Below are 113,736 nucleotides of genomic sequence, written 5' to 3' on the forward strand. Positions count from 1 at the left end.
ACAGACCCAGCGCGTGCACCACGAAGAAACCCGCCACCAGCAGCAGGCAGAACACCGAGAACACCGGCGAGCCGGTCAGGTTGGACGCGGACTCGGCCAGCCGCTCGAACCGGCCCCGCCCGCCGTCGGTGCGCTCGGCGGGGTGCGGGAAGACCGTCATGCCGCCCTCCCCGCCCCGGCGCGCGCCGCCGCGCCCGTCACCGCCGCCGCCCGGCGTAGCAGCCGAGGGCCACGGCCGCGGCCGTGGCGGCGCACGCCCCGGCGACGGCGGCCCGGTGGGTGGTGGCCCACAGCTGCGGGCTCCGACCGCTGGAGCGGCCGGTGAAGCGGCCGCGCGCGCCGTGGTCCTCCCGGCCGTCCGCGGGCTTCCACAGGTTGGCGGGATCGGTGTCGCGGCGCGGCTGGTCGGTCTGCTGGGAGTCGAGCCCGGTCCGGGCCAGGTAGCGGTCCAGCAGCCCCGGCACCACCGCGTTGGCGACCAGGGTGGCCACCGTGCTGCCGCCCACCCAGTACTCGCGCCGCCCCGGACGGTCCGCCGCGCGGAGGACCGCGCGGGCCGCCACCTCGGGCTGGTAGATCGGCGGGACGGGCTGCGCGCGCTTCGGCAGCCGGGAGAGCACCCAGTCGAACTGCGGGGTGTTCACGGCCGGCATCTGCACCATCGTGGTGCGCACCCCCGAACCGGCGGCCAGCAACTCGCAGCGCAGCGCCTCGTGCCAGCCCTGCAGGGCGTGCTTGGCCCCGCTGTAGGCGCTCTGGTAGGGGATGCCCCGGTAGGCGAGGGCGGAGCCGACGTGCACCAGCGTCCCGCGGTCGCGCGGCAGCATGCGGCGCAGCGCGGCCCGGGTGGCGTACACGTAGCCGAGGTAGCTCACCTCGGTGACCCGGCGGAACTCCTCCGCCGAGATCTCGGTGAAGGGCGCGAAGACGGAGGTGAACGCGTCGTTCACCCACACGTCGATCGGCCCGAGTTCGCGCTCGACGTGTTCGGCGGCGGCCTCGACGGCCCGCGGATCGCTGACGTCGGCCTCGATCACGAGGGCGGTCGTGCCCGCCTTCCGGGCCTCGGCGGCGGCGGCCTCCAGCCCCGCGCGGCCGCGGGCGATCAGGGCGAGGCGGTCGCCGCGCCCGGCGAACGCCTCGACGCACGCCCGTCCGATTCCTGCGCTGGCACCGGTGATCACCACGATGCGTGAAGTGGGTGCGGTCATGCCCTGTGGTGTGTCCGGTAGTTCGCCCGGCAAACCGGTCGGGCCGGGAGCCGCCGCCCGCGCCCCCGCTCCGGCCGACCGCGGCCGTGACCGCCACCGCAACGACCACCGCAACGACCACCGCAACGACCACCGCAACGACCACCGCGACGACCACCGTGACGACGACCGCGACCGTGACCGTGACGACCGGGCCGCGCAAAAGGGTTTCCGCACGTTCCGGGCGTGCCGTTAGCATCGCTGTCACCTCCCGGGCGTGCGCGCAGAGGCAGTCGCACCGCCACGGCATGGCGGACCACGCCGGTTCGAATCCGGCCCCCGGGAGGCCCGGGGGCCCCGTGGCGCAGCGGCGGACGCGCCGCACCGCCCGTGCGGAGCACGCCGGTCCGCCCTCCGCTCGGGCCCGCCGTCCGCCGCCCCGCCGCACCCCCTCCGGAGGACCGTCCGATGAGCACGACCCCGCCCCGCCCCGGGGAGGAGCCGGACGAGGCCGAACTCGCCGCCTTCGAGCGGACGCTGGGCCGCCTGTGGCTGCTGCCCGCCGACCACCCGGTGCGGCTGCGGGCCGAACGCGGCGCCGAGTCCTTCGTCCGGGACGGCCGGCACACCCGCCGCCGGGCCCGCCGCACCGAGACCGCCCGGGCCGACGCCGACCTGGTCGGCGCCACCGCCACCGGCGGCACCGCCCGCCGGGAGGACGCACCGCTGCCCACCGCCGCCGGGCACACCCCGATCGGCGACCTCGCCCGCCCGCAGCGCTGCTACGTCTGCAAGCAGCACTACCGGCAGGTCGACGGCTTCTACCACCGGCTGTGCCCCGACTGCGCCGCCGACCACACCGCCCGCCGCGCGCTCAGCACCGACCTGACCGGCCGACGGGTGCTGCTCACCGGCGGACGCGTCAAGATCGGCTTCCAGCTGGCCCTGATGATGCTCCGCGACGGCGCCGAACTCGTCGTCACCAGCCGCTTCCCGCACGACACCCTGCGCCGCTTCCGGGCCGCCGAGGGCAGCGACCGCTGGCTGGACCGGCTGCGGATCGTCGGCATCGACCTGCGCGACCCGCGCCAGGTGCTCGGCCTGTGCGAGCAACTCCGCGCAGAGGGAAGGCCGTTGGACATCCTGGTGAACAACGCCGCGCAGACCCTGCGCCGCCCGCCCGAGTCGTACGCCCTGCTGGCGGCCGGCGAGACCGCTGGGACCCGTGAACTCGGTGAGGCCGGCGAGACCGGCGCGGTCCCGGCCCGGATCGGGTACGCGCCCGGGTTCCGTCCGATGCCCGCACTCACCGCCGCCTGGCCCGCCGCCGAACTCGCCGCCGACGAGACCGCGTCGGCGGCGAGCCGGGTCGACGCCGGGGCGGTGGACGAGGCCGGTCTGCTGCCGGACACCGCGCCGCGCAACTCCTGGTCGGCCACCCTCGGAGGGCTCGACCCGGCGGAGGTGCTGGAGACCCAGCTGGTCAACGCGCTCGCCCCGGCGCTGCTCTGCGACCGGCTGCTGCCGCTGCTGGAAGCCTCCCCGCACCCGTCCCGCTACATCGTCAACGTGACGGCGGTGGAGGGCCGGTTCGCGGTCCGCAACAAGACCGCCGGCCACCCGCACACCAACATGGCCAAGGCCGCCCTCAACATGCTCACCCGCACCAGCGCCGCCGAACTCGCCGAGCGCGGCGTCCACATGTGCGCCGTCGACACCGGCTGGATCACCGACGAGAACCCGGCACCCAAGAAGTCCCGCCTGGCCGGTACGGGCTTCCGCACCCCGCTGGACGTCGTGGACGGCGCGGCCCGGGTGTACGACCCGATCGTGCGCGGCGAGGCGGGGGAGCCGTTCGTAGGCGTCTTCCTGAAGGATTATCGGGTGGCGGAGTGGTGAGCGCGGCCCCTAGGATCACCGCGACGGGGCCGTAGCACAGCGGTCGATGCGCCGGTCTCCAGAACCGGAGGACGTCGGTTCGAATCCGACCGACCCCGTCACCCGGAGTGGGGCCGTAGCACAGCGGCAGATGCGTCGACCTGCACAGTCGAAGGACGCCGGTTCGAATCCGGCCGGCCCCACGCCCGGAGAAGCCCGATGGGGAAGCCCGAGGGGAAGCCCGGCGGAGCGGTCCGACGAGGGCACGCGGAGCGGCAAGGAGCGGGAATGGCCCAGCAGTTCGCCGGAGTCCCGTCGGTGGCGCCCCGCCCGGTGGCCGAACTCGCCCCGCTGCTGGCCTGGTTGCGCAGCGGCAGCGGTACCGACCGGCGGATCGACTTCCCGGCCGGCACCGCCCTCCCGGACGGCCGGCTCGACCTGTGCAAGCAGCAACTCGGCCCGCAGGGCGCCCGGTTGGTCGCCGACGCGCTCGCCGGGTCCGCCCGCAGCGGGGAGGACGGCGAGGCCCCCGTCCGGCACCTGCTGCTCGGCACCGACGGCCTCGGCGACGACGGCGCGGTCGCGTTCGCCGCCCGGGCCGCCGAAACCCCGGTCCGTACGCTCTACCTGGGCTGCAACGGCATCACCGCCGCCGGCGCCTGCCGGATCGCCGACCGGCTGCGCGCCTCGCCGCAGACCGTCCGCGCGCTCTGGCTCAAGCGCAACCCGCTCGGCATCCGCGCCGGGCAGGCCGCCGCCGAACTGATCGCCGCCGCCGAGCGGTTGCGCACCCTCGACCTGGTGCAGACCGGCCTGGACGCCGCCGGGCTGGCCGTCCTCGCCGACGCCCTGCTCACCGGCGGGCGCCGCTTCGAGCGGCTCTACGTCGGCGGCAACCCGCTCGGCCCGGCCGGGGCCGAACCGCTCGCCCGGCTGATCGCCGCCGGAGCCGCCGACGAGCTGTACGCCTCCGCCGCCGGCCTCGGCGACCGTGGCGCGCGCACCCTGGCCGCCGCGCTGCGCACCGCCCCGCACGGGCGGCTGCGCCGCCTCTCGCTGGCCAGTTCGGGCCTCGGGCCGGACGCGGCGGCCGAGTTGACGGCCGCGTCGGCCGCCGCCGGGGTGGAGCTGCTGGACCTCGGGCGGGTCCCGGCGGCCCACGTGCTGGGGGCCGCCGACAACCGGGTCGACCTGGCCGCCGCCGACCGGATCGGGGCCGCGCTGGCCGCCGCCCCGCACCGCCTCGACCACCTGGTGCTCACCCACACCGGCGTCCGCAGCCGGGAGGCCCACCGGCTGCTCGACCACGCGGTCGGTGCCGCCACCCCCACCCGCTACCTGCTGGGCAAGGGCGTCGCGGGCAGCGTCCGGCACCGCCTGAACGCGCTCAGCGCGGCCGTCCCGCCGCCCGTCCAGGCCCCGGACGTGGCCGCGGTGCACAGCGTGCACCGCACCGCGGCCACGCCCGCCGAGCGCTGACTCAGCGGGCGGCCATCCGCAGCGCGCCGTCCATCCGGATGGTCTCGCCGTTCAGGTAGTCGTGCTCGGCGATCATCGCGACCAGGCGGGCGTACTCCTCGGGGCGGGCCAGCCGCTGCGGGAAGGTGACGGTGGCGGCGAGGCCGGAGCGCACCTCCTCGGAGAAGCCCGCCATCATCGGGGTGTCGACGATGCCGGGGGCGATGGTGACCACCCGGATGCCGTACTGGGCCAGGTCGCGGGCCGCGGTGATGGTCATCCCGGCCACGCCCGCCTTGGACGCGGCGTAGGCGATCTGCCCGACCTGGCCCTCGAAGGCGGCGATCGACGCGGTGTTGACCACCAGCCCGCGCTGCCCGGCCCCGTCCGGCTCCTGGGCGGACATCGCCTCCGCGGCCAGCCGCATCACGTTGAAGGTGCCGACCAGGTTGACGTTCAGCACGCCGCGGAACAGGTCCAGGTCGTGCGGGCCGCGGCGGCCGACCACCCGCGCGGACGGGGCGATGCCCGCGCAGCTGACGGCCAGCCGCAGCGGGCGGCCGTCGGCGGCGATCCGCGCCAGCGCGTCGCGCACCGGCTGCTCCTCGGTGACGTCCGCGCCGAGCAGGGTGACGCCCTCGGGCTGCGCGGGGGCGGACTCCACCGCCTTGGGCAGGTCGAGGCCGTAGACGGTGGCGCCGAGCGAGGCCAGGTGGGCGGCGGTGGCCGCGCCGAGACCGGAGGCGGCGCCGGTGACCAGGGCGGCGGTGCCGGAGAGCTGCATGGTGGAACGTCCTTTCGGGGCAGTGGATTCGGCGTCGGCCGGGGGCGGGTGGACGTCGGCGGGCGGGGTGGGCGTCGGCTAGTGGGCGTCGGCGGGTGTCGGTCCGGCGTCAGCGGGTGGCGAGGTGGCGGCTGATCACCAGGCGCTGGATCTGGTTGGTGCCCTCGAAGATCTGCATGATCTTCGCCTCGCGCATGTACCGCTCGACCGGGAAGTCCCGGGTGTAGCCGTAGCCGCCGAACACCTGCACCGCGTCCGTGGTGACCTTCATCGCGGCATCGGTGGCGACCAGCTTGGCCACGCTGGCCTGCCGGCTGAACGGGCGGCCCAGGTCGCGGCGGCGGGCCGCGTCCAGGTAGGTGGCGCGGGCGGAGTCGACGGCGGCGGCCATGTCGGCGAGCAGGAAGCCCAGGCCCTGGTGGTCGACGATCCGGCGGCCGAAGGTGGTGCGCTCGTTGGCGTACGCGACGGCGTGGTCCAGCGCGGCCTGGGCCAGGCCGGTGGCGCAGGCCGCGATGCCGAGCCGGCCCGAGTCGAGGGCGGAGAACGCGATCGGCAGGCCCTGGCCCTCCGCGCCGATCAGCCGGTCGCGCTCCAGCAGCGCGCCGTCCCAGTACGCGGCGGTGGTCGGCACCGCGTTCAGGCCCATCTTCTCCTCCGGCGGGCCGAAGGTCAGGCCCTCGACCTCTCCGGGTGCCAGGAAGCAGGACACCCCGTGCGGGCCGGGCGCGGTGCGGGCGAACAGGGCGTAGAAGTCGGCCTTGCCGCCGTGGGTGATCCACGCCTTGGTGCCGGTGATCCGGTACCCCTTCTCCACCGGCTCGGCCTTGCAGCTCAGCGCCCCCGCGTCCGAGCCCGCGTGCGGCTCGGAGAGGCTGTAGCCGCCGACCAGCTCGCCCGCGAGCATCCGGGGCAGCCAGCGCTCCTGCTGCTCGGGCGTGCCGTACGCGGTCAGCGGGTGGCAGGCCAGGGTGTGCACGCTGGTGGCCACCGCGACGGCCGCCCAGCGGGACGCCAGCTCCTCCAGCACCTGGAGGTACACCTCGTAGGGCTGGCCGCCGCCGCCGAACTCCTCCGGGTAGGGCAGGCCCAGCAGCCCGGCCTGCCCGAGCAGCGCGAACAGGCCCTCCGGGTAGCGCTCCTCCTTCTCGTGGGAGGCGACCTTGGTCGCGAGTTCCCTGTCGGCGAGATCGCGGGTCAGCGCGATCAGGTCCGCGGCTTCCTCGGTGGGCAGCAAGCGATCCACGGCCATGTTCCGGCTCCAAGCGGTACGCAAAGCGGTACGTCAGTACCGCTCAGCGTAGCGCAGGGTGCCCCGACCCGGGCAGGCCGCCGCCGCCGGGAACCGGAACGGCCCGCGACGGCCCGCCAGGGCCCGCCCGCGACGACTGCCCCCGGACCGCCCGGACCGGCCGCCCGGACCGCCCGGCCCCGCTCGGACCGGGTGAGGTGCCGACCCCCGGTGACCGGCTGCCATACTGGCCGGGTGATCGACAGCGCAGCCGCAGCCCGGCCCACCGGACGGGGCGCCGCCCGCCGCAGTGAGCTCTTCGAGGAACTGGTGGCGCTGTTCGTGGCCGAGGGCTTCGCCCGGTTCACCCTGGACGACCTGGCCGCCCGCCTGCACTGCTCCAAGCGCACGCTGTACGGGCTGGCCGGCTCCAAGGAACAGCTGGTGCGCGCCGCCGTGGTGCACTTCTTCCGCGAGGCCACCGCCCGGGTCGGCGCGGCCCTGGCCGCCGAGACCGACCCGGCCGCCCGGCTGGCCGCCTACCTGCGCGCCGTCTCCGCCGAACTCGCCCCCGGCTCGGCCCGCTTCTTCGACGACCTGGCCGCCTTCGAACCGGCCGCCGAGGTCTACGGCCGCAACACCCGGGCCGCCGCCCGCCAGATCCAGCAGCTGATCGAGGACGGTGTCGCGGCCGGCGCCTTCCGCGAGACCCACGTGGCCTTCGCCGCAGACGTGATCAGCTCGGTCATGGTGCGCATCCAGCAGCGCCAGGTCGCCGAGGCCACCGGCCTGGCCGACGCCGAGGCGTACGGGCACCTGGCCGAGCTCCTGCTGCACGGCCTGCTGCGCTGAACCCCGTCCCTCCCGGCAGCGCCGCCCCTCCCTGGGCCGTCAGCCCTCCCGGTCGGCGGGGGAGCCGGCCCGCTCCGCCGCCGCGGAGTCGCAGAGCGGGCAGCGGTCGTTCTCGCGGACCTTGCCGCACTCCTCGCAGACCAGGTGCAGGAAGCAGGCGGGCTCGCCGCCCGCGGGCTCGGGGGGTTCCATGCCCCCAGTGTGCCGCGCGGGCCGGTCGGCCCGGGGCGGCGTCCCGGGGCCGGGCGTCCCGGTCCGCGTCCGACGCCGCGTCCAAGTCCGCCCACAGATAAGCCTTTCGGATAGTCCGACCTTTGTCCGCCGCGCGGGTTCTCGCGTTCCGGCGGCGGTGCGTCGGGCCGCCACCGCCCGCCGGCACGGTCGATCCTGCCGGGAGTTGACGAGGTCGACGAAGTCGACGACGAGAGCGGGAGGTGGCTGGACGGTGAGCATCGGTCGGCGCGGTTGGTGGCGGCTCGGCATCGCGGCCGCGTTGTGCATGACCGGGACCGCTACGGCGGCGGTGGCGTCCGGGGTGACGCCGCAGCACGGCCGCGCGGCGGTGAGCGCGGACGAACAGCGGGCCCCCGACAGCGAGGACGGCCTCCAGGTGGTGAACGTCTCGGTGGACCGCACCCGGGTGCGCGGCCTCACCGTGGTGCGCGCCCTGGTGGCCAACCTCGGCCCGAACCCGGTCACCGACCGGTTCACCACCACGGTGCGCCTGCCCAAGGGCGTCACGGTGGAGGGCCGGGTCTTCCCGGACGACTGCCGACTGGACGACCGGGGGCGGGAGTTGACCTGCCGGTTCCGCAAGGGCCTGGGGCTGCGCCGCAGCGCCACGGTGCTCGTCCCGCTGCGGGTCGCGGACTACGTGCGCTCCGGCGAGCGGCTCTCCGGCGGCGCGGTCTCCCTCCAGGACCCGGACCGTCCGGACCGGCCCGTCCCGAGCCGGGCGTTCACCGTCGACGTCCAGTAGCCCCGACCGCTACCGCGCCCGCGCGGCCCCCTCCCCTCGTCCCCCGACGACCCCGTCCGCCGATCGGAGCTCCGTGTCCCTGCCCCGCCGCGTAGCACTGCTGTCGCTGCTGCTCGTCGTCCCGCTGCTGCCCGCCGTCCCGGCCTCCGCCGCCCCGCGGATTCAGCAGCGCAGCCTCGCCCCCACCAGCGCCCTGCCCGACACGCCGGTCGCGGCGACGCTCTCGGTCGGCTCGCTCTCCTCCTGCGTCACCGTGGACGAACTCGGTGTCGGCGTCCGGGACGCCAACCAGCAGAACCTGGACTTCCCCGGCTCCACCGGCCGGACCCGGATCTGCCCCGGCGGCTACACCCTGACCACCGCCACCCGCAGCTTCCCGGCCGGGACGTACACCGAGTTCGGCTTCTACCGGATCGGCTCGACGTACTACGACCTGCCCAGCCAGACCCTGACCGTCGCCGCGCCCACCGTCCGCCAGCTCGCCCTGGTGCCCGCCCGGGCCGCCGCCGACACCCCCGTCACCGCCACCCTGGCCCTCAACTCCACCGCCTGCCTGACGGCCGACGAGGTCGGTGTCGGCGTCCGGGACGCCAACCAGCAGAACCTGGACTTCCCCGGCACCGCCACCGACGTGCGGATCTGCCCGCAGGGCTACACCCTGACCACCGCCGCCCGCAGCTTCCCGGCCGGGACGTACACCGAGTTCGGCTTCTACCGGATCGGGGACGAGTACCACAACCTGCCCAGCCGGACGTTCACCGTCACCGGCTCGGTGATCCCGCCCAACCCGCCGATGCCGCCGTTCCCCGCCGGGCAGCTCGTCTTCGACGAGGAGTTCAGCAGCCCGCCGCGGACCGGCACCACCTGGAACGACACCAGCACCAGCGCCTACCGGTACGGCAACCACAACCCGGACGACGACAAGCTGGACTGGCTCCAGCCCGGCGCGCTGAGCAGCCGGAGCGGGGCGAACACCTTCACCGCCACCCCCGGCACCAACCTGCTGGAGAACGGCGACCGGTCCTGGGACACCGGCCTGCTCACCACCGAGGGCACCCAGCAGGGCTTCCAGGTCCGGCCCGGCGACTACGCGGAGGTCCGGATCCAACTGCCCAGCGGCAATGGCGCCTGGCCGGCACTGTGGACCTGGAAGGACGGCGGCAACGAGATCGACTCCTTCGAGTACCACCCGGACAATCCCAACCTGCTGGAGCTCTCCAACCGGATCAACAGCGCCGGCACCTACTACACCGACGCCGACGCGATCCGCCCCGGCGCCTGGGTCAGCATCGGCGTCCACTACGGGGCCGCCAACAACGACTGGTACGTCAACAACAAGCTGGTGTTCTCCGACCACACCGGCACCGGCCCGAACTGGAGCGCCTACCTGATCCTCAACCTATCGATCTGCGCGGGCTCCTGGCACCCCGCGCCGTCCGACACCAACGCGATCTCCACCGCCGCCGACTACCTGCGGGTCTGGCGGCCCCGCGCCTGACGACCCGACAGCCCCGGCGTGCTGACGGCCCGGACCGTCGGAGACGGGGTGGAGTCGGTCTCCTCGCGCGGCCAGTGCTTGCGGGCGGCCTGGCGGGTGACGCCGAGCAGTCGGCCGACCTCGCCGAACGAGGCCCCGGCGGCGAGCACCTCGCGGGCCAGCCGGTCCACCCGCTCGGCGGCGGACCGCCGTTCGGCCTCGGCGGCGGCCAGCGCCCGCAGTGGCCCAGGGGCGCAGCGGCCCGGGGTCGCTCGCTCCGCCGCCGCCCGCCCGCCGCCGCGCGGAGAACCCGGCGGCCGGGCGGACAGGTGGACGGGCGGCGGACGTCCTGGCGTCCGTCAGACCGCCCCGCCGGTGGCCAGGCGGTCGGCGATCAGGGTGGTGACGGCCTGCTGGTGCTCGGCCAGGAAGAAGTGCCCGCCCGGATAGGTGCGCACCTCCACCGGCCCGGTGGTGTGCACGGCCCAGGCCACCGCCTCGTCCGGGGTGACCTGCTCGTCCGACTCGCCGGTGAGCACCGTCACCGGGCACTCCAGCGGCGGACCGGGCCGGTACCGGTAGGTCTCCACCGCCCGGTAGTCGGCGCGCAGCGGCGGCAGGAACAGCTCGACCAGCTCCGGGTCCTCCAGCGCGGCGGTCGCCGTCCCGCCCAGGGTGGCGAGGTGGGAGAGCAGTTCGGCGTCGGAGGCGTCGCGCAGCTCCGGGTCGGCCCGCAGGCAGTGCGGCGCGCGGCGCCCGGAGACCACCAGCAGCCGCGGCCCCCGCCCGGTGGCCGCGGCCAGCCGCCGGGCCGTCTCGTGGGCGAGCATCGCGCCCATGCTGTGCCCGAGCAGCGCGGGCGGCTCGGGCAGCCAGGACGGCAGCAGCACCTCGGCGATCCGGTCGGCGAGCTCGTGCAGGTCCTCCAGCGGCTTCTCGGTCCACCGGTCCTGCCGACCCGGGTACTGCACGGCCGTCACCGCGGCCCGGTCCCGCAGCGCCGCGGACAGCGGGTGCCAGTAGCTGGCCGTCCCGCCGGCGTGCGGGAAGCACACCAGCCGGGGCGCCCCGGCCGGGCCGGGGTGGTAGCGGCGCAGCCAGTCGTCCGCGCTCATGCGGTGGGGTTCCCTTCGTCGTGATCGGCAGGTCGCTCCCATGGTGCACCACCCCGGCCCGCGCCCGGGACCGAACGCCTGCGCCCGGCAATGGACTTGGCCGCCCCCGGCCCGCCCCGGGCACCGCCCCGGCCCGCCCCGCGCACCGCCCCCAGCCCGCCCCCAGCCCGCCCCCGCCCCGCCCCCGGCGCCGTCGGACCGGCCGACCGCCGCCACCGGCCCCGGCACCCCGCCGCACCCTTCCCGATCATCGTTATGCAGTCTTGACCTTCGAGGCGCGACGGGCCGCCCCGCCCGAGGCGTGTCTCCAGGACGTCGACGGAACACTTTCCAACCGGGGACCACATGACCGAGGGGCTCGACTTCGACGAGTTCGCGGCCGGCCGGGCACGCCGCCTGTTCCACCTGGCGTACCTGATGTGCGGGGACTGGCACCAGGCGCAGGACCTGGTGCAGACCGCGCTGTCCAAGCTCTACCCGGTCTGGGGACGGTTGCAGCGCGGCGACGGCGCGGTCGGCGGCATCGACGCCTACGCCCGCAAGGTGCTGCTGCGCTGCTACCTCTCCCACCGGCGGCTGCGCCGCTCCAGCGAACTCGCGGTCGACGAGTTCCCGAGGAGCCGTCGATCGGCGCCCGGGAGGGCAGCTCGGCCGCCCTGCGGATCACCCTGGTCGCCGCGCTGCGCCAACTGCCGCCCCGCAACCGGGCCGTCGTGGTGCTCCGCTACCTGGAGGACTACAGCCTGGAGGAGACCGCCGAGGCCATGGGCATCACCGTCAGCGCGGTCAAGAGCCTCAACTCCCGCTCGATGGCCCGCCTGCGCACCATCCTGGGCCCCGACCGCGCCCTGCTGCTCCAGGACTGACCCGCCCGCACCCGCCCGCACCCGCCCACCCGTCACGGAAGGCATCGGACCTTGGACCCGGACCGCGCTCTCGATCCCGACCTCGCCCTCGACCTGGAGCCAGACCTCGACCTGGAGCTCTCCGCCCTGATGGGGACGAGCGTCCGGGACATCAGCGTGCCCGTGGCGGTGATCGTCGCCGAGAGCGGCCGCCTCGGCCGCCGTCGGAAGGCGGCCCGGCGGCTGCGGACCGCCGGGGCGGCGCTGGCCGTCGCCGCCGTCGCCTTCGCGGGTGCGAACGCCGGGCTCCCGCTGCTCGGCACCGCCCCGGCCCGGCAGCCGGAACCGGACCCGAGCGCCCACGCCGCCTCCGCCGGGGAACGCTGGCGGCCGCTCCCGCTGCCCGCCGTCTCCCCGATCGAGGGCGCCCCCGACCGGCCGGTCACCGCGGACCAAGCCGTCCTGCCCTTCGACTCGTACGGGGTGCTCCAGGAGCTGCGGGCGGCGATGCCCGTCCACCGGGACAACCTCAGCGCGGGCACCCCGTTCACGGCCGACCGCCAGGGCGGCTCCACCGTCCACCTGACCTACACCGACGCCGCCGGACCGGCCGCCCTGGAACTGACCCTGCGCCGCACCGAACTGCCCTTCCCCGCCGACGGCGCCACCCCCGCCGACGACCAGCTCCCGTTCCGCTGCGGCCACGACAGCGGCACCTCCGGCGACGACGAGGGCAGCTGCTTCTCCGGCTACCGCCCCGACGGCAGCTGGGAACTGGTCGCCGCGAACGACGCGCAGGTCCCCGGTCTGTTCGGCTACCGGGTGGCGATCTGGCGCCCGGACGGCACCGTCCTCGACTTCACCGAGTACGCCGGCACCGTCACCCCCGAGGGCGAACCCGTCCACCCCGGTCGCGCCCGTCCCCCGTTCACGCTCACCGCCTGGCGCTCCCTCGCCGAGAGCCCGCTCTGGACGTACTACATCTCCTGACCCGCCCGTCCGCCCCCGGTCCGACTTGGCCCGACCGCCGGTCACGGCTCCGCCGAACGCGTAGGGTTGGCCGGGTGAGCGAGCAGACGCACAACGTGGTCGGCGGCCAGGCCACGGTGGAGAGCCTGGTGCAGGCCAACCGCATCGACGCCGTCCACGTCCACCAGGCGAGGGTGCTGGTCCACCACCCCTCCTTCGAACTGCCGCCGGAGAAGGCGTACTTCGTCGACCGGGCGGCGGAGCAGCAGCGGATCGCCGCCACCGCCGCCGAACCGGACGCCCCCGGCACCCGCCCCCGCATCCTCGCCGTCAGCGGCCTCGGCGGCATCGGCAAGACCGCCCTGTGCGTCCGGGCCGGCCACCTGCTCGCCGACCGCCACCCGGACGGCGCCCACTACCTCGACCTGGACGAGTACCGGCGCGACGGCGTCACCGACCTCGCCGCCGTCCTGACCGACCTGCTGCGCTCGCTCGGCGTCGAGCAGGAGTGGCTGCGCCGCGACTTCCGCGGCCTGGTCCGCCAGTTCTGGGACCGCACCCGCGGCAAGCGCCTGCTCCTGGTCGTCGACAACGCCCGCACCGCCGCCGAGGCCGAACCGCTGCTGCCCGCCTCCGCCCGCAGCCTGGTCCTGGTCACCAGCCACGGCCCGCTGTACGACCTCGGCCCCGCCGCCGAGGAGCTCGCCCTCGCCCCGCTCGGCGCGGAGCACACCGCCGAACTGCTGCGCGCGTTCCTCGGCGAGCAGCGCTGGGCCGACGCCGACCCCGCCGCCGTCCGGGCGCTCGCCGCCGTCTGCGCCGGACTGCCGAAGGCCGCCGAGGTGGCCGGCGACCTCGCCCGCAAGTACCCGCACCGCGGCCTGGCCGCACTCGCCGAACGGCTCACCGCCGACCTGCACGAGCGAGGGAGCGCCCCCGTGGAAGCCGTCTGGGACGCCGCCTGCGCCGAACTCGGCCCCGAAGCCGCCCGGTTGTACCGCGTCCTGCCCGAGTGCCCCGGCCCGTTCGTGATCCTGCCGACCGCCGCCGCACTGCTCGGCCGCGACCTGTTCGACACCGAGGACGCCCTCGCCGAACTCCTCGCCGCCGGACTGCTCGACCACCGCTCCGGCGGCTACCGCCAGCACGCCCTGGTCCGCGGCCACGCCCGCCGCACCGCCCGCGCAGCCGACCCCGGGGGCACCGAACGCGCCGCCGCCCGTGCCCGCCTGCTGCACTGGCTGCGCCGCCAGACCGCCCGCGCCGACCTGCTGACGGCCGGCCCCCGCGCCACCGTCCAGACCGAACTCCCGCCGCTGCCCGGCGTCCCCGACGCCGACCTCGGCACCGCCAAGGCCGACGCGCTGCGCTGGATCGAGGCCAACCGGCACGCCCTGTACGGCGCGGTCGCCCTCGCCTACGACAGCGGCCACGACGAGGACGCCGTCGCACTCGCCGAATCGCTCTGGACGCACTTCCTCGACCACCCCCGGCACACCGACGCCGTCGACGCCTTCCGCACCGCCGTCGTCGCCGCCGACCGCGCCGAACACCTGCTCGCCCGGGTCCGCACCCGCGCCATGCTGGCCCGACCGCTCTGGGAACAGGGCGAGTTCGAGGAGGCCGCCGCCGCCGTCGAGCAGGCGTGCGCGCTGGCCGCCCTGCTCGACGACTCCCACCCGCACCGCCGGATGGCCGGCTCCGCGATCGACTTCCGCGGCCAACTCGCCCTCGCCCGGGGCGAATCCGCGGCCGCCCGGGGCGACCGGACGGCCGCGCTCGCCGACTTCGCCGCCGCCCGCGCCGACTTCACCACCGCCCGGGAGATCCAGCGGGCGATCGGCAACGCGTACGGCGCCGCCCTGCAGACCTACCAGCTCGCCAAGACCGCCACCGCCGCCGCCGACCACCCGGCCGCCGCCGAACTCTTCGCCGCGGCCCGCGCCGAGTTCGCCGCGCTGCCCGGCCGCCGCCGGATGGCCGCCCGCACCGCCTTCGGCCTGGCCCGGGCGCTGCGCCTGCTCGGCCGCCCCGCCGAAGCCGGGGCCCCGCTCGCCGAGGCCCTGGCGGACGCCGTCGAGCGCGGCTCCAGCTACGACGAGGCCCGGATCGCCACCGAACTCGCCGAACTCGCCGACAGCACCGGCCGCCCCGCCGACGCCGCCCGCCACCGCGCCCACGCCGCCGCCCTGCGCGCCGCCCACGGCGGGGCACGGACGGAACCCGGCACGGACTGAGCCGGGACCGGGCCCCGGGAGCCAGGCAGCAGGATCAGCAGGGCTCAGCAGGGCTCAGAGTTCGGCGTCCAGCTCCTCCGGCCCGGCGGCCCGCAGCTCCAGGCGGGCCGTCACCGCGCCCACCGTGCAGTCGAGTTCCACCGGCAGCCCCCGACCGCCCCCGGCCCCCGGTGCGCGACCAGCCAGGCGTACACCGCGGAGACCGCCGCGGCCGGGTCGATCCGGCGGACCCGGCCGTCCGCGCGGTGCGGCGGCACCCGCAGGGCGAACGGGCCGTGGTGGCGGTGCACCAGCAGGCAGTGCTCGCGGGAGAGCAGCGCGGCGGCGACCCGGCAGCCCGGCAGCTCGTCCAGGACGTGCGCGGCCCAGCCGGCGGCCGACCAGCGGCCGGTGCCGGGGCGCCGCCACAGCACCGCCGCGCTGCGCTGCTCGGCGAGGCCCGCCGCGCCGTGCTGGGCGGACCGGTGGTGCACCGGCAGCTCGGTGGCGACCGGGAAGCGCTCCACGCGCACCCGCCGCCCGTCCACCTCGGCCCGCACCGCCAGCGCCGGGGCCGGGGGCCGGGCCGCCACCGGGTCGGGCAGCAGCTCGGGTGCCAGCGGGGTCCGCGGCGGCGTCAGGCCGATCAGCCGGTACAGCTCGGCGCGCAGCAGCGGCAGCGCCAGGTCGGGGCGGCCGAAGGCGTCGGCGGCGAACCGCGCCGGGTCCGGGACGCGGGCCCCGCGCAGCAGTCCGGGCAGGCCGGCGGTGTCGGTGAAGCGCGGCGCGACGGCGAGCAGCCGGGCCATCGGCGTGCCGGGGACCAGCTCCGTCCCGCCGTCGTAGCCGTCCAGGACGAGGGTGCGGCCGAGCGCCGCGGCGTACAGCGCGGTCGAGCCGTGGTCGGTGAGCACCGCGTCGGCGGCGACCAGGACGGAGGCCCACTCCTGGTGCGAGGAGGGCAGCAGCAGCCCGGCCTGGAGGGCGGGGCGGAGCTGCTCGGCCAGGTTGTGGCTGCCGCGTTCGCCGATCTCGTTGGGGTGCACCACCAGGGCCACCCGGTAGTCGTCCACGGGCAGGTGGAGCGTCAGTTCCAGCGGCAGGTCGGGGCGGCGGGCCAGCAGGCTCTCCGCGCCGTGGGTGGTCAGCACCGCCAGCAGGGTCCGCTCGCCGACGCCGAGCCGTTCCCGGTAGGTCTCCCGGCGGCCGACCGACTGCCGCATCCGGTCCAGGGTGGGGTCGCCGACCACGACGGCGCGGGCGGCGGCCGACGGGCAGAACTCGGTGAGCCGGGCGAGCTGTTCGTGGTGCCCGAGACCGTGCAGGTCGGCCCACGGCTCGCCGTCGGAGAGCAGGAACGCGGGGTCCAGACCGGACGGCAGGCCCGGCGAACCCTCGGTGTCGAACGACTTGTTGAACCCGGCGCCGTGCGGCAGCAGCGCCCTGGCCCGGCCGGACAGGCTGGTCAGCGCGCCCTTGGGGCTGGCGGAGAGGATCAGGTCGAAGCGCTCGCGCCGGGCCTGCTCGAAGTCCATCACCCGGGCGCCCGAGCGGTCCAGGGCGGCCAGCGCGTCCAGCCCGAACCGGGAGCCGGGCACCACGGTGAACCAGCGGTCGATCCGCGGGTCGCCCCCGAACACCGGCAGCACGTCCAGCAGCCGGTTCAGCGCCACCGCCGAGCGGAACGCCAGCAGCACGGAGGGCCGCTGGTCCCGGTCGGCGTCAGACACGTGCCGATGCTATCGACGTTCCCGCGGTCCCGCCCGGCAGGCCGGGGCCTGACCTGCCGTCACCCCGCCGCCACCCGACCCTTCCGGGGGGCGCGCCCCGGGCGGGCGGCGCGCTCCTGACGCCCCGTCCGGCCGTCAGCCGGCCGTCAGCCGGCCGTGAGCTGGACGGCCGCCTCCACGCCGGAGGCGATCGCGCCGGCGATCCAGGCGTGGTAGCGCGGCTGGCAGTGGTCGCCCGCGAAGAACAGCCGGCCCGCGACCGGGGCGGCGACCTGCGGGCCGAGGCTGAGCAACTGGCCGGGGGTCTCGATCACGGCCTCGCCGAGCGCCCAGCGGTTGCGCAGCCAGGACTGCGAGACGTGCCGGTCGGTGGCGTAGCGGCGAATCCGCTCGCCGAACAGCTCGACCAGGTGGTCGAGCGCCTCGGCGTGCCGGTCGGCGGGGGTGAGCGCGTCGAAGCGCAGCGCCTCCTCGGCCCAGTTGTACGCGGCCAGCACGATCCCGCCGGGCGCGCCGTCGTCGCCCGGGTGCGAGGGGAAGTAGACGAACCGGCTGGCCCCGTCCGAGACGCAGCCGCCGCCGACCGCCGCCACCGCGTCCCCGTGCGGGGCGGGCCGGTAGTCGGCGCCCAGCTCCGCCCGCCAGGCGTCCTCGTCCCACTCCCACCAGCGCCGGGTGAACTCCACCAGCACCTTGTGCGCGGTGTCGTGCTTGAGCTCGGCGATCGCCCGGCGCTTGCCGTACGGCAGGATCGGGTCGAAGTCGACGTGCCGCAGCGCCGCGTACGGCACCGCCAGCACCACCGCGTCCGCCCGGTACTCGCACCGGTCGCCGCCGATCGCGCCCTCGCACGCCTCGTCCTCGGGGCCGCTCTCCGGCTCGGCGACCACCGTCACCCCGCCGTCGCCCAGCCGGACGCGGGTGACCACCTTGCCGCGCTCGATCGGCAGGCCCTGGGCGAGGGCCTCGGTCAGGGCGTCGGTGCCCGCGCCGAACTCGAAGTACGTCACCGCCGGGTTGATGTCCGAGGCGTCGAACACCGAATGCAGGAAGCCGTACGACAGCCGGCTGGTCAGGTTCTCCAGCGTGCCCACGGCCTGCACCTGGGCGTCGCTCCAGCCTTCGCCCTCCTGGAGGTAGCGCAGCAGCGAGTAGCCGTCCAGGTCGTACAGCAGCCGCGCCGTGCCGGTCACCCGCTGCTCGATCGGCCGGTCGCGCCAGCCGCCGTCGTCGCCGCGCACCATGGTGTACGCGCGGGCGGTGTCCAGGGCCCGGTCGAAGGCGGCGGCGGCGGTCCGGTCGCTGTCCCAGCCGAAGCTCTTGTTCACCGGCCGCGGGTCGGCCGCGTACGCCGCCTTGCTGACGGTCTGCCCGTTCACGTGCACCAGCCGGCCGCCGAGGCCCGGCGGCGCGGTGTACACCGGAGCGCTGCCGGTGGCGAACTCCTCGCCGGTCCACGACCGGTACACCACCCGGGCGTCACCGGAGGCCGGGGCGGGGCCGGGCGGGACGTCCACCAGGTGGAAGGGGCGGCGCGGCACCTTCAGGTGGTCGGCCAGCGCGAGGGTCAGCACGTGGCTGGACGGGATGCGCATCGCGCCCGCCTCGGCGTGCAGCCGAGGGTCCTGCCACCGGTCGCCGCGGAAGGTCTTCACCCGGCCACCGACCCGGCTGCGGTTCGCCTCCAGCACCCGCACCCGGTGCCCGGACGCCTGCAACAGCCGCGCGCACACCATGCCCGCCACGCCCGCACCCACCACCAGCACCTCGCGCGCGGCGGCCGGACGCAGCCGCTGACGGCCGGTCAGCAGCTTCAGGTAGTCGAGCGTCAGGTCCCGGTGGTCGGCGTCGGTCAGCAGGATGCGCCGGGCCATGGTCAGCGCCGCCGCCCAGCGCGCCGGGTCGGGCGGCGCCGCCTCCGCGGCACGGGAGGAACCGGCACCGGGGCCGGCCAAGGCGGTGGCGGCCATCGCACCGCCGGAGGCAAGGAACAGTCCGCGTCGAGAGATCACCCGCCCACCCTGGCAGCGCCCCGCCCCCCGACACGCCCGTCCGCCTGCGAACCACCCCCGGTCCACCCCCACGGGGGCGCTCGACGCACCCCCCGGCGCACACCCGACCCACCACGCCGCCCGGGCCGCCCGCCCCGGGCCGTCCACCGCTCAGCGGCCCAGACGGCGCACCGGCTTGGACCCCGGCGGGGTGGGCGGCGGAGCGGGCAGCGTGGACGGCGGCTCCATCGGCGGGCGCGGCGAAGGCGGCGGGTACGGGGAACTCGGCGGGCCCGACGCGGCGCCGATGAGCCCGGCGGCCAGGCTGCCGGTCAGGGCCCACCCAAGCGCCCACCAGCAGTACGTCGCCCAGGAGGCGTGGCCGCCCCACCGCAACAACGCCAGGAACAACGCCCCGACGACCCACGTCCCCACCCCGAACAGCGCCACGCTGCTCCCGGCGCGGAGAACGGAGGCGGCGCGCGGCCGCCGCCACAGCGCGACCACCAGCACGGCCGCCACCAGCGACAGCAGCCAGAGCAGCCACGGCATCCGGCCCCCGCCCAGGAACAGTGTCAGCACCAGCCAGCCGAACGGCACGGCCTGACGGAACACCAGCCACCACGGCAGGTACGGCGGCCCGGCCCGGCGGTCGACCCGCAGCCGGTGCGCGCCCAGGCCCGTGAGGACCACCGCCCAACCGGCCACCAGGGCCACCAGCGCGCCGGAGAGCAGGAGTTGGAGCCCGTCCCCGCCGGTCTCGGCCGTAGGGGAACGCGCCGGCAGCTCGACGCCCCGCCACCGGCCGTCCACGTCCCGTACCACCAGGCCGCCCAGCGGACGACGCACGATCACCGTGTACCCGCCGCCGGACACGCCGGCCACCACCAGGTCACCCCGATCCGGCTCCGCCCCCGCCTCCGGGCCCGGGTCTGCCTCCGGGCCCGTCCCGCCGTCCGCCGCCAGGTCAGACCGCCGTCCCCGCTCGTCCACCGGAGGCCGTCGTACACCATCGGCCGGCCGTGCTCGCTCCACAGCCGCGGCGAGAACTCGGGCACCGGTGATCTTTCCTGTTACGGAAAGCCGAGATTCTTGACCTTGCGCCGCGCGGGTCGGGAGCATCGGGCGGGACAGGAACCGCACACGACATGGGGGCACGATGCTGCGCTGGTTGTCCGGGGAAGGGTCCTGCAACAACGGAACGTGCCCGACACTGTGGGGCACCGAGAACGGGAACTACGTGGTGCAGGGGTACGTGATCACTGATCCTGAGCGTCTGGCGGAACTCGATCTGCCGGAGGGTGAGACGGCGGTCATGATCCCGGCGTCGGTCCTGGAGGAGTACTTCCGTGCTCAAGGGTGAAGACTTCGGCCGTCTCTTCCGGACGTTCGAGCGGACCGCCTTCCGCCTCGAAACCCTGGCGGTCTACGACGTGGACGAGGAACGCGAGGAGTTCGCGGACTTCCTCGCCGGGAAGGGGCTTCCGGCCGAACGCTCGGACAACCCCTGGGTCCGTTCCATGACCGACCTCGGCAAGCAGGTCGCCAGAGTGCACGTACTGCGCTCACCCCTGTCCGACTACCTCCGCTACGAACTGGCGTCGTACCCGGGCAACGTCAAGGCGGGGGAATCGATCGGGATCATCGACACGGCCCGGCAGGAGGTGGCCGGACTCCCGGACCACGACTTCTGGCTGTTCGACGACACGACGGTCTACCGGATGCACTACACCGTGGCCGGACGGTTCATCGGCGGCGAACGGCTGCCGGCCGACCGCCTCGACGAGTACCTGCGCTACCGGGACATCGCCCTGGCGCACGCCGTGCCGTTCGGGGAGTACACGGCCGCTTGAGCGACGACCACCCCGACGACCTGGGCAAGGCCCTGCGGGCACTGCGGATCGCGGCGGACCGGACGGCCGAGACCGTGGCCCGCAGGGCCTCCATGTCCCCGGCCAAACTCTCGAAGATCGAGAACGGCAGGGTGCTGCCGACGGTGCAGGACGTGGACCTGATCCTGACCGCCCTCGGCGTGTCCGAGGAAGCGAAGGCCGTGTTCCTGGAGGCCGCGCGAGGAGCGGCCACCGAGGCCACGGCCTGGCGCGAGCTGCGCCGGATGGGCCATTGGAAGCACCAGCAGTCCATCAAGGCGATCGAGGCGCGGACGACCGTTCTCCGGCTGTTCCAGGGGCAGTTGGTCCCCGGCCTGCTCCAGAGCGCCGAGTACGTCGCCGCCGTGTTCGCCCTGCACCCCGAGCTTCCGGAAGAGGCGAAGGCCAGGACCGTCGCCGCCCGGTTGGAACGCCAGGCGGTCCTGTACGACCCGGACCGGGCCTTCCACTTCGTGATCTGCGAACACGTCCTGCGCTGGCTCATCTGCCCGGCCACCGTGATGGCCACCCAACTCGACCGGCTGGTCTCCCTGTCCCGGCTGCCGAACGTCACCATCGGGGTCCTGCCGCTCGGCCGACCGATGCCGGACTTCCCGATGACGTGCTTCAGCGCCCACGACGACCGCCTGGTGATCGTCGAGACCTTCCACTCGGAGATCACCACCCGGGACCCGAAGGACGTGCGGCTCTACCTGTCCACCTTCGCCGGGTTCGACGCCGCCGCTCTGCACGGGAGCGAGATGCGCACGCTGATCGAGGGCATCAGGGACGAGTTCTTGAGGTAACGGGAAAGACCTCGGACCCGGGCTCCTGACGGCCCTAGCTTGGTCTCTCGCCCAATGGAACAGAGAGCCGCGGGGAGTCATTCGTGTCTGTCGGAACGGAGAACGTCCGGTCGGAGGTGGGCGGTCTGCTCAGCGAGGATGAGGAGGAGCGGCGATGAGCGAACTGGTCGAGTACTACCCCAACGGCGTGCACGGGCTGCACTGGGAGGCGACCGGAGTGGATGCGCGGGACGAGGTGCGAGGCATCGTGCTGGCGGAGGCGAAGGAGGGCTGGGTCGCCCTCGGGCACATCGAGGAGCGGCGGTCCGTGCTGTTCCTGCGCCCGGACGAGCTCGCGCGGTTGCGGGACGCGCTGGTGAGCGGCGAGTTCGACCACCTGATGCCCGGAGCCCGGGCGGGTCTGCGCAGGCCGGTGGTGGAGCGGCGGTGGGAGTCTCCGTCGAAGCGCTCCTGGCTGCGGTGGCACCGCAGGCTGTGGCGTGCTGTCACCACCAGCTGAACGTCCGCCGGGCCTCGGCGCGGACGGGTGGCCTCCTGGGCCTACCCGGCGGGAAAAGCAAGAAGGCCCCTGGTGAACAGGGGTCTTCGCTGGTGTCCGAGGGGGGACTTGAACCCCCACGCCCGATAAAGGGCACTAGCACCTCAAGCTAGCGCGTCTGCCATTCCGCCACCCGGACCGGGTGTCGTCCTCGCGGGGTGTTCCCCGCGCTGACATGGACAACAGTAGCAAAGATCGACTGGTAGGCCCAAAACCGGGGGCGGCGGGACGGGCGGGGCTTCGAATGCGGGGGCGTGGGGGCGGTCGGCGGGAGTGCGGGGGGATATGCCCTTGGGGCCGGACGGGTGCTGGGGGAGGATGGCGGGACGGCGCCCGCGGTCCCCGGCCGGGGTCGGGGCGGCGCGGACCGCAGCCGCGCCGGGGCGGGCAGACACGAGGTGGGAGCGATGAGCGTGGGCAGCGAGCGCGCGGTGACGGCGGAGTCGGAGGTCGCCGAGATTTGCCGGGACCTGATCCGGATCGACACCAGCAACTACGGGGACGGCTCCGGGCCGGGGGAGCGGAAGGCCGCCGAGTACGTGGCCGAGCAGCTCGCCGAGTTCGGGCTGGAGCCGCAGATCTTCGAGTCGGCCAAGGGCCGGGCCTCCACGGTGGTGCGGATCGAGGGCGAGGACCGGTCCCGGCCTGGCCTGCTGATCCACGGGCACACCGACGTCGTCCCGGCCAACGCCGACGACTGGACGGTGCACCCGTTCTCCGGGGAGATCACCGACGGCTGCGTGTGGGGCCGCGGCGCCGTCGACATGAAGGACATGGACGCGATGACGCTCGCGGTGGTCCGCGACCGGCTGCGCACCGGTCGCAAGCCCCCGCGCGACCTGGTGCTGGCGTTCCTGGCCGACGAGGAGGCCGGCGGCACCTACGGCGCCCGCTTCCTGGTGGACCGGCACCCCGAGCTGTTCGAGGGCGTCACCGAGGCGATCGGCGAGGTCGGCGGCTTCTCCTTCACCGTCAACGACCAGGCCCGGCTGTACCTGATCGAGACGGCGGAGAAGGGCATGCACTGGATGCGCCTGACCGTCGAGGGCCGGGCCGGGCACGGCTCGATGGCGAACGACGACAACGCGATCACCGAGCTGTGCGAGGCGGTGGCCCGGCTCGGCCGGCACCAGTTCCCGCTGCGGATCACCAAGACCGTCCGGGCCTTCCTGGACGAGCTCTCGGACGCGCTCGGCGTGCCGCTCGACCCGGAGGACATGGACGAGACGCTCCGGGTGCTCGGCGGCATCGCCAAGATGATCGGCACCACCCTGCGCAACACCGCCCAGCCGACCATGCTCGGCGCCGGCTACAAGGTGAACGTCATCCCCGGCCAGGCCACCGCGCACGTGGACGGCCGCTTCCTGCCCGGCTACGAGGAGGAGTTCCTGGCCGAGCTGGACAGCGTCCTCGGCCCGCGGGTCAAGCGGGAGAGCCTGCACCACGACAAGGCGATCGAGACCAGCTTCGACGGCGCCCTGGTCGAGGCCATGCAGACCGCGCTGCGCGCCGAGGACCCGATCGCCCGGGCCGTCCCGTACTGCCTGTCCGGCGGCACCGACGCCAAGTCCTTCCAGGACCTGGGCATCCGCTGCTTCGGCTTCGCGCCGCTCCAGCTCCCGCCGGAGCTGGACTTCGCCGGGATGTTCCACGGCGTGGACGAGCGGGTGCCGGTGGACGGCCTGAAGTTCGGCGTCCGGGTGCTGGACCGGTTCATCGACCTGGCCTGACGCCCGGCGCCCGGAGGTCGGGGACGCGGGGGCGCGGGGCGGGAAGTCGGACTAGTCCGTCCAGCATCAGAGCTGTCGAGCATCCGAAATGGCGATCGTCTGTTCGCTTGATCGCTTCAACGGGTGAATGCGGTTCCGGCCCCGTGTCCCGGCCTCGGAGGCTTCGTTCTTCCGTGTGCAGCCCGGGGGAACGGGCTGGAAACGACCAGGAGGAGCAGTTCAGATGAAGGCCAAGAAGATCGCTGCCGTTGTCGCCGCCACCGGTGGCCTGGTGCTCGCGGGTGCCGGCGTCGCCTCGGCGCACGGCGGCGCGGGCGCGGACGGTGCCGCGGTCGGCTCCCCGGGTGTGCTCTCCGGCAACCTGATCCAGATCCCGGTGCACGTCCCGGTGAACGTCTGCGGCAACACCATCAGCGTGATCGGCCTGCTCAACCCCGCGTTCGGCAACGCCTGCCAGAACGTCTGAGCCGGTCCCGCCGACGACCGGCGGGCCGCCCGACCCCGTGTCTCCCGCCCCCGTACGACCTCCGTGTCGTGCGGGGGCGGTCCCGTTTCCGGACGCCGGTCCCGCCCCGACCGGGTGAACGGTGCGGTTCCCGGCGAAAGCCGCATCTCACCCGATCGGATGAACTGACTGCAGATGGCTCAACCTTCACCGTTAAGGGTCGTTGGAGTAGTACCGCTGCCGTCTCGGCAGGCAATTCCGACTATCGGACCGATCGGACTTCCGGCCAATCCCGGGGAAATCCCCCGCGACCCGCCCGAGAACCGTCCCGGCCCGTCGAACGAGAAACCAAAAGGGGAGTCAATGCGACAGGTCGCCAGGAAAGGCCTCCTCACGGCCATGGCCACCGGCAGCGTGCTGGCCTCGACCGCGGGCTACGCCCACGCGGCCGCCGACGCGCACGGCGTGGCGGCCAATTCGCCCGGCGTGGGCTCCGGGAACGCGGTGCAGGTGCCCGTGGAGCTCCCCGTGAACGCCTGCGGCAACACGATCGACGTGATCGGCCTGCTGAACCCGGCGTACGGCAACGACTGCTCCAACGTCAGCCACAGCCGCAGCGGTGGTGGCACCAGCGGCGGCGGCCACGACAGCGGCGGTGGCCGGCACGGCGGCGGCAGCACCGCCGGGTCGGGCTCCACCGCGAGCGGGACGAGCAGCAACTCGCCGGGGGTCGCCTCGGGCAACAACGTGCAGGTGCCGGTCGCCGCGCCGGTCAACGCCTGCGGCAACTCGGTCAACGTGGTGGGCCTCGGCAACCCGGCGTTCGGCAACGACTGCTCCCACACGACCGTCCAGCACCAGCACCCGGTCACCCCGCCGCCGGTCACCCCGCCCGGCCACGACTGCCCGCCCGAGCAGACCGGCGGCGAGCACAGCACCCCGCCGAGCCCCCCGGGCACCGACCGCACCGGCGGCCCCGGCGGCGACCTGCCCTCCACCCCCGCCACGCCGGTGACCGCCCCGACCACCCCCGCCCCCGCGGTCCAGGCCCGGGCCGCCGCCGTCACCGAGCAGGCGCAGCTGGCCTCCACCGGAGCGTCCGGCCTGGAGATCATCGCCCCGGCCGGCATCGCGCTGCTGCTCGGCGGCGGCGTGCTCTACCGCCGCTCGCGCTCCCTCGCCCGCCGCTGAGGGCCGCCGGGCGGCCGGGGAAGCCCCCGCTCGCCCGCCGAGGGCCGCCGGAGCGCGTCCGGTAACGCCTGAACAGCGCTGACGCCCGCGCCCGGGCACCCCGCCGCACGGAGCAGGACCGCGGGGTGCCCGGGCGCGGGCGCGCAGTGAACGTGAGCATGGGCAGAGCGGGCGACGAGGCGGGACGGGGCGCGGTGCTCGCTACCAGCTGGAACGGACCTGCCGGATGATCCGTCGCTTCAACCGGACCGTGCGGCTGCCGTCGGGGAACAGCCGGAGCCGGTCGAGCTCCCAGTTCCCGTACTCGGCGTGCTCGGTCAGGAGCTGGCGGGCGGCGTTCCTGGTGGTGCCGCGCGGCAGGCGGAGCGACTGGTACTCGTACTCCGGAAGCCGGACCGTTTTGGTAGGGATCAAGGCGTCTCCTCCACTGCTGTGCCGCCTGCAAGCCTACGGCGCATCGCCGACATGTCGACGGTTCGGGCGCGGCCCGCCCGGTCGGACGGTCCGAGCCTCGCCCCGGCCGGAGCTGATCGTCAATCAGTTTTCCGGTACCGGAAGCAATACCCGCGCCGGAGCGTGCCGATGCGCGGCCGGGAGCCGCCGTCGGACGGCCCGCAGGAGGTCGGAAGCACCCGGGGGAGCTGCGGGAGGGAGACGGGAGGGACGCGGGAGGGGCGTGGGAACCGCCCGCGACGCGGGTCGCAGAAGCACGCGGAACGGACATCGAGGGTGAACTTGCCCGGTTTTAGCGGCTGTAGGTGACAACCGCTGTGCGTGTCGTCGCCGGGTGGAGATAGCGTCTGCACCATGTCTGATGCCGCGCAGCTGACCATCACCGAGGTACGGGCCGCCGCAGAGGCGGTCAAGGCCGCCATCGACCGCCACCTGCAGGCCGTCTCCAACTCCACCGAGCCCGGCGATCCGGTCGTCGTCCACGCGTACGAGGAGCTCGCGGCGGCTGCCGTCGCCTACGACCAGATCCTGTACGAGGTCTACGACGAGGTCACCCCCTTCGAGATCCCCGGCGACGACGCCGGGTCCGGTTACCAGGGGCCGGACCACCCCGAGGCGATCAGCGTGCTGATCCGCCGCGACTACCTGATCACCGACCCGAAGCGGCTGCGGGCCCAGGCCGAACGGGTCGACGAGTCGCTCGAACCGGGTGCGGGCACCGAGGGCGAGGTGACGGCGGCGATCGGCGTGCTGTTCGGCGAGTACGAGCCGGACGAGATCGCGGCCCGGGCCGAGGAGTTCGGCCTGGAGGAGGGCGACTCCACGCTGTGGGTGTCGGCCGCCGAGCCGTCCGACCCCGGCGAGTGGCTGCCCGAGCCGTTCGACGGGGCCGACCCGGAGCTGCTGATCTGCCGCTTCGACGTCAGCGAGGTCTACGACGACGAGCTCGACGAGCTCTGAGCCGTCCGGCGGCCGGTTGCCGACGTGCCCGCCGCGACCCGCGGCGACCCGCCGCCCGCCGCCGCCCGGCCCCGGGTGGCGGCGGGCCCGCAGGGCCGGCAGCCGGCATCAAGGCCCGGGAGCGGGGAGGCGGTCGGCCGGCCGGAGCCCGTCCGGTCGGCGATCGGTGAACGGCGATCGGTGAACGGTGACGCGTCCGGGAGGCCGGAGCGCGGTCGCAGAGGTGGTGCACGGTGCGGTTCCGGCTTCCCGGGGCACCGGCGACCGCCCGGGCGACCGGCGACGACGGGCTGCCGCACCAGTCGTTGCAGAACCTCGCCCCGGTCCGCAACGAGCACGGCCGCCACGCCGACGCCCGCGACCTGGTGGTCGAGACGCTAGCCGCCCGCGAGCGGATCGGCGCCGGGGCCGCCGTCGCGGACACCCGGCTGAGACCCGCCCGGGTGCTGCCACGCCTCGGCGAGCACCGGCAGTCGTTCGAACGCGGCGCGGGCCCGCTCGCCGTCGCCGCCGCTTCAGCGACCTGCCGGTGGTCGGCCGGGCGATCGACCGGATGAGCGATCGACCGGATGGGCACGGCCCGGATGTCCCAAGGGCGGGCGGCGGAGGTCGGGGAATACCGGGAGAAGGCGGCCCGGGGCTTCACCGGAATCGGCAGCGTGGGGGCCGAAACGGTGCGCCGACGGCTGGCCGAGCACTTCTCCCGCCCCCTTTCCCCGCCCGCCCGATGCCCGCTCCCCGGCCACCCCGTGCCCGGCCGCCGACCGCCCGGTCCCGGTGCGTTTCGGAATCGTCCTGGGGCGGCCCGCCACTCGTTTTCTCCTCGCCCCCTACTCGTCCGCCGCCCGACCGCCGAATTCCGGCGCGGTGCGGATCACCGGGCGAAATCACGGTTCGCACCGATGGGATTTCGGCTACCGTCCGAGCGGCAACGGAACGGCATTCCGGCGGCTCCGTACCGAGGGAACGGAACACCCGGAGCGCGGTCGCCGGTGCCTCCGTGCGTCGTACGGGCGATTGCTGCCGGTCCACGGCGGGCGAAGGACGGAGAGCGCCTCGACGCTGGGGCGCCAGGGGGGATTGCGGCGGCTCTCCTCCCACCAGGGCCTCGGCGAAGTCCTTTGGTGTGCGGTTTGTGCGTGATGGGCGCAGGCGCCGCCGGGGTTCGGCGGTGCCTGCGCGTGCGTTGTTCAGGTGTTGATGGGGCTGCCGAGTTCGGTGGCCAGGGCGTCGAGCTGGGTACGGGTGCCGCTCTCGCGCCATTCGGGGTTGTCGTGTCCGTCGAGGTAGGTGCCCTGGTCGGTCAGGATGAGACGGGTTCCCTCGCCCTCCGGCAGGAACTGCACGGTCACGAGGTTGACGGAGATGCGGGTGCCGTCGGCGTGCATCTGGTTGGTCGACACGATCCGCTCGCCGCTGACGATGTCCTGGAAACGGGCCTCGTAGGTGAACACCGGGCCGCCCTCCTTGCCTCCACTGGTGCGCTCGACGCCGCCCTCGGTGAAGTCGAGGTCCATCGGGGTGCCGGCGGTGCCGTTGAACCACCGGGTCTTGGCGACCGGGTCGGCCCAGGCCGCGAAGACCCGGGCGGGTGCCGCGTCGTAGAGGCGCTCGATGACGAAGGTGCCGTGGGTCACGCTGCGCTGGGTCATGTGCTGCTCCGTTCGGTGGAAGTGGTCGATGTGTCGGTGAGGCGGTCGCCCAGTCTGTCCAGGCGGCTCTCCCAGGAGGTGCGGCGTGCGGCGATCCACTGTTCGGCCTCTCGAAGGACGGCCGACTCGATGTGGCAGGTCCGCACGCGGCCGACCTTCTCGGAACGTACGAGTCCGCTCGCTTCCAGCACCTGGACGTGCTGGAGGACCGCTGCCAGGGACATGGGCAGGGGTGGGCCAGTTCGCTCACCGTGGCGGGTCCGCGGATGAGCCGGTCGACCAGCACTCGGCGAGTGGGGTCCGCCAGGGCTTGGAAGACCCGGTCCAGCGAGACTTCATGGTTAAGCATGTGCTTGAGTTTATTGGACTGCGCCCTTTGGTCAAGGACTTGCTTGACTATCAAGCAATGCGAGTCGCCCTGGCCTGGTCGATCCGCCCGGCGTGGCATCGCCGGCCCTGCCCGCGGCGACTTCGAGATCAGGCGAGGCCGAGCAGGGCGAGTACCCGTTGCGGTTCGCGGGCGTTGCGGCGCAGGTCGGCTGCGATGGCGGCGCATCCGCGATCCATTCGCCCACCGCCAGCAGGGACGTCGCGCCAGCCGGGACCGCGCACGCAGTCAGGGCCAGGACGACGGCCAGTGCATGTCGTACGCCGCGCGGATCGCGCGGGTCCGGGACCCGGGCAAGCCGCTCCAGCAGACCAGGCACCTCCATCGGACCGACACCGGGCTGTAGTCGGAGCTGGTCGAAGGCAGGCGGGATCGGCCCCGACACATCGGCAAGCACGGTCTTCCCTGCAGGTCACGGGACGTAGAGGACTCCATGATCCTGGGAGTCCGCGCCACCCTGTTTCCACCCCGACCACCTGACAGACCGTCACCAACCTGACAGCAGTCGACTACGCCGAAGCCCTGCTCCTCCCACCGGAGCCGGTCGAACGGCCGGCCCGGCAGCAGCGTGTACGTCGTTCCACGGGTGGGGCGGTGGGGGAGCACGGTGCCCCCCACCGCCCCACCCGTGGTCTCACTGGTCGGTGAGGACCGTCCGCAGCCGCGTGGTGCGGTCCTGCGCGGGCCGCTCGGCGACGGCCTGGGCGAGCGCCGGGCCGGCCGCGTGCACCACCGACAGGTGCCGCTCCGCGCGGCCGAACGCCGAGTACACCCACTGCCTGGTCAGCTGCCCGGACGTCTCCGGCGGCAGCACCACGACCACCGCGGGCCAGCGCCGCCCGACCGCCTGATGGGCCGTCACCGCCCAGCCGTGCCGCAGCTTCCCGGCCTGCGCCGGGGTCAGCGTGATCCGGCCGCCGTCGGCCAGCTCCACGTGCAGGCCGCTCGCGTCGCCGTCCAGCACCCGCCCGGGCAGGTTGACGCCCAGCGCGGGGAGTGCACCACCCGGTCGCCCGGGTCGAAGCCGCCGAACCGGCCGGGGCCGGGGTTCAGCCGGGCCTTGGCGGCCGCGTTCAGCGCCCGGGTGCCGGCCGGGCCGCCGTGCCCCTGGGTCAGCAGCACGGTCTGCTCGGACGGGACGGACAGCGCCCGCGGGATCGAGTCGGTGAGCAGTTGGACGGCCCGGTGCACGGCCTCCCCGCCGTCCTGCGCGGTGAGGATCACCACCTCCTTGTCCGGGGCGTCCACCGGCTGCAGCTCGCCGACGCCGACCCCGGACACCAGCTCGCCGATCGGACCGAAGTCCGGCGTGCGGGACGCCACCACCGGGCACGCCCGGGCGGCCAGCAGGTCGGCGAAGAACCGGCCCGGACCGGCCGACCACAGGCCGCCCGGGTCTCCCGACAGCACCAGCCGGGCGCCGTCCGGCAGCGCCTCCAGCAGCGTCGCCGCGGTCTCCACGTCCAGCAGCGGGGCGTCCAGCACCACCAGCACGTCCAGCGCGAGGGTGCCGTCCACCGCGCGCGGTACGTCCGCGCCGTACAGCAGGTCGTTCAGGGTGCCGATCCGCCCGGCTGCGGGGGAGCCCGCGGGCAGCAGCGCCGCCAGCGCGTCCCGCCCCTGGCCGGTCCAGGCCACCGCCCGGACCCGCAGGCCCAGCCCGGCGGCGGCGTGCAGCAGCGCGACCGGCTCGGCCCGGGCCGCCTCCCCGCCGGTGTGCAGCACCAGCCCGGAACCGGCCACGGCCCGGACCAGCTCCTGCGCGGACCGCGGGGCCGCCGCCGCGGCGGCCTCCCAGGCGGCCGGACCGGGCTGCGCGGGGACGCCGCCCTCGGCGCCGCCCGCGTCCTCGGGTCCGTCCTCGGGTGCGTCCTCGGGCTCTTCCCCGTCCTCGCCGGGCGCGAAGGTGGACAGCAGCCGGACCAGGCCCTCGCCCAGGCTCTCCTCCGCCAGCGCCAGGCGCTCCAGGGCGAGCACGGTGCGGACGGGCGACTCCTCGTCCTCGTCGTGGCTGCCGGGCGGCAGCGGCAGCTCCTCCTGGAACGGCATCACCCGCCCGTCCTCCAGCGCCGCCTGCAACGCGCCCTCCGGGTCCGGGACGTGCCGGGCGCGCAGGCCCTCGGCGACCTCGCCGATCTCCTGCGCCGAGTGCCCGTGCAGCGCGGCCTGCTCCAACAGCCAGGCCACCAGCGCCCGGGAGCGGCGCGGGTCGTCCGGCCGGGCCCCGGGGCCGAGCAGCGTCTTGGCGAAGCCGTCGGCGTGCTCGGGCCGCACGCCGGGCAGCGAGAGCACCGCCCACGGATCTTCGCGGAGCTGCTCGGCCGCGCCCTCGCCGAACTCGGCCAGTGCCGCCGGGGCCAGCTCGGCGGGCGCGCCGCCGACCGCCAGCACCTCGCCGACGGCGGCCAGCGCGGCCTTGCGCTGCGCGTCGTCGAGCGGGACGTCGGACCGGGCGGCGGGAGCGCTCGGACGGCGGACCGGACGCTCGGACGGGATGTCAGCGGGCTTGCCGGCAGCCGCTCCACCAGGTACGTCGGCGGGGACGTCGGACGGCTGCTCGGGCGTCTCGTCAGCGGTGGGCGCGTCAGCGGACGGCTCGCCAGCAGAGGAACCGTCAGCGGACGCCGCGTCGCCGGTGGACTCGTGCGTAACGGTCTCGTCCGTGGCGGTCCCGCCCGTAGCGGTCCCGTCAGCGGCCGACAGGTCGGTGTCACGCGGACGGGGCGGGGCGACGATGTCGTTCGCGTTGATCGCGCCGATCGCCTTGGCCAGCGCGGCCACCGCGGCGGCGCGCTGCTCGCCGGTGAGCGGCGCGCCGGCCGGCCGCGCGGCGCCGTCGTCCGGGGCGCCAGGGCCCGCCGGGGGCTCCGGGGTGCCCGTCGGCTCGGCCGGGCTCTCCGCCTGGCTGTCCGCCCGGCGCTCGGCCGGGCTCTCCTCGGGGGTGGTCATCGCGGGAAGGCTCCTTCGACGGGCGGGGCGGCTACAGCTCCGTCCAGCCCTGGTCCGGGTAGCGGTGCACCGGGGCGGACACGTCGTCCAGCGCAGCGCGGATCTCACCCGGAAGCGTAAGGGCCTCGACCGACAGCGAGGACTGCAGCTGGGCGGCGGTGCGGGCGCCCAGCAGGGTGGCCGACACGCCCGGGCGGTCGCGGACCCAGGCGAGCGCCACCTTGAGCGGGGTGGAGGCGAGCCCGTCGGCGGCGGTGGCCAGCGCGTCCACGATCCGCCGGGAGGTCTCGCCCAGGTAGGGCTGGACCGAGCCGGTGGGGTGCGGGGAGGCGCCGCGCGACTCGGGGGGCACGCCGTGCCGGTACTTGCCGGTCAGCACGCCCCGGCCGAGCGGCGAGCAGGCCAGCAGGCCGACCCCGGCGTCCTGCGCGGCGGGCAGCGCCTCGCGTTCGATGCCGCGCTGGAGCAGCGAGTACTCCAACTGGACCGAGGCCAGCGGGGTGGAGCCGGGCAGCGCGTGCTGGCGGGCCGCGGACTTGGCGAGCTGCCAGCCGCTGTACTGGCAGACCCCGACGTACCGGGCCCGGCCGGAGGAGACCGCCAGGTCGAGCGCGTGCAGGGTCTCCTCGGTGGGGGTGACCGGGTCGTGCGCGTGCACCTGCCACAGGTCGACGTGGTCGGTGTTCAGGCGGCGCAGCGAGCCGTCCAGGGCGTTCAGCAGGTGGCCGCGGGAGGTGTCGTGGCGGCGGGTGCCGGGCAGCGCGCCCGCCTTGGTGGCGATCACCAGCTCGGAGCGCGGGACCAGCCCGTCGGTCAGCCGGGACAGCAGGTACTCGGCGCCGCCGTCCGCGTACACGTCGGCGGTGTCGACCAGGGTGCCGCCCGCGTCCACGAACGCCTTCAACTGCTCGGCGGCCTCGTGCTCGTCGGTGTCCCGGCCCCAGGTGAGGGTGCCCAGGCCGAGCCGGGAGACCCGCAGGCCGGTCCGGCCGAGCTGTCGCTGTTCCATCGCGCCCTCCGTCATGCCTGCTGTGCCGACGGTGTCGGCGCAGGTCGGGGGCGGTGCCCCCCACGTGCTGTGAGGGTAGCGGCGAAACCCCCCGGGGCCCGGGACGACCCGCACGGACGACGTGTCCGCGCGCCGCGCCGCCGTCCGCCCGCCGGTGTGGCCCGCACCGCCACTACCGGTCAGTAGCATGGCCTTCGGCAGGACGGCTACGCTCACCGCACCACCCGACTGGAAGGCTTGGGCACATGCGACTCGGGATCAACCTCGGCTACTGGGGACTCGGCCTGGACGCCGACAACATCGCGGTCGCCCAGGAGGCCGACCGCCTCGGCTACTCCGTCTGCTGGGCCGCCGAGGCGTACGGCTCGGACGCCGCGACCGTGCTGTCCTACGTCGCCGCGAAGACCGAGCGGATCGACGTCGGCTCGGCGATCTTCCAGATCCCGGCCCGCACCCCGGCGATGACCGCGATGACCGCCGCCACCCTGGACACCCTCTCCGGCGGCCGGTTCCGGCTCGGCCTCGGCGTCTCCGGCCCGCAGGTCTCCGAGGGCTGGTACGGCGTCAGGTTCGACAAGCCGCTGGCCCGCACCCGCGAGTACGTGGAGATCATCCGCAAGGCGATGTCCCGCGAGCGCCTGGTGCACGACGGCGCCCACTGGACGCTCCCGCTGCCCGGCGGCCCGGGCAAGCCGCTCAAGCTCACCGTCCATCCGGTCCGCGAGCACATCCCGCTCTACATCGCCTCGATGGGCCCGAAGAACCTCGAACTCACCGGCGAGATCGCCGACGGCTGGCTCGGCCTGTTCTTCTCCCCCGAGCACGCCGCCCTCTCCGTCGACGCCCTCGCCGCCGGCCGCGCCAAGGCCGGTCGCACCCTGGACGGCTTCGACCTCTGCCCCACCGTCAACATCGCCGTCGGCGACGACGTCCGCGCCGCCGCCGACACGCTGCGCGACTACACCGCCCTCTACCTCGGCGGCATGGGCAGCAAGGAGAAGAACTTCTACAGCCAACTCGCCCGCCGGATGGGCTTCGAGCAGGCCGCCGACGAGGTCCAGACCCACTACCTGGCCCGCGACAAGGCCGCCGCCGCGGCCGCCGTCCCGCACGACTTCATCGACGCCACCGCCCTCCTCGGCGACACCGCCCGCATCGCCGACCGCATGCAGTCCTACGCCGCCGCCGGCGTCACCACGCTCACCCTCGCCCCGGCCGGCTGGACCCTGGACGAGCGCATCGCCGCCCTGCGCACCGGCGTCGAGGCCCTGGAACGCGCCGGGCTGGCCTAGCCGTCCTCCCGCCGCCGCCGGCCCGTACGCGCGCGACGGCCCGCACCGGGTGGTGCGGGCCGTCGTCCTGCGGGTTCCGGCGCTGCTGTTCCCGGGCTCAGCTTGCCGCGGCCTCCAGGAGTTCGGGTTCGGCCTCGGCGGGCGGGGTGGACTTCCGGGTGACGGCCTTGATGACCGGGGCGGCGAGGGCGGTGGTGACCAGGGCCATCAGCACCATCGAGGAGTAGAGCGGGACGGTGAGCAGCCCGAGGTTCAGGCCGATGCTGAGCAGGACGAGTTCGGTCACGCCCCGGGTGTTCATCAGCGCGCCGATCACGGTGGCGTCGCGCCAGCCCGTGCCGGTGGCCCGGGCGGACAGCGTGACGGCGCCGAGCTTGCCGACGCAGGCCACCAGCATGATCAGGCCGGCCTGGGCGAAGCCGCCGAGGGAGAGGGTGGTGAGGTCGACGGAGAGGCCGGTGACCACGAAGAAGACCGGCATCAGCAGGCGGCTGACCGACTCGAACGGGGCGTGCACGGCGCGCTGGAGCAGGCTCTGCTCGGGGCGGGGCATCGCGGTGCCGAACATGAACGCGCCGAAGATCGCGTCGATGCCGATGTGCGCGGTGGTGTAGGCGGAGAGGAAGACGCCGGCGGCGATCAGCGGCGCGGCGTACGGGAGGTGCCGGGAGCGCATCCGGGTCGCGGCGGCGGCCAGCAGCGGGCGGACCAGGCCGAACAGGACGGCGAGGTAGAGCGCGGACCAGCCCATCACGCCGAGGAAGCCGCCGATGCCGCCGGTGTTGGTGAGGGCGACGACGACGGCGAGCATGCACCAGGCGAGCAGGTCGTCGGCGGCGGCCAGGCCGAGCGAGAGGTTGCCGAGGCGGGTGCCGCGCAGGCCCTGGTCCTCGACGATGCGGGCCAGCACGGGCAGGGCGGTGATGGACATCGCGAGGCCGAAGTAGAGCGCGAACCCGGTGTCGGAGACGGGGCGGCCGCCGGTGCTGAGGGCCGGGTGCTCCAGGGTGCGGGCCAGCAGGAAGCCGAGCACCAGGGGGACGGCCAGCGAGGTCGCCCAGATCGTCCCGGCGGAGGCGAGCCGGCTCCGGACGAAGCGGGTGTCGAACTCCCAGCCGATGCCGAACATGAAGAGCAGCAGGCCGACCTGGGCGACCACGCTCAGGTAGGGGCGGACCTCGGGCGGGAAGAGGTGGGCGGGCAGGTTCCCGGGGAACAGGCCGAGCAGGCTGGGGCCGAGGCAGATGCCCGCGGCCATCTCGCCGACCACGGCGGGCTGGCCGAAGCTGCGGCAGAGCAGGGTGACGCCCACGCCGACGGCGAGGGCGAGCGAGAGACCGCTGAGCGCGGTGACGGAGATCGACTGGGCGGCGGACACGGGGTTCTCCAACCTGCCGTGGGCGTGGGGAGCGGGGCGTGGAGCACGGGGCGTGGGGAGGGGGAACGCGGGGAACGGGGCATGGGGAACGCGGGGAACGCGGGGCGGGGCATGCTGCGGCGGCCCCCGGCGGTGGGCCGGGGGCCGCCGTTCTCGCGGGTGCGGCGGGCGGTGGGTCAGCCGCCGAGCAGCTTGTCGAGCAGGGCCCGGCCCTCGGGCCAGTCGCCGAGGCCCGACTCGGCGTTGATGTGGCCCTTGTGGCCGACGTCGACCAGCTCGGCGCCGAAGAGCGCGGCGTCGGCGGTGGCGTGCTCCGGGGAGCCGTACGGGTCGTCCTGGCTGCTGACCACGAGCGAGCGGAACGGCAGCCGGCCGTGCCGGGCGGAGTCGAAGCCGGTGGCCTGGGTGGGGAACGCGGGGCCGTCGACGTCGGGGACGGCGACCAGGAGCGCGGCGGTGATCTCCTCGTCCCGGTGCTCGGCGGCCCACTCGGCGACCAGCGTGCAGCCGAGGCTGTGCGCGACCAGGACCTTGGGGCCCGGGACGGCGCGCAGGGCGGCGTCGAGTTCCGCGACCCAGGTGTCCCGTTCGGGCTCGTCCCAGGAGGTGTGCTCGACCCAGACGGCGCCGTCGGTCCGGTCGCGCCAGAGCGACTGCCAGTGGTCGGGGCCGGAGTTGCCGATCCCGGCGACGAAGACGTGGGTGGGAGGGTTCATGGTCAGACCTCGTACTCGACGCCGACGCCGTCGAAGCGCAGGCGGTCCTGGACGACGACCCGCTCGTCGTTCTTGTCGTAGCCGGTCAGCAGGCCGGCCTCCATCAGCCGGATCACGATCTGCGAGCTGATCTCCTGCTTGCCGGTGTCGTTGAGCTGCTTGATCAGGCTCTTGTAGCCGACGGTCTCCTTGGTCACCAGCTGGAAGATCTCCCGGTGCACCTCCTCCACCGGGAACTTGATCATGTCGAGGCCGTCCTCGTTGGCGAGGACCTGCTTCTGCTCCAGCCGGAAGGAGTGCGGCTCGACCTTGTAGTAGGGCTTGAGCAGCACCTCCTCGCCGGTCCAGGCGAGCCGGGTGATCCGGTTGAGCTGCTTGGTGAGCGCGCCGATCCACTGCACCCGGGCCGGGTTCAGCTCCTCGTCGGAGAACTCCGAGCTGAGCTCGGTGCGCTGGTGCCGGCCGATGGCGATCATCGTGGCGGCGCGGTCGCGGAAGTCGGCCACCGACCCGGTGGGGTTGGCGGCGCCGCCCTCGACCAGGCGCTCGAACCACTTCTTGCGGCTGAGCCGCTCGTCGTCGGACTCGGTGATCCGGCGCTTGCGCCAGAACTCGGACTCCGGCTCGGTGTAGGAGGCGAAGGTGTAGAACGAGGCCAGGAACTCGTGGTACTGCTCGTAGGTCTCGCGGTAGCTGCGGTTGTACCAGGCGTGGACGGCCTCGGCCTCCTCCGGGTCGCCGGTGATCCGGTCGATCGCGGAGGCGGCGCTGACCGCGGACTGGGTGGCCAGGTGCACGCCCTGGGAGAACAGCGGGTCGGTGAAGCAGGCGGCGTCGCCGACCAGGAAGTAGCGGCCGGCCGAGACGTGCTCGGAGTCGTACGACCAGTCGTGGACGATCCGGGTCTCGTCGATCGGCTCGGCGTCGCCGAGCAGCGCGACCGCGCGGGTGGCCTTGGCCAGCGTCTTGCGGTAGAACGCGTCCGGGCCGAGCTCCTTGACCTCGGCGGCCTTGGACCGGTCGACCACGACGCCGACGCTCAGCACGTCGCCCTTGAGCGGGATGACCCAGACCCAGCCGTCCTCGAAGGTGATCGAGTAGGTGGTGCCCTTGAGCCCGCCCTCGAACGGGTCCTTGCGCTGGAAGTAGTTCCAGACCGCGAAGTTCTTGTAGAACTCGTCGTAGCGGCGCACGCCGAGCTGGCGGGCCAGCGGGCTGCCCGCGCCGCCCGCGTCGACCACGAAGTCGTACTCCGCGGTGCGGGTGCCCTCGCCCTCGCGGATCGTCAGGGTGACCCGGTCGGCGGCGGAGACGTCCACCTTGGCGACGGCGGTGCCCTCGTGGACGGCGACGCCGCGCTCGCGGACCTCGTCCAGCAGCAGCTGGTCGAACTCCTCGCGCTTGACCTGGATGGCGTGGTCGAAGATCCACGGGGCGGTGCGGGCGGTGGCGAAGGAGAAGGTCCAGGGGGCCTGGTCCTGGCCCCACAGGAAGGTCGCGGAGGGCTTCTTGACGAAGTCCCGCTCGTCGAGCTTCTCCTGGAGGCCGAGCCGGTTGAGGATCGACAGGGTGCCCGGCAGGAAGGACTCGCCGACCCGGTAGCGCGGGAACCGGCCCTTCTCGAACACCTCGACCTCGTGGCCCAGCTTCTGGAGGCTCAGGGCCGCCACACAGCCGCCGGGGCCTGCTCCGATGACGGCGACCTTCGCTCGGTTCATGGTGGGGTGGTGCCTTTCTGTGGGGTGGTTCGGTCGGGGTTCCTGGCCCGGGGCGGTGGCCGCTCAGGGCAGCGGGAGCGCCTTGACGCGGTTCGCCGCGAGGTAGGTGTGCCGGCTCGGCGCGTCCTCGAACAGCACCAGGCCGGCCTGGAACCGGCTCGCGCTGCCGACGGCCACCCCGGGGGCGACCGTGCAGCTCAGGCCGAAGAAGTTGTCGTCGCCGACGGTGACGCTGTTGCCGCAGTGGAAGTTGGGCGCGAGGAAGTTATTGGCGCCGATGGTCGAGTGGTTGCCGATGCTGGCGTGGTTGTGGACGACCGTGTGCGCGCCGACCACGGCGCCCGCGCCGACGTGGCAGAACGGGCCCACCACCGTGCCGGGCCCGGTCAGCGCCGCCGGGTCGACCACCGAGGTCGGGTGCACGAGGTTCTCGGCGACCAGGGCGTGCGCGTCCACGAAGCAGTCGATCAGCTCGCGCCGCCGCACCGGATCGGCGGTGGCCAGCAACACCCGGGTGCCGGGCTCCGGCCGGTACCCGTCGAACGGGACGCGCAGCCCGGCGGGGGCGTGCGCCTCCTCGCCCGCCAGGTCGAGGTACCGCTCGACCGGCCCGAGGCCCGCGTCCCGCGCGTACCGGGCCAGCTCGACGGCGAACTTCCCGGCACCGATCGCCAGCAGGCCGCTCACGGCAGGATCCGCTTCTTCTTGAACCGCTCGGAGACGGTGACGGCCTCGACCAGGTTGACCTTGGTCGGGATCTTGAACGGGTCGACCCTGCCGGTGAGGAACGCGACCACGTGCTTGCGCAGTTCGGCCCGGGTGGGCGTGCCCACCGGCGTGACGTCCACGCAGACCGACTGGCCGGTGATCGCGTTGGGGCGGCCGTACACCGTGCAGTCGGCGACCATCGGGCTGGCCAGCAGCAGCGACTCCAGCTCCAGCGGGAGGACCTTCTCGCCGCCGACGTTGATCACCTCCTTGGCGCGGCCCTTGATCTTCAGGTAGCCGTCCGCGTTCTCCTCCACCAGGTCGCCGGTGCGGAACCAGCCGTCCTCGGTGAGCGAGTCGCTCGGGTAGTTGAGGTAGCCCAGGAACTGCGTGCTGCTGCGCAGTTGGAGCTCCCCGTCGACGATCCGGTGCTCGACGCCCGGGTCCTCGATCCGGAAGAAGGTGCTGCGGGAGGACTCGCTGGTGGTGGTGGAGATGCCGGTCTCGCTGGTGCCGAAGGTCTGCAGCAGCCGGGCCGCCGGGAAGGCCGCGCCGACCCGGGCCAGCAGCTCCTCCGGCATCGGCTCGGTGCCGTAGCTGATCATCCGCAGGCTGCTCAGGTCGTACTTCTCGTGGAAGCCGGCGATCAGGATCAGGTTGAGGAAGGTCGGGCTGGTCGGCAGCAGCCGGATGCGGTGCTCCTGGATCAGCGCGCAGATCTCCTCCGGCGTGCGCTGCCGGGGCAGGATCGCGGTGCCGCCCAGGCGCAGCACGCCGAGCAGCGAGTTGATGCCGCCGATGTGGTCGAACAGCAGGAACATCAGGATCGGGGCGGGCCGGCCGGCCGTCCGGGGCCGCTTGCCGAGCTTCTCCAGCACCAGCGCGTCCAGGTCGTGCAGGATCGCCTTCGGCGCCCCGGTGCTGCCGCTGCTGAGCAGCACCAGGCCGGACGCGCCGCGCTCCACCAGGCCGGCGTAGCCCGCGGCCGGGGCGTCGGGCACGCCGGCCACCGGCTCGACCGTGACGCCGTCCGCGCCGACCCGCAGCAGGTGGCGCGGGGAGCAGGACTCGGTGACGGTGGCCAGGGTCGCCTCGGTCAGGGTGACCACCGGGACGGCGACGGCGCGGTGCAGGTGCAGCGCGAGCAGCGCGGCGATCGAGCGGAACGAGAAGTCGCCGTTCAGGATCACGGCCTGGTGCGGCCGCACCCCGGCGGCGTCCAGCTCCTTGAGCCGCAGCCGCACCTCGTCGGCGAGTTCGGCGTAGCCGTACCGCTCGTCGCCGTGCACGACGGCGGTGCGGTCGCCCAACTCGTCCAGCCGGTCGAGGAGTTCGGACCGGCCGGGACCGTCGGGGCCGGCCGGGAGGTCGTGCGGGTCGTGGGGTTCGGCTGTTTCGTACGTCACGTCAGTGCACTCCGCCAAGGAATAGTGTCTCGCCGGTGACGAACCGGGACTGCGGTGAGAGGAGGAACTCGACGGGTCCGACGACGTCGTCGGTGTCGCACATCCGCTTGATGGCCTGGCGCTGGACCAGGGCGTCGATCTTCTCGGCCGGCACCGTCCGGGTCAGGGCGGTGCGCACCGGCGGCAGCCCGAGTCCGTTGACCCGGATGCCGAACTCGGCCAGCTCCTTGCTCATCACCCGGGTGAGCTGCTCGACGGCCGCCTTGCTGGCGGAGTAGAGCAGTTGGCCCTCCAGCGCCCACGGCACGGCGACCGTGGAGACGTTGAGGATCGCGGGGGACGGCTCGGTGCTCCGGCGGAGGAGTTTGACGGCCTCCCGGGAGCAGCTGAGGACGGCGAAGAAGTTGACGTCGAACAGGTGCCGGGCGGTCTCGTCGGGGGTGAGCATGAAGTGGTTCATGGTCGCCACCCCCGCGTTGTTGACCACCGCGTCGAGCGAGCCGTGGCTGGCCCGCAGCGAGCGGAACAGCGCCTTGACCTGCCGGGGGTCGGTGAGGTCCGCCTCGTGGTGGGTGTACTCCGGGTGCTCGATGGTCGACGGCCGGCGGCTGCACCCGACGACCCGGTGGCCGAGGTCGAGGAAGTGCCGGGCGAGGGCCTTGCCGATGCCGGTGCGGGTGCCCGTGATCAGGATGATCATGTCTGCGCTGTCGGCCGCGGGGCCGTCCGCCCTAGGCCCCCTGCCCGGCCAGCTCGCCCTCGCCGCGGGCCAGCGCCAGCTCCTCCTCGATGAAGGCGATCAGGCGGCGGCCGCTGCTGAACGGGCTGACCCGGCGGGAGACGGCCTTCGCCGAGGTGAGCGAGATCTCGACGTCGAACTCGTCCTCCAGCGCCTCCTCGACCAGCACCAGGAAGTTCACCAGGTGCATCGAGTCGAAGACCCCGGCGTCGCCGTACAGGCAGACCTCCCGCAGGTCGTCGGTCGGGATCTTCTCCTCGCGGCGTTCGTTCAACTCGTCGACGACGCCGGCGAGCAGTTCGAGGAGCTGGTCCTCCATGGCGGTTCCTCTCAGGTCGGTCAGGGGTCTGCGCCCGGCGGGCGGCAGGGGCGGGGGAGTGGCTCAGTGCTGGGCGGCGGGCTCGGACGCCGGTTCGTCCGCGGGGCCGTCCGCGGGCCCGGCCGCGGGCTCGGCCGCAGTCGCGTCCTGCGGCGGGAGTTCGGCCCGGGCGAGCCGGCCGCCGAGCACGCTCACCGCGGCGGCGGTGCCCAGGAACAGCACGGCGAGGACGAGCAGCCCGGCGGTCTCCCGGGCGAGCAGCAGGCCGAGCAGGGCGGGGCCGACGATGCCCGCGGCCGAGGTGCCCAGGTTGAACACCGACAGGTACTCGGTGCGCCGCTCCTCGGGCGCGTGCCGGTACGACAGCTCCCAGCCGCCGGCGCCCTGGAGCAGCTCGCCGCAGGTGAGGACGGCGGTCGCGGCCACCAGCAGGCCGATGGTCAGCCAGCGGTCGGTGTGCATGGTGGCGATCAGCAGCAGACTGAAGGCGGCCAGCGCCAGCCCGGCGTTGCGCAGCGCGCGGGTGCCGTCCCGAGTGCTCTTGACGTTCTTGGCGAACGGCACCTGCAGGACGATCGCCAGGCCGGTGTTGACCGCGAACAGCGCGCTCAGCATGCCGACCGGGGCGTTGGTGGACTGCACGATCCACAGCGGCAGGCCGATGCCCAGCAGCACGGTGTGCAGGAACATCACCCCGTTGGCGGCCGTCAGGCCCAGGTAGCGGCGGTCCCGGCCGACCACGAGCAGCCCGGCGTGCCAGCGGGCCGGGGCCTTCTCGGCGAGCGCCTTCTCGACGGTGGCGGCGGCGGGTTCGGTCCGGAGCAGGCCGAACACGCCCGCCGCGGACAGGCACAGCACGGCGCCGATCAGCAGGACGGCGCGCAGCATCCCGGTGCCGCCGACGGCCAGGAACGGCGCGGCGGCCAGCGCGCCCGCCGACATGCCGACGTTGATGACGGAGCTGATCACGCCCAGGGTGCGGGTCCGGTCGGCCTCTCCGGCGACGCCGTTCACCAGCAGCTGCACCATCGGGAAGACCGGGCCCTGCGAGATCGCGAACAGCGAGGCGAACAGGGTGAAGGTGTACACGTCGTGGGTGAAGGCCAGCGCCGCGAACCAGGTCGCCCGCCACACCTGGAGGACGCGCAGCAGCCGCAGCGGCCCCCAGCGGTTGGCCAGCAGGCTGACCGGCACGGTGGTCAGGAAGCCCACCAGTCCGGCGATGGTCAGCCCGGTGCCGATCTGGGCGGCGCTCAGGCCGGCGCCCTTGAGGAAGTAGACGGTGCCGCCGGCCAGGTAGAGGCCGCTGCTGCTGGCGTACACGACCACGCCGGAGGCGATGATCCGGCCGCCCCGGCTGGGCAGCGTGTAGGTGCTCAGCAGCCTGCGCAGGACGCCGGTCACCGGCCCTCCTCCTGGTCGTTCGGGGTGGCGGACAGCGGCTCGACCTCGGCGCGGACCAGGGCCGCGGCGCGGTCCAGGACCTCCCGGCACTCCTCGGGGTCTCCCCGGTGGCGATCACGGCGGCCAGCCGCGGCACGATGCCGCGCGGCGGCAGCAGCAGCCGCGTCCCGGGCCCGGCCAGCGGCACGATCCGCTCGACGCCGGGCATGGCCGCGGCGGCGGCGGTGTCCAGCGCGCGGACGGTGCCGTCGTGCGCGGGGTAGAGGAAGCGCACCTCGGCGCAGCGGTCGTACGGCTGGGTGAGGTCGGGTTCCGCGCCGAGGGCGAGGTCCAGGGCGGCGGCGGTCAGGTCGACGCCGTTGGCGAGCCGGCCCAGCAGCGGGATGAAGTCGCCGCCGAGGCGGCCGTTCAGCTCGACCAGCCGGGGGCCGGCCGCGGTGAGCCGCACCTCGGCGTGGGTGACGCCGGTGGTGACGCCCAGCGCCCGGTGGGCGGCGGTGACCAGCTCGACCAGCTCCTCGGCCCACGGCTCGTGCCGCCAGGGCGCGGCGAGGTGGCCGACCTCCTCGAAGAACGGGTCGTAGCCGAGGCGCTTGCGCACCACGTTCACCGGGCGGACCCCGCCGTCCCGGACCACCGAGTCCACGCTGACCTCGGGGCCGTCGAGGTACTCCTCCAGGACCAGGCCGTCCAGCGCGTCCAGGCCGGGGTAGGCGGCGTCGGAGGCGTGGTGGTAGAGCGCCCGCAGCCGGTCGGCGTCCGGGGCGACCACCACGCCGACGCTGCCGGCCAGCGAGCGCGGCTTGACCACGACGGGGTAGCCGATCGCCCCGGCCGCGGCCAGCGCCTCCTGCGGGCCGTGCACGTGGGCGTGGCCGACCCCGGCGACGCCCTGCTCGGCCAGCAGCCGGCGGGTGGCGAGCTTGTCGCGGCAGTTGCGGGCCGCCTCGGGCGACATGTGCGGCAGGCCCAGGCGGTGGGCGGCCTCGGCGGTGGCCTCCAGCAGCACCTCGTCCCAGGTGAACACGCCGACCCGGCCGGTCCGCCCGGCGGCGGCCGCGCCGATCGCCCGGACCAGCTCCTCGGGGGTGGCGGCGTCCACCTGCCGGTGGCCGGTCAGGTAGCGCCGCTGCCAGTCGGCGTCGGTGGCGGTGACCAGGGCCAGCTCGGCGCGGGCCGCGGCGGCCTCGAAGGCGTACTCGCGGTAGGCCCGGCCGCCGCTGCCGACCAGCACCACCAGGTCGGGCGCGGACGGGTCGACCGGCGCGCACCGGAAGTCGAAGTCGGCGACGGTGTGCTCCACCGCGGCCCGCACCTCGGCGCTGCTCGCGCCGCGGAAGCGGAACCGCGCGCCGGAGTGCTCGTAGCCGGGCAGGTCGGCGAGCAACCGGCCGACCACGGGCACGCGTGCGGCGTACGGGCCGGCCGCCGTCCGAGCCGCCGTCCCGGCCCGGCTCCCGGCGGCGGTGACCCGGCAGGGGCGGGCGGCCGGGGTGGGCACCAGCAGCCAGCCGCCGCGCTCCCCGGCCGCCGGGTCGCCGCCGGTGCGGGCCGCCTCCGGCAGCGGCGCGTCCAGCTGGACGGCGAAGGCGGCCGCCATCAGGTCGACCCCGTGCACCTCCCGCCACAGGAACGGGATCTCCGCCCCGCCCGGGCGGGCGCCGACCTCCAGCACCTGCAGTTCGGGGGCGTCCGGCGGCCCGGACCGGAACAGCTCCAGGTGGAACACCCAGGCGCTGTCCGACAGGGCGCGCGTCACCCGGTCGGTGAACTCGCCGATCGCGGCCAGCAGTTCGGGGTCGTCCAGCTCCACCGAGCCGAGCGCCGCGCCCTCGGTGAAGCCCAGGCAGGTGTTCAGGTAGCCGGAGGCCCGCCAGGCTCCCAGCCCCGTCCCGGTGGCCACGCCGTCCACGTGCAGCACCTCGTGCGGCAGGTACGGCTGGACCAGCACCGGCACGTCCGGCGGGAAGGCGTAGGTGGCCAGTTCGGCCTCGTCGTCGAGCCGGGTGACGCCCGCGCTCGCCGTCCCGCGCACCGGCTTCACCAGTACCGGCCAGCCGTGCACGGCGGCGAAGGCGCGCACCGCGGCGTGGTCCGGCGCGGGCTCGGTCGCCGGGACGGGCACCCCGGCGGCGGCCAGCCGACGGGCCATCACCAGCTTGTCCCGGAACGGCGCGAGCCCCTCCGAGCGCTCGCCCGGGACGCCCAGCTCCTCGCGCAGCTCGGCCGCCATGTCCAGGTCGACCTCGTGCAGCGCCACCACCCGGGCGGGCGTGCCGAACTCCTCGACCAGCGCGGCCACGGCCTCCCGCACCGCCTTGCCGTCCTCGGTGCTGTCGACGATCCGCACCGCGGCCGCCCCCTCGGGCAGCGCGGGCGCGGCCCGGCGGGTCGTCACGTAGCTGACCCGGTGGGTGCGGTGGTCCAGGTAGGAACCGTAGTCCGCGTAACTGTCACTCCAGCGGTGGAGGACGACGACGTGTTCTGACACTTCCCCTCCCGGGGGAACGGCGGAGCTGGGGCAGGGAAAAGGCGGCGGCGCCGGAAAAGGGGGTGCCGGAGAGCGGGACGACCGAAGGCGGGGTTCCTGGAATTCGGGTGCCGGAGAGCGCGCCGGAAAGGAGGCGCGATGGAGCGGGAATTCGGTGGAAATCGGGCGCGGTGGAGCGGGCGTGCTATCCGGCCGATTCGGTCGATTCAGTCGGTTCGGCCGGTTCAGTCGGTTCGGCCGATTCGGCCGGTTTCGCGGCGGCCGAGACCAGGACGTCCTCCAGCGCGAGCAGGATCTCCGTCACCGCCTTGAAGTCCGCCGAGGAGGAATTCTCCCGCAGGGTGCTGGTGAGGGCGTCGCCGTCCTGCACCTGGAGGTAGAGCGGCGCCCCGATGTTGCGCCCGCCGGTGCCGGTCTCCATCGCGGAGTTCACCGGTGTCTGGTCCCGCTGGTACTCGCCGAGGTAGTTGAAGAAGTAGCGGAAGAACCCGCTGACCGACCCGGCGAAGGAGCCGTTGACGGTGCCCGTGTAGCTGTGCTCCGCACCCGCCAGCAGCGCGTCGTCGACGTTGTAGGCGGCGTGCTTGTACGAGCGGATCAGCTCCCAGTGGACGCGGGTGGCGAACGCGCCGAACTCCTCGTCCCGGGCGGTCTGCACCAGCAGCGGGATGATCTGGTTCTGGGCGGCCACCAGGCCCTCCCAGCGCGGGTCGCTGCGGTTGTTCGCGTAGACCGCGACCAGCACCCGCTCCTCGCCGGTGTGCCGCGCCAGCGCCGCGCAGAAGGCCGCCAGCAGCACCGAGGGCGCCGAGACGCCCAGGCGCTCGGCGAGCGTGCGCACCGCCTCGCCGGCCGGCACCGAACCGTGCCTGGCCCACCGGCTGGTGACCGCCTCCGGGGCCGCGTCCCGGGCCATCGGCGGGGCGTCGGCGAGCACCTGCCGCCAGTGCCGCAGCGCCGCCCGGCGGCGGTTGCCGCGGGCCTCGGACCACTGCTCGGCGGCCAGTTCGCGGCAGCTGGGGGCCGCGCCGGGCAGCTCCCCGCCCGCCACCAGGACGCCGAACTCCTCGTGCAGCTGGTTGATCGCCCAGGCGTCCACCGCGATGTGGTGGAAGCAGATCGCCAGCGCGGCCGGCACCCCCCGCTCGGTGACCAGCGCGGCCCGCCAGGGCCGGTCCGCCGCCGGGTCGAACGGGACCGCCGCCAGCTCCGCGGACACCTCCGCGGGCACCCCCTCGACCAGGTCGAGACCGGCGGGCGCGGCCGGCCCGACCAGCTGGACGAGACCGCCGTCCGCCGTCTCCGCGTACCGCGTGCGCAGCGACTCGTGGCGCGCCTCTAGGCGCTCCAGGGCCCGTTCGACCGCGTCCGGGCCGGTGCCCGGGGGGAGGGCCCAGATCTGGGGGAGGTTGCAGGCGGTGGGCGGGATGTTCGCGATGGAACGCCAGAGCGAGAGCTGCCCGAAAGTGGCCGGTCCACTGACAACGGAAGAATTTTGCATGACAACGCACCTTGCAGTGAATAATTCTGCGCATTGGTGGAGCGAAGGAATGGGGCGCTTCGAGGAGAAGATGCCAAGCACGCTTCGTTGCGTGAATCAGCCCGTGCCGGTAGTCAACGGATCGAGCGGCCGGGCATCCGATCGGGATCGGCCGCGCCGGTAACCGGCGGACGCCCATTTATAGCAACGCCGGGCAGCACCGGACAAGACTTTCGATCACACTCGGTGCACCACCGATCCCCCCCAGCGCCCACCCGTGGGACCCGGGTACACGGAGCACCCTTCCCCACCTGGGCCTCCGCTGGAAAACGGCACCCTGGCCGGGCCCGCCGGGACGGTTCACCTTATGTGCCGCACCCGGAACCGCTCCGGCACTCCGCACTTCCCGGAAACCTCGCATTAACAAATGGGCGGCCCGGCGATCCGCTCCTTCCGCGCGGCCATCGTCCGGCGACGTCCGGACCGGCGGCACCCTCCCGCCGCCAGGCCGCTGACCAGCGCGAACGAGTCTCCCCGCCCCGCGAGTTCGCCCCCGCGCCACCCCGGTGAACCCCGAGACGGCGCCGCCGCGGACCCGTGCGCGTTCCGCCGCACACCGGCCCAGCCCGCGACACCTCGCCCATACGGCAGAAATGCCTCGATCCGCGTTTTGCGGAACAACTCCTGAACACGCGGGTCCGCGCCCCGGCGACCGTCACTCCTGCCGGGCGCCCAGCAGGAGGCCGAGACCGCTGGAGGTGGCGGCGACCACGACCCGGTCCCGGTCGCCGAGCACCCGCTCCGGCGGGGGCGACCAGAGCAGGGCCGGGCCCTCGGGGCGGGGCCGGGCCAGGTCCGGGCTGCGGTCCTCCGGGGCGGCCAGGTCGAGGGCCAACACCCGCCACAGGCCCGGACGGTGGGCGTCGGCCACGCTCCGGCCGCGCAGCCGCGGGGAGCGGGCCACGTCCACAGCCGCGACCAGCAGCACCTCGCGGCCCACCGCGATCGCCCCGATCACCTGACGGCCCATCATGGCCGAGGCGAACGAGGGCGCGGACAGGTAGGCCACGCTGCGGCTGCGGGTCTGCGCGCCCGGGTAGGAGTCGCGCAGCGTCAGGTACACGTTCCCGGCGAAGTCGTCGTCGAACAGCCGCAGCACCACCCGCAGTTCCGGCACCGACTCGCGGGCCGCCAGCGCCACCTCCAGGTTGGTGCTGTCGTCACTGGTCAGGGCCAGCAGCGCCTGCGCCCGGTGGACCTTGGCGGCCTTCAGCACCCCGTCCTGGGTCGCGTCGCCGACGACCACCGGGACGCCGAACGCCCGGGCCCGGGCGACCCCGACCGCCGCCGGGTCCGACTCCACGCAGACCACCGGCACGTCCATCTCCCACACCTGCTCCAGCACCCGGCTACCGAGCCGCCCCAGCCCCACCAGCACCACGTGCCCGGCCAGCCCGCGGGCCGGCCGGCGCAGCCCGCCCGCGGCCCGGAACGTGCCCAGCGCCTCCAGCACCAGGGCGATCAGCAGCGGCATCAGCAGCATCCCGCTCACCGCCGTCAGGACCTGGAGCACCTTCCCGCCCCGGCCGCCGTCCTCCGCCGGATCGGCGATGCCCAGCACGTCCAGCACCGTCAACCACACCGAGTGCGCCGGGGACTGACCGGTGAACAGCGCCGTCGCCCCCGCCAGCAGCACGATCAGCCCGGCCAGCGCCGCCAGCGCCCAGCGCAGCCGCGGCGAGAACAGCGCCCCGAGCGGGAACCCGGCCAGGCCCGGCAGCCGCCGCCGGCGCCCCGGCCCCGGACCGTCCCCCAGCAGCTCCAGCACCACCCGCTCCGCCCCGACCGGCTCCGCGGCCGGCAGCAGCACCGAACCGGCCGGCTCGCCCAGCGGATCGACCGCCGCCACCGTCGCCAACTCCCGCCCCACCGGCTCCTCGCCGGCCCGCAGCAGCGACGCCCGCAGCAGCCGCCCGTCCACCTGCACCGCCTGGCTGCGCCCGGACACCGCCGCCGCGACCAGTGCCGGGGCCGCGGTCGCCGAACTGGACAGCACCGTGGTCGACGCCTCCAGCTCCGCCCGGGACAGCTCCGGACTGCGGGCCAGCACCGCCCGGTCGAGCGCCTGCTCGATCCGCACGCCCAGCCGCCGGTTGAACACCCGCACCACCAGCCGCAGATCGGGGTTCACCTGCCGGGCGTGCAGCGCCACGTGCAGGTTCTCCCGGTCGTCGCCCGAGGTCAGCGCCAGGGCCGCCGCCCGCTGCACCCCGGCCCGGGCCAGCGCGTCCACGTCCAGCCGGGCCGCCTCCAGCACCTCGACGGACCCGGGCCGCTGCCGGGCCAGCGCCACCAGGTGCGGCCCGTGGTCACGCGTCAGGGACGGCACGACCACCACCACCCTGCGGTCGTACAGCGAGGAGAGCTGCACCGCGAGCCGGTGCGCCAGCGCCTCCCCACCGCAGACGATCATGTGCTCACCGCCGCCCGGCCGGGCCCCGTCGACGGGCCCGGCCCCCTCGGCGGGCCGGGGCTCCGGCACCCCGAGCCCCGCCAGGAAGTCGCCGCGCCACTCGTCCGCGTCCGCCGGTGTCCTGCCCACGCCTCCCCCTCGCGCCCGTGAACGGATTCCCGACAGTCTGCCCGAGGCCCACCGGGGGGACGGCCCGCTACAGCCAGCCCGCGCGCTTGAAGAGCCGGTGCAGCCCGACGCAGACGGCCACCATCAGGCCCAGGGCGGCGGGTAGCCCCAGGGCTGGCGCAGCTCCGGCATGTGCTCGAAGTTCATCCCGTAGATGCCGGCGATCATGGTCGGCACGGCGGCCAGCGCGGCCCACGCGGAGATCTTCCGCATGTCGTCGTTCTGCTGCACGCTGACCTGCGCCAGGTTGGCGGCCAGGATGTCGGACAGCAGCCGGTCCAGGCTCTCCACCACCTCGTTGACCTTGGCCAGGTGGTCCGCCACGTCGCGGAAGTACGGGCGCAGTTCGGCGGCGACGAACGGGACCTGCAACTCGCCCTCGCCCCGGGTCAGCCGCAGCGCGGGCTCCATCAGCGGGAAGGTGGCCTTGCGGAAGCCCACCACCTGCCGCTTGAAGCCGTAGATCCGCTCGGCCGCGCCGCGCGAGCGCCCGGGGGAGAAGATCTGCTCCTCCAGCTCGTCCAGGTCGGTCTGCAGTTCGGTGGCCACGTCGAGGTACTGGTCGACCACCAGGTCGCAGACCGCGTACAGCACCGAGGCGGGCCCGTGCGCGAGCAGTTCGGGCTGACCCTCCAGCCGGGAGCGCAGGTCCTTGAGCGGGCTCTCCGGGCCGTGCCGGACGGTCATCACGTACGAGTCGCCCAGGAAGATCATCAGTTCGCCTATCGAGACCGTCTCGTGCTGCTGGTGGTAGGCGGCGGTCTTCAGGACGGTGAACACCGAGTCCCGGTAGATCTCGACCTTCGGGCGCTGGTGCGCCTTCACGGCGTCCTCCACCGCCAGCGGGTGCAGGCCGAACTCCTCGGCGACGTGGTCGAACTCCTCCGTGGTGGGGTCCGCCAGGCCGATCCACACGAAGCCGTCGCCGGCCGTGCGGACCTCCGCCAGGGCGTCCGAGAAGTCCTCGGGGCCCCGGACGCGCTTCCCGTCCCGGTAGATGCCGCAATCCACGATCATGCCCGCCATTGTGACCGAAGGGGGCCGCCCGCGGGGAGGCCCGCACCCCGTACCCTTTCAGGTATGCCCACCCTGCTGCTCGTCCGCCACGGCCGGTCCACCGCCAACTCCGCCGGCGTCCTCGCCGGCTGGACGCCCGGAGTCGACCTGGACGACACCGGACGGGCCCAGGCCGCCGGGCTGCCCGAGCGGCTCGCCGGGCTGCCGATCGCCCGCCTGGTCAGCAGCCCGCTGGAGCGCTGCCGGCAGACGCTGGAGCCGCTGTCGGCCGCCCGCCCCGAGCTGGCCGCCCCCGCGCTCGACGAGCGGCTCGGCGAGTGCCACTACGGCGAGTGGACCGGCCGCCCGCTCGCGGAGCTGGCCGGCGAGCCGCTCTGGCGCACCGTCCAGGACCACGCCTCGGCCGCCGCCTTCCCCGGCGGCGAGTCGCTGCGCGCGCTCAGCCACCGCACCGTCGACGCGGTGCGCGAGTGGAACGACAAGATCGCCGTCGAGCACGGGCCGGACGCGCTCTGGGTCGCCGCCACCCACGGCGACGTGATCAAGGCGATCGTCGCCGACGCGCTCGGCCTGCACCTCGACCACTTCCAGCGGATCTCGGTCGAGCCCTGCTCCGTCACCGCGATCCGCTACACCCCGCACCGCCCCTACCTGCTGCGCCTGGGCGAGACCGGCTCGCTCGCCGCGCTGGCCCCGCGCCCGCACGGCCACTCGGCCGGCGACGACGCGGTGGTCGGCGGCGAGACCGGCACGGCCTGAGCCCCACGGCCCGAGCCTCACGGCCCGAGCCCCACGGCCCGAGCCCCACCGCCTGAGCCCCACGGCCCCACCGCACAACTGCCCGAGCGCACGCGGAAACCGCCCGCCCCGCGTGCCGTCCCCGGCCCGTTTGGCCGTAGGGTGAGATCGAGAAGACCGCAACCCCTTCCGGAGCGAGCAGCGTGTCCCGTCAGGTCCACTTCTTCGACCAGCCCGAGCGGTTCGTGGCCGGCACCGTCGGCCAGCCCGGTGCCCGCGCGTTCTACCTGCAGGCTTCCTCGCGCGGCCGGATCACCAGCGTCCTGCTGGAGAAGGCCCAGGTCGCGGCGCTCGCCGAGCGCATCGAGGAGGTCCTCGACGAGGCGCTGCGGCGCAGCGGCGGCGAGGCCCCGATCCCGGCCGTCGCCCCCGTCGAGCTGCTCGACACCGCCCCGCTCGACCTGCCGCTGGAGCAGGAGTTCCGGGTCGGCACGATGGCCCTGGCCTGGGACGCCCGGGACGACTGCCTGGTGGTCGAGGCGCAGGCGTACGTCGAGGAGTCCGAGGACGAGGACGAGAACGAGGCCGAGGTCTTCGACGACGAGAACGGCCCCGACCTGCTGCGGGTCCGGCTCAGCGGCGCGATGGCCCGGGTGTTCGCCAAGCGCGCCCTGGACCTGGTCGCGGCCGGCCGCAAGCCCTGCCCGTTCTGCAACCTCCCGCTCGACCCGGAGGGCCACCTGTGCCCGCGCGCGAACGGCTACCGGCGCTGAACGAGGACCGGGAGCCCGCCGAGCGGCCCGAGCCCGCGGAACGGCCCGCGCCCCCGGAACGGCAGGCCGAGCCGGAGACCGCACCGCCCGCCGGGCCGGAGGTCGAGGCCCCCGCCACCGACCCGGCCACCAGCGCCGCACTGGCCGCCGACACCGCCGCCGCGCTCACCCTGCTGCGCGAGGGCGCGCTCGCCGTGCACGGCCGGGTCACCGACGCCTCCAACGCGGTCCTGTACTGCACGGTCACCCTGGACGGCCTGACCGCGCCCTGCGTGTACAAGCCGGTCGCGGGGGAGCGCCCGCTGTGGGACTTCCCCGACGGCACCCTGGCCGGCCGGGAGACCGCCGCGTACGAGGTCTCCGCCGCCACCGGCTGGCGGCTGGTCCCGCCCACCGTGCTGCGCGGGGGCCCGGCCGGGCCCGGCATGGTGCAGCTCTGGATCGAACCCGACCCGGAGGCGGCCGAGCTGCTCGACCTCCAGCCGCTGGACGACCCGCGCGCGGGCTGGCTGCCCATCGTCCGGGCCCAACTGGACGGCGGCCGCCTGGCCTGGCTGGTGCACCGCGACGACGAACGCCTGCGCCGCCTCGCCGTGCTGGACGCCGTCCTCAACAACGCCGACCGCAAGGGCGGCCACTGGCTGCCCGCCGCCGACGGCCGGATCTACGGCATCGACCACGGCGTCACCTTCCACACCGACCCGAAGCTGCGCACCCTGCTCTGGGGCTGGGCCGAGGAGCCGCTCACCGCCGAGGCGCTCGACGTCCTGGACCGGCTCGCCGCCGACCTCGACGGCCCGCTGGGGGAGCGGCTGCGCCCGCACCTGACGCCCGGTGAACTCGACGCGCTGAAGACCCGGACGGCCGCGCTGCGGTCCGCCGGACGCCATCCGCTGCCGTCGGCGGAGTGGCCTTCTATTCCCTGGCCGCCGGTCTGATACCGATCCGAAACCGAGGAAGAACGGATTCCGGCCGATCGCGTCCATAGGTTGGTCTTTCAAATGATCGCGAGGTTAGAGTCGGTCCCATGCATGCCTGGCCCGCCTCCGAGGTTCCCGCCCTGCCCGGTCAGGGGCTTCCCCTGCGCATTTACGACACCGCCACGAGCAGTGTCCGAGAGGTCGTGCCCACCGGCCCGACCGCCCGGCTCTACGTCTGCGGCATCACCCCCTACGACGCGACCCACCTGGGCCACGCAGCCACCTACAACGCCTTCGACCTGGTCCAGCGGGTCTGGAAGGACGCCGGCCACGACGTCCTCTACGTCCAGAACGTCACCGACGTCGACGACCCGCTGCTGGAGCGGGCCGAGGCCACCGGCCAGGACTGGACCGAACTCGCCGAGCGCGAGACCGCGCTGTTCCGCGAGGACATGACCGCGCTGCGGATGCTCCCGCCCGCGCACTACGTCGGCGCCGTCGAGTCCATCCCGTGGATCGTCCCGCTGGTGCAGCGCCTGCTCGCCTCCGGCGCGGCCTACGAGGTCGACGGCGACGTCTACTTCTCGGTCGACTCCGACCCGCGCTTCGGCGAGGTCTCCGGCCTCAGCCGCGAGCAGATGCTCCCGGTCTTCGCCGAGCGCGGCGGGGACCCGGAGCGGCCCGGCAAGAAGAACCCGCTGGACGCCCTGCTCTGGCTCGCCGCCCGCCCGGGCGAACCCGCCTGGGACACCGAACTCGGCCGGGGCCGTCCCGGCTGGCACATCGAGTGCGTGGCCATCGCGCTGCAGTTCCTCGGCATGGACTTCGACGTCCAGGGCGGCGGCAGCGACCTCTCCTTCCCGCACCACGAGATGGGCGCCGCGCACGCCCAGGTCGCCCTCGCCGAGCACCCCTACGCCCGCGCGTACGTGCACGCCGGCATGGTCGGCCTGGACGGCCACAAGATGTCCAAGTCCCGCGGCAACCTGGTCTTCGTCTCGGCGCTGCGCCGCGAGGGCGTCGACCCGGCCGCGATCCGGCTGGCCCTGCTCGCCCACCACTACCGCAGCGACTGGGAGTGGACGGCGGCCGACCTGGACACCGCCCTCACCCGCCTCGCCACCTGGCGCGACGCGGTCTCCCGCCCGGACGGCCCCTCCGCGACCGCGCTGCTCGCCGAGGTCCGCGAAGCCCTGGCGAACGACCTGGACACCCCGGCCGCACTCGCCGCCGTCGACCGCTGGGCCGCCGCGGCCCGGGCCGAGGGCGGCGAGGACACCGGTGCCCCGGGTCTGACCTCCCGCACCGTCGACGCCCTGCTGGGCGTGGCCCTGTAGCACCCGCACCCCCGCGCCGCCCGACTCCCGCGCCCCCGCCAGGGGCGCGGGGAACCGCGCGGGCGACCAGGCACCCACAGCACGACCGGCCCCGGGAGAGCACCATCCTCCCGGGGCCGGTCCACGCTGCGGGCCCGCCTACTCCTCGTCCTCGTCCTTCGGCCGCTCCGTCGCGTGCCCCGTGATCGGCTTCTCGCCCGTCGGCCCCTGGTTGTCGCGCCGCCGCAGGTAGCGCTCGAACTCCCGGGCGATCGCGTCGCCGGATGCCTCCGGCAGCTCCGCGGTGTCCTGCGCCTCCTCCAACTGCTGGACGTACTCGGCGACTTCGGAGTCCTCCGCGGCGAGCTGGTCGACCCCCAGCTGCCAGGCCCGGGCGTCCTCGGCGAGCTCGCCCGGCGGGATGCGCAGGTCGAGCAGGTCCTCGACCTTGTTGAGCAGGGCGAGGGTGGCCTTGGGGTTGGGCGGCTGGGAGACGTAGTGCGGGACGGCGGCCCAGAAGGTGACGGCCGGGACGCCGGCGTGCGCGCAGGCCTCCTGGAGGACGCCGACGATGCCCGTGGGGCCCTCGTAGCGGCTCTCCTCCAGGTCGAGCGAGCGGGCCAGCGTGGCGTCCGAGGTGACGCCGGAGACCGGCACGGGCCGGGTGTGCGGGGCGTCGCCCAGCAGCGCGCCCAGGATGACGACCAGTTCGACGCCCAGCTCGTGGGCGAAGCCGAGCAGTTCGTTGCAGTACGAGCGCCAGCGCATGCTGGGCTCGATGCCGCGGACGAGCACCAGGTCCCGCGGCTTGGGCTCGGTCACCCGGACCACCGAGAGCCTGGTGGTGGGCCAGGTGATCCGGCGGACCCCGCCGTCGAGCCAGATGGTGGGGCGGTTGACCTGGAAGTCGTAGTAGTCCTCGGCGTCGAGCGCGGCGAACACCTTGCCGCCCCAGGTCTCGTCGAGGTGCCCGAGTGCGGCGGAGGCCGCGTCGCCGGCGTCGTTCCAGCCCTCGAAGGCGCAGATCATCACCGGGTCGATCAACTCGGGAAGGTCTTCCAGCTCGATCACCCGGCGTTTCCCTCCGTCAGTGGCGGGGGCTCTGCCGCCCCCGTGGTCCCTTACTGCCCAGCCTACGGGCATTGAATGCCGCCGTGGGCCGGGTGGCGGGTGCCAAGCGTAGTGGTGTCCGCCGACCGGCCCGGGCGGTGCCCGGGGCGGCGCGTCCGTTCGCGGTTCGAACGGGGAACCAGCAGGCTGGGACGGGGGAGTGCGACCCGCCGAAACCGTTCGGCACCGCTCGGAACCGCTCGGCACCACCGGGCGCCGTTCAGCACCGCGAGGAGAGAAGGACATGAAGGCAGCCGTCGTCCGGGACTTCACCGAGCCGCTGGAGATCGAGGAGCGCGAGGTGCCCGCCCCGGCACCGCACCAGGTGCTGGTGCGGATCGAGTGCTCCGGCCTGTGCCACACCGACATCCACGCCGCGCACGGCGACTGGCCGGTCAAGCCGTCCCCGCCGTTCGTGCCCGGTCACGAGGGCGTCGGCATCGTGGAGGCGGCCGGCGCGGACGTCCGGCACGTCGAGGTCGGCGAGCGGGTGGCGATCCCGTGGCTGGCCGACGCCTGCGGCCGGTGCGACTACTGCGTGAGCGGCTGGGAGACGCTCTGCCCCAGCCAGCACAACTCGGGCTACTCGGTGGACGGCGCCTACGCCCAGTACGCGCTGGCCCACGGCGACTACGTGGTCCCGGTGCCGGACGGGGTGGACCCGATGGACGCCGCGCCGCTGTCCTGCGCGGGCGTCACCACGTACAAGGCGGTCAAGCTCTCCGGCGCCCGCCCCGGCACCCGGGTGCTGGTCTCCGGGATCGGCGGCCTCGGGCACCTGGCGCTGCAGTACGCCCGGATCTTCGGCGCCGAGACGGTCGCCGTCGACATCACCGACGACAAGCTGAGGCTCGCGGAGCGGCTCGGCGCCGACCACGTCCTCGACGCCCGCACCCAGGACGTCGCGCACGAGGTGCAAAAGCTCGGCGGCGCGGACGCGGCGATCTCGCTGGCCGTCTCCAACGCCTCGTTCCGGGCCGCCTACGACTCGCTGCGCCGCGGCGGCACCCTGGTCCTGGTCGCCCTGCCCGCCGAGGGCGAGCTGACCCTGCCGGTGTTCGACACGGTGCTGAACGGGACGAAGGTGATCGGCTCGATCGTCGGCACCCGGCAGGACCTGGCGGAGGTGTTCCGGCTGCACCAGCTGGGCCGGACGCAGGTGATCCGGGAGACCCGGAAGCTGGAGGACGTCAACTCCTGCTTCGCGGAGGTCCTCGCGGGCAAGGTCTCGGCCCGGCTGGTGTTCGACCTGCGCTGACCCGGCGGCGGGCCGCGGCCCCGAGGAGGACGGAACCGATCGGTTCCGTCCTCTTCTGCAAATCCACGCAAGCCGCTTGCGTTTTCTGTCGTACACTCGGCCCATGACACGACGACTTGCCGAGGTGGCGAAGAAGGTCGGGGTCAGCGAGGCGACCGTCAGCCGGGTGCTGAACGAGAAGCCCGGTGTCTCCGAAGCGACCAGGGCGGCCGTTCTCACCGCCCTCGACGTGCTCGGTTACGAGCGGCCCACCCAGTTGCGCGGGGAGCGGGCCCGGCTGATCGGGCTGGTCCTGCCGGAGCTGGGCAACCCGATCTTCCCGGCGTTCGCCGAGGCGGTGGGCGGCGCGCTGGCCGGCCAGGGGTTCACGCCGGTGCTGTGCACCCAGACCGCGGGCGGGGTCTCCGAGGCCGACTACGTCGACCTGCTGCTGGAGCAGCACGTCTCCGGCGTGGTGTTCTTCGGCGGCCTCTACGCCCAGGGCGACGCCCCGCACGACCACTACCAGCGGCTGGCCGAACGCAGCCTGCCCACCGTGCTGCTGAACGCGGCGATCGACCACCTGGACTTCCCCCGGGTCTCCTGCGACGACGCGGTGGCGGTCGAGCAGGCCTTCGGCCACCTGCGCCAGTTGGGGCACACCAGGATCGGCCTGGTGCTCGGCCCGCTGGACCACATGCCCTCGCAGCGCAAGCTCGCCGCGGCCCGGGCCGTGGTGGCCAAGCTGGGCCTGGAGCTGCCGGAACAGCACGTCGAGCGGGCGCTGTTCAGCCTGGAGGGCGGCCAGGCGGCCACCACCCGGCTGCTGCGCCAGGGCGTCACCGGCGTGGTCTGCGCGAGCGACCCGCTGGCCCTGGGCGCGGTCCGCGCGGTGCGCCGGGCCGGGCTCGCGGTGCCGGACGACGTGTCGGTGGTCGGGTACGACGACTCCTCGTTCATGATGTGCACCGACCCGCCGCTGACCACCGTCCGGCAGCCGATCGAGGCGATGGGCCGGGCGGTGGTGGACCTGCTGGTCGGCGAGATCGCCGGGGTCCGGGTCACCCACGACGAGCTGCTGTTCGAGCCCGAGCTGGTGGTGCGCGGCTCGACCGCGCCGGCCCGCGAGCGGAGCTGATCAGCAGCAGGTAGCGGGCCCCTGACGGGGGGTCACGACGGAACCGCCGAGCGGGCGGGCACTTCGGTGCCCGTCCGCTTTTTCGTGTGCGCGGACTTGGACCGATCCGTTGACATGCTCGTAGCGCCGCTGTAACTCTTGGCTGCCATCACGCAAAAGATGGACAGAAGATTGTCATCTTCTCGACCTTATGAAGGGACGTCATGAGATCGAAGCGCATAACCGCGCGGCTGACGGCGTCGTCGGCCACGCTGGGAATGCTCCTGCTCGCCGGGCCCCTCCTCCCGGCGGCACAGGCGGCGGGAGGGCCGAACCTGGCCCTCGGCAAGGCCGTCACCGCCTCCAGCACCAACGGCACGTTCGGCGCCGGCAACGTCAACGACGGCAGCCAGGACAGCTACTGGGAGTCCAACGGCCTCGCCTCCGCGCAGTGGGTCCAGGTCGACCTCGGCTCGGCGGCCTCCATCGACACGGTGGTGCTCAAGGTCCCCGGCTCCTGGGGCGCCCGGACCGAGACGCTCAGCGTGCTCGGCTCCACCGACGGCAGCAACTTCTCCACCATCACCGCCTCGGCGAACTACACCTTCGACCCGGCCTCCGGCGACAAGGCGACGATCTCCTTCGGGGCCACCACCGCCCGGTACGTGCGGGTCAACATCACCGCCAACACCGGCTGGCAGTCCGCCCAGGTCTCCGAGCTCGAGGTCTACGGCGCCACCTCCGCCTCCGCGAACCTGCTGGCCGGCCGCACCTTCACCGCCAGCGGCTACTCGCAGACCTACGTGGCCGGCAACGTCGGCGACAGCAACCAGGCCACCTACTGGGAGAGCGCCAACAACGCCTTCCCACAGTGGGTCCAGGGCGACCTCGGCTCGGCCGTCCCGGTCAACAAGCTGGTGCTGAAGCTGCCGACCGGCTGGGAGAAGCGCACCGAGACGCTCAAGGTCCAGGGCTCCACCGACGGCAGCAACTTCACCGACCTGGTGGCCTCGGCCGGCTACGTGTTCGACCCGGCCGCCGGCAACGCGGTGACCGTCAACCTGTCGACCACCACCACCCGGTACCTGCGGCTGACCTTCACCGGCAACACCGCCTGGCCGGCCGGCCAGCTCTCCGAGTTCGAGGCGTACGGCCCGACCTCCGGCGACACCCAGGCCCCCAGCGCCCCGTCCAACCTGGCCTACACCTCGCCCGCCTCCGGCCAGATCAAGCTGACCTGGGGCGCGGCCAGTGACAACGTGGGCGTCACCGGCTACGACGTCTACGCCAACGGCGCGCTGCTCACCTCGGTGTCGGGCACCACCCTGACCTACACCGACAGCCGCCCGGACAGCGCCACGGTGTCGTACTACGTGAAGGCGAAGGACGCGGCGGGCAACCAGTCCGCGGCCTCCAACACCGTCACCCGCACCGGCCAGGGCGGCGACACCCAGGCCCCCAGCGCCCCGTCCAACCTGGCGTACACCTCGCCGGCCTCCGGCCAGGTCAAGCTGACCTGGGGCGCGGCCGGCGACAACGTGGGCGTCACCGGCTACGACGTGTACGCCAACGGCGCGCTGCGCGGCAGCGTCAGCGGCACCACCCTGACGTACACCGACAGCCAGCCGGACACCGCGACCGTCTCGTACTACGTGAAGGCGAAGGACGCGGCGGGCAACCAGTCCGCGGCCTCCAACACCGTGGTGCGCACCGGCACCGGCACCGGGACGGGCACCAACCTGGCGGCGGGCAAGCCGATCACGGCCTCCTCGTCCACCTTCACCTTCGTGGCGACCAACGCCAACGACAACGACACCTCCACCTACTGGGAGAGCGCGGCGGGCAGCTACCCGAGCACCCTCGCGGTGAAGCTGGGCGCGAACGCGACCACCAGCGCGGTGGTGGTCAAGCTCAACCCGGGCTCGGCGTGGGGCGCCCGCACCCAGACCATCGAGGTGGACGGCCGCGAGCAGAGCGCGAGCGGCTTCAGCACCCTCGTCCCGGCGCAGAGCTACAGCTTCGACCCGGCGAGCGGCAACACCGTCACCATCCCGGTGAGCGCGACCGTCGCCGACGTGCAGCTGAAGTTCACCACCAACTCCGGCTCCAGCGGCGCCCAGGCCGCCGAGTTCCAGGTGATCGGCGTCCCGGCCCCCAACCCGGACCTGACCGTCACCTCGGTGAGCAGCAACCCGGCCACCCCCGTGGAGACCGACACCCCGACCCTGTCGGCGGTGGTGAAGAACACCGGCACCAACGCCTCCGGCGCCACCTCGGTGAACTTCTACCTCGGCGCCACCAAGGTCGGCTCGGCCAACGTCGGCGCCCTCGCGGCCGGCGCCTCCGCCACCGTCTCCGCGCAGATCCCGGCGCAGAACGCGGGCAGCTACCAGCTGACCGCGAAGGTCGACGAGGACAACAAGGTCATCGAGCAGGACGAGACCAACAACTCGTTCACCGCCGCGAGCGCCCTGACGGTCAACCAGGTCGCCTCCTCCGACCTGGTCGCCGCCCCCTCGACCTGGTCGCCCTCCAACCCGGCGAACGGCAGCGCGGTGAACTTCACCGTCGCGGTCAAGAACCAGGGCACGGTGGCCAGCGCCGCCGGCAGCCACGGCATCACGGTGACCGTCTCGGACGCCACCACCGGCACCGTGCTGAAGACCCTGACCGGCGCGTACAGCGGCACGCTCGCCCCCGGCGCCACCAGCAGCCCGGTCTCGCTGGGCAGTTGGACCGCCGCCAACGGCCGCTACACCGTCAAGACGGTGATCGCCAACGACGGCAACGAACTGCCGGTCAAGCAGGCCAACAACACCTCCACCCAGTCCCTGTACGTCGGCCGCGGCGCCAACCTGCCGTTCGACAACTACGAGGCCGAGGACGGCGTGCTGGCCGGCGGTGCCCAGGTGGTCGGCCCCAACCGCACCATCGGCGACGTGGCGGGCGAGGCGTCCGGCCGCAAGGCCGTCACGCTGAACACCACCGGCTCCTCGGTGGAGTTCACCACCAAGGCCGCGACCAACACCCTGGTCACCCGGTTCTCCATCCCGGACGCGGCCGGCGGTGACGGCACCAACGCCACCCTGAACGTCTACGTCGACGGCACCTTCCTCAAGGCGATCGACCTGACCTCCAAGTACGCCTGGCTGTACGGCTCCGAGACCGCCCCGGGCAACGGCCCGAGCGCCGGCAGCCCGCGGCACATCTACGACGAGGCCAACGTCCTGCTGGGCACCACCGTCCCGGCCGGTCACAAGATCAAGCTGCAGAAGGACTCGGCGAACACCTCGCAGTACGCGATCGACTTCGTCAGCCTGGAGCAGGCCACCCAGGTCGCCAACCCGGACCCGGCCAAGTACGTGGTCCCGACCGGCTTCGCGCAGGGCGACGTGCAGGCGGCCCTGGACAAGGTCCGGATGGACACCACCGGCACCCTGGTCGGCGTCTACCTCCCGGCCGGCGACTACCAGACCGCGAACAAGTTCCAGGTCTACGGCAAGCCGGTGAAGGTCGTCGGCGCGGGCCCGTGGTTCACCCGGTTCTACGCCCCGACCAGCCAGTCCAACACCGACGTCGGCTTCCGGGCCGAGGCCACCGCCAACGGCTCGACCTTCAGCGGGTTCGCCTACTTCGGCAACTACACCTCGCGGATCGACGGCCCCGGCAAGGTGTTCGACTTCTCCAACGTCGCGAACATCACGATCGACAACATCTGGACCGAGCACATGGTCTGCATGTACTGGGGTGCCAACACGGACTTCATGACGATCACCAACTCGCGAATCCGGGACACCTTCGCCGACGGCATCAACATGACCAACGGCTCGACCGACAACCTGGTCTCCAACAACGAGGCCCGGGCCACCGGTGACGACTCCTTCGCGCTGTTCTCCGCGATCGACGCGGGCGGCGCGGACGAGAAGAACAACGTGTTCCAGAACCTGACCTCGATCCTGACCTGGCGCGCGGCGGGCATCGCGGTGTACGGCGGCTACGCCAACACCTTCCGCAACATCTACATCGCGGACACCCTCTGCTACTCGGGCGTGACGATCTCCTCGCTGGACTTCGGCTACGCCATGAACGGCTTCGGGACGGACCCGACCAACCTGCAGAACATCTCGATCGTGCGGGCCGGCGGCCACTTCTGGGGCTCGCAGGTCTTCCCGGCGATCTGGGTGTTCTCCGCCTCCAAGGTGTTCCAGGGCATCCGGGTGAGCGACGTGGACATCGTCGACCCCACCTACAGCGGCATCATGTTCCAGACCAACTACGTGGGCGGTCAGCCGCAGAACCCGATCAAGGACACCGTCTTCACCAACGTCTCGATCACCGGGGCGCAGAAGAGCGGCGACGCCTTCGACGCCAAGTCCGGCTACGGCCTGTGGGCCAACGAGATGCCGGAGGCGGGCCAGGGCCCGGCGGTCGGTGACGTCACCTTCAACCACCTGACCCTGAGCAACAACTACAAGGACATCCAGAACACCACCTCGACGCTGCACATCACCGTCAACCCGTAGGACCCCCCTGCCCCGGGACGGGGCGCACGCGGCCCCTGACAGCCGCCGTGCCCCGTCCCGGCGTGCTCGCAGCCCGGCTGCGCACCGGCGGCCCGTGACGCCCCCCTGTGGGGCCGTTGCGGGCCGCTGACGCGTTCCTGGAGTCGCTATGTCACGGTCCGCGCAAGCGAAAGTCACGTTTTTGCGAAATACCGTCGACATCTTGTGGCAACCTGGCGGCGACTGCTTAAGTAGTCGGCACATCCCCACCGCAAACCAACGGGCTTCCATGGCGCCTGCCGTCTGCTGCGCGCTGCCCTCCTGTGCTCGAAAGGGACCACCCCCCATGAACCGTGACCGGCTCCTCCGCAGATCCGTCGCCCTGGTCGCCGCGGCCGGCCTGGCGCTCACCGCCGCGGCCTGCTCGTCCAGCTCGGGCTCCTCGGACGGCGGCAGCAAGGGAGGCAGCGCGGACGCCGCGGCGCCGCTCGACCCGAACACCAAGGTCACCATCTCGATCGACTGCGAGCCCCCGGTCACCAAGGCCGCCGAGCGCAAGCAGTGGGAAGACGACGTCAAGGCGTTCAACCAGCAGTACCCGAACGTCACCATCAACTCGAAGGACGCCACGCCCTGCGAGGAGCCGCCGGCCTTCACCGCCCAGCTCAAGGGCAAGACCCAGACCGACGTCTACTACAGCTACTTCACCGACCTGAACCAGATCCTGGACGCCGACGGCGCCGAGGACATCAGCGCCTACGTCAACGACAAGAGCATCCCGGCGCTCAAGGACATCGACCCCTCGGTGATGGCCACCCTCAAGTCGGACGGCAAGCTGTACGGCCTGCCCACCTCGAACTACAAGATGGGCCTGCTCTACAACCGCAAGCTCTTCACCCAGGCCGGCCTGGACCCGGACAAGCCGCCGACGACCTGGGAAGAGGTCCGCGCGGCCGCCAAGAAGATCGCCGCGCTCGGCAACGGCGTCAACGGCTACGGCGACTACAGCGCCACCAACCAGGGCGGCTGGCACTTCACCGCCGAGCTCTACGGCCTCGGCGGCTCGATGACCACCGAGGACGGCAAGAAGGCCGCCTTCAACACCCCCGAGGGCAAGCAGGTCCTGCAGAACCTGTACGACATGCGCTGGACCGACAACTCGATGGGCGCCACCCAGGGCCTCAAGTGGCCGGACCTGATGACCCAGATGTCCTCCGACAAGCTCGGCATGTACATCGGCGCCCCGGACGACATCACGTACATGGTCCAGACCCTCAAGGGCAAGTACGAGGACTACGGCATGGGCCCGATGGTCGGCGGCAAGGGCGCCCTGCTCGGCGGCAACGACTACATCTTCAAGAAGGGGTCCACCCCGGACCAGATCAAGGCCGGCGTCGCCTGGATCAACTTCAAGTACCTGACCATCGGCAAGGGCCAGTTCCAGTACTCCCGGAACAAGGCCGACGGCCTGCCGGTCGGCCTGCCGCAGCCCGCCTTCTTCACCGGCGCCAGCCTGGAGGCCGACAACAAGGCCAAGGCCGCCGACGCCACCGTCCCGGTCGCCAACTACGCGCCGTTCATCAACACCGCGGTCCCCGGCAAGACCGAGCCCGCCAACGCCCAGCAGATCTACAAGGTCCTGGACAACGCCGTCTCCGGTGTCCTGACCGACAAGAACGCCAGCGTCGACAAGCTCCTCTCCGACGCCGAGACCCAGGTCAACCAGGTCCTGGCGAGCCTCCAGTAACACCCCGACCGGGGCCGGCCGCACAGGCCGGCCCCGGCCCCGATTCCCCCCTCGGAGACACCCATGCGGCAAACACTGCGCCGAAACATCACCGCGCACGGTTTCCTGTTCGGCGCGCTGCTCTGCTTCGCCCTCTTCTCGTGGTACCCGATGATCCGCGAGATCGTGATGAGCTTCCAGCGCACCAAGCGCGGCCACACCCGCTGGGTCGGCCTGGACAACCTGCACCTGCTGACCCAGGACCCGGCGTTCTGGCAGGCCTGGCGCAACACCCTGCTGTTCACCGTGCTCGCCCTCGTGCTGGGTTTCGCGGTCCCCTTCGCGGTCGCCATCGTCCTGAACGAACTACGGCACGCCAAGGGCTACCTGCGAGTGCTGGTGTACCTGCCGGTGATGATGCCGCCGGTGGCCTCCGTGCTGCTGTTCAAGTACTTCTACGACCCCGGCTACGGCCTCTTCAACAGCATCCTGCACTTCCTGCACCTGCCGACCTCGGCCTGGCTCAACTCCGCCGACACCGCGATGATCTCGGTGGTCATCGCGGCGACCTGGATGAACATGGGCGGCGCCACCCTGATCTACCTGGCAGCGCTGCAGACCATCCCCGGCGAGCTGTACGAGGCCGCCGAACTCGACGGCGCCGGCCTCTTCCGCCGGATCTGGCACGTCACCATCCCGCAGACCAGGCTGATCCTCTCGCTGCTCCTGCTGCTCCAGATCGTCGCCACCATGCAGGTGTTCGTCGAGCCCTACCTGCTCACCGGCGGCAACGGCCCGCAGGGCTCCACCACCACCGTGGTCAACCTGATCTACCAGTACGCGTTCAACTTCAACAACTACGGCGCCGCCTCGGCGCTCGGCCTGGTCCTGCTGCTCGTCCTCGCCGCCTTCTCCGCGGTGTACGTGCGGCTGTCCCGGGACAACGACTAGGAGGCCGCCGTGCGCACCCTGATATCCGACACCCAGCTCAACCGCCGCGGCGGGAAGATCGCCTACTGGACCGTCCTGACCGTCGTCGTGGTCGGCTTCACCCTGGTCTTCCTCGGCCCGCTCTACTGGCTGGTCACCGGCGGCCTCAAGACCACCCAGGAAGTCATCCAGAACCCGCCGACGCTCTTCCCCACGTCCCTCCACTTCGACACGTACGGTGAAGCGTGGTCGAAGATGAGGATGGGCCGGCTGCTGTTCAACACGCTCTACTACGCGTTCGGCGCGCTCGCCTTCCAGCTGGTCTTCGACGTCGCCGCCGCCTACGCGCTCTCCAAGCTCCGCCCGGTGCTCGGCAACGTCATCCTCGGCATGATGCTGGCCACCCTGATGATCCCCTCCGCGGTGCTCATCGTCCCGCAGTACCTGACCGTGCTCGACCTGCCGCTGCTGCACGTCAACCTGGTCAACACCCCCTGGGCGATCTGGCTGCCCACCGTCGCCAACGCCTTCAACATCTTCCTGCTGAAGCGCTTCTTCGACTCCATCCCGAACGAGCTGCTGGCCGCCGCCTCGGTCGACGGCGCGGGCCCGATCCGCACCCTGTGGTCGATCGTCCTGCCGATGTCCCGGCCGATCCTCGGCGTGGTCTCCATCTTCGCCGTGGTCAACGTCTGGAAGGACTTCCTCTGGCCGCTGCTGGTGCAGACCGACCCGAAGAACCAGACCCTCAACATCGGCATCACCTCGCTCTCCACCGGCGTCCCGCAGAACGTGATCATCGCCGCGCTGGCCATCGCCTCCGCGCCGACCGTCGTGTTCTTCCTGATCTTCCAGCGCAACATCATGTCCGGCCTCACCGCCGGCTCCGTCAAGGGCTGACGCTCCGTCACCTCCCGAAAGGACAACCCGCCGTGGCACATCAGCCCGCGACCCCCGAGTGGTGGCGCGACGCCGCGATCTACCAGGTCTACCCCCGCTCCTTCGCCGACGGCAACGGCGACGGCGTCGGCGACCTCGCCGGGGTCCGCGCCCGCCTGCCCTACCTGGCCGAACTGGGCGTCGGCGCGATCTGGTTCAACCCCTGGTACCCCTCGCCGATGGCCGACGGCGGCTACGACGTCGCCGACTACCGCGGCGTCGAACCGGTCTTCGGCACCCTGGAGGAGGCCGAACTGCTCATCGACGAGGCCCAGCAGCTCGGCCTGCGCACCATCGTCGACATCGTCCCCAACCACGTCTCCGACCAGCACCCCTGGTTCCGGGCCGCCCTCGCCGCCGCCCCCGGCAGCCCCGAGCGCGACCTGTTCCACTTCCGCGAGGGCCGCGGCGCCGACGGCGAACTCCCGCCCAACGACTGGAAGTCCGAGTTCGGCGGCTGCCCCTGGACCCGGCTCCCCGACGGCCAGTGGTACCTGCACCTGTTCGCCGCCGCCCAGCCCGACCTCAACTGGGACCACCCCGCCGTCCGCGAGGAGCACCTGGAGATCCTCCGGTTCTGGTTCGATCGCGGCGCCGCCGGCGTCCGGATCGACTCGGCCGGCCTGCTCACCAAGGACCCCGACCTCGCCGACGTCGAACCCGGCCGCCCGCACCCCTACGTCGACCGCGACGACCTGCACGACATCTACCGCAGCTGGCGCGCCGTCGCCGACTCCTACAGCCCGCCACGCGTCCTGATCGGCGAGATCTGGGTCCCCGACGCCGAGCGTTTCGCCCGCTACCTGCGCCCGGACGAGATGCACACCGCGTTCAACTTCGACTTCCTGGCCCGCCCCTGGGACGCCGCCGCGCTGCGCGAGTCCATCGACACCACCCTCGCCGCGCACGCCCCCGTCGGCGCCCCCGCGACCTGGGTGCTGGCCAACCACGACATCACCCGCACCGTCACCCGCTACGGCCGCGAGGACACCCGCTTCCAGTTCGCCACCAAGTCCTTCGGCATCCCCACCGACCTCGACCTCGGCCGCCGCCGCGCCCGCGCCGCCGCCCTGCTCAGCATGGCGCTGCCCGGCGCGCTCTACCTCTACCAGGGCGAGGAACTCGGCCTGCCCGAGGTCGAGGACCTCCCGCTGGACACCCTCCAGGACCCGATGCACTTCCGCTCCGGCGGCACCGACCCCGGCCGCGACGGCTGCCGCGTCCCGATCCCCTGGAGCGGCACCCACCCGCCCTACGGCTTCACCCGCGACGGCAAGGACCCCTGGCTCCCGCAGCCCCTCGACTGGGCCCCGCTCACCGTCGAGGCCCAGCACGGCGACCCGTCCTCCATGCTCACCCTCTACCGCGAGGGCATCCGGCTGCGCCGCGAACTGCGCGGCGAGTTCGCCTGGGCCGAGGACGCCCCCGAAGGCGTCCTCTCCTTCCGCCGCGGCGACGTCCGCTGCCTGGTCAACCTCTCCCCCTCGCCGCTCCCGCTCGACGGCGAGATCCTGCTGGCCTCCGGCGAACTGACCGACGGCCACCTCCCCACCGACACGGCGGCCTGGCTCCGGTAGGGGAAACCGAAGCACAACCAGGGGCGCGGGGAACTGCGCGGCCGAGCGAGCACGCACAGCCGGATCGCGACGCAGGGCGAGAACGTGCCCTGCCCCGCGACCTCGCCGACGCGCGACTCCCGCCGCGCGCAGTTCCCCGCGCCCCTGCTTTCGCGCCCGCTCTCCCGCGCTCGCGCAGCTAGTTGCACCAGCCGTCCCGGTACGCCTCCCAGTGGTCCGGCGTGGCCGCGAAATCGACGTACAGGGCGAGGCCGAAGTTCCGCCGGCCGTTCGGGCCGAGGGCCAGTCGTGCGCCGCGGACCGCCGCGCGGACGGTCTCCGCGGCGCCGCGGTGGGTGGGCGTGTCGGCCCAGTAGGCCGGCAGGCCCATGAGCAGGTCGACGCCCGGCGGGGTGTGGGCCAGGGCCAGCGCGGTCTGCCGGGCGACGTAGCCGCCGTACAGCGACTCGACCGGCATCGAGGTGTCGTACGACATCACCGCGACCTGGTCGACCCTCCCGGCCGCCGCCGCGAAGTACGCCGCGGACCAGTACTTGCCGTGCCCGCTGAGCGCGAAGGCGACCCGCCCCAGCCCCGGGACGGGATCGATCTGCGGGGCCGCGACGGACAGCGGCACCGACCGGGCGGCGGTGAGCGCGTGCACCTGGTCGAGCAGGGCGAGGAACCCGGCCGAGCCCGAGTGCACGGGCTCCAGGTCGAAGTGGACGCCGTCGAAGCCCAGGTCGAGGACCTGCCGCGCGGCGGCGGTGATCCGGTCCCGGACGTCGGGGCGGTCCAGGTGCAGCCCCTCCTTCTCGGGCGCCACCACGTCGCCCAGCCAGGACTGGACCCGCACCCCCGGCATCGCCGCGTGCGCCCGGGCCAGGAAGTCCGCCGCGCCGGGCGCCAGCGCCGGGTCGAGCGAGCCGTCGTGCGCCAGCGGCCCGGTGTGCACGTACAGGTCGTGGATGCCGGTGCTGCGCACCTTCGCGGCCAGCGCGATCAGCTCCTCGGGCGTGCGCCGCCCGTCGACCCAGGCGTGGCCGAGCCAGATCGCGTCCCGGCCGCGGGTGCGGGCGTCCGCGGCGGGGTCGCCGGCGTACTCCCAGCGCAGCGCGGCGGCCCCGCCGAGCACCGGCAGTAGGAGCAGGGCGAGGACGGTGCCGAGCGCGGTGAGGACGCGGCGCGGCCGGCTCCACCGGGTGCGCCCGCGCCAGCGGCGGCGCGCCCGGGCCGGCAGTGTCCGCCATCCGGACGCACCCGGCGCGCGCGCGGCGCGCTTCCACCGGCTCTGTTCCCCGAAGCGGGCATGATCGTGCTCCCTTCCGGTGGACAAGGACGCCCAGAATTCGAAACGGGTTCCGTCCGGCCGGGGTGGGACCGATACCCTGGCGGGGTGCGTCCCCGGTCCAGCGGGAGCGCATAGCCGACAGCCGTCGCACTCAGGGAGCAGCCACATGGCCACCGTTGTACCCACGTCCGCCCAGCAGGACCGCGCCGACGCCCTGCGCGAGGCACTCGCCACCCGGGTGGTGGTGGCCGACGGTGCGATGGGCACCATGCTCCAGGCGCAGGAGCCGACGATGGAGGACTTCCAGCAGCTGGAGGGCTGCAACGAGGTCCTGAACGTCACCCGTCCCGACATCGTGCGCTCGGTGCACGAGGCGTACTTCGCGGTCGGCGTGGACTGCGTGGAGACCAACACCTTCGGCGCCAACCACTGGGCGCTGAGCGAGTACGACATCCCCGAGCGGATCTTCGAGCTGTCCGAGGCCGGCGCCCGGATCGCCCGGGAGGTGGCCGACGCCTTCACCGCGGAGGACGGCCGCACCCGCTGGGTGCTCGGTTCGATGGGCCCGGGCACCAAGCTGCCGACCCTCGGCCACACCACCTTCGAGGTGGTCCGCGAGGGCTTCCGGCAGAACGCGGCGGGCCTGATCGCGGGCGGCGTGGACGCGCTGCTGATCGAGACCAGCCAGGACCTGCTGCAGACCAAGGCGTCGGTGCTGGGCTGCCAGGCCGCCCTGGCGGAGGCCGGGGTGAGCCTGCCGATCCTCGCCCAGGTCACCGTCGAGACCACCGGCACCATGCTGCTGGGCTCGGAGATCGGCGCGGCGCTGACCGCGCTGGAGCCGCTGGGCATCGACTTCATCGGGATGAACTGCGCCACCGGCCCGGCCGAGATGAGCGAGCACCTGCGCTACCTGGCGAAGAACGCCAAGGTCGGCCTCTCCTGCATGCCGAACGCCGGCCTGCCGGTGCTCACCAAGGACGGCGCGCACTACCCGCTCAGCCCCGAGGAGCTGGCCGACGCGCACGAGGGCTTCGTCCGCGACTACGGCCTGGCCCTGGTCGGCGGCTGCTGCGGCACCACCCCCGAGCACCTGCGCCGGGTGGTCGAGCGGGTCCAGGGCCTGCCGATCACCGCCCGCGACCCGCGCCCCGAGGCGGCCGCCGCCTCGCTCTACCAGGCGGTGCCGTTCCGGCAGGACACCTCCTACCTGGCGATCGGCGAGCGCACCAACGCCAACGGCTCGAAGAAGTTCCGCGAGGCGATGCTCGCCGCGGACTGGCAGACCTGCGTGGAGATCGCCCGCGAGCAGATCCGCGAGGGCGCCCACCTGCTCGACCTGTGCGTGGACTACGTCGGCCGCGACGGCGTCGCCGACATGCGCGAGATCGCCGGCCGGCTGGCCACCGCCTCCACCCTGCCGATCGTGCTGGACTCCACCGAGCCGCCGGTGCTCAAGGCCGGCCTGGAGATGCTCGGCGGCCGGGCCGTCCTCAACTCGGTCAACTACGAGGACGGCGACGGCCCCGACACCCGGTTCGGGAGGATCGCCGCGCTGGCCCGCGAGCACGGCGCCGGCCTGATCGCGCTGACCATCGACGAGCAGGGCCAGGCCCGCACCGCCGAGACCAAGGTCGCCATCGCCGAGCGGCTGATCGAGCAGCTGGGCCGCGAGTACGGCATCGACGAGTCCTCGATCCTGGTCGACTGCCTGGCCTTCACCCTGGCCACCGGCCAGGAGGAGTCCCGGCGCGACGGCATCGAGACCATCGAGGCGATCCGCGAGCTCAAGCGCCGCCACCCGGACGTGCAGACCACCCTGGGCCTGTCGAACATCTCCTTCGGCCTCAACCCGGCCGCCCGCCAGGTGGTCAACTCGGTCTTCCTGCACGAGTGCGTGGAGGCCGGCCTGGACTCGGCGATCGTGCACGCCGCCAAGATCCTGCCGATGAACCGCATCCCGGAGGACCGCCGGCAGACCGCCCTCGACCTGGTCTACGACCGCCGCAGCGAGGGCTACGACCCGCTGCAGAAGCTGCTCCAGCTGTTCGAGGGCGTCTCCGCCGCCTCCAGCGCCGCGTCCAAGGCCGAGGAGCTGGCCGCCCTCCCGCTGGAGGAGCGCCTCCAGCGCCGGATCATCGACGGCGAGCGCAACGGCCTGGAGGCCGACCTGGACGCCGCGCTGGCCGAGCGCCCGGCGCTGGAGATCATCAACGACACGCTGCTGTCCGGCATGAAGGTGGTCGGCGAGCTGTTCGGCTCCGGCGAGATGCAGCTGCCGTTCGTGCTCCAGTCCGCCGAGGTGATGAAGGCCGCCGTCGCGCACCTCGAACCGCACATGGAGAAGTCCGACAGCGAGGGCAAGGGCACCATCGTGCTGGCCACCGTCAAGGGCGACGTGCACGACATCGGCAAGAACCTGGTCGACATCATCCTGTCCAACAACGGCTACAACGTGGTCAACCTGGGCATCAAGCAGCCGGTGTCGGCGATCGTCGAGGCCGCCCAGGAGCACCGGGCCGACGTGATCGGCATGTCCGGCCTGCTGGTCAAGTCCACGGTGATCATGAAGGAGAACCTGGAGGAGCTCAACCAGCGCGCGCTGGCCGCCGACTTCCCGGTGATCCTCGGCGGCGCCGCCCTCACCCGCGCCTACGTCGAGCAGGACCTGCACGAGATCTACGACGGCGAGGTCCGCTACGCCCGGGACGCCTTCGAGGGCCTGCGGCTGATGGACGCCCTGATCGGCATCAAGCGCGGCGTGCCCGGCGCGACCCTGCCCGAGCTGCGCAAGCGCCGGCACGCCCGGGTCGAGGTGGAGGAGCCGGAGGAGGCCAACCTCGGCCAGATCCGCTCCGACGTGGCCGTCGACAACCCGATCCCCGTCCCGCCGTTCTGGGGCGACCGGATCATCAAGGGCATCCCGTTCCAGGACTACGCCTCCTGGCTGGACGAGGACGCCCTGTTCAAGGGGCAGTGGGGCCTCAAGGGCGGCCGCAGCGGAGGCCCGTCCTACGAGGAGCTGGTGGAGACCGAGGGCCGCCCGCGGCTGCGCGGCTGGCTGGACCGGCTGCAGACCGAGGGCTGGCTGGAGCCCGCCGTGGTCTACGGCTACTTCCCGGCCAACTCCAAGGGCGACGACCTGATCCTGTACCGCGAGGACGGCTCCGAGCTGACCAGGTTCACCTTCCCCCGCCAGCGCCGCGGCCGCCGGCTCTGCCTGGCCGACTTCTTCCGCCCCGAGGAGTCCGGCGAGCGCGACGTGGTCGGCCTCCAGGTGGTCACCATGGGCAACCGGATCTCCGAGGCCGCCAACGAGCTGTTCGCCGACAACTCCTACCGCGACTACCTCGAACTGCACGGCCTGTCCGTCCAGTTGGCGGAGGCGCTGGCCGAGTTCTGGCACGCCCGGGTCCGCTACGAGCTGGGCTTCGGCGACGAGGACCCGCAGGACGTGCGCGACATGTTCGCGCTCAAGTACCGCGGCGCCCGCTTCTCGCTCGGCTACGGGGCCTGCCCCGAGCTGGAGGACCGGGCCAAGATCGCCGAGCTGCTGCGCCCCGAGCGGGTCGGCGTGATCCTCTCCGAGGAGTACCAGCTGCACCCCGAGCAGTCCACCGACGCCATCGTGCTCCACCACCCCGAGGCCAAGTACTTCAACGCGCGCTAGACCTTCCACCGGAGATCATCCGTTCGCCCCGCCGCCGCCCGGTGCAATCCGACCGGGCGGGCGTATTCTTGATGATCCTGAACGGGCCGGTCCGCAGACCAGCGGGCCGGCCCGCGCCATCCCCGGACGCGCCGCAACCGCACCGCGCCGGGCCACCCACCAGGAAGGACGGCGCGCATGACGACGGTCTCGACCCCGGTCCGCATCGGCGGAGACGGCGAGGACAGCGGCCTGCACGCCGTCCTGCTCGACATGGACGGCACCCTGGTCGACACCGAGGACTCCTGGTGGCAGGCCGAGGTCGGCCTGTTCGCCGAACTCGGCCACCGCCTCACCGCCGAGGACCGCACCCACGTGGTCGGCGGGCCGATGACCCGGGTGATCGACTACCTGATCACCCGCACCGGCGTCACCCTCAGCCCCGCCGAACTGACCGTCCTGATCAACCAGCGCTTCGTCGACCTGCTGGCCGGCGGCGTCCCGCTGATGCCCGGCGCCGAGCGGCTGCTCAACACCCTGGCCGCGCACGGCGTCCCGGCCGCCCTGGTGTCCGCCTCGCACCGGCACATCATCGACATCGTGCTGCGCAGCCTGGGCGCCCGGCACTTCGCCTTCACCGTGGCCGGCGACGAGGTCGCCCGCACCAAGCCGCACCCCGACCCCTACCTGGCCGCCGCCGCCCGGCTCGGCGCCGACCCGGCCCGCTGCGTGGTCATCGAGGACACCCCCACCGGCGTCGCCGCCGCCGAGGCGGCCGGCTGCCCGGTCATCGCGATCCCCTCGATCGCCCCGATCGAGCCCGCCCCCGGCCGCCTGGTGCTGCCCTCGCTGGAGCACGTCGACCTCGCCCTGCTGCGCACCCTGGCCGGCACCCGGGTGCGGGGCGGGGTGTGAGGTTCGTCTCCCTCACCCCCTTTGTCGGTTTCGTTCCGCGTTCGGTGGTACGCGGACCGTATCCGGCCGCGCGGGCGAAAACGGGCATTGGCTGACAACTCGTCGGCTGAGCGGACAAGGCCCTGCGAACCGCGCGCCCGCCCCCGCCGCACGCCCGGTGACCCTCCGGGACCGATGTGGCACGCTAAGGCCGCACCAGTCCCCGCGCCGCCCCACCCGAAACCGGGTACCGGGCGCGCACGCGGGCCGTACCAGACCCGCCACCGCCGCCACACCCAGGCGCCGGACGGCGGGCCACCGGCGACAGCCGGCCGCACGCAGTGAGGAAGACCACCCCGCATGACGACGCCCAACCGCCTGGCCGTGCTCAGCTGCGCCGCCCTCGTCGCCACCACGGCGGCGGGCTGCGCCTCCGTCGAGAAGGTCGCCGGCGGCGGTGGCAACGAGACGATCACCATGGGTACCACCAGCGTGACCAGCGTGCTGGACCCGGCCGGCGCGTACGACGCGGGCTCCTGGCTGATCCTCAACAACACCTTCCAGTCGCTGCTGAGCTTCCCCTCCGGCGCGACCGAGCCGCAGCCCGACGCCGCCGAGTCCTGCCAGTTCACCAGCGCCGACGCGCTCACCTACACCTGCAAGCTGCGCAGCGGCCTGAAGTTCTCCAACGGGCACCCGCTGACCGCCCAGGACGTCAAGTTCTCGATCGACCGGGTCAAGAAGATCGACGACCCGTCCGGCCCCGCCTCGCTGCTGTCCACCATCGCCTCGGTGGAGACCTCCGGCGACCGCGACATCACCTTCCACCTGGACAGCCCCGACGCGGTGCTCCCGGCCAAGCTGGCCTCGGCGGCCGGCTCGATCGTCGACCACCAGGTCTTCCCGGCCGACAAGCTGCTCGGCAACGGCTCCCTGGTCGGCTCCGGGCCGTACAAGATCGACTCGGTCGAGATGAACGGCAAGGCCCCCAGCAAGGTCCTGCTCAGCGCCAACTCCGGCTACCAGGGCACCGCCAAGCTGCAGAACGGCAAGTTCGCGGTGCGCTACTTCGACAAGCCCGAGGAGCTGAAGTCCGCCCTCGACAGCGGCGCGGTCGACCTCACCGACAACAGCCTCGACCCCAGCGCGGCCGCCCAGATCAAGAGCGACGACCTGGCCGGCACCGGCAAGCTCCGGGTCGCCGAGGGCGCCTCCGGCGAGACCCGCTACCTGGTCTTCAACACCAAGGACGAGACCGGCGGCAACCAGGCCGTCCGGCAGGCCGCCGCCCAGCTGGTCGACCGCAAGGCGATCTCGCACGACGTCTACGCGGGCACCGTGCAGCCGCTCTACTCGATCGTCCCGGCGGGCGTGGCCGGCCACACCACCGCGTTCTTCGACAAGTACGGCGAGCCCGACCCGGCCAAGGCCAAGCGCATCCTCACCAACGCGCACGTCGCCACCCCGGTCAAGCTCACCCTGACCTGGTCCCGGGCCCGGGCCGGCGCCGCCGAGCTGGAGTCCGTCAAGCAGCAGCTGGAGAACGGCGGCCTGTTCCAGGTCACCGTCCAGCAGGAGCCCGACTGGACGGCCTTCCAGGCCGGCTGGAAGAACGGCGGCTACCAGGCGTACACCGTCGGCTGGACCCCCGACTACTCCGACGCCGACGACTACATCAGCCCGCTGGTGGTCGGCGGCGGCGCCTTCCACAACGGCTGGGACAACCCGCAGATCAGCGGCAAGCTGGTGCCGGACTCGATCAAGCTCACCGACCGCTCCGGCGGCGGCGCCTACGACCAGATCCAGAAGATCCTGGCCGACGCCGTCCCGATGGTCCCGCTGTTCCAGAACAAGTCCTTCTACGTGTACCAGCCCGCCATCACCGGCGTGGACTCCACCGTGGACAGCAGCGGCGTGTTCCGGTTCTGGGAGATCGGCCGCACCGCGAAGTAACGATCCGCCCACACGCCGAACGGCCCGCCGCCCCCTCGGGGACGGCGGGCCGTTCGGCGCTCCCGCCCGCGGCTACAGCGAGCCCGGGCGCACCAGGCCGCTCTCGTACGCGTACACCGCCGCCTGCACCCGGTCGCGCAGCTGGAGCTTGGTCAGCACGTGCCCCACGTGCGTCTTCACCGTGGTCTCCGAGACGAACAGCTCGGCGGCGATCTCCGCGTTCGACAGCCCGCGCGCCACCAGCCGCAGCACCTCCACCTCGCGCTCGGTCAGCACCGTCAGCGCCTGCGGCGGCGCCTCGTCGCCCGAGGGCAGCTTGGTGGCGTACATGTCCAGCAGCCGGCGGGTCACCGACGGGGCCAGCATCGCCGCGCCGTCCGCCACCACCCGGATCGCCTGCACCAGCTCCTCGGCCGGCACGTCCTTGAGCAGGAAGCCGCTGGCCCCCGCCCGCAGCGCCTCCACCACGTACTCGTCCAGGTCGAAGGTGGTCAGCACCAGCACCTTCGCCGGGCCGTCCCGGTCCGGGCCGGCGATCCGCCGGGTCGCCTCCACGCCGTCCATCCGCGGCATCCGGATGTCCATCAGCACCACGTCCGGCTGCAGGGCGCGGACCTGGTCCAGCGCCTGCTGCCCGTCGCCCGCCTCGCCGACCACCACCAGGTCGGACTCCGCCTCCAGGATCATCCGGAAACCGGTACGCAGCAGCGGCTGGTCGTCCACCAGCAGCACACGGATCGTCACCTACGACTCCTTGCCAGGAATGGTCACAGTTGCCGGCAGCGGGTACGGCGGGGGAGTGCCGCCGAACTCCGGGCAGGACGCCTTGTGGTCGCACCAGTCGCACAGCCGGTTGCGCGTCGCCGGGAAGTCGCCGGTGGCCACCGCCGCCGAGATCGCCTCCCAGAGCGCCTCCAGCTTGCGCTCCACCGCGAGCAGGTCGGCCTCGTCCGGGTCGTACGTCACCACGTCCCCGCCGCCGCCCAGGTACACCAGCTGCAGGCGCTTGGGGACCACGCCCCGCCACCGCCACACCACCAGCGCGTAGAACTTCATCTGGAACATCGCCCGGCCCTCGAAGTCCCGCGAGGGCGCCCGGCCGGTCTTGTAGTCCACCAGCCGCACCTCGCCGGAGGGCGCGACGTCCACCCGGTCGATGTACCCGCGCAGCAGCAGGCCGGAGGCCAGCGCGGTCTCCACGTACAGCTCCCGCTCCACCGGGTGCAGCCGGGTCGGGTCCTCCAGCCGGAACCAGCGGCGCACCAGCTTCTCGGCGTCCGCCAGCCAGCCGGCCAACTCCTCCGGCGCGTCCGGGAACAGTTCCGCCAGCTCCGGCCGTTCCCCCAGCAACCGCTCCCACTGCGGGCCCAGCAGCCCGAGCGCCCGCTCCGGCGTGCGCTCGGCCGGCGGGTGGTCGAACAGCCGCTCCAGCACCGCGTGCACCAGCGTCCCCCGGGTGGCGGCGGCGCTCGGCGGCTCCGGCAGCCGGTCGATCACCCGCAGCCGGTACAGCAGCGGGCAGGTCATGAAGTCACCCGCCCGGGACGGCGACAGCCCGGTCGGCCGGGCGGCCGGACGCGGGGCGGGCGAGGGGTCGGTCTGCTGCATGCCACGACCCTATTGCACCGAACCGACAGCACGGGCGGACGGGCGGCGGAGCACGGGTCGGAGCACGGGTCGGCGGGCCGGATCGGGGAAAGGGGACAGTGGGGGCACCGCCGTTACCGCCGGGAGATCACGTAGCGTACGAGGCACCAGCGGACGGCGAGAGAGGAGCACGGTGAACGACACCGAGGGGCGGGCACCGGAGAGGTCGAGGCCGAAGCCCGACGACCAGCCGCGCGGCGGCATCCTGATGGGCCGTCCGTTCGGCGTGCCCGTCTACGTCACCCCGTCCTGGTTCCTGGTCGCCGCGCTGATCACCTGGATCTTCGGCAGCCGACTCGCCGACGTCCTGCCCGACCTCGGCGCCGCCCGCTACCTGCTCGCCTTCTCCTTCGCCGTCGCCTTCTACGGCTCCGTCCTGGTCCACGAACTCGCCCACACCCTGGTCGGCCTGCGCTACAAGCTCGGGGTGCGCCGCATCCAGCTCCAGTTCCTCGGCGGCGTCTCCGAGATCGAGAAGGAGGCCGACCGCCCCTGGCGCGAGTTCTGGCTCGCCTTCGTCGGCCCGCTGCTCTCGCTCGCCCTCGGCGGCGCCTTCTGGCTCGGCCTGCGCGCCGTCGAACCCGCCACCGTCCCCGGCGTGCTGCTCGCCGGGCTGATGGTCTCCAACCTGGTGGTCGCCGCCTTCAACCTGCTCCCCGGCCTCCCGCTGGACGGCGGCCGGATGCTGCGCGCCGTGGTCTGGGCCCTCACCGGCAAGCCGATGAAGGGCACCCTGGCGGCGGTCTGGGTCGGCCGCGCGCTGGCCGTCGCCGTCGTCCTCGGCCTGCCGATCTTCAGCTCCTCCCAGGACGTCGAGCGCTCCGCCACCGAGGCCATGGTCGACGGCGTGCTCGCCGCGATCCTCGGCTTCATCATCTGGCAGGGCGCCGGGAACTCGCTGCGCAACGCCCGCCTCAAGGAGGTGCTGCCCCGGCTCAGGCTCCGCGAGCTGGCCCGCCGCAGCATCGACGTCCCCGCCGACACCCCCCTCGGCGAGGCCATGCGCCGGGCCCGCGAGGCGCACGCCGGGGCGATCGTGGTGGTCGACGGCCGCGGCGAGCCGATCGCCGTGGTCAAGGAGTCCGCGGTCAGCGCCGTCCCCGAGCACCGCCGCCCCTGGGTCGCCGTCACCGCCGTCTCCCGCGACCTCGAACCCGGCCTCACCGTCCCCGTCGACCTGGCCGGCGAGCAGATCCTCGACGTGCTGCGCCGCGCCCCCGCCACCGAGTACCTGGTGGTCCGGCCGGACGGCTCGGTCTACGGCGTGCTCTCGCTCAGCGACCTCGAACGCAGGCTCACCGCCGCGCTGCTCGGCCGGGCCGCCGGAGCGGACTGATCATGTGGTCGGGGGCAGCCCCCCGGCTCCCGTAGGATGGCCCCCATGTCCGAACCGACCGGTGCCGCCCGCCGACGCGGGCCCTTCCAGGTCGGGGACCAGGTCCAGCTGACCGACCCCAAGGGCCGCCACTACACGTTCACGCTCCAGGCCGGGAACCAGTTCCACACCCACAAGGGTGCGTTCCCGCACGACGAGCTGATCGGCGCTCCCGAGGGCACGGTCGTCCGCACGACGGGCAACGTCCCGTACCTCGCGCTGCGCCCCCTGCTCCCCGACTACGTCCTGTCCATGCCGCGCGGCGCCGCCGTGATCTACCCGAAGGACGCGGGGCAGATCCTGGCCATGGCCGACATCTTCGCCGGCGCCAGGGTGGTCGAGGCGGGCGTCGGCTCCGGCGCCCTCTCCACCTACCTGCTGCGCGCCGTCGGCGACACCGGCATGCTCGCCTCCTACGAGCGCCGGCAGGACTTCGCCGACATCGCCAAGGGCAACGTCGAGCGCTACTTCGGCGGCCCGCACCCGGCCTGGAAGCTCACCGTCGGCGACCTCCAGGACAACCTGGTCGAGGCCGACGTCGACCGGGTCATCCTCGACATGCTCGCCCCCTGGGAGTGCCTGGACGTCGCCTCCAAGGCGCTCGTCCCCGGCGGCCTGATCTGCTGCTACGTGGCCACCACCACGCAGATGTCGCGCACCGTCGAGGCGCTGCGCGAGCACGGCACCTTCACCGAGCCGCAGGCATGGGAGACCATGGTCCGCACCTGGCACCTGGAGGGCCTCGCCGTCCGCCCGGACCACCGGATGATCGGCCACACCGGCTTCCTGCTCACCGCCCGCCGCCTCGCCGACGGCGTCGAGCCCCCGCTGCGCCGCCGCCGCCCCGCGAAGGGCTCCTACGGCGAGGACTACGAGACCGGCCCGGAGAGCGAGCTGACGCTCGCCGAGCGCGCGGCCGTCCGCAAGGCCCAGCGCGAGGCCGCCTCGCACGACGCGCGGGAACTCCCGCAGTAGCGGCAACCGCACCGACAGCCAGGTCGCGCGGGAACGGCAGGTCACTGCCGCCCCGCGGCCTGGCTGTCGGCGTTCCCCGGCCCGCGCGGACGCCCCCGCGCCCCGGCGGGGCGGCCGCCCGCGCCGGTGTGCGAGGATGCGCGGACCGGAAAGGGGAGTCTCGTGGTGACGGAGCGTCGGATACCCGGGCACGCGCGCTCGGGGTTGAAGCACTGGGTGCTGGTCGCGGCGGGGTGCGCGGCCGTGGTGGGCGGGGCGCTGGGGGCGACCTCGGCGACCGGGGCCGTGACGGCCGGTCAGCCGGCCGCGGAACCGGCGGCCGACGCGACGGCGGGGACGCCGGCCCCGCCGGAGACGGACCTGTCGAAGGTGCACTTCCCCCTCGACTGCGGGCCCTTCCCGGTCGCGGTGAGCCTGAGGACGGCCGCGGCGGTGGGCGGCGCCCCGGTGACCGTCGCCGCCGCGCACTGCCAGGCCGACATGGGCACTCCGCCGGACGGGGTGTTCCTGGTCGGGGCGGACGGCCCGCCCGCCGTGCTGCTGCCGGACACCGAGGGCCTGACCGTCACCGAGCTGGCGATCCGCAGCGACGGCTCGATCCGCGGCCGGGCCCGCGGCTACTCCTCGCCGGACGTGCCGCGCTTCGCGCCCGACCTGGAGGTCGAGCTGTCCTGGAAGCGGGCCGGCGGCGGGGCGTGGACGAAGACCGAGACCGCCACGCCGGTCCGCGGCAGCTGAGGGCCGGTCAGCCCGGCCGTCCGGGTCGGCCCCGTCGGCCGGGTCAGTCCGCGTCCGGCCCGTAGACCTCGACGCCGTCCGCCGCGCGGCGGACGTGGATGCAGTCGCCCGGGCAGTCCTTGACCGAGTCCACCACGTCCTGAAGGAGCGTCAGCGGCACGGGCACCGTCTCGCCCGGCTGCTGGCGCAGTTCGTCGTCCGCGCCCTTCACGTAGGCCAGCCCGTCGATGTCGAGCTCGAAGACCTCGGGCGCGTACTGCGCGCAGATGCCGTCGCCGGTGCACAGATCCTGGTCGATCCAGACTTCGAGTGCCTCGCCAGTCCCCGCCATTGCCCCTGCCGTTTCTGCTCTGGTCGCCCCGCATTCGGGGACATTCCTGTCACGATACATCCGCGCTGCTTTGAACCGTTGAGCGGTGGGCATCTCCTCTACCAGAGGGGAAGCGAGCGGGGCGGACATCGGACACGCCCGATCCATCTTTCTGATCTAGGGGTTTACATGACCCTGGTGCCAGGTAGGTTTGGGTCGTCCAGCTCCCCCAGGAGGAGGTGAGGACCGTGGCAGCCCACGATGACGACTACGACCGCAGCGCCGGCAGGCCCGCACGGGGGTCCGACGAGGCCGCACAGGTCTCGTACCTCGAGCAGGAGATCGCCGTCCTGCGGCGCAGGCTCGCCGATTCTCCGCGCAGCTCAAGGGTTCTTGAGGAGCGGATCGTCGAGCTCCAGAACAGCTTGTCCGGCGTGACCGCCCAGAACGAGCGGCTCGTCGCCACCCTGCGCGAGGCCCGCGACCAGATCGTGGCCCTCAAGGAGGAGGTCGACCGGCTCGCACAGCCGCCGGCCGGATTCGGCACCTTCCTCGAGAAGAACGAGGACGGCACCGCCGACATCTTCACCGGTGGCCGCAAGCTCCGGGTCAACGTCAGCCCCAGCGTCGAGCTGGACGAGCTGCGCCGCGGCCAGGAGGTGATGCTCAACGAGGCGCTGAACGTCGTCGAGGCGATGGCGTTCGAGCGGATCGGCGAGATCGTCACGCTCAAGGAGGTGCTGGAGGGCGGCGACCGCGCGCTGGTCGTCGGCCACACCGACGAGGAGCGGGTGGTCCGGCTCGCCGAGCCGCTGCACGGCGTCACGATCAGGGCGGGCGACGCCCTGCTGCTGGAGCCGCGCTCCGGCTACGTGTACGAGGTGGTGCCGAAGTCCGAGGTCGAGGAGCTGGTCCTCGAGGAGGTCCCGGACATCGACTACCGGCAGATCGGCGGCCTCGCCGGCCAGATCGAGCAGATCAGGGACGCGGTCGAGCTGCCCTACCTGCACGCCGACCTGTTCAAGGAGTACGAGCTCCGGCCGCCCAAGGGCGTCCTGCTCTACGGCCCGCCCGGCTGCGGCAAGACGCTGATCGCCAAGGCGGTGGCCAACTCGCTGGCCAAGAAGGTCGCCGAGGTGACCGGCCGGCCGCAGGGCAAGAGCTACTTCCTGAACATCAAGGGCCCCGAGCTGCTCAACAAGTACGTCGGCGAGACCGAGCGGCAGATCCGCCTGGTCTTCCAGCGGGCCCGGGAGAAGGCGAGCGAGGGCACACCCGTCATCGTCTTCTTCGACGAGATGGAGTCGCTCTTCCGCACCCGCGGCTCCGGCGTCAGCTCGGACGTGGAGAACACCATCGTCCCGCAGCTGCTGGCGGAGATCGACGGCGTGGAGGGCCTGGAGAACGTCATCGTCATCGGCGCCTCCAACCGCGAGGACATGATCGACCCGGCGATCCTGCGGCCCGGCCGCCTGGACGTCAAGATCAAGATCGAGCGGCCGGACGCCGAGGCGGCCAAGGACATCTTCTCCAAGTACCTGCGGGACACCCTCCCGTTCCACCCGGACGACCTCAAGGAGCACGACGGCTCGGTGTCGGTCACCGTCGCCGCCATGATCCAGTCGGTGGTCGAGCGGATGTACTCGGAGACCGAGGAGAACCGCTTCCTGGAGGTCACCTACGCCAACGGTGACAAGGAAGTGCTGTTCTTCAAGGACTTCAACTCCGGCGCGATGATCCAGAACATCGTCGACCGGGCGAAGAAGATGGCCATCAAGGACTACCTCGACCACGGCCAGCGCGGTCTGCGCGTCTCTCACCTGCTCGCCGCCTGCGTGGACGAGTTCAAGGAGAACGAGGACCTGCCGAACACCACCAACCCGGACGACTGGGCCCGCATCTCCGGCAAGAAGGGCGAGCGGATCGTCTTCATCCGCACCCTCGTCACCGGCAAGCAGGGCGCCGAGTCCGGCCGCTCCATCGACACCGTCGCCAACACCGGGCAGTACCTGTAGCACGCGCACCACCCCGTCCGGCTGCGGCGCTCGGCAGGGCCCCGCAGCCGGACGGTGCGTCTGCACCGGCACCACCCAGCAGTACCCAGCAGTACCCACAGGTCAGGAGGGCCGCATGACCGTACGGCGCGTGATGGGGATCGAGACCGAGTACGGCATCTCCGTGCCCGGCCACCCCAACGCCAACGCCATGCTCACCTCGTCCCAGATCGTCAACGCGTACGCGGCGGCGATGCACCGGGCGCGCCGCGCCCGCTGGGACTTCGAGGAGGAGAATCCGCTGCGCGACGCCCGGGGCTTCGACCTGGCCCGGGAGGTGGCCGACTCCAGCCAGCTCACCGACGAGGACATCGGCCTGGCCAACGTCATCCTCACCAACGGCGCCCGGTTCTACGTCGACCACGCCCACCCCGAGTACTCCTCGCCCGAGGTCACCAACCCGCTCGACGCGGTGCTCTGGGACAAGGCGGGCGAGCGGATCATGGCGGAGGCCGCCGAGCGCGCCCTGGAGCTGCCCAACGGGCAGCGGATCCTGCTCTACAAGAACAACACCGACAACAAGGGCGCCTCCTACGGCACCCACGAGAACTACCTGATGCAGCGGGCCACCCCGTTCGCCGACATCGTCCGCCACCTGACCCCGTTCTTCGTCTCCCGCCAGGTGGTGTGCGGGGCCGGCCGGGTCGGCATCGGGCAGGAGGGCGGCGGGCACGGCTTCCAGATCAGCCAGCGCGCCGACTACTTCGAGGTCGAGGTCGGCCTGGAGACCACCCTCAAGCGCCCGATCATCAACACCCGCGACGAGCCGCACGCCGACGCCGAGAAGTACCGCCGGCTGCACGTCATCATCGGCGACGCCAACCTCTCCGAGGTCTCCACCTACCTCAAGCTCGGCACCACCGCGCTGGTCCTGTCGATGATCGAGGACGGCTTCATCGCCGTCGACCTCGCCGTCGACCAGCCGGTGCGCACCCTGCACCGGGTCTCCCACGACCCGGAGCTCAAGCAGCTGGTCCAGCTGCGCAGCGGCCGCAAGCTGACCGCCGTGCAGCTCCAGATGGAGTACTGCGAGCTCGCCCGCAAGTACGTCGAGGACCGCTACGGGCAGGACGCCGACGACCAGACCGTCGACGTGCTGGCCCGCTGGGAGGACGTGCTGGGCCGCCTGGAGCGGGACCCGATGAGCCTGTCCCGGCAGCTCGACTGGATCGCCAAGAAGGAGATCCTGGAGGGCTACCGGCAGCGCGACGCCCTGGAGTGGGACAGCCCCCGGCTCCAGCTGGTCGACCTCCAGTACAGCGACGTGCGGCCCGACAAGGGCCTCTACAACCGGCTGGAGGCGCGCGGCCGGTTCGACCGGCTGTTCGACGAGGACGAGGTGCGCCGCGCCGTCACCCAGCCTCCCGAGGACACCCGGGCCTACTTCCGCGGCCGCTGCCTGGAGCAGTACGCCGACCACGTGGCCGCCGCCTCCTGGGACTCCGTCATCTTCGACCTGCCCGGCCACGACAGCCTCCAGCGCGTCCCGACCATGGAACCGCTGCGCGGCACCCGGGAGCACGTCAAGGAGCTGCTCGACCGGTGCCGCACCGCCGAGGACCTGGTGCGCGTCCTCTCCGGCGGGTAACTTTTCGATCACCGAGGGTGAACGTTTCCCGGACGGGGAATCATTCCGGTGAGCAGCCAGCGTTGAACGAGAACACCGAACGAGCGGGGTGAGGAAAATGGCGGAGAAGGACACCGGCGGCGGTCAGCAGCGGGCCAACCGCTCCTCCGAGGAGGTCGAGGAGCAGGCCGCGGAAACGCAGGGCTCCGACGAGCTCAAGGAGCGCCAGGAAAAGCTCAGCGACGACGTCGACTCGGTACTCGACGAAATCGACGAGGTACTGGAATCCAACGCCGAGGATTTCGTGCGCGGATTCGTCCAGAAGGGCGGCGAGTGAGAGGGGAAACCCCTCCGTCCACCGAAGAGAGCAGCACGAGCGCCGCAGGTGTGCCCTGAGCGCGCCTGCGGCCTCGTGCTGCCGGAAGCTCCTCGGAGCAGCTCCCCCGGAGAGCGTGGAACCGGCCCCGGAAGCGGGTAGGGTCCGGGGCACCAAGCAACTTTCGATCTTCGATCCGGAAGGACACGTGTGGAAGCCAACCTCAGTGGCACCGGGCGTCTGCCGGCCGCCTTCCTCACCCCCGGCTCCTCCTCGTTCCTGGACTTCCTCGACAGCCACGCGCCCCAGCTGCTCCCCGGGCGGCGCACCCTCCCCGAGGGGATGACCGTCGAGGCGCCGCACGGCACCACCATCGTCGCCGCGGTCTTCGACGGCGGCGTGGTGCTGGCCGGCGACCGCCGCGCCACGATGGGCAACGTCATCGCCCAGCGGGACATCGAGAAGGTCTTCCCGGCGGACGAGTACAGCGCCGTCGGCATCGCCGGCACGGCCGGCCTGGCGGTCGAGATGGTCCGGCTGTTCCAGCTGGAGCTGGAGCACTACGAGAAGATCGAGGGCGCCGTGCTCTCGTTCGAGGGCAAGGCCAACCGGCTCACCACGATGATCCGCTCCAACCTGGCGATGGCCATGCAGGGCCTCGCGGTCGTCCCGGTCTTCGCCGGCTACGACCTCGACCTCGGCCGCGGCCGGATCTTCACCTACGACGTCACCGGCGGCCGCTCCGAGGAGCGGGCCGGCTTCGCCGCCACCGGCTCCGGCTCGGTCTTCGCCCGCGGCTCGATGAAGAAGCTCTACCGGGACGGCCTGACCGGCGACGAGGCCGCCACCCTCGCCGTCCAGGCGCTGTACGACGCCGCCGACGACGACTCCGCGACCGGCGGGCCCGACCTGGCCCGCCGGATCTTCCCGATCGTCACGCTGATCACCGAGGACGGCTTCCGCCGGCTCACCGAGGCGGAGGTCTCCGCGATCGCGGTCTCGATCACCGACCGGCGCCGCGAGCAGCCCAACGGCCCGCAGGCCCCGCTCCTCTGAGTCCGCCTCAACCACCCGAAGGGAGACCGGCGGTGTCCACGCCGTTCTACGTCTCGCCCCAGCAGGCCATGGCGGACCGCGCGGAGTACGCCCGCAAGGGCATCGCCCGCGGCCGCAGCGTGGTCGTGCTCACCTACGCCGACGGCATCGTCTTCGTCGCGGAGAACACCTCACGGGCCCTGCACAAGGTCTCCGAGATCTACGACAAGATCGCCTTCGCCGCGGTCGGCCGCTACAACGAGTTCGAGAACCTCCGGATCGGCGGCGTGCGCTACGCCGACCTGCGCGGCTACTCCTACGACCGGGCCGACGTCACCGCCCGCGGCCTGGCCAACGTCTACGCCCAGACCCTGGGCACCATCTTCTCCTCGGTCGGGGAGAAGCCCTACGAGGTCGAGCTGATCGTCGCCGAGGTGGGCCGCACCCCCGCCGACGACCAGATCTACCGGCTCACCCCCGACGGCTCGGTGGTGGACGAGAAGAACGCCGTGGTGGTCGGCGGCAACGCCGACTCCATCGGCAACTACCTCGGCCAGCGCCACCGAGCCGGACTCACCCTCGCCGAGGCGCTCAAGCTGGCGGTCGACGGCCTGGCCCGCGACCCCAACGGCGGCAGCCCCCGCGCCATGACGCCGGAGCAGCTGGAGGTCGCCGTCCTGGACCGCCAGCGCTTCCAGCAGCGGAAGTTCAAGCGCATCCTGGGCGGCCAGCTGGCCCGGCTGCTCAGCGGCGACGAGTCGGCCGCCGACGAGGACGCCGACGGCACCGACGCCGCCGACGGCGCGGGCGACGCGAGCACCGACACCGAATGACCGCCCGGGCGGCCCGCCGCGCAGCGCGGGCCGCCCGCCGGTCCACCGACCGCCACCGAGGGGTTCCACCGAGCTTCGAACAGAGAAGAGTCGCACATGGACCGCCGAATTTTCGGGCTGGAGAACGAGTACGGAGTCACCTGCACCTTCCGGGGCCAGCGCCGGCTGTCGCCGGACGAGGTGGCCCGCTACCTCTTCCGCCGGGTCGTCTCCTGGGGCCGCAGCAGCAACGTCTTCCTGAAGAACGGCGCCCGGCTCTACCTCGACGTCGGCTCCCACCCCGAGTACGCGACCCCCGAGTGCGACGACGTCACCGAGCTGGTCACCCACGACAAGTCCGGCGAGCGAATCCTCGAGGGCCTGCTGGTGGACGCCGAGCGGCGGCTGCACGAGGAGGGCATCGCCGGCGACGTCTACCTGTTCAAGAACAACACCGACTCGGCCGGCAACTCCTACGGCTGCCACGAGAACTACCTGGTGGCCCGGCACGGCGAGTTCTCCCGGCTGGCCGACGTGCTGATCCCGTTCCTGGTCACCCGGCAGCTGATCTGCGGCGCCGGCAAGGTGCTGCAGACCCCGCGCGGCGCGGTCTACTGCGTCAGCCAGCGCGCCGAGCACATCTGGGAGGGCGTCAGCTCCGCCACCACCCGCTCCCGCCCGATCATCAACACCCGCGACGAGCCGCACGCCGACGCCGAGCGCTACCGGCGGCTGCACGTCATCGTCGGCGACTCCAACATGTCGGAGACCACCACGCTGCTCAAGGTCGGCGCCACCGACCTGGTGCTGCGGCTGATCGAGGCCGGCGTGGTGATGCGCGACCTGACGCTGGAGAACCCGATCCGGGCGATCCGCGAGGTCAGCCACGACCTGACCGGCACCCACCAGGTCCGGCTCGCCAACGGCCGGGAGGCCTCCGCCCTGGAGATCCAGGAGGAGTACTACACCAAGGCGCTGGAGTTCGCCGACCGCAAGGGCCTCAACGAGGGCACGGTGGCCCGGGTGCTGGACCTGTGGGGCCGCACCCTGGAGGCGGTGCGCAGCGAGGACCTGGCCAAGGTCGGCACCGAGATCGACTGGATCATGAAGTACCAGCTGATCGAGAAGTACCGGGCCAAGCACCAGATGACCATGTCCAACCCGCGGGTCGCCCAGATCGACCTCGCCTACCACGACATCCACCGCCGCCGCGGCCTGTTCTACCTGCTGCAGAAGAACGGCCAGGCCAAGCGGGTCACCACCGACCTGCTGACCTTCCAGGGCAAGTCGGTGCCCCCGCAGACCACCCGGGCCCGGCTGCGCGGCGACTTCATCCGGCGCGCCCAGGAGCAGCGCCGCGACTTCACCGTCGACTGGGTGCACCTCAAGCTGAACGACCAGGCGCAGCGCACCGTGCTGTGCAAGGACCCGTTCCGCTCGGTGGACGAGCGGGTGGAGAAGCTGATCGCCGGGATGTGATCCGCCGGCCCGGTCCGGTCCGCCGGGGGCGCGCCGCGCCTCCGACGGACCGGACGAATCGGGTCATAGGCTGACGTCATGCGTCGAACCGCCTACCTGCTCACCGTTCCCCTGACCGTCGCGCTGCTCGCCGGGTGCAGCAGCTCGGGCGGCTCCGGGAAGTCCACCGCGACGACGCCGGCGGCCTCCTCGGCCTCCGCCGCCGAGGTGCCGAGCCCGGTGGCGTCCGCCTCGCCGATGCCCACCGTCTCGGGGGACTTCGGCTCGAAGGCGACCATCACGCTGCCCGCCGAGCCGCCGTCCGGGCAGTTCGTGGTGAGCACCGTGAGCGAGGGCTCCGGGGCGGTGGTCAACAAGAACGACTGGGTGACCGTCAACTACACCGTCAAGGACTGGACCAGCGGCAAGGACCTGTCCAGCTCCTACGACTCCGGCGGCAAGCCGCAGCTGTACCAGCCGGGCAGCGGGCAGCTGGTGCCCGCCTTCGACCAGAGCGTGGTGGGGAAGAAGGCCGGCAGCCGGGTGCTGGTGGTGGCCCCGCCGGCCGCCGGGTTCGGCAGCCAGGGCTCCAGCGCGCTGGGCGTCGGCAAGGACGACACCGTGGTGTTCGTGCTGGACGTGGTGAGCACGCTGCCGCAGGACACCACCGTCCCCGGGGACCTCACCCAGCCGCCCGCGAACGCCCCGCAGGTGAAGGACAACGGCAAGGCCGCGCCGACCATCACCGTCCCGGCCGGCCAGCAGCCGCCCGCCGACCTCCAGCAGTACGTGCTGGTCCAGGGCACCGGCCCGCAGGTGCAGAGCGGGCAGACGCTGGTGGTCCAGTACACCGGCGTGACCTGGACGGACGGCAAGCAGTTCGACTCCTCGTGGAACCACGGCGGCGCGCAGGCCCTCCAGGTCGGCACCGGCAGCCTGATCAAGGGCTGGGACCAGGGGCTGGTCGGCAAGAACGTCGGCAGCCGGGTGCTGCTGGTGGTCCCGCCGTCGCTGGGCTACGGCGACCAGGCCAGCGGCTCGATCCCGGCGAACTCCACCCTGGTGTTCGTGATCGACATCCTGCAAGCCGTCTGAGAACGGCCTGACAGCCGGGCGAGGGCCGGGCTGACCCGCTCTCATGCCGACCTGACATACTGCTGCCCCGCACCAGTGGTACACGCGTCGTCGGGCGAGTCGAATGGGGAGTCATGTCTGAGAAAGCGTCGAGCCCGGGCGAGGCCGACACCAACGGGAACAAGCCCTCGGTGGACCGCGAGTCGATCGTCGTCCCCGCCGAGATGCTGACCCAGGCGGGGTGGGCGCCGCCCACCGCCCCGGTGGCCCCCGGGGAGAAGGCCGAAGAGGCCCCGAAGGTCTTCGCGTCCAACCAGCGCAAGGTGCCGCTCTCCGAAGCGGGCTACGACGAGGACCCGGGCGGGGTGGGCCGGCTCGGCGTGATCCTGGGCTCGGTCCTGGCCGTGCTGCTGGTCGCGTCCGGCGTGACGATGTACTACGTCAACAAGGACGACGGCAAGCCCTCCGCGCAGGCGGACTCGGCCGCCGCCAGCCCCGCTCCCTCGGACACGCCGACCCAGGAGCCGGTGCCGCCGATCAAGGACAGCGCCAAGGTGCTGCCGACCGTCGCCGGCGACTTCGGCTCCAAGGCGGCCATCACGCTGCCCAAGGACGCCCCGGACGGGACGTTCGTGGTCAAGGAGCTCTCCGCGGGCAACGGCCCGAAGGTGGAGAAGGGCAACTGGGTCACCGTCGACTACACGGCGATGGACTGGCAGACCGGCAAGGACATCCCCGGCTCGTACGGGGAGCAGAACGGCAAGCCGCAGCTGTACCAGGCCGGCGGCGGGTCGCTGATCCCGGCGCTGGACAACGCCGTCGAGGGCCACAAGGCCGGCAGCCGCCTGCTGGTGGTCGCCCCGCCCGGGGCCGCGTTCGGCGCGCAGGGCAACAGCCAGCTGGGCATCGGGGCCGCCGACAGCCTGGTCTTCGTGCTGGACATCCGGCAGGCCACCGCGCCGGGCGCGGTGCTCTCCGGTGACGTGACCCCGCCGCCCGCGGACTTCCCGCAGGTCAAGGACAACGGCACCAAGCCCGCCGACATCACCCCGCCCAAGGGCGTCGCCGACCCGACCGACCTGAAGAGCCACGTGCTGATCCAGGGCAAGGGCCGCAAGATCGAGTCCGGCGAGAAGGTGCTGGTCCAGTACACCGGCGCGCTGTACAAGGACGGCAAGAAGTTCGACTCCTCGCTCGACCGCGGGCAGGCGTTCACCTTCACCACCGGCGCCGGCAGCGTCATCGAGGGCTGGGACAAGGGCATCGTCGGCCAGAACATCGGCAGCCGGGTCGAGCTGGTCATCCCCGCCTCGCTGGGCTACAAGGACCAGGCCAGCGAGAGCATCCCGGCCAACTCCACCCTGGTGTTCGTGGTCGACATCCTGGACGCCGGTGTCGGCGGCGGCGACAGCTGACGGCCCGTCGGTGCGCCTAGGATGAGTCCCGTTCACGCAACCGAACGAGAAGAGCAATCGTGAGCCTGACCAAGCCGGAGATCGACTTCCCGGGCGGCGACGCCCCGACCGAGCTCCAGATCCGCGACATCGTGGTCGGCGACGGCGCCGAGGCCAAGGCCGGCGCGGTCGTCGAGGTCCACTACGTCGGTGTCACCTTCGCCTCCGGCGAGGAGTTCGACGCCTCCTGGAACCGCGGCCAGACCTTCCGCTTCCCGCTGGGCGGCGGCCGGGTCATCAAGGGCTGGGACCAGGGCGTCGAGGGCATGCGGGTCGGCGGCCGGCGCGAGCTGATCATCCCGCCGCACCTGGCGTACGGGAACCAGTCCCCGAGCCCGCTCATCCCGGCCGGCTCCACCCTGATCTTCGTGGTGGACCTGCTGGGCGTCTGACCTCGGACGCACCACCGAACCCCCGGTTCCGCCAGGAGCCGGGGGTTCGGCTTTCTCTGGACGTGCTCGTACCGGTACGGTCAGGCGGGTCACCCCCGATCGGAGGAAGGGTCACCGATGGCGATCGCCAAGGCAGAGCGGCTGATGAACCTCGCCCTGTGCCTGATGAACACCCGCCGTCCGCTCTCCAAGAAAGAGCTGCGCGAGTCCGTCGAGGCGTACCGGGAGGCCTGGCAACAGGGCTCCGAGGACGCCTTCAACCGGATGTTCGAGCGCGACAAGGACGACCTGCGCGAACTCGGCCTGATCATCGACGTGGACGAGAACGCGCTCGACGGCGAGATCGGCTACCTCGCCCGCCGCGACCGCAACCGGCTCCCCGAGATCGCGCTGGACGCCGAGGAGGCCGCCGCGCTGGCGCTGGCCGCCCGGGTCTGGCAGCAGGCGAAGATGTCCGGCGCCGCCAGCGGCGCCCTGCAGAAGCTGCGCGCGGCCGGCGTCCCGTTCGCCGAGGACCGCGAGCACGGCGCGCTGGAACCCCGCATCCCCGCCCGGGAGGCCGCGTTCGAGCCGCTGCTCACCGCCGCCCGGGACCGCCGGCCGGTCACCTTCGACTACCGCAAGGCCGGCGCCGCCACCGCCGAGCCGCGCTCGGTGGAGCCCTGGGCGCTGGAGTGCTGGCGCGGCCACTGGTACCTGGCCGGCTACGACCGCGACCGCGGCTCGGCCCGGGTCTTCCGGCTCTCCCGGATCACCGGCAAGGTCCGCTCCCGGGCCGGCGCGTTCACCGGCGAGGTGCCCGAGCACGTGGACGTCCGGGCCGTGGTGGCCCGGTTCGCCGGCGAGGGCGCCACCGCGGTGGCCCGGGTCAAGGTGCGCTCCGGCGCCGCCTACCCGCTGCGCCAGCGCGCGCTGGAGACCCGGCCGGTCGGCGCCGACTGGGACGAACTGGACGTCCCGTACGGCAACGGCCTGGGCGCCGACCTGGCCGAATACGGTCCCGACGTCATCGTGATCGGCCCGGAGGACCTGCGGGCCGACGTCATCGACCGGCTGCGCGCCGTCGCCGGTCTCGCGGAGGTGCAGGCATGAGTAACGCGATCGACCAGACGCGCCGGATGCTGTCGCTGGTCACCTACCTGCGCGAGCGGCCCGGGGCCGAGGTCGCCGAGGTGGCGCGGGCGTTCGGGATCACCGAGCGGGAGCTGATCGGCGACCTGAACGTGCTGCCGATGTGCGGCACCTCCTTCCGCGGCGGCGACCTGCTCGACATCGACACCGACGGCGAGCGGATCTGGTGGCACAACGTGGACGACGTCGCCCAGCCGCTGCGGCTGGCCGCCGACGAGGCCACCGCGCTGCTGGTCGCCGCCCGGGCCGTCGCCGGGCTGCCCGGCCTGCGCGAGCGGGACCGGCAGGCGCTCACCCGGGCGGTCGCCAAGATCGAGGACGCGGCGGGCGAGAACGCCGAGTCCGCGGCCCGGGTCGGCGTCACCTTCGAGGCCGAGGGCACCGTCTTCGCCGACATCGACCGCGCCCTCAGCGAGGGCCGGCTGATCTGGCTGCGCTACTGGTCGCACGGCCGTGGCGAGCTGACCGAGCGCGAGGTCGACCCGATCCGGCTGGTCACCGAGGGCCACACCTACCTGGAGGGCTGGTGCCGCACCTCCGAGGACCGGCGCACCTTCCGGCTCGACCGGATCGCCGAGATCAAGGTGCTCGACGAGCCCGCCAACCCGCCCCGGCTCCAGCCCCGCGACCTGTCCGCCGGGCTGGTCGCCCCCACCGCCGAGGACCCGCAGGTGGTGGTCGAGGTCGGCCCCGGCGGCCGCTGGGTCGCCGAGTACTACACCCACGACAGCGCCGAGGAACTCCCCGACGGCGGCCTGCGGATCACCCTGCGCTCCGCCGAGCCGTCCGGCCTGCGCCCGCTCGCCCTGCGGCTGGGCCGGGACGGCCGGATCACCGCCCCCGCCCAGCTCGCCGAACAGGCCCGCACCGCCGCGCTGGCCGCGCTGGAGCACTACCGGGACGGACGGGTCGGAACCACGTGACCGACGGCACCAGATTCAAGGTGTACTGCTCGCAGTGCCGGGAGAAGGTCGAGCTCCCGGCCCGCGAGTTCCGGCTGGCGCTCGGCGCCAGCAAGGAGCGCACCTTCTACAGCTTCACCTGCCCGGCCTGTGGAGCGGTCGTCCGCAAGATCGCCGGGGAGAAGATCGTCGCCGCGCTCACCGAGGCCGGCGTGCGCACCATGCGGCTGCTGCCGGTGGACGGATAGGGAGGACCGCACGTGAACTGGACCCTGGTCGGAGCCGTCCTGCTGTCCACCGCGGGACTGCTGGTGCTCGGCGCGCTCGCGCTGCGGCTGTGGCTGGACGTGCGGGCGCTGGCCCGCGAGGTGGACGGCGCGGTCGGCGCGCTGCAGCGGGCCGCCGCGGGCGACTGACCACGGCCGGACGGTCGGTGACCGGTATCCGATCGTTGGGTACCGGGTTCCCGCGCGGACACCCCGAGCGGCTACCATCGCCCGCAGAGAGGGGGCCCTGCCTCCCGGACGAGGAAGGCGGTGCACTGCGGATGCGACTCCTTTCACCCGGCTCGCTGCTGCTGGTCACGGCGCTCGCGGTGCTGCTGTTCGGCGGCAAGCGGCTGCCGGACGCGGCGCGGGCGCTGGGCCGGTCGCTGCGGATTCTCAAGAGCGAGGGCCGGGCCCTGCGCCGGGAGTTCGACTCCGGCCGACAGACGCCCGCCGCCCCCGCCCCGGCCGCGCGGCCCGCCGCCGAACCGGAACGGGTGGTCAAGGCCGCCCCGGGCGCCCCCCGCCCCGACCGGGCCGCCTGAACGCCCGCGTCGGCCCCGCACCACACCGACTACGACGAGCGCACGATTCGAGGACCGGGTTGAGCAAGACGAGCAAAGCGGCCAAGGACCCTGAGGGGCGGATGGCGCTCGCCGACCATCTCCGCGAACTGCGCAACCGGCTGGTCAAGTCGCTGCTGGCGATCATCCTCTTCACGATCGTCGCGGTGTTCTACCACAAGGCGCTGCTGGACTTCCTGATCGAGCCGCTGCCCGCGTGCAACCCGGACGGCACCCTGCCGGCCGGCCTGAAGCACTGCGCGGAGATCTCCAACATCGGCCTGACTACCCCGTTCACGGTCATGCTGAAGGTCAGCCTCACGGCCGGCGCGGTGGCCGCCACCCCGGTCTGGCTGTACCAGCTGTGGAAGTTCGTGGCACCCGGCCTGCACCAGCACGAGAAGCGCTACTCGGTGGCGTTCCTGCTGGTCGGCACCCCGCTGTTCCTGGCCGGCGCGGTGCTCGCGTACGTGGTGATGCCGCTGACCGCGGAGATGCTGATCAGCTTCGTCGGCGACGGCGTCAAGTCGATCGTGCCGGTGGAGACCTACCTGGACCTGATCACCCGCATGGTGCTGGTGTTCGGCGCGGGCTTCGAACTGCCGCTGTTCCTGGTGATGCTCAACCTGGTCGGGGTGCTCACCGGCCGGCGGCTGCTCAGCTGGTGGCGCGCGATGGTCATGGGCATCACGGTGTTCGCGGCCTTCGCCACCCCGTCCACCGACCCGCTGTCGATGCTGGCGCTGGCCGCGCCGATCTGGGCGCTGTACTTCCTGGCGGTCGGGGTCGCGCTGCTCAACGACAAGCGCAAGGCCGCCCGCAACCCCGACGCCGGGCTGAGCGACGAGGAGGCCTCCCGGGTCGACCTGACGGTCGAGGGCGTGGCGGACGCCGAGTCGGTCGGCGGGGTCGAGGCGGTGGAGGCGCCCGCGCCGGTCCCGGCCTCGCGCCGCGACCAGATCGACGACATCACCTGACCGGGCGCGCGGGCGGCGAGCCCCGCGCGGCGGTGAACGGCCCCGGACCTGTCGGTCCGGGGCCGTTCGGCGTTCTGGGGCCGGGGCGGGGGCGGGGCGGCCGGGTGGGGGAGTCCTTGCCCGGGGTTCGAGCCATGTGACATATTACCGAGGTGCTCAAGCGAAACCCCTACGACGTCGTGGTGGTCGGGGCCGGCGTGGTCGGTGCCGCCTGCGCCTACTACGCCGCCCGGTCCGGCCTGAAGGTTGCCGTGGTGGACCGCGGGCCGGTGGCCGGCGGCACCACCGGCGCCGGTGAGGGAAACCTGCTGGTCTCCGACAAGGAGCCCGGCCCGGAACTCGACCTCGCCCTGCTCTCCACCGGCCTGTGGCGCGACCTCGCCGCCGAGCTCGGCGCACGCGTCGAGTACGAGCCCAAGGGCGGCCTGGTGGTCGCCACCGGCCCCGCCGGACTCGACCCGCTGCACGGCTTCGCCGCGCAGCAGCGCACCGCCGGGGTGACCGCCGTCCCGGTCACCGCCGACGACCTGCCCGCACTCGAACCGCACCTGGCCGCCGACCTGCCCGGCGGCTACCTGTACCCGCAGGACGCCCAGGTCCAGCCCGCGCTGGCCGCCGCCCACCTGCTGCGCGCCTCCGGCGCCGACCGTTACCTCGGCGAGGCCGTCACCGGCCTGCTGCGCGGCCCCGGCGGCGCCGTCACCGGCGTGGCCACCGCCCGCCGCGCCCTTGCCGCCCCCGCCGTGGTCAACGCCGCCGGCACCTGGGGCGGCGAACTCGCCGCGCTGGCCGGGGTCCGCCTCCCGGTGCTGCCCCGGCGCGGCTTCGTCCTCGTCACCGAACCGCTGCCGCGGATCGTCCGGCACAAGGTCTACGCCGCCGACTACGTCGCCGACGTCGCCTCCGGCTCGGCCGACCTCCAGTCCTCCGCCGTGGTCGAGGGCACCCCCGCCGGGCCGGTGCTGATCGGCGCCAGCCGCGAGCGGGTCGGCTTCGACCGGACCCTCGGCCCCGAGGTGCTGCACCGGCTCGCCGCCCAGGCCGCCGCGCTGTTCCCGGTGCTGCGCGCCGTCCAGGTCCAGCGCGCCTACCGGGGCTTCCGCCCCTACCTGCCCGACCACCTGCCGGCCGTCGGGCACGACGCCCGGGCGCCCGGGCTGTACCACGCCTGCGGGCACGAGGGCGCGGGCATCGGGCTGGCGCCCGCCACCGGGCTGCTGATCAGCCGTCAGCTCACCGGCGCGGAGCCGGAGCTGGACCTGGCACCGTTCCGGCCGGAGCGGTTCGACGACGCCGAGGACGCCGAGGGCGCGGGGGACGCGGGGGACGCGGCGTGAGCGGGTGGCGGTGCGCGGGCTTCCGCGCGGGGTGGCCGGTGCGGTGTGACGTACGTGAAGGGGAGGAGTAGCCGTGGACCCGCTCGACCTGGTGGGCGCCGAACCCGGCCCCGTCCGGACCTTCCGGTTCGACGGCCGCCCGGTGCCCGCGCTGCCCGGGCAGACGCTGGCCGCCGCGCTGTGGGCCGACGGCGTGCCGGCCTGGCGCACCACCCGGCGCGGGGGCCGTCCGCGCGGGGCGTTCTGCGGGATCGGGCAGTGCTTCGACTGCCTGGCCACCGTCAACGGCCGACCCAACCAGCGCCTGTGCCTGCTGCCCGCCGAGCACGGCGACACCGTCACCACCCAGGAGGGGCACGGCCATGCCGACCTCGGAGTCTGAGCCGCGCGAGCACCGGGACGGGCCCTCCCGCGACCGCTACGACCTCGCCGTGATCGGCGCGGGCCCCGCCGGGCTGGCCGCCGCCGACGCCGCCGCCGGGTTCGGCCTGCGGGTCGCCCTGGTGGACGCGGGCAGCCGGCCCGGCGGCCAGTACTACCGGCACCCCGCCCCCGAACTGGGCGCGGCCCGGCCGGAGCGGCTGCACCACGGCTGGGCGGTGTTCGCCCGGCTGCGCGCGCGGCTGGCGGCCTCGCCGCTGGTCGACCACCTGGCCGGCCACCACGTCTGGGCGCTGGAGGCGGGCGCCCCGGGCGACGACACCGGTCCCTGGCGCCTGCACGCCACCCGCGGCCCCGGGGCGGTCGACCGGGCCACCGTGCGGGCCCGGGCCGTCCTGCTGGCCACCGGCGCGCACGAGCGGCAACTGCCCTTCCCGGGCTGGACGCTGCCCGGGGTGGTGACCGCGGGCGGTGCGCAGGCGATGCTCAAGTCCTCCCTGGTGCTGCCCGGCCGGCGCGTCGTGGTGGCCGGGAGCGGTCCGCTGCTGCTGGCCGCCGCCTCCTCGCTGGTCGCGGCCGGGGCGGAGGTCCCCGCGATCGTGGAGGCCACCTCGTACCTCGGCTACGCCCGCGGGCTGCCGGTGCTGGCCGGCAACCCCGGCAAGCTCGCCGAGGGCGCCGCGCACGGCGCCCGGCTGCTGCGGCACGGGGTGCGGCTGCGGCGCGGCAGCGCGGTGGTCGAGGCGCACGGCACCGACCGGGTCACCGCCGTCACGGTGGCCCGGCTGGACGCCCGGTGGAAGCCGGTGCCGGGCAGCGAGCGGCGGATCGGGTGCGACGCGCTGGCGATCGGCCACGGGCTGGTGCCGCAGATCGAACTGGCCACCGAGCTCGGCGCCGCGACGGCCGCCGGGCCGGACGGCGCGGTCGCCCTGGCGGTGGACGCCCGGCAGCGCACCAGCGTGCCCGGGCTGTGGGCGGCGGGGGAGACCTGCGGCGTCGGCGGCGCGGACCTGGCGCTCGCCGAGGGCGTGCTGGCCGCCCACGCGGTGGCCGGACGCCCGTTCCCCGCCCGGGCGGCGGCCGTCCGCCGACGGCGGCGCGCGTTCGCCGTGCTGATGGCCGCCGCGCACGCGCCCGGGCCGGACTGGACCGGCTGGGTCACCGACGACACCGAGGTCTGCCGCTGCGAGGAGGTCCCGGCCCGGGCGGTCCGGGAGGCCGTCGAACAGCTCGGCGCCGGCGACGCCCGGACGGTCAAGCTGCTCACCCGGGCCGGCATGGGTTGGTGCCAGGGCCGGATGTGCGGACCCGTGGTGGCCCGCCTGTCCGGCGGCGGAGTCGGACGGCCGGACAGCCGACCGCTGTCCTGCCCGGTGCCGCTGGCGCAACTGGCCGAGCCGGGGCCGGACTAGGGCCGGCGGCCGGGCCCGCCCGGTGGTGGCGGGGGCCTTGTGGTCCCTGTCGCCCCCTTATAAAATGTCACACATCATATCGAGGGAGACCCCCGTGACCCGCACCCCCCGCGACCCCGCCCGTCCCTGGCGCGGCATCATGGTCGCCACCACGCTGCCCTTCCGCGACGACCTCACGGTGGACTACGACGCCTACGCCGAGCACGTCCGCTGGCTGATCGACAACGGCTGCGACGGCGTCGTCCCCAACGGCTCGCTCGGCGAGTACCAGACGCTCACCGCCGAGGAGCGGGCCAGGGTCGTCACCACCGCCGTCGAGGCGGCCGGGGACGGGGCCCGGGTGATGCCCGGCGTGGCGGCCTACGGGAGTGCCGAGTCGCGGCGCTGGGCCGAGCAGGCCGCCGAGGCCGGGGCGGGTTCGGTGCTGCTGCTGCCGCCGAACGCCTACCGGGCCGACCGGGCCGCGGTGCGGGCGCACTACACCGAGGTGGCCCGGGTCGGGGTGCCGGTCGTCGCCTACAACAACCCGATCGACACCAAGGTCGACCTGGTCCCGCCGCTGCTGGCGCAGCTGCACGCGGACGGCTCGATCGTCGCGGTCAAGGAGTTCTCCGGCGACGTCCGCCGCGGCTACGAGATCGCCGAGCTGGCCCCCGGGCTGGACCTGCTGATCGGCGCCGACGACGTCCTGCTGGAGCTGGCCCTGGCCGGGGCGGTCGGCTGGATCGCCGGCTACCCGAACGCGCTGCCCGCCGCCTGCGCCGAGCTGTACCACGCGGCCGTCTCCGGCGATCTGGCCACCGCCGTCCCGCTCTACCGCTCGCTGCACGCCCTGCTGCGCTGGGACTCCAGGACCGAGTTCGTCCAGTCCATCAAGCTCTCCATGGACCTCGCCGGGCGCCCCGGCGGTCCGACCCGCGCCCCGCGCCTGCCGCTCGTCCCGGAGGCCGAGGCCGCGGTGCGCGCCGCGACCGGGAAGGCGCTCGCCGAGGGCCACAAGTAGCCCGTGCCGCAAGGTGGTTCGGGCCGGCCCCCCGGGGGAGCCGGCCCGGGCCGCCGGAGGTCCGGACCCGCCGACAGCCGACTGGAGAGAACAACCGCGATGCGGACCCGTCACGTCTTCCACGCCGTCGACTCGCACACCGAGGGCATGCCCACCCGGGTGGTCACCGGGGGCTTCGGCACCATCCCCGGCGCCACCATGGCCGAGCGGCGCACCCACTTCCAGCAGCACCTCGACGAGTTCCGCACGCTGCTGATGTACGAGCCGCGCGGCCACTCCGCGATGAGCGGCGCGATCCTCCAGCCGCCCACCCGGCCGGACGCCGACTTCGGGGTGCTGTACATCGAGGTCTCCGGGCTGCTGCCGATGTGCGGGCACGGCACCATCGGCGTGGCCACCGTGCTGGTGGAGACCGGCATGGTGCCGGTGGTCGAACCGGTCACCACGGTGCGGCTGGACACCCCCGCCGGGCTGGTGGTCGCCGAGGTCCGGGTGGTGGACGGCGCGGCGGTCGGCGTCACCCTCCGCAACGTGCCCTCGTACGCGGTGGCGCTGGAGCGGAAGCTGGAGGTGCCCGGGTACGGGACGGTCGGCTACGACCTCGCGTACGGCGGCAACTACTACGCGATCCTGCCGCTGGAGCGGCTCGGCCTGCCGTTCGAGCGCGGGCGCAAGGACGAGATCCTGGCCGCCGGGCTGGCCGTGATGGACGCGATCAACGCCGCGGACGGGCACCGGCCGACGCACCCCGAGGACCCGTCCATCCACGGCTGCCACCACGTCCAGCTGCTCGCGCCCGGCTCGGACGCGGTGCACTCCCGGCACGTGATGGCCATCCACCCCGGCTGGTTCGACCGCTCGCCCTGCGGGACGGGCACCTCGGCGCGGATGGCCCAGCTGCACGCGCGCGGCGAGCTGGCGATCGGCGCCGAGTTCCGCAACGACTCCTTCATCGGGACGACCTTCACCGGCCGCCTGGTCGAGGAGACCACCGTCGCCGGGCTGCCCGCCGTCGTCCCGACCGTCACCGGCCGGGCCTGGGTGACCGGCACCGCGCAGTACTTCCTCGACCCGACGGACCCGTTCCCGGCGGGCTTCCTGCTGTAGCCCGTCCGCCAGGCGTTGTGACGTCACTTGGCGAACCGTCAATCTCCGTTCAATGGAAGGTCCTTGAGCATGGGCACCATCGACTCGTACAACCCCGCCGACCCCGGCGACCTGGTGGCCTCGGTGCCGTCGACGGGGGCCGACGGCGTCGCGGCGGCGGTCGCGGGGGCGCGGGAGGCGCAGCGCGGCTGGTGGGCGCTGGGGGCGGCCGGGCGGTCGCTCGCGCTGGGCCGGGCCGCCGCGGCGGTCGAGGCGGCAGCCGAGGAGCTGGTCGCGCTGGTGGTGCGCGAGGTCGGCAAGCCGGTGGCCGAGGCGCGCGGCGAGGTGGCCCGCACGGTGGCGATCTGGCGCTACTACGCGCAGGCGCCGTTCGCCGCCTCCGGCGAGGTGCACGAACCGGCCGCCGGCCAGGGCCTGCTGCTGACCCGCCGCCGCCCGCACGGGGTGGCCGGGCTGATCACGCCGTGGAACTTCCCGCTGGCGATCCCGACCTGGAAGGCCGCGCCCGCGCTGGCCGCCGGCAACGCGGTGGTGCTCAAGCCGTCCGCGGAGGCGGTGGCCTGCGCGCTGCGGCTGGCCGAACTCGCCGGCCTGCCCGCGGGCGTGCTGACCGTCGTCCCGGGCGGGGCCGAGGAGGGGACGGCGCTGGTCGGGAGCGCGGACGTGGTCTCGTTCACCGGCTCGACCGGGGTGGGCCGCGCGGTGGTCGCCGGGGCGAGCGGGCGTGGTGTCCCGGTGCAGGCCGAGATGGGCGGCCTGAACGCCGCCCTGGTGCTGCCCGACGCCGACATCGCGCAGGCCGCCGCCCACCTGGCCGGTGCGATCGCCGGGTACGCGGGCCAGAAGTGCACCGCGACCGGCCGGGTGATCGCCGTCGGCGACGCGTACGAGCCGCTGGCCGAGGCACTGGCCGAGGCGCTCGGACGGACCCCGGCCGCCGACCCGGCCGCCCCGGACACCGTCTGCGGGCCGGTGATCGGCCGGCCGGCGCTGGAGCGGCTGACCGGGGCGATCGACACCGCCCGGGCCGGCGGCGCCACCGTGCCGGCCGGCGGGGCCAGGGCCGACCGGGCGGGCTGGTTCCTGGAGCCGACCCTGCTGGCGGACGTCCCGGCCGGGCACCCGCTGCTGGCGGAGGAGTTCTTCGGCCCGGTCGCGGTGCTGCTGCCCGCCGCCGACCTGGACGAGGCGGTCGCGCTGGCCAACGACACCCGGCACAGCCTGTCCACCTCCGTCCACTCGCGCGCCCTGGACGTGGCGCTGGCCGCCGCGGACCGCCTGGACGCGGGCATGATCCGGATCAACGCGCCCTCCAGCGGCGTCGACTTCCACCTGCCGTTCGGCGGCGCCAAGGGCGCCTCGTACGGCGCCCGCGAGCAGGGGCGGGCCGCGCTCGACTTCTACACCGCCTCGCGCACCGTCAGCGTGCTGCCCGCCGGGGAGTACTGATGGGCCGGGTCTCCACCGTCGACTACCACGCCGCGGGCGAGCCGTTCCGGATCGTCGTCGCCGGGCTGCCGCCGGTGCCCGGCGACACCGTCGCCGAGCGCCGGGCGATCGCGATCGGCGCGGGCGGCAGCGCGACCGCGCCGCGGCCCGGCCCGCTGGACGACGTGCGCCGCCTGCTGACCCGGGAACCGCGCGGGCACGCCGGCATGTCCGGCGGGTTCGTCGTCCCCGCGGACGACGGCGAGGCGCACGTCGGCGTCCTGTTCTGGCACAGGGACGGCTACTCGACCGCGTGCGGCCACGGCACCATGGCGCTCGGCGCGTGGGCCGTGGACACCGGCCTGGTCGACGCCCCCGACGACGGCACCGCGCTGGTGCGGATCGACGTCCCCTCCGGCCGGGTCGGCGCCACCGTGCACCGCCGCGGCGGCCGCACCACCGCCGTGACCTTCCGCAACGTGCCGACCCGGGTGCTGGCCCGCAAGGTCGACCTGACCGTGCTCGGACACCCGGTGGCCGTCGACCTGGCGGACTCCGGCGCGGCCTACGCCTCGCTGCCCGCCGCCGCGCTCGGCCTGTCCGTCGTCCCCGACCGGCTCGCCGACCTGGCCGCCGCCGGCCGGGAGGTCCGCGCCGCGCCGGCGGGCCACCCGGTGCTCGCCGGCCACCGCGACGGCCTCTACGGCGTCATCCTGTACGACGAACTGCCCGACACTCCGTCCGGCCCGCACCAGCGCAACGTCACCGTCTTCGCCGACGGCCGGATCGACCGCTCCCCGTGCGGCTCCGGCACCTCCGCCCGCCTCGCCCTGCTCGCCGACGACGGCGCCCTCGCCCCGGGCCGCACCCTGCGGCACGACTCGGTCATCGGCACCACCTTCACCGGCCGGGTCCGCGCCCCGCGGGGCGGCGCGGTCGTCACCGAGGTCACCGGCGCAGCCCACCGCACCGGCGAGCACCGCTTCGTCCTCGACCCCGAGGACACCCTGGGCCCGGGGTTCCTGCTGTGACCGCCGGGGCGGTGACCTTCGGGGCGGTGATCGCCGGGTCGAGTACCTGGAGCTGACCCTCGACCACCTCGCCGCTGTCGGCGCGCTGGAGCGGGCGCGCTGCGGGGCGGGCCGGACGTGGAGGGGTGCCCGGCGCGGTCGAGCGTGCCCGTACCGGCGGGGGAGCTGATGCTGATGCCCGCGGCGGCCGGGGGGTTCGCCAGGGTGAAGGTCGCGGGGTGGCGCCCGGGAACCCGGGGCCGGGCTGCCGTGGATCACCGGGGCGTACCTGCTGTTCGACGGGCCCGCGCTGCGGCCGGTCGCGCTGCTGGACGGGGCCGCGCTGACCGCGCTGCGCACGCCCGCGGCCACCGCGCCGGCGCTGCGGGCGCTGGCGGCGCCGGACCCGCGGCAGCCGGTGGTGTGTTCGGGGCCGGACCGCAGGCGCTGGGGCACGTGGCGGCGCTGCGGGCGGTGCTGCCCGGGCTGGAGCGGGCCACCGTGGTGGCGCGGCGGCCGGGGCCCGCGGGGGAGGCGGCGGCGTACGCGGCCGGGCTCGGCCCGGCCGCGGCCGTCGGCGGGCCGGAGGCGGTCGCCGGGGCGGACCTCGTGGTGTGCTGCACCACCGCCCGCACCCCGCTGTTCGACGGCCGGCTGGTGCCGGACCGGGCGGCGGTCGCGGCGGTCGGCTCGCACGAGCCGGACGCCCGCGAGGTGGACGCCCGCCTGGTGGACCGGGCGGGCGCGCTGCGCGAGGCCGGGGACCTGCTGATGGCGGGGGCCGGACCGGAGCGGCTGGTGAATCCGGTGGAACTGGTGACGGGCGGGGTCGCCGTCCGCCATGATCGTCCCAGGCTCTTCAAGAGCGTCGGCACGGCGTGGCAGGATCTGGCGGTGGCGACGACGCCGTACGCGCGGCGGGCGGTGCCGGGGCCGGGGCCGACGGCGGTGGCGGCGGCGGGGTAGCGCGGCGCGGGGTGGTCCGGGCGGGTGGCGCGGCGACACGGGCCGCCGCAACCGAAGGCCGGGCGTCCGCTCTCCGCAACGTGACATTGTACAATGGGGTCCTGTTGAACCTCCGGAGGAACACCATGGCCGACCTCAAGCCCCGCAACCTCATCTCCGTCCAGGAGCGGCTGCGCGACCAGGTCGCCCACGCCCTGCGGGCGGCACTCATCTCCGGTGAGCTGCGCCCCGGGGTGGTCTACTCCGCCCCGACCCTGGCCGCCGACTTCGGGGTCTCCGCCACCCCCGTCCGCGAGGCGATGCTCGACCTGACCCGGGAGGGGCTGGTCGAGGCGGTCCGCAACAAGGGCTTCCGGGTCACCGAGCTCTCCGACCGGGACCTCGACGAGTACACCGAGATCCGCGCCCTGATCGAGGTCCCCACCGTCGGCCGGGTCGCCCGGATCGCCACCGCCGAACAGCTGGAGGCGCTGCGCCCGCAGGCCGTGGCGATCGTCGAGGCCGCCCGCGAGCACGACCTGATCGGCTACCTGGAGGCCGACCGCCAGTTCCACCTCGACCTGCTCGCGCTGGCCGGCAACGCCCGCCTGGTCGAGACCGTGGGCGACCTGCGCAAGCGCTCCCGGCTGTACGGCCTCAACCGGCTCGACCGGCAGGGCGAACTGGTCAGCTCCGCCGAGGAGCACCTGGAACTGCTGGACGTACTGCTGACCGGCGACGCGGACGCCGCCGAGGCGTGCATGACCCGGCACCTCGGCCACGTCCGCCACCTGTGGGCGGCCGGCGACCGGACCGAGCCGGCCGAGCCGGAGAGCGCGCTGCGGCTGCCCGCCCGCTGACGGGCGGTCAGATGCGCGGGTGCGCGGGGTGCGGCTGCGGGCGGAGTGGCCCAGTTCCGGGCCCAGCCCGAAGTAGTGCCGGAAGTTGTACACCAGCGGGCTCCACGCGGCGGGGTCCACGTAGTCGGTGCCGGGCACCATGACCGCCTCCGTCGCGTGCGTCCGCCGGACCCGGGCCTCCACCAGCCGGAACTCCCCGGTGGCGTCCGGCCGCAGGTCCACCACCTCGGCCTCCAGGTGCAGCGGGCACTCGGCGACCCGCGGCGCGGCGACGGTCTGCCCGGGCAGCGCGGTCAGGCCCGCGCGGGCGAACTTGTCCCGGACGAACACCGGGCCGTCCGGCGCCTCCGCTGCCTCCGCTCCGTCCGGCGCGTCCGGCGCGTCCGGTCCGCCGGGGGCGTCCGGGCGTCCCGTGGTGCCGCCGAGCCGCTCCACCCGCCGCCACAGCTCCGGCCCCGGCACGTTCACCACCAGCTCCGGGCGGGCCGCCAGGTTGCGCGCCGTCCAGCCGCTGCGGCCGAGGCCCAGCACCACCGTGTGGTGCAGCGCCCAGGCCGAGGAGATCGGCGCGAGGTTCGCCGAACCGTCCGGGTTGACGCTGCTCACCAGCACCACCGGGGTGCCGAAGTACAGGATGTGCGGCTCGATGACGCGGTGGGAGGGGGCCGGGGAAAGGTCGTTTCGCATGCCGCCGACCGTAGGACCGGGACGCTTCGGCCCGCGCCGAAGCGTCCGCCCGGCAGGATGGACGGATGGACACCCCGACCGGCACCCGCTCCCTCGCCGCGACGGCGGCCCTGCTCGCCGACCCGACCCGGGCCGCGTTCTGCCTCGCCCTGCTGGACGGCCGTGCCTGGACGGCCGGCGAACTCGCCCGCAGCGCCGGGGTCGCGGCCCCCACCGCCACCGGCCACCTCAACCGGCTGGTCGGCGCCGGACTGCTCGCCGAGGAGCGCCAGGGCCGCCACCGCTACCTGCGGCTGTCCGGCCCGGCCGCCGCCGAACTGGTCGAGGCACTGGCCCAGTTCGGCGACCGGGACGCCCCCGCGCTGCCCGCCCGCTCGCTGCGCACCGCCCGGCAGCAGGGCGAACTCGCCCGCGCCCGCACCTGCTACGACCACCTCGCCGGGGCGCTCGGCGTCGCCGTCACCGACGCGATGACCGCCCGCGGCCTGCTCGACGACCGCAACGGGCTCTCCCTCACCGCCGCCGGGGCCGACTGGCTCGCCGCGACCGGCATCACCGTCCGCCCCGGCCGCCGCCCCGCCGTCCGGCCCTGCCTGGACTTCACCGAACGCCGCCCGCACCTGGCGGGCGCCGTCGGCGCGGCGCTCTGCCGGCACGCGGTGGACGCCGGCTGGGTGCTGCGGCGCCCGGACAGTCGGGCGCTGCGGGTCACGGAGGGCGGGCGGGCGGCGCTGCGCGGGCTGCTGGGGGTGGAGTGCTGACCGGGCGGCTCCGCGGGTGGCCGGGGCTCAGCCGGTCAGGCGGCCGTCGTGCATCTCCAGGACCCGGTCGACCCGGCCCAGCAGGTCGCGGTCGTGGGTGACCATCACGGTGGCGGTGCGGTGGACGCGGGTCACCTCCGCGAGCAGGTCGACCACCTGGGCGCCGCGTTCGTGGTCCAGTGCCGAGGTCGGCTCGTCCACCAGCAGCACCGAGGGGCTGCCGAACAGCGCGCGGGCGATGTTCACCCGCTGGCGCTCGCCGCCCGACAGCCGGTGCGGGCGGCGGCGCTGCTTGCCGCCCGCCAGGCCGACCGACTCCAGCAGCTCCTCGGCCCGGCGGCGGGCCCGCTCAGGACGGCGACCGCGCACCGACTCCAGGACCAGCAGCTGCTCGACGGCGGTCAGCGAGGCCAGCAGGTTGGACTGCTGGAAGACGATGCCCAGCCGCTCGCGGCGCAGCGCGGTGCGTTCGCGCTCGCCCAGCGCGCCCGCGTCCACGCCGTCCACCAGCACCCGGCCGCGGTCCGGGCGCAGCAGCGTCGCGGCCACCGCCAGCAGGCTGGACTTGCCGGAGCCGGAGGGCCCCGCGACGGCGGTGAACTCGCCCGGGGCGACGGCCAGTTCGACGTCGTCCAGGGCGGTCAGCCGACTCTCGCCGTCCGGGTAGCTGAGCGTCACCCCGTGCAGCGCGAGGCCGGTGCGGACGGCGGCGGCAGGGGTAGGGGCGGGGGTGGCGGGGACGGTCACGGGGGACTCCTGCGGAACGGGGACGGGACGGGGGGTCATCGGTGGCCGCCCAGCGCGGCCAGCGGGTCGACGGCGGTGATCCGGCGCACCGCGAGGGCCGCGCCCAGCAGGCCCAGCAGCACCATCGCGCCGACCGGGACGGCGACCGTCCACACGCCCACGTCGAACGGCACCGCCGCGGAGGCGAGCGCCCCGCCGGCCGCGCCCAGCGCCCCGCCGAGCAGCGCGCCCGCCAGCAGGACGGCCGCCGCCTGGGCCAGCGCGTCGCGCACCAGGTAGCCGTTGGAGGCGCCGACGGCCTTGAGCACCGCGATGTCCGGGCGGCGCTGCACCGTCCACACCGTGAAGAACGCGCCGACCACCAGGGCGCTCACCGCGAACAGGAAGCCCTGGATCAGCCGCAGGCTGCCCTGCTCGGCCGCGTACCCGTCGATCCCGGACAGCGCGTCGCCCAGCGGGACGGCCAGCAGGTCGGCGGGCAGGCCGTGCGGGGTGCCGCGCACCGCCAGCGCCGTGGGCTGGTCCCGGCCGGAGACCTGCTGCCAGGTCTCCGGGGTGGTCCACACGCTCGGCGCGTGCGACAGGGAGCGCTGCGCGGTGACCGCCGAGACGGTCAACCGCCGCGCGCCCACGGTGACCCGGCTGCCGGGTGCCAGGTGGTACGCGGCGGCGGTGTCGGCGCCGACCGCGACTTCGCCGTCCGCCGGGGCGGCGCCCGCGACCAGGGGCGGCAGCAGCGCGGGATCGGTGCCCAGCACGCTCACCGCGGCCGCCCCGCCGTCCGCCGTCAGCCGGCTCATCGCCACGCCCAGCGGGTGCACCGCGCCCGCCCCCGCCGCCGCCACCGCGTCCCGCTGGGCCGCCGAGACCGTGCTGGCCGCGAACGACGCCTCCGCCGGACCGCCCGCCGGGGCGCCGAACACCACGCCGTCCGCCGGGAGTTCGGCGATCGCCGAGGACGCCGCCGAGGCCAGGCCGCCGGTCAGGCCGTACAGGAACACCACCAGGGTGGTGATCAGGGTGACCACCGCGCCCATCAGGGCGAACCGCCCACGGGCGAAACGGATGTCACGCAGAGCGACGAACACGGGAGACCTCTCGGAGGGGCGGCGGAGCGGGGCGTTCTGGCAGCGCTCCGGGAGCGGACCACTCCAGACTGGTCCGCGGCGGCCCCGCCGCCATCGGGGAGACGGACGGAGCCGCCACCCGCCGAGGGGTGCACCCGGAAATCCATCGAACGGTTGATGCCGCGGCGCGGCCCGGGGCCGCCACCGCCCCGTACCCTCGGAAGGCGTGCCCCGTACCGAACCGCCGCCGCCCCCGCCGCCGCCGTCCCCGTCGCAGGCCGAGCCGGCGGCCGGGCCGCACGCCTCGCCACCTGCCGCCTCGCCCGACGCGCCGACCGGCCCGACGCCCGCGCTGCGGCTGGCCAACCTCGCCGTACACGGCCTGTTCCTCGCCCTGCTCGCCGTGCTGCTGGCCCGGGCCGCCGCCGACGGCGCGCTCGGCGCGGGCGGCTGGGCCACCGCCGGCACGCTGGCGGCGCTGTACGCGGCGGGCGGGGCGGTGCGGCCGGTCCGCGCCTCGCGCGTCCTGGGCGGCTGCTGGCTGCTGGCCGTCGCCCTGCTGTGGATCGGACTGACCCTGCGGCACCCCGAGTTCAGCTACCTCGCCTTCCCGCTGTACTTCGGCTGCCTGCACGTGCTGCCGCCGCGCCTCGCCCTGCCCGCCGTGGCCGCGCTCACCGCCGCCGTCCTCGCCGCCCAGGCCACCACCCCCGGCGGGCTCACCACCGCCAATGTGCTCGGCCCGCTGGCCGGCGCCGCCGTCGCGCTGCTCACCGCGTACGGCTACGCCGCCCTCTACCGGGAGAGCCGGGCCCGCCAGCGGCTGATCGAGGACCTGGTCCGCACCCGCGACGAACTCGCCGCCAGCCAGCGCGAGGCCGGCCGCCTCGCCGAACGCCAGCGGCTGGCCCGGGAGATCCACGACACCCTGGCCCAGGGCCTGGCCGGCATCGTGCTGCTGGCCCGCGAGGCCCGGGGCGCCGCCGCCCTCCCGGCCGCCGCCCCGCTGCTCGACGAGATCGAACGCACCGCCTCCGCCAACCTGGCCGAGGCCCGCCGCTTCGTCCACGCCCTCACCCCGCCCGCGCTCGACGGCACCACCCTCCCCGACGCGCTGCGCCGCCTCGCCGACGGCGCCGGAGCCGCCTTCCACCGCGACGGCGACCCGTACCCGCTGCCGGTCGAGGCCGAGGTCGCCCTGCTGCGCCTCACCCAGGAGGCCCTGGCCAACGCCGTCCGGCACGCCGCCGCCGCGCACGTCGCCGTCACCCTCGGCTACCTCGACGACGCCGTCACCCTCGACGTCTACGACGACGGCACCGGCTTCGACCCCGCCACCGCGCCCGCCCCCGACTCCTTCGGCCTGCACGGCATGCACGAGCGGATTGCCGCCCTCGGCGGCACCCTCACCGTCGAGTCCGCCCCCGGCGAGGGCACCGCCGTCGCCGCGGCGCTCCCGCTGCGCGCCGTCGACCAGCCCGCGGCGCCCGCACCCGGCCCCGGCGGCCCCGCACCCGGCCCCGGCCCCGGCGGCCCCGCCGTCGGACGCCCGCCGGGCAGCGGGCGGCGGCCGGCCGGGCGGTTCCTGCCCGCGGGGGTGCGGCGGTGATCCGGGTGCTGGTGGTGGACGACCACCCGGTGGTCCGGCGCGGACTGCGCGCCGTGGTCGAGGACCTGCCGGAGGCCACCGCCGTCGGCGAGGCCGCGGACGGCGCCGCCGCGCTCGCCCTGCTCGCCGAACTGCCCGCCGGGCAGCGCCCCGACGTCGTCCTGATGGACCTCCAGATGGGCCCCGGCATGCACGGCGTCGAGGCCACCCGCCGGATCACCGCGCTGCCCGACCCGCCCGCCGTCCTGGTCCTCACCACCTACTCCACCGACGCCGACATCCTCGCCGCCGTCGAGGCCGGGGCCACCGGCTACCTGCTCAAGGACGCCCCGCCCGAGGACCTCGCCGCCGCCATCCGGGCCACCGCCCGCGGCGAGACCGTCCTCGCACCGCCCGTCGCGGCCCGGCTGCTCGGCCGCGTCCGGGCCGGGCGGCCCTCGCTCTCCCCGCGCGAGGCGGAGATCCTCCAACTCCTCGCCGAGGGCCTGCCGAACCGGCGGATCTCCCGGCGCCTGTTCATCAGCGAAGCCACCGTCAAGACCCACCTGGTGCACATCTACGACAAACTCGGCGTCGACTCCCGCACCTCCGCCGTCGCGGCCGGCCTCGCGGCCGGGCTGGTCCGCGCCGCGGAGCGCTGAGCGGGCGACCCGGGCGCCGACCCGGGCGGGGACCCGACCGAAGCGGGCCGGGAATGTCGGGTGCGGGGGGCCGGCCCCCGCCTAGGGTCGGTGGCAAGGAAAGGGAAGGGGAGCGGGGTTGCTGGAGCGGTTGAACCAGGCGATGGACCACGTCGAGGAGCACCTCGACCGGCGGCTGGAGGTGGCCGAGCTGGCCCGGATCACCGCCACCTCGGAGTACCACTTCCGGCGGCTGTTCTCCTCGCTGGCGGGGATGCCGCTGTCGGAGTACGTGCGGCGCCGGCGGCTGACCGTCGCGGCGGCCGAGGTGCTGGCCGGGGAGCCGTCGCTGCTGGACGTCGCGGTGCGCTACGGCTACGGCTCCGGGGAGTCCTTCGCCCGGGCGTTCCGGGCCCTGCACGGGGTCGGCCCCGGGGAGGCCCGGCGCTCCGGGGCGGTGCTGAACGCGCAGCCCCGGCTCTCCTTCCGTCTCGTCGTCGAAGGGAGTGCCACCATGCGGTACCGCATCGTGGAGAAGGAAGCGTTCCGGGTGGTGGGCAGCAAGGCCCGGGTCCCGTTGATCCACGAGGGCGTCAACCCGCACATCGCCGAGCACGTCCGGGGCATCCCGGCGGAGACCGTGCGGCGGATCACCGCCCTGTCCGACCAGGACCCGCAGGGCCTGGTCGCGGCGACCGTGCGGCTGCCGGAGGAGGGCCCGGACGGCCTGGACGGCTTCGCGGAGGGCAGCCTGCTCGACTACTACCACGCGGTGGTCAGCGGGATGGCCGCGGACGACCTGCCCGCGGACCTCGACGTACTGGACTGCCCCGCGGGCAGCTGGGCGGTGTTCGAGAACACCGGGCCGTTCCCGCAGGCGCTCCAGCAGCTGTGGGCCGAGGTGGCGGCCCGGTGGATGCCGTCCAACCCGTACGAGTACCGGCCCGGCCCGGAGATCCTCCAGGTCCGGCTGGTGCCGGACGATCCGGGGGAGTCCTCCGCGCAGCTGTGGATTCCGGTGGCGCGGACCTCCGGCTGACCCGCCCCGCCGGTGGGGTGCCGGGGTCGGCCCGGCCGTCGCCGACGTGGCACCGCGCCAGGCCGGCTGCGGCCGTCCCGCCCGCCGGGCCGCCGCCCGGACCGGCCGCACCCCGCCCTGACGGCGGGCCGGGGGCGGCCGGGGGCGGGGTGGGTCAGGCGAACTGGCCGGGCACGTAGTCGCCGGCGGGCTGCTGGATGATCACGTTGATCCGGTTGTAGGTGTTGATCAGGGCGATCAGGCCGACCAGCGCGGCCAGCTGCTCCTCGTCGTAGTGCTTGGCGGCCTCCGCCCAGGCGTCGTCGCTGACCCCGCCCGCGGCGTCCGCGATCCGGGTGCCCTGCTCGGCGAGTTCCAGCGCGGCGCGCTCGGCCTCGGTGAAGACCTTGGCCTCGCGCCAGGCGGCGACCAGGTTGAGCCGCTGCTGGGTCTCCCCGGCGTGCGCGGCGTCCTTGGTGTGCATGTCGGTGCAGAAACCGCAGCCGTTGATCTGGCTGGCACGGATCTTCACCAGCTCCTGGGTCGACATCGGGAGCGCCGACAGGCCCAGGGCGTGGCCGGCCGAGTTGATGTGCTTCAGGAACTTCGCGCCGAGCGGGTTGGCGAAGTAGTCGAGGCGTGCGTCCATGGTGGTGGCTCCTTGTTCTTCGAGTTGTTCTTCGAGCGGCCGTCGCGTGCTTTCGAAGGTCTGACCCCGCGGCCGTCCCCGATGTGACAGCCCTCGGATGTGACGCCCGTCACGCTATCGGCGGCCCCGCCTCCCGCCGCGCAGGCGGGCCAGGGGGGTGGTGCGGGGCGGCGTAGGGTGGCCGGCGGGGGTCGGTGGAGGGAGTGCGGGATGGGTGCGGAGTGGGCGGTGCCGGTGGTCGCGGCGCCGATGGCGGGTGGGGCGGGGACCCCCGAGTTGGTGGCTGCCGTGAACGGGGCCGGGGGGCTCGGGTTCCTCGCGGCGGGGTACCGCAGTGCCGAGGGGTTGCGCCAACAGGTGGGAAGGGCGCGGGAGTTGACGGACCGGCCGATCGGCGTGAACCTGTTCGTCCCCGGGCCGCCCGCCGCGCCCGGGGCGGTGGACGCCTACCGGGAGCGGCTGCGGCCCGAGGCGCTGCGGCGGGGGTCGAGCTGCCCGCCGAGATCCCGGCCGACCGCGACGACTGGGACGCCAAGGTCGAACTGCTGCTGCGCGACCCCGTCGACTGGGTGTCGTACACCTTCGGGCTGCCCGAACCGGCCGAGGCCGCCGCCGTCCGGGCCGCCGGCATCCGGCAGGCCGGCACCGTGACCAGCCCCGCGGAGGCCCGGGCCGCGACCGCGCTCGGCCTCGACGCGCTCGTCGTCCAGGGCCCGGAGGCCGGCGGGCACCGCGGTACGCACCGCGCCGAGGACCCGCCCGGGACGCTTCCACTGCTCGAACTCCTGGCCGCCGTACGGGAGGTGACCGCGCTGCCGCTGATCGCCGCGGGCGGGCTGGGGGACGGGGCGGCGATCGCCGCGGCGCTCGGGGCCGGTGCGGTGGCCGTGCAGCTCGGCACCGCGTACCTGCGCACCGCGGAGTCCGGGGCGTCCGCCGCGCACCGCAGGGCCCTGGTCGAACTGGACGCCACCACCGTCACCCGGGCCTTCACCGGCCGCCCGGCGCGCGGGCTGCGCAACGCGTTCACCGACCGCCACCAGGGGCACGCCCCGGCGGCGTACCCGGAGGTGCACCACCTCACCCAGCCGCTCAGGGCGGACGCGGGCCGCCGCGGGGACCTGGCGGCGATGCACCTGTGGGCGGGCACCGCCCACCGCCGGGCCCGCACGGGCGGGGCGGCGGACGTCACCCGCGACCTGTGGCGGGACGCGCTGCGCGCGGGGTGAGGGCGCGGGCGGCGGGGCGCCGGCGGCTCAGTCGAACCGGATGTGCCGGGCCCCCGTCCAGGCCCGGCGCAGGCGCCCGCGCAGCGCGCCGTCGGTGTTCGGCGCGAGCGCCGGCCCGCAGGCAGCGGCGATCCGGTCGGCGACCTGCGGGACGGTGAGGCGGTCGGTCCACAGGTGCGCGGCGAACTCGTCCCCGCGCAGGCGCTCCAGGCACAGGTCGAGCTTCGCCACGGCGAAGCTCTCCCGGCGCGGCGGGGCGTCCCTCCCGGCGAGGAGCCCCACGGCGCGCCCGAAGCCGCGCTCGCGCAGCCGGCGGAGCACCGTCCGGCGCTCGGCCAGCAGCGCGAAGTGCCGGACGTCGTGGCCGCGTTCGCGCAGCCGGCCGACGGTCTCGCGGAAGTACGCGGGCTCCACGACCGTCATCGGCACGATCACCGTCCCGTCGTGCCCGGTGAGGGCGCGGTCCAGCACCTCGTACACGCCCTGCCGCCAGGCGGGGAGGTCCTGGAAGTCCCCGCGCAGGGCGGGGGGCGTCATCCGGTGCAGGCCGAAGCCCACGCGCTCGGGGTCGCAGACGACGCTGCCGGCCAGCCGCCGCCGGAGCTCGTACGCGGTCTGCGTCTTGCCGCCGCCGAAGGGCCCGTTGATCCACAGGAGCATGCCCGGACTCTCCTGCGGGTCCCGGGGGAGGGGGATCAGCCGAGCAGGTCGCCCATCCAGGATTCGACGGCGTCGGGTTCGCGGGGGAGGGCGTGGGACATCAGGCGGGCCCCGTCGGAGGTGATGACGAGGTCGTCCTCGATGCGGACGCCCAGGCCGCGCAGTTCGGGCGGGAGGGTGAGGTCGTCGGGCTGGAGGTAGAGGCCGGGTTCGACGGTGAGGACCATGCCCTCCTCGAGGACGCCGTCCAGGTACGTCCCGGCGCGGGCCTTCGCGCAGTCGTGCACGTCGAGGCCGAGCATGTGGCCGCTGCCGCAGAGGGTGTAGCGGCGGTAGAGGCCGGAGTCCTCCCGGAGGGCCTCCTCGGCGGGGACCGGGAGCAGGCCCCAGGCGGCCAGGCCCTCGGCGATGACGCGCATGCCGGCCCGGTGGAACGCGCGGAAGGAGGCGCCGGGGCGCAGGGTGGCGATGGCGGCGTCCTGGGCGGCCAGGACGAGTTGGTAGACGTCGCGCTGGGCGGGGGTGAAGGTGCCGGAGAGCGGGAGGGTGCGGGTGATGTCGGCGGTGTAGAGGGTGTCGGTCTCCACGCCCGCGTCGAGCAGCAGCAGCTTCGAGGCGTCCAGCGGGCCGTCGTTGCGGGTCCAGTGCAGGACGCAGGCGTGCGCGCCGGAGGCGACGATGGTCTCGTAGCCGGTGCCGTTGCCCTCGGCGCGGGCGCGGGCGTTGAAGGCGCCTTCGAGTACGCGTTCGCCGCGGTGGTGGCGCAGGGCGGTGGGCAGGGCGCGGACGACGTCGGCGAAGCCGGCGGTGGTGTGGTCGACGGAGAGCTGGAGCTGTTCGACCTCCCAGGCGTCCTTGACCAGGCGCAGTTCGGAGAGCGCGGTGGCCAGCCGGCCGTCGGGGGCGGCGTGTGCGGCGGGCGGACGGCCGGCCAGGGCGTCGAGCACCGGGTCGACGCCGGACAGCAGCCGGGTGGGGACGCTGCCGGCGAACAGCTCGGGCAGGTCGTCGAGGTGGGCGGTGCGCAGGCCGGTGAGCCGGGCGGCCTCCCCGAGGTCGGCCCGCCGGCCGACCCAGAACTCGCCGTAGCGGCGGTCGCGGTAGAACTCGTCGGAGCCGCCGGAGCGGTCGGAGCGGGGGCGCACGTGGAGGACGGGTTCGCCGTCCGGTTCGATCACCAGGACGTGGCCGACCTGCTCCTCGCCGGTCAGGCCGGTGAGGTGGGCGTAGGCGCTGTGCGGGCGGAAGCGGTGGTCGCAGTCGTTGCTGCGGACCTTCAACTGCCCGGCGGGGACGAGCAGCCGCTCGCCGGGGAAGGCGGCGGCGAGCCGGTCGCGGCGGGCCGGGAAGTGGGCGTACCCGGGGACGCGTCCGTCGGCGGGCAGCGGGGTGGCGGCCCACTGGCCGGTCATGTGGGAGGCCAGGGCGGGGCTGACGGGGAGGTCGTGGCTGCCGGTGTTCAGGGCGGGCTGGTCGGTCATCGGCGGGGG

The 113,736-nt window shown here is 74.0% G+C and carries 100 protein-coding genes, 4 tRNA genes and 4 pseudogenes (1 of these 108 cut by a window edge); 69 read left to right on the top strand and 39 right to left on the bottom strand.

Going from position 1 to position 113,736, the window contains the following annotated elements; all coding sequences use genetic code 11:
- Positions 1-160, bottom strand: the 5' portion of a protein-coding gene (locus QMQ26_RS30960; RefSeq protein WP_282203537.1) for a low affinity iron permease family protein. It extends 212 nt beyond the left edge of the window; 160 of the gene's 372 nt are visible here — the first part of the coding sequence; its start codon is at positions 158-160; its stop codon lies beyond the left edge, outside the window.
- Between the two features lie 37 nt (positions 161-197).
- The gene (locus tag QMQ26_RS30965; RefSeq protein WP_100839362.1) at positions 198-1,211 is read right to left on the bottom strand and encodes an SDR family oxidoreductase; all 1,014 of its coding nucleotides are present in this window, start codon (positions 1,209-1,211) and stop codon (positions 198-200) included.
- On the opposite strand from QMQ26_RS30965, the gene QMQ26_RS30970 reads away from it, so the two are divergent.
- From QMQ26_RS30970 to QMQ26_RS30995, 6 genes are all read left to right on the top strand, one after another.
- Positions 1,177-1,446, top strand: a complete 270-nt coding sequence (locus QMQ26_RS30970) for a hypothetical protein (RefSeq protein WP_282203538.1) — start codon at positions 1,177-1,179, stop codon at positions 1,444-1,446. The two genes, QMQ26_RS30965 and QMQ26_RS30970, sit on opposite strands and share 35 nt — an antisense overlap.
- Positions 1,447-1,460: 14 nt before the next feature.
- Positions 1,461-1,535 (top strand) — tRNA-Ala (locus QMQ26_RS30975).
- Positions 1,536-1,658: 123 nt separating this feature from the next.
- Positions 1,659-3,089: an SDR family NAD(P)-dependent oxidoreductase gene (locus QMQ26_RS30980; protein WP_282203539.1), complete on the top strand. Its 1,431-nt coding sequence runs from the start codon at positions 1,659-1,661 to the stop codon at positions 3,087-3,089.
- 25 nt (positions 3,090-3,114) lie between these two features.
- A tRNA-Trp gene (locus QMQ26_RS30985) sits at positions 3,115-3,187 on the top strand.
- Between the two features lie 11 nt (positions 3,188-3,198).
- Positions 3,199-3,271 (top strand) — tRNA-Cys (locus QMQ26_RS30990).
- Positions 3,272-3,356: 85 nt separating this feature from the next.
- Positions 3,357-4,547, top strand: a complete 1,191-nt coding sequence (locus QMQ26_RS30995) for a leucine-rich repeat domain-containing protein (protein ID WP_282203540.1) — start codon at positions 3,357-3,359, stop codon at positions 4,545-4,547.
- Between the two features lies 1 nt (position 4,548).
- Here QMQ26_RS30995 and QMQ26_RS31000 read toward each other — a convergent pair whose 3' ends face one another.
- The gene (locus QMQ26_RS31000) at positions 4,549-5,310 is read right to left on the bottom strand and encodes an SDR family NAD(P)-dependent oxidoreductase (protein WP_282203541.1); all 762 of its coding nucleotides are present in this window, start codon (positions 5,308-5,310) and stop codon (positions 4,549-4,551) included.
- Positions 5,311-5,419: 109 nt separating this feature from the next.
- A complete protein-coding gene (locus QMQ26_RS31005; protein WP_282203542.1) occupies positions 5,420-6,562 on the bottom strand; it encodes an acyl-CoA dehydrogenase family protein in 1,143 nt (380 codons plus the stop codon).
- Positions 6,563-6,796: 234 nt separating this feature from the next.
- Here QMQ26_RS31005 and QMQ26_RS31010 point away from each other — a divergent pair, with 234 nt between their 5' ends.
- Entirely contained in the window at positions 6,797-7,393 is a 597-nt protein-coding gene (locus tag QMQ26_RS31010) for a TetR/AcrR family transcriptional regulator (RefSeq protein ID WP_100839357.1), read from the top strand.
- A 39-nt stretch (positions 7,394-7,432) separates the two neighbouring features.
- Here the strand turns inward: QMQ26_RS31010 and QMQ26_RS31015 are convergent, their stop codons facing one another.
- Complete coding sequence (locus QMQ26_RS31015; protein WP_282203543.1) at positions 7,433-7,585, bottom strand: hypothetical protein; 153 nt, start codon at positions 7,583-7,585, stop codon at positions 7,433-7,435.
- 253 nt (positions 7,586-7,838) lie between these two features.
- Here QMQ26_RS31015 and QMQ26_RS31020 point away from each other — a divergent pair, with 253 nt between their 5' ends.
- On the top strand, positions 7,839-8,372 hold the full coding sequence (locus QMQ26_RS31020) for a hypothetical protein (RefSeq protein ID WP_282203544.1): 534 nt from the start codon (positions 7,839-7,841) through the stop codon (positions 8,370-8,372).
- Positions 8,373-8,445: 73 nt separating this feature from the next.
- Positions 8,446-9,870 (top strand): glycoside hydrolase family 16 protein, encoded by a 1,425-nt coding sequence (locus QMQ26_RS31025; RefSeq protein WP_282203545.1) that lies wholly within the window; start codon positions 8,446-8,448, stop codon positions 9,868-9,870.
- Here the strand turns inward: QMQ26_RS31025 and QMQ26_RS31030 are convergent.
- The gene (locus QMQ26_RS31030) at positions 9,840-10,040 is read right to left on the bottom strand and encodes a hypothetical protein (protein ID WP_282203546.1); all 201 of its coding nucleotides are present in this window, start codon (positions 10,038-10,040) and stop codon (positions 9,840-9,842) included. The genes QMQ26_RS31025 and QMQ26_RS31030 overlap by 31 nt on opposite strands.
- A gap of 168 nt (positions 10,041-10,208) precedes the next feature.
- Positions 10,209-10,964, bottom strand: a complete 756-nt coding sequence (locus QMQ26_RS31035; RefSeq protein WP_282203547.1) for a thioesterase II family protein — start codon at positions 10,962-10,964, stop codon at positions 10,209-10,211.
- 419 nt (positions 10,965-11,383) lie between these two features.
- Between QMQ26_RS31035 and QMQ26_RS37600 the strand changes: the two genes are divergently transcribed.
- The 3 genes from QMQ26_RS37600 (at position 11,384) to QMQ26_RS31055 (ending at position 15,015) form a co-directional block, all read left to right on the top strand.
- Positions 11,384-11,830, top strand: a complete 447-nt coding sequence (locus tag QMQ26_RS37600; protein WP_318552089.1) for an RNA polymerase sigma factor — start codon at positions 11,384-11,386, stop codon at positions 11,828-11,830.
- Positions 11,831-11,881: 51 nt separating this feature from the next.
- On the top strand, positions 11,882-12,799 hold the full coding sequence (locus QMQ26_RS31050) for a hypothetical protein (RefSeq protein ID WP_282203548.1): 918 nt from the start codon (positions 11,882-11,884) through the stop codon (positions 12,797-12,799).
- Positions 12,800-12,873: 74 nt separating this feature from the next.
- Positions 12,874-15,015, top strand: a complete 2,142-nt coding sequence (locus QMQ26_RS31055; RefSeq protein WP_282203549.1) for an ATP-binding protein — start codon at positions 12,874-12,876, stop codon at positions 15,013-15,015.
- A gap of 110 nt (positions 15,016-15,125) precedes the next feature.
- Here QMQ26_RS31055 and QMQ26_RS31060 read toward each other — a convergent pair whose 3' ends face one another.
- The 3 genes from QMQ26_RS31060 to QMQ26_RS31070 form a co-directional block, all read right to left on the bottom strand.
- Positions 15,126-16,724 carry a translation initiation factor 2 gene (locus QMQ26_RS31060; RefSeq protein ID WP_282203550.1) on the bottom strand — a complete coding sequence of 533 codons (1,599 nt, stop codon included), beginning with the start codon at positions 16,722-16,724 and terminating at the stop codon, positions 15,126-15,128.
- A gap of 146 nt (positions 16,725-16,870) precedes the next feature.
- Positions 16,871-18,736, bottom strand: coding sequence for an FAD-dependent oxidoreductase (locus QMQ26_RS31065; protein WP_282203551.1), 1,866 nt, complete (start codon positions 18,734-18,736; stop codon positions 16,871-16,873).
- Between the two features lie 150 nt (positions 18,737-18,886).
- The gene (locus QMQ26_RS31070) at positions 18,887-19,603 is read right to left on the bottom strand and encodes a hypothetical protein (RefSeq protein WP_282203552.1); all 717 of its coding nucleotides are present in this window, start codon (positions 19,601-19,603) and stop codon (positions 18,887-18,889) included.
- A gap of 271 nt (positions 19,604-19,874) precedes the next feature.
- Between QMQ26_RS31070 and QMQ26_RS31075 the strand changes: the two genes are divergently transcribed.
- The 4 genes from QMQ26_RS31075 (at position 19,875) to QMQ26_RS31090 (ending at position 21,891) form a co-directional block, all read left to right on the top strand.
- Positions 19,875-20,078: a hypothetical protein gene (locus tag QMQ26_RS31075; RefSeq protein WP_100839345.1), complete on the top strand. Its 204-nt coding sequence runs from the start codon at positions 19,875-19,877 to the stop codon at positions 20,076-20,078.
- A complete protein-coding gene (locus QMQ26_RS31080; protein WP_282203553.1) occupies positions 20,065-20,568 on the top strand; it encodes a DUF6879 family protein in 504 nt (167 codons plus the stop codon). The genes QMQ26_RS31075 and QMQ26_RS31080 overlap by 14 nt, the downstream gene beginning before the upstream one ends.
- 74 nt (positions 20,569-20,642) lie before the next feature.
- Positions 20,643-21,392, top strand: coding sequence for a helix-turn-helix domain-containing protein (locus QMQ26_RS31085; RefSeq protein ID WP_404814228.1), 750 nt, complete (start codon positions 20,643-20,645; stop codon positions 21,390-21,392).
- Between the two features lie 154 nt (positions 21,393-21,546).
- A complete protein-coding gene (locus QMQ26_RS31090) occupies positions 21,547-21,891 on the top strand; it encodes a hypothetical protein (protein ID WP_282203555.1) in 345 nt (114 codons plus the stop codon).
- Between the two features lie 90 nt (positions 21,892-21,981).
- Here the strand turns inward: QMQ26_RS31090 and QMQ26_RS31095 are convergent.
- A tRNA-Leu gene (locus tag QMQ26_RS31095) sits at positions 21,982-22,069 on the bottom strand.
- A 268-nt stretch (positions 22,070-22,337) separates the two neighbouring features.
- Between QMQ26_RS31095 and QMQ26_RS31100 the strand changes: the two genes are divergently transcribed.
- The 3 genes from QMQ26_RS31100 (at position 22,338) to QMQ26_RS31110 (ending at position 25,296) form a co-directional block, all read left to right on the top strand.
- Positions 22,338-23,660, top strand: coding sequence for a M20/M25/M40 family metallo-hydrolase (locus QMQ26_RS31100; protein ID WP_100839342.1), 1,323 nt, complete (start codon positions 22,338-22,340; stop codon positions 23,658-23,660).
- A 223-nt stretch (positions 23,661-23,883) separates the two neighbouring features.
- Positions 23,884-24,126 carry a chaplin gene (locus tag QMQ26_RS31105; protein WP_100839341.1) on the top strand — a complete coding sequence of 81 codons (243 nt, stop codon included), beginning with the start codon at positions 23,884-23,886 and terminating at the stop codon, positions 24,124-24,126.
- A gap of 378 nt (positions 24,127-24,504) precedes the next feature.
- On the top strand, positions 24,505-25,296 hold the full coding sequence (locus QMQ26_RS31110; RefSeq protein ID WP_318552090.1) for a chaplin family protein: 792 nt from the start codon (positions 24,505-24,507) through the stop codon (positions 25,294-25,296).
- A 201-nt stretch (positions 25,297-25,497) separates the two neighbouring features.
- Here the strand turns inward: QMQ26_RS31110 and QMQ26_RS31115 are convergent, their stop codons facing one another.
- The gene (locus QMQ26_RS31115; protein ID WP_035954087.1) at positions 25,498-25,707 is read right to left on the bottom strand and encodes a DUF5703 family protein; all 210 of its coding nucleotides are present in this window, start codon (positions 25,705-25,707) and stop codon (positions 25,498-25,500) included.
- A 396-nt stretch (positions 25,708-26,103) separates the two neighbouring features.
- Between QMQ26_RS31115 and QMQ26_RS31120 the strand changes: the two genes are divergently transcribed.
- Positions 26,104-26,709 (top strand): hypothetical protein, encoded by a 606-nt coding sequence (locus QMQ26_RS31120; RefSeq protein ID WP_100839339.1) that lies wholly within the window; start codon positions 26,104-26,106, stop codon positions 26,707-26,709.
- Positions 26,710-26,942: 233 nt separating this feature from the next.
- A complete protein-coding gene (locus QMQ26_RS31125) occupies positions 26,943-27,266 on the top strand; it encodes a hypothetical protein (RefSeq protein ID WP_282203557.1) in 324 nt (107 codons plus the stop codon).
- Between the two features lie 633 nt (positions 27,267-27,899).
- Here QMQ26_RS31125 and QMQ26_RS31130 read toward each other — a convergent pair.
- The 4 genes and pseudogenes from QMQ26_RS31130 to QMQ26_RS31145 form a co-directional block, all read right to left on the bottom strand.
- Positions 27,900-28,361 carry an SRPBCC family protein gene (locus QMQ26_RS31130; protein ID WP_282203558.1) on the bottom strand — a complete coding sequence of 154 codons (462 nt, stop codon included), beginning with the start codon at positions 28,359-28,361 and terminating at the stop codon, positions 27,900-27,902.
- The gene (locus QMQ26_RS31135) at positions 28,358-28,585 is read right to left on the bottom strand and encodes a transcriptional regulator (protein ID WP_282203559.1); all 228 of its coding nucleotides are present in this window, start codon (positions 28,583-28,585) and stop codon (positions 28,358-28,360) included. The genes QMQ26_RS31130 and QMQ26_RS31135 overlap by 4 nt, the downstream gene beginning before the upstream one ends.
- A 798-nt stretch (positions 28,586-29,383) precedes the next feature.
- Positions 29,384-31,698 (bottom strand): annotated as a pseudogene (locus tag QMQ26_RS31140) (helix-hairpin-helix domain-containing protein).
- Between the two features lie 31 nt (positions 31,699-31,729).
- Positions 31,730-32,707, bottom strand: coding sequence for an aldo/keto reductase (locus QMQ26_RS31145; protein WP_282203560.1), 978 nt, complete (start codon positions 32,705-32,707; stop codon positions 31,730-31,732).
- A 245-nt stretch (positions 32,708-32,952) separates the two neighbouring features.
- Here QMQ26_RS31145 and QMQ26_RS31150 point away from each other — a divergent pair, with 245 nt between their 5' ends.
- Complete coding sequence (locus QMQ26_RS31150; protein WP_282203561.1) at positions 32,953-33,999, top strand: LLM class F420-dependent oxidoreductase; 1,047 nt, start codon at positions 32,953-32,955, stop codon at positions 33,997-33,999.
- 97 nt (positions 34,000-34,096) lie between these two features.
- On the opposite strand, the gene QMQ26_RS31155 is transcribed toward QMQ26_RS31150, so the two are convergent.
- The 12 genes and pseudogenes from QMQ26_RS31155 to corA all read right to left on the bottom strand — a co-directional run bounded on the left by QMQ26_RS31155 (position 34,097) and on the right by corA (position 50,016).
- The gene (locus QMQ26_RS31155) at positions 34,097-35,377 is read right to left on the bottom strand and encodes a cation:proton antiporter (RefSeq protein ID WP_282203562.1); all 1,281 of its coding nucleotides are present in this window, start codon (positions 35,375-35,377) and stop codon (positions 34,097-34,099) included.
- A 176-nt stretch (positions 35,378-35,553) separates the two neighbouring features.
- Positions 35,554-36,093 carry an RBBP9/YdeN family alpha/beta hydrolase gene (locus QMQ26_RS31160; protein WP_282203563.1) on the bottom strand — a complete coding sequence of 180 codons (540 nt, stop codon included), beginning with the start codon at positions 36,091-36,093 and terminating at the stop codon, positions 35,554-35,556.
- 2 nt (positions 36,094-36,095) lie between these two features.
- Positions 36,096-37,811: a chloramphenicol-biosynthetic FADH2-dependent halogenase CmlS gene (gene cmlS / locus QMQ26_RS31165; RefSeq protein ID WP_100839332.1), complete on the bottom strand. Its 1,716-nt coding sequence runs from the start codon at positions 37,809-37,811 to the stop codon at positions 36,096-36,098.
- Between the two features lie 63 nt (positions 37,812-37,874).
- Positions 37,875-38,498: a DapH/DapD/GlmU-related protein gene (locus tag QMQ26_RS31170; protein WP_100839331.1), complete on the bottom strand. Its 624-nt coding sequence runs from the start codon at positions 38,496-38,498 to the stop codon at positions 37,875-37,877.
- Complete coding sequence (locus QMQ26_RS31175) at positions 38,495-39,925, bottom strand: long-chain fatty acid--CoA ligase (protein ID WP_282203564.1); 1,431 nt, start codon at positions 39,923-39,925, stop codon at positions 38,495-38,497. Before QMQ26_RS31175 ends, QMQ26_RS31170 begins: the two co-directional genes overlap by 4 nt.
- 1 nt (position 39,926) lies before the next feature.
- Positions 39,927-40,625 (bottom strand): SDR family NAD(P)-dependent oxidoreductase, encoded by a 699-nt coding sequence (locus tag QMQ26_RS31180; protein ID WP_100839330.1) that lies wholly within the window; start codon positions 40,623-40,625, stop codon positions 39,927-39,929.
- A 31-nt stretch (positions 40,626-40,656) separates the two neighbouring features.
- Complete coding sequence (locus QMQ26_RS31185; protein ID WP_100839329.1) at positions 40,657-40,983, bottom strand: hypothetical protein; 327 nt, start codon at positions 40,981-40,983, stop codon at positions 40,657-40,659.
- Between the two features lie 63 nt (positions 40,984-41,046).
- Positions 41,047-42,387 (bottom strand): MFS transporter, encoded by a 1,341-nt coding sequence (locus tag QMQ26_RS31190; RefSeq protein ID WP_282203565.1) that lies wholly within the window; start codon positions 42,385-42,387, stop codon positions 41,047-41,049.
- Between the two features lie 448 nt (positions 42,388-42,835).
- Positions 42,836-44,620, bottom strand: a pseudogene (locus QMQ26_RS37605) (ATP-grasp domain-containing protein); the annotation flags it as partial.
- Between the two features lie 442 nt (positions 44,621-45,062).
- Entirely contained in the window at positions 45,063-46,379 is a 1,317-nt protein-coding gene (locus tag QMQ26_RS31200) for a condensation domain-containing protein (protein ID WP_282203566.1), read from the bottom strand.
- A 694-nt stretch (positions 46,380-47,073) separates the two neighbouring features.
- Entirely contained in the window at positions 47,074-48,960 is a 1,887-nt protein-coding gene (locus QMQ26_RS31205; protein WP_318552091.1) for an NAD-binding protein, read from the bottom strand.
- A 67-nt stretch (positions 48,961-49,027) separates the two neighbouring features.
- Positions 49,028-50,016 (bottom strand): annotated as a pseudogene (gene corA, locus QMQ26_RS31210) (magnesium/cobalt transporter CorA).
- Positions 50,017-50,079: 63 nt separating this feature from the next.
- Between corA and QMQ26_RS31215 the strand changes: the two are divergent.
- The 4 genes from QMQ26_RS31215 to mshC all read left to right on the top strand — a co-directional run bounded on the left by QMQ26_RS31215 (position 50,080) and on the right by mshC (position 53,784).
- Positions 50,080-50,775, top strand: coding sequence for a histidine phosphatase family protein (locus tag QMQ26_RS31215; RefSeq protein ID WP_282203567.1), 696 nt, complete (start codon positions 50,080-50,082; stop codon positions 50,773-50,775).
- Positions 50,776-50,957: 182 nt separating this feature from the next.
- Complete coding sequence (locus tag QMQ26_RS31220) at positions 50,958-51,527, top strand: DUF3090 domain-containing protein (protein WP_100839325.1); 570 nt, start codon at positions 50,958-50,960, stop codon at positions 51,525-51,527.
- A 140-nt stretch (positions 51,528-51,667) separates the two neighbouring features.
- A complete protein-coding gene (locus tag QMQ26_RS31225) occupies positions 51,668-52,465 on the top strand; it encodes an SCO1664 family protein (RefSeq protein WP_282206653.1) in 798 nt (265 codons plus the stop codon).
- Positions 52,466-52,554: 89 nt separating this feature from the next.
- Complete coding sequence (gene mshC, locus QMQ26_RS31230) at positions 52,555-53,784, top strand: cysteine--1-D-myo-inosityl 2-amino-2-deoxy-alpha-D-glucopyranoside ligase (RefSeq protein ID WP_282203568.1); 1,230 nt, start codon at positions 52,555-52,557, stop codon at positions 53,782-53,784.
- A 138-nt stretch (positions 53,785-53,922) separates the two neighbouring features.
- Here mshC and QMQ26_RS31235 read toward each other — a convergent pair whose 3' ends face one another.
- Complete coding sequence (locus QMQ26_RS31235) at positions 53,923-54,834, bottom strand: PAC2 family protein (RefSeq protein WP_100839323.1); 912 nt, start codon at positions 54,832-54,834, stop codon at positions 53,923-53,925.
- Between the two features lie 283 nt (positions 54,835-55,117).
- Between QMQ26_RS31235 and adhP the strand changes: the two genes are divergently transcribed.
- The 7 genes from adhP to QMQ26_RS31270 all read left to right on the top strand — a co-directional run bounded on the left by adhP (position 55,118) and on the right by QMQ26_RS31270 (position 66,901).
- Entirely contained in the window at positions 55,118-56,131 is a 1,014-nt protein-coding gene (adhP, locus tag QMQ26_RS31240) for an alcohol dehydrogenase AdhP (RefSeq protein WP_282203569.1), read from the top strand.
- 103 nt (positions 56,132-56,234) lie between these two features.
- Positions 56,235-57,248, top strand: coding sequence for a LacI family DNA-binding transcriptional regulator (locus QMQ26_RS31245; protein WP_100839321.1), 1,014 nt, complete (start codon positions 56,235-56,237; stop codon positions 57,246-57,248).
- Between the two features lie 203 nt (positions 57,249-57,451).
- Complete coding sequence (locus tag QMQ26_RS31250) at positions 57,452-61,750, top strand: discoidin domain-containing protein (RefSeq protein WP_282203570.1); 4,299 nt, start codon at positions 57,452-57,454, stop codon at positions 61,748-61,750.
- A 325-nt stretch (positions 61,751-62,075) separates the two neighbouring features.
- On the top strand, positions 62,076-63,476 hold the full coding sequence (locus QMQ26_RS31255; RefSeq protein ID WP_282203571.1) for an extracellular solute-binding protein: 1,401 nt from the start codon (positions 62,076-62,078) through the stop codon (positions 63,474-63,476).
- Positions 63,477-63,539: 63 nt separating this feature from the next.
- A complete protein-coding gene (locus tag QMQ26_RS31260) occupies positions 63,540-64,406 on the top strand; it encodes a carbohydrate ABC transporter permease (protein ID WP_282203572.1) in 867 nt (288 codons plus the stop codon).
- Positions 64,407-64,415: 9 nt separating this feature from the next.
- Complete coding sequence (locus QMQ26_RS31265) at positions 64,416-65,285, top strand: carbohydrate ABC transporter permease (RefSeq protein WP_282203573.1); 870 nt, start codon at positions 64,416-64,418, stop codon at positions 65,283-65,285.
- Between the two features lie 32 nt (positions 65,286-65,317).
- Complete coding sequence (locus QMQ26_RS31270) at positions 65,318-66,901, top strand: glycoside hydrolase family 13 protein (RefSeq protein WP_100839316.1); 1,584 nt, start codon at positions 65,318-65,320, stop codon at positions 66,899-66,901.
- Positions 66,902-67,079: 178 nt separating this feature from the next.
- Here QMQ26_RS31270 and QMQ26_RS31275 read toward each other — a convergent pair whose 3' ends face one another.
- Entirely contained in the window at positions 67,080-68,216 is a 1,137-nt protein-coding gene (locus tag QMQ26_RS31275) for a glycoside hydrolase family 18 protein (protein ID WP_318552092.1), read from the bottom strand.
- A 121-nt stretch (positions 68,217-68,337) separates the two neighbouring features.
- Between QMQ26_RS31275 and metH the strand changes: the two genes are divergently transcribed.
- The 3 genes from metH (at position 68,338) to QMQ26_RS31290 (ending at position 74,667) form a co-directional block, all read left to right on the top strand.
- Positions 68,338-71,841 (top strand): methionine synthase, encoded by a 3,504-nt coding sequence (metH, locus tag QMQ26_RS31280; RefSeq protein WP_282203574.1) that lies wholly within the window; start codon positions 68,338-68,340, stop codon positions 71,839-71,841.
- Between the two features lie 177 nt (positions 71,842-72,018).
- Complete coding sequence (locus QMQ26_RS31285; protein ID WP_282203575.1) at positions 72,019-72,735, top strand: HAD family hydrolase; 717 nt, start codon at positions 72,019-72,021, stop codon at positions 72,733-72,735.
- Positions 72,736-73,074: 339 nt separating this feature from the next.
- Entirely contained in the window at positions 73,075-74,667 is a 1,593-nt protein-coding gene (locus QMQ26_RS31290; RefSeq protein WP_100839312.1) for an ABC transporter substrate-binding protein, read from the top strand.
- Between the two features lie 72 nt (positions 74,668-74,739).
- Here QMQ26_RS31290 and QMQ26_RS31295 read toward each other — a convergent pair whose 3' ends face one another.
- Together QMQ26_RS31295 and QMQ26_RS31300 are read right to left on the bottom strand one after the other, a co-directional pair.
- Positions 74,740-75,411, bottom strand: coding sequence for a response regulator (locus QMQ26_RS31295; RefSeq protein WP_100839311.1), 672 nt, complete (start codon positions 75,409-75,411; stop codon positions 74,740-74,742).
- Positions 75,412-76,275 (bottom strand): RecB family exonuclease, encoded by an 864-nt coding sequence (locus QMQ26_RS31300; RefSeq protein WP_282203576.1) that lies wholly within the window; start codon positions 76,273-76,275, stop codon positions 75,412-75,414.
- A gap of 172 nt (positions 76,276-76,447) precedes the next feature.
- Between QMQ26_RS31300 and QMQ26_RS31305 the strand changes: the two genes are divergently transcribed.
- The 3 genes from QMQ26_RS31305 (at position 76,448) to QMQ26_RS31315 (ending at position 79,402) form a co-directional block, all read left to right on the top strand.
- Positions 76,448-77,650, top strand: a complete 1,203-nt coding sequence (locus QMQ26_RS31305) for a site-2 protease family protein (protein WP_100839309.1) — start codon at positions 76,448-76,450, stop codon at positions 77,648-77,650.
- A 45-nt stretch (positions 77,651-77,695) separates the two neighbouring features.
- Entirely contained in the window at positions 77,696-78,664 is a 969-nt protein-coding gene (locus tag QMQ26_RS31310; protein ID WP_282203577.1) for a tRNA (adenine-N1)-methyltransferase, read from the top strand.
- 165 nt (positions 78,665-78,829) lie between these two features.
- On the top strand, positions 78,830-79,402 hold the full coding sequence (locus QMQ26_RS31315) for a hypothetical protein (RefSeq protein ID WP_282203578.1): 573 nt from the start codon (positions 78,830-78,832) through the stop codon (positions 79,400-79,402).
- Positions 79,403-79,445: 43 nt separating this feature from the next.
- Here the strand turns inward: QMQ26_RS31315 and QMQ26_RS31320 are convergent, their stop codons facing one another.
- Positions 79,446-79,733: a ferredoxin gene (locus QMQ26_RS31320; protein WP_033255313.1), complete on the bottom strand. Its 288-nt coding sequence runs from the start codon at positions 79,731-79,733 to the stop codon at positions 79,446-79,448.
- Positions 79,734-79,960: 227 nt separating this feature from the next.
- Between QMQ26_RS31320 and arc the strand changes: the two genes are divergently transcribed.
- The 24 genes from arc (at position 79,961) to QMQ26_RS31440 (ending at position 103,199) form a co-directional block, all read left to right on the top strand.
- Positions 79,961-81,727, top strand: a complete 1,767-nt coding sequence (gene arc, locus QMQ26_RS31325) for a proteasome ATPase (protein ID WP_282203579.1) — start codon at positions 79,961-79,963, stop codon at positions 81,725-81,727.
- Positions 81,728-81,842: 115 nt separating this feature from the next.
- Positions 81,843-83,354, top strand: coding sequence for a depupylase/deamidase Dop (dop, locus tag QMQ26_RS31330; RefSeq protein WP_111552044.1), 1,512 nt, complete (start codon positions 81,843-81,845; stop codon positions 83,352-83,354).
- Between the two features lie 97 nt (positions 83,355-83,451).
- Positions 83,452-83,670, top strand: coding sequence for a ubiquitin-like protein Pup (locus tag QMQ26_RS31335; protein WP_111552045.1), 219 nt, complete (start codon positions 83,452-83,454; stop codon positions 83,668-83,670).
- 189 nt (positions 83,671-83,859) lie between these two features.
- Positions 83,860-84,705 carry a proteasome subunit beta gene (gene prcB, locus QMQ26_RS31340; RefSeq protein WP_282203580.1) on the top strand — a complete coding sequence of 282 codons (846 nt, stop codon included), beginning with the start codon at positions 83,860-83,862 and terminating at the stop codon, positions 84,703-84,705.
- Between the two features lie 32 nt (positions 84,706-84,737).
- Positions 84,738-85,517, top strand: coding sequence for a proteasome subunit alpha (prcA, locus tag QMQ26_RS31345; RefSeq protein ID WP_282203581.1), 780 nt, complete (start codon positions 84,738-84,740; stop codon positions 85,515-85,517).
- A gap of 96 nt (positions 85,518-85,613) precedes the next feature.
- Complete coding sequence (gene pafA / locus QMQ26_RS31350) at positions 85,614-86,975, top strand: Pup--protein ligase (RefSeq protein WP_033212823.1); 1,362 nt, start codon at positions 85,614-85,616, stop codon at positions 86,973-86,975.
- Between the two features lie 78 nt (positions 86,976-87,053).
- The gene (locus QMQ26_RS31355; RefSeq protein WP_100839302.1) at positions 87,054-88,049 is read left to right on the top strand and encodes an FKBP-type peptidyl-prolyl cis-trans isomerase; all 996 of its coding nucleotides are present in this window, start codon (positions 87,054-87,056) and stop codon (positions 88,047-88,049) included.
- A gap of 113 nt (positions 88,050-88,162) precedes the next feature.
- Positions 88,163-89,443, top strand: a complete 1,281-nt coding sequence (locus QMQ26_RS31360) for an FKBP-type peptidyl-prolyl cis-trans isomerase (RefSeq protein WP_282203582.1) — start codon at positions 88,163-88,165, stop codon at positions 89,441-89,443.
- A 59-nt stretch (positions 89,444-89,502) separates the two neighbouring features.
- Positions 89,503-89,874 carry an FKBP-type peptidyl-prolyl cis-trans isomerase gene (locus tag QMQ26_RS31365; protein WP_035868835.1) on the top strand — a complete coding sequence of 124 codons (372 nt, stop codon included), beginning with the start codon at positions 89,503-89,505 and terminating at the stop codon, positions 89,872-89,874.
- Between the two features lie 117 nt (positions 89,875-89,991).
- Positions 89,992-90,966, top strand: coding sequence for a helix-turn-helix transcriptional regulator (locus QMQ26_RS31370; RefSeq protein ID WP_282203583.1), 975 nt, complete (start codon positions 89,992-89,994; stop codon positions 90,964-90,966).
- A complete protein-coding gene (locus tag QMQ26_RS31375; RefSeq protein ID WP_100839299.1) occupies positions 90,963-91,928 on the top strand; it encodes a helix-turn-helix transcriptional regulator in 966 nt (321 codons plus the stop codon). Before QMQ26_RS31370 ends, QMQ26_RS31375 begins: the two co-directional genes overlap by 4 nt.
- The gene (locus QMQ26_RS31380) at positions 91,925-92,155 is read left to right on the top strand and encodes a zinc ribbon domain-containing protein (protein ID WP_100839298.1); all 231 of its coding nucleotides are present in this window, start codon (positions 91,925-91,927) and stop codon (positions 92,153-92,155) included. Before QMQ26_RS31375 ends, QMQ26_RS31380 begins: the two co-directional genes overlap by 4 nt.
- Before the next feature lie 12 nt (positions 92,156-92,167).
- Positions 92,168-92,323, top strand: a complete 156-nt coding sequence (locus tag QMQ26_RS31385; RefSeq protein ID WP_158585321.1) for a hypothetical protein — start codon at positions 92,168-92,170, stop codon at positions 92,321-92,323.
- Positions 92,324-92,454: 131 nt separating this feature from the next.
- On the top strand, positions 92,455-92,718 hold the full coding sequence (locus QMQ26_RS31390) for a twin-arginine translocase TatA/TatE family subunit (RefSeq protein ID WP_282203584.1): 264 nt from the start codon (positions 92,455-92,457) through the stop codon (positions 92,716-92,718).
- Positions 92,719-92,777: 59 nt separating this feature from the next.
- The gene (tatC, locus tag QMQ26_RS31395; protein ID WP_100839296.1) at positions 92,778-93,713 is read left to right on the top strand and encodes a twin-arginine translocase subunit TatC; all 936 of its coding nucleotides are present in this window, start codon (positions 92,778-92,780) and stop codon (positions 93,711-93,713) included.
- Positions 93,714-93,865: 152 nt separating this feature from the next.
- Positions 93,866-95,050: an NAD(P)/FAD-dependent oxidoreductase gene (locus tag QMQ26_RS31400; RefSeq protein WP_282203585.1), complete on the top strand. Its 1,185-nt coding sequence runs from the start codon at positions 93,866-93,868 to the stop codon at positions 95,048-95,050.
- 73 nt (positions 95,051-95,123) lie between these two features.
- Complete coding sequence (locus QMQ26_RS31405) at positions 95,124-95,432, top strand: (2Fe-2S)-binding protein (RefSeq protein WP_100839294.1); 309 nt, start codon at positions 95,124-95,126, stop codon at positions 95,430-95,432.
- Positions 95,413-96,846 (top strand): FAD/NAD(P)-dependent oxidoreductase, encoded by a 1,434-nt coding sequence (locus tag QMQ26_RS31410; RefSeq protein ID WP_282203586.1) that lies wholly within the window; start codon positions 95,413-95,415, stop codon positions 96,844-96,846. Before QMQ26_RS31405 ends, QMQ26_RS31410 begins: the two co-directional genes overlap by 20 nt.
- Positions 96,847-96,910: 64 nt before the next feature.
- The gene (locus tag QMQ26_RS31415; protein WP_282203587.1) at positions 96,911-97,849 is read left to right on the top strand and encodes a dihydrodipicolinate synthase family protein; all 939 of its coding nucleotides are present in this window, start codon (positions 96,911-96,913) and stop codon (positions 97,847-97,849) included.
- A 99-nt stretch (positions 97,850-97,948) separates the two neighbouring features.
- A complete protein-coding gene (locus QMQ26_RS31420; protein WP_282203588.1) occupies positions 97,949-98,956 on the top strand; it encodes a proline racemase family protein in 1,008 nt (335 codons plus the stop codon).
- A gap of 69 nt (positions 98,957-99,025) precedes the next feature.
- Entirely contained in the window at positions 99,026-100,405 is a 1,380-nt protein-coding gene (locus QMQ26_RS31425; protein WP_282203589.1) for an aldehyde dehydrogenase family protein, read from the top strand.
- The gene (locus QMQ26_RS31430) at positions 100,405-101,415 is read left to right on the top strand and encodes a proline racemase family protein (RefSeq protein ID WP_282203590.1); all 1,011 of its coding nucleotides are present in this window, start codon (positions 100,405-100,407) and stop codon (positions 101,413-101,415) included. The genes QMQ26_RS31425 and QMQ26_RS31430 overlap by 1 nt, the downstream gene beginning before the upstream one ends.
- A 402-nt stretch (positions 101,416-101,817) precedes the next feature.
- Positions 101,818-102,360: a hypothetical protein gene (locus QMQ26_RS31435; RefSeq protein ID WP_282203591.1), complete on the top strand. Its 543-nt coding sequence runs from the start codon at positions 101,818-101,820 to the stop codon at positions 102,358-102,360.
- Between the two features lie 125 nt (positions 102,361-102,485).
- Positions 102,486-103,199: a GntR family transcriptional regulator gene (locus QMQ26_RS31440; RefSeq protein ID WP_100839288.1), complete on the top strand. Its 714-nt coding sequence runs from the start codon at positions 102,486-102,488 to the stop codon at positions 103,197-103,199.
- 21 nt (positions 103,200-103,220) lie between these two features.
- On the opposite strand, the pseudogene QMQ26_RS31445 reads toward QMQ26_RS31440, so the two are convergent.
- A pseudogene (locus tag QMQ26_RS31445) lies at positions 103,221-103,886 on the bottom strand (flavin reductase family protein); the annotation flags it as partial.
- A 65-nt stretch (positions 103,887-103,951) separates the two neighbouring features.
- On the opposite strand from QMQ26_RS31445, the gene QMQ26_RS31450 reads away from it, so the two are divergent.
- On the top strand, positions 103,952-104,647 hold the full coding sequence (locus QMQ26_RS31450) for a winged helix-turn-helix domain-containing protein (RefSeq protein WP_282203592.1): 696 nt from the start codon (positions 103,952-103,954) through the stop codon (positions 104,645-104,647).
- 27 nt (positions 104,648-104,674) lie between these two features.
- On the opposite strand, the gene QMQ26_RS31455 is transcribed toward QMQ26_RS31450, so the two are convergent.
- The gene (locus QMQ26_RS31455) at positions 104,675-105,394 is read right to left on the bottom strand and encodes an ABC transporter ATP-binding protein (protein WP_404813999.1); all 720 of its coding nucleotides are present in this window, start codon (positions 105,392-105,394) and stop codon (positions 104,675-104,677) included.
- Positions 105,395-105,429: 35 nt separating this feature from the next.
- Complete coding sequence (locus QMQ26_RS31460) at positions 105,430-106,482, bottom strand: FtsX-like permease family protein (RefSeq protein WP_282203593.1); 1,053 nt, start codon at positions 106,480-106,482, stop codon at positions 105,430-105,432.
- A 205-nt stretch (positions 106,483-106,687) separates the two neighbouring features.
- Here QMQ26_RS31460 and QMQ26_RS31465 point away from each other — a divergent pair, with 205 nt between their 5' ends.
- The 3 genes from QMQ26_RS31465 (at position 106,688) to QMQ26_RS31475 (ending at position 109,729) form a co-directional block, all read left to right on the top strand.
- Entirely contained in the window at positions 106,688-108,070 is a 1,383-nt protein-coding gene (locus QMQ26_RS31465; protein ID WP_282203594.1) for a sensor histidine kinase, read from the top strand.
- The gene (locus tag QMQ26_RS31470) at positions 108,067-108,711 is read left to right on the top strand and encodes a response regulator (protein WP_100839284.1); all 645 of its coding nucleotides are present in this window, start codon (positions 108,067-108,069) and stop codon (positions 108,709-108,711) included. Before QMQ26_RS31465 ends, QMQ26_RS31470 begins: the two co-directional genes overlap by 4 nt.
- Before the next feature lie 118 nt (positions 108,712-108,829).
- Positions 108,830-109,729 (top strand): AraC family transcriptional regulator, encoded by a 900-nt coding sequence (locus tag QMQ26_RS31475; RefSeq protein WP_282203595.1) that lies wholly within the window; start codon positions 108,830-108,832, stop codon positions 109,727-109,729.
- Positions 109,730-109,883: 154 nt separating this feature from the next.
- Here the strand turns inward: QMQ26_RS31475 and QMQ26_RS31480 are convergent, their stop codons facing one another.
- Positions 109,884-110,357: a carboxymuconolactone decarboxylase family protein gene (locus QMQ26_RS31480; RefSeq protein WP_282203596.1), complete on the bottom strand. Its 474-nt coding sequence runs from the start codon at positions 110,355-110,357 to the stop codon at positions 109,884-109,886.
- Positions 110,358-110,606: 249 nt separating this feature from the next.
- On the opposite strand from QMQ26_RS31480, the gene QMQ26_RS37610 reads away from it, so the two are divergent.
- Both QMQ26_RS37610 and QMQ26_RS31485 read left to right on the top strand, forming a co-directional pair.
- Positions 110,607-111,008 (top strand): nitronate monooxygenase, encoded by a 402-nt coding sequence (locus QMQ26_RS37610; protein ID WP_318552288.1) that lies wholly within the window; start codon positions 110,607-110,609, stop codon positions 111,006-111,008.
- Positions 110,906-111,586 carry a nitronate monooxygenase gene (locus tag QMQ26_RS31485; protein ID WP_318552289.1) on the top strand — a complete coding sequence of 227 codons (681 nt, stop codon included), beginning with the start codon at positions 110,906-110,908 and terminating at the stop codon, positions 111,584-111,586. The genes QMQ26_RS37610 and QMQ26_RS31485 overlap by 103 nt, the downstream gene beginning before the upstream one ends.
- A 27-nt stretch (positions 111,587-111,613) precedes the next feature.
- Here the strand turns inward: QMQ26_RS31485 and QMQ26_RS31490 are convergent, their stop codons facing one another.
- Positions 111,614-112,246 carry an AAA family ATPase gene (locus QMQ26_RS31490; protein WP_282203597.1) on the bottom strand — a complete coding sequence of 211 codons (633 nt, stop codon included), beginning with the start codon at positions 112,244-112,246 and terminating at the stop codon, positions 111,614-111,616.
- A 35-nt stretch (positions 112,247-112,281) separates the two neighbouring features.
- Positions 112,282-113,727: an aminopeptidase P family protein gene (locus tag QMQ26_RS31495; protein WP_282203598.1), complete on the bottom strand. Its 1,446-nt coding sequence runs from the start codon at positions 113,725-113,727 to the stop codon at positions 112,282-112,284.
- Between the last annotated feature and the right edge of the window lie 9 nt (positions 113,728-113,736).

It is taken from the genome of Kitasatospora fiedleri (assembly GCF_948472415.1).
GTDB lineage: Bacteria > Actinomycetota > Actinomycetes > Streptomycetales > Streptomycetaceae > Kitasatospora > Kitasatospora fiedleri.

Excerpts from the sequence above, each read along its gene's own strand:
- QMQ26_RS30965 (WP_100839362.1), bottom strand. The coding sequence starts at position 1,211 with ATGACCGCACCCACTTCACGCATCGTGGTGATCACCGGTGCCAGCGCA.
- QMQ26_RS30980 (WP_282203539.1), top strand. The coding sequence starts at position 1,659 with ATGAGCACGACCCCGCCCCGCCCCGGGGAGGAGCCGGACGAGGCCGAA.
- QMQ26_RS30995 (WP_282203540.1), top strand. The coding sequence starts at position 3,357 with ATGGCCCAGCAGTTCGCCGGAGTCCCGTCGGTGGCGCCCCGCCCGGTG.
- QMQ26_RS31000 (WP_282203541.1), bottom strand. The coding sequence starts at position 5,310 with ATGCAGCTCTCCGGCACCGCCGCCCTGGTCACCGGCGCCGCCTCCGGT.
- QMQ26_RS31005 (WP_282203542.1), bottom strand. The coding sequence starts at position 6,562 with ATGGCCGTGGATCGCTTGCTGCCCACCGAGGAAGCCGCGGACCTGATC.
- QMQ26_RS31015 (WP_282203543.1), bottom strand. The coding sequence starts at position 7,585 with ATGGAACCCCCCGAGCCCGCGGGCGGCGAGCCCGCCTGCTTCCTGCAC.
- QMQ26_RS31035 (WP_282203547.1), bottom strand. The coding sequence starts at position 10,964 with ATGAGCGCGGACGACTGGCTGCGCCGCTACCACCCCGGCCCGGCCGGG.
- QMQ26_RS31075 (WP_100839345.1), top strand. The coding sequence starts at position 19,875 with ATGCTGCGCTGGTTGTCCGGGGAAGGGTCCTGCAACAACGGAACGTGC.
- QMQ26_RS31090 (WP_282203555.1), top strand. The coding sequence starts at position 21,547 with ATGAGCGAACTGGTCGAGTACTACCCCAACGGCGTGCACGGGCTGCAC.
- QMQ26_RS31100 (WP_100839342.1), top strand. The coding sequence starts at position 22,338 with ATGAGCGTGGGCAGCGAGCGCGCGGTGACGGCGGAGTCGGAGGTCGCC.
- QMQ26_RS31105 (WP_100839341.1), top strand. The coding sequence starts at position 23,884 with ATGAAGGCCAAGAAGATCGCTGCCGTTGTCGCCGCCACCGGTGGCCTG.
- QMQ26_RS31110 (WP_318552090.1), top strand. The coding sequence starts at position 24,505 with ATGGCCACCGGCAGCGTGCTGGCCTCGACCGCGGGCTACGCCCACGCG.
- QMQ26_RS31120 (WP_100839339.1), top strand. The coding sequence starts at position 26,104 with ATGTCTGATGCCGCGCAGCTGACCATCACCGAGGTACGGGCCGCCGCA.
- QMQ26_RS31130 (WP_282203558.1), bottom strand. The coding sequence starts at position 28,361 with ATGACCCAGCGCAGCGTGACCCACGGCACCTTCGTCATCGAGCGCCTC.
- QMQ26_RS31135 (WP_282203559.1), bottom strand. The coding sequence starts at position 28,585 with ATGTCCCTGGCAGCGGTCCTCCAGCACGTCCAGGTGCTGGAAGCGAGC.
- QMQ26_RS31145 (WP_282203560.1), bottom strand. The coding sequence starts at position 32,707 with ATGGAACAGCGACAGCTCGGCCGGACCGGCCTGCGGGTCTCCCGGCTC.
- QMQ26_RS31150 (WP_282203561.1), top strand. The coding sequence starts at position 32,953 with ATGCGACTCGGGATCAACCTCGGCTACTGGGGACTCGGCCTGGACGCC.
- QMQ26_RS31160 (WP_282203563.1), bottom strand. The coding sequence starts at position 36,093 with ATGAACCCTCCCACCCACGTCTTCGTCGCCGGGATCGGCAACTCCGGC.
- cmlS (WP_100839332.1), bottom strand. The coding sequence starts at position 37,811 with ATGAACCGAGCGAAGGTCGCCGTCATCGGAGCAGGCCCCGGCGGCTGT.
- QMQ26_RS31180 (WP_100839330.1), bottom strand. The coding sequence starts at position 40,625 with ATGATCATCCTGATCACGGGCACCCGCACCGGCATCGGCAAGGCCCTC.
- QMQ26_RS31185 (WP_100839329.1), bottom strand. The coding sequence starts at position 40,983 with ATGGAGGACCAGCTCCTCGAACTGCTCGCCGGCGTCGTCGACGAGTTG.
- QMQ26_RS31200 (WP_282203566.1), bottom strand. The coding sequence starts at position 46,379 with ATGCAAAATTCTTCCGTTGTCAGTGGACCGGCCACTTTCGGGCAGCTC.
- QMQ26_RS31215 (WP_282203567.1), top strand. The coding sequence starts at position 50,080 with ATGCCCACCCTGCTGCTCGTCCGCCACGGCCGGTCCACCGCCAACTCC.
- mshC (WP_282203568.1), top strand. The coding sequence starts at position 52,555 with ATGCATGCCTGGCCCGCCTCCGAGGTTCCCGCCCTGCCCGGTCAGGGG.
- adhP (WP_282203569.1), top strand. The coding sequence starts at position 55,118 with ATGAAGGCAGCCGTCGTCCGGGACTTCACCGAGCCGCTGGAGATCGAG.
- QMQ26_RS31245 (WP_100839321.1), top strand. The coding sequence starts at position 56,235 with ATGACACGACGACTTGCCGAGGTGGCGAAGAAGGTCGGGGTCAGCGAG.
- QMQ26_RS31250 (WP_282203570.1), top strand. The coding sequence starts at position 57,452 with ATGAGATCGAAGCGCATAACCGCGCGGCTGACGGCGTCGTCGGCCACG.
- QMQ26_RS31255 (WP_282203571.1), top strand. The coding sequence starts at position 62,076 with ATGAACCGTGACCGGCTCCTCCGCAGATCCGTCGCCCTGGTCGCCGCG.
- QMQ26_RS31260 (WP_282203572.1), top strand. The coding sequence starts at position 63,540 with ATGCGGCAAACACTGCGCCGAAACATCACCGCGCACGGTTTCCTGTTC.
- metH (WP_282203574.1), top strand. The coding sequence starts at position 68,338 with ATGGCCACCGTTGTACCCACGTCCGCCCAGCAGGACCGCGCCGACGCC.
- QMQ26_RS31285 (WP_282203575.1), top strand. The coding sequence starts at position 72,019 with ATGACGACGGTCTCGACCCCGGTCCGCATCGGCGGAGACGGCGAGGAC.
- QMQ26_RS31290 (WP_100839312.1), top strand. The coding sequence starts at position 73,075 with ATGACGACGCCCAACCGCCTGGCCGTGCTCAGCTGCGCCGCCCTCGTC.
- QMQ26_RS31300 (WP_282203576.1), bottom strand. The coding sequence starts at position 76,275 with ATGCAGCAGACCGACCCCTCGCCCGCCCCGCGTCCGGCCGCCCGGCCG.
- QMQ26_RS31310 (WP_282203577.1), top strand. The coding sequence starts at position 77,696 with ATGTCCGAACCGACCGGTGCCGCCCGCCGACGCGGGCCCTTCCAGGTC.
- QMQ26_RS31320 (WP_033255313.1), bottom strand. The coding sequence starts at position 79,733 with ATGGCGGGGACTGGCGAGGCACTCGAAGTCTGGATCGACCAGGATCTG.
- dop (WP_111552044.1), top strand. The coding sequence starts at position 81,843 with ATGACCGTACGGCGCGTGATGGGGATCGAGACCGAGTACGGCATCTCC.
- QMQ26_RS31335 (WP_111552045.1), top strand. The coding sequence starts at position 83,452 with ATGGCGGAGAAGGACACCGGCGGCGGTCAGCAGCGGGCCAACCGCTCC.
- pafA (WP_033212823.1), top strand. The coding sequence starts at position 85,614 with ATGGACCGCCGAATTTTCGGGCTGGAGAACGAGTACGGAGTCACCTGC.
- QMQ26_RS31355 (WP_100839302.1), top strand. The coding sequence starts at position 87,054 with ATGCGTCGAACCGCCTACCTGCTCACCGTTCCCCTGACCGTCGCGCTG.
- QMQ26_RS31360 (WP_282203582.1), top strand. The coding sequence starts at position 88,163 with ATGTCTGAGAAAGCGTCGAGCCCGGGCGAGGCCGACACCAACGGGAAC.
- QMQ26_RS31370 (WP_282203583.1), top strand. The coding sequence starts at position 89,992 with ATGGCGATCGCCAAGGCAGAGCGGCTGATGAACCTCGCCCTGTGCCTG.
- QMQ26_RS31375 (WP_100839299.1), top strand. The coding sequence starts at position 90,963 with ATGAGTAACGCGATCGACCAGACGCGCCGGATGCTGTCGCTGGTCACC.
- QMQ26_RS31390 (WP_282203584.1), top strand. The coding sequence starts at position 92,455 with ATGCGACTCCTTTCACCCGGCTCGCTGCTGCTGGTCACGGCGCTCGCG.
- QMQ26_RS31410 (WP_282203586.1), top strand. The coding sequence starts at position 95,413 with ATGCCGACCTCGGAGTCTGAGCCGCGCGAGCACCGGGACGGGCCCTCC.
- QMQ26_RS31415 (WP_282203587.1), top strand. The coding sequence starts at position 96,911 with ATGTCACACATCATATCGAGGGAGACCCCCGTGACCCGCACCCCCCGC.
- QMQ26_RS31420 (WP_282203588.1), top strand. The coding sequence starts at position 97,949 with ATGCGGACCCGTCACGTCTTCCACGCCGTCGACTCGCACACCGAGGGC.
- QMQ26_RS31425 (WP_282203589.1), top strand. The coding sequence starts at position 99,026 with ATGGGCACCATCGACTCGTACAACCCCGCCGACCCCGGCGACCTGGTG.
- QMQ26_RS31430 (WP_282203590.1), top strand. The coding sequence starts at position 100,405 with ATGGGCCGGGTCTCCACCGTCGACTACCACGCCGCGGGCGAGCCGTTC.
- QMQ26_RS31440 (WP_100839288.1), top strand. The coding sequence starts at position 102,486 with ATGGCCGACCTCAAGCCCCGCAACCTCATCTCCGTCCAGGAGCGGCTG.
- QMQ26_RS31450 (WP_282203592.1), top strand. The coding sequence starts at position 103,952 with ATGGACACCCCGACCGGCACCCGCTCCCTCGCCGCGACGGCGGCCCTG.
- QMQ26_RS31480 (WP_282203596.1), bottom strand. The coding sequence starts at position 110,357 with ATGGACGCACGCCTCGACTACTTCGCCAACCCGCTCGGCGCGAAGTTC.
- QMQ26_RS37610 (WP_318552288.1), top strand. The coding sequence starts at position 110,607 with ATGGCGGGTGGGGCGGGGACCCCCGAGTTGGTGGCTGCCGTGAACGGG.
- QMQ26_RS31490 (WP_282203597.1), bottom strand. The coding sequence starts at position 112,246 with ATGCTCCTGTGGATCAACGGGCCCTTCGGCGGCGGCAAGACGCAGACC.
- QMQ26_RS31495 (WP_282203598.1), bottom strand. The coding sequence starts at position 113,727 with ATGACCGACCAGCCCGCCCTGAACACCGGCAGCCACGACCTCCCCGTC.